Here is a 108,557-nt window from a genome sequence, read left to right on the forward strand (position 1 = left end):
AGGCCGCGCTCTTCTACGTACCGCCCGATACCGGCGTGACTACACCAAAACCGATCATCCGGTCATACCTCTATCTTGCAGAGGCCCTGGAGTTGCTCCGGGATGGTTTGTGCGCGGCGTGAGCGGAATCTGAGAGACCCTCGCCTCCGCCTGGCGATCGTGATCCGCTAGAGGGCCGGAAGTCGCGAGCATCCGGGGTGGTCGAGGCATCATGTGGTGATGGTCGATGTCGCTGGGCTGCTGGCCGCGTACGACGCACAGATGCGGATGCCGACAGGTGCCGTTCCGGATGGGGTGAGCTACGAGTTCGACGGGCCGGTGCTGCGGATCGTCGGTGGGCACATGGGGCGGATCCGGCCGCCGCGTGACGTCGGTGTCGGCGGTGCGGAGCTGGATCGGCTGATCGTCCGGCAGCGGGACTACTTCCGGGACCGGGGTGAGGCCGTCGAGTGGAAACACCGGCCGCACGATCTGCCCGCCGACATTCCGGAACGGCTGGTCGCCGCCGGGTTCGTGCCGGGGGAGCCGTCGGCCGTGCTGGTCGGGTTCGCCGAGCGGGTGGCCGCTGAACCGGTCCTGCCCGATGGTGTCGTGCTGCGCCGGATCGTCGGGGCCGGGGATATGCGCAGGTTCGCCGACCAGCAGACCGAGGTGCACGGGGTGGACTGCTCCTGGGTGGCCGCCGACCTCGCCTCCCGCGTGACGGCGGATCCGGGCCAGATCACCATCCTGGTGGCTGAGGTGGCTGAGGTGGCTGAGGTGGCTGAGGTCGCGGGGGTCGCGGGAGTCGCGGGGGTGGCTGAGGTGGCTGAGGTGGCTGAGATCGCGGGAGTCGCGGGGGCCGCGGAGGTCGCTGAGGTGGCGGGGGGCGCGGGAGCCGGTGGGCGGTTCGCCTGCACCGCCATCGTCGAGTACTGCGTGGGTACCGAGTTCGCCGCGCTGCTCGGTGGGGCGACGCTGCCGCGATGGCGGGGGCGAGGGCTCTACCGGGCCATGATCGCCGAGCGGGCCCGGGAGGCCGTCGCCCGTGGGTTCCGGTTGTTGCACGTCGACGCGTCGCCGGCCAGCGCGCCTATCCTGCTCCGGTGCGGGTTCCACCAGATCACCAGCTCGGTGCACTACACCGCGCCCGGACCGGAGGCATCACCATGAAGTACACCGTCGCGATCGAGATCGACCTGCCCCGGGACCGGGTGGTCGAACTGCTGGCCGATCCGGCGTACCTGCCGCACTGGCTGCGCGGGCTGGTGTCGCACGAGCCGGTGTCCGGCGTACACGGGCAGGAGGGAACTGTCTCCCGGGTCGTGCTGAGCTCCGGCGGGCAGCGGATGGAGGCCACCGAGACCGTCACCCGCCGGGAGCTGGCCGGGGACGTCATGTACTACGAGCGGGAACTCGCCGGGGCGGGCATGTGGAACGCGGCCCGGGAGCGGCTGACCGCCTCCGGCCCGGCGTCGACACGCTGGGTGAGCGAGAACGAGTTCCGCTTCGACGGCCTGATGATGCGCCTGGTCGGGCTGCTGATGCCGGGCACCTTCCGCAAGCAGTCACTGCAGCACATGCACGACTTCAAAGCCTTCGCCGAACATGGCCGCGACGTCCGCGACCCGAACTCCTGAGCAGTCGCACCCGATTCCCGGGCGCCCGCCGGATCGGGAGTGGACCATCATGCAGTCATGACGATCTCCGCGGACAACTCCCGGGACCGAGCCCGCGTCGTGGCGGCTCTGGTTCGCGACGGCAACCGGATCCTTCTGTGCCACCGATCCGCCGGCCGCCGTTGGTACCCGGACGTGTGGGACCTGCCCGGCGGCCACGTCGAGGACACCGAGAGCCCGCGCGCCGCGCTGGTCCGCGAACTGCGCGAGGAACTGGGCATCACCGTGCCGCTACCGTCCGGGCCGCCGATGCGGGAGATCAGCGCCGACACCTTCGAGATGTGGATCTGGCTGGTGGACGCCTGGACCGGGGTTCCGGCCAACGCGGCGCCCGACGAACACGACGACATCCGGTGGTTCGGCGCATCCGAGCTGCCGCACCTGCAACTGGCCCACGACAGCTACCTCGACATGTTCACCGAGGCGCTCGTCGGACGGTGAACCTGATCGCCGAACCCGAACTTCTGGAAACGGGGTGCAACCGGGTGACCGGGCTGTTGGTCCTTTCCGGGAAGACGCACCGACGGGAGCGCCGATGACGGGGAGGGCGATGTGGATGCCGAGGACGCGGTGCGGCAGGCGTACGAGGCGTACTACCGGCGGCTGGTGACCCAGATCGCCGGTCTCGTCGGTGACATCGCCGAGGCCGAGGACGCCGTGCACGAGGCGTTCGCCCGGGTGCTGGCCTCGCCGCGATCGTTCCTGCACGCCGACGACGTCGAACGGTGGCTGCGGGTGGCCGCCCTGAACGTGGCACGCACCCGCTACCGGCGGCGATGGCTGTTCGACCGGCTGGTCCGTTCCGGGCGGGTGGAGGCCACCGCGGCGGCGGTGCCCGGCCTGTCCGGTGACCGGGTCGCGCTGTTCACCGCGTTACGGCGGCTGGCCCCGCCCACCCGGGAGGCGGTGGTGCTGCACCATCTCGCTCGCCGACCTGTCGGTGGCCGAGGTCGCCGCCACCCTGAACGTGCCGGCCGGCACGGTCAAAGCCCGGCTGGCCCGGGGCCGGGCCGCGCTGGCCCGTTTCCTGTCCGACGACGAAACCAGTCCCCTGGTCGAGAGGGCCCGGCATGCGTGAACTCGATTTCGACGGCCTGCGGTCCGGTGTCGGCGACGCGGTGCGCCAACCCGATTTCGGTACGGTCCGGCAGCGCGCCGGGCGGGTCCGGCGCCGCCGGGTGGTCTCGTCGGCGGCCGCGTTCCTGGTGACCGTGCTGACGGCGACCGGCATCGGCTATGCCGTCCAGGGGGCACCGCACGACCGGGGGCTGCCCGGCACCCTCCCGGCCGCCAGCCAGGAGCCGCCGGCCTGGCCGCGGACGATCGCGGTGACCGGCACCGGGACTGAGATGTACGGGGTTCTCCAGCCCTGCCGGGACTGCGGCACCGAGCTGCACGTGTCCTCCGACGGCGGCCGGTCGTGGCAGCGGCGCGCCACCCCACCCGCCGAGGCCGGGGCCGGCATCCCGCGTACCGCAATCGTGGTCGCTCTCGCCCCCGGCCTGGTCGCCTGGCGGGAACTGCGGACCGTGACCATCGCCGAGGCGGAAGCCGGCGCGCCGGGGGATCCGCCGTGGATCACCCGCGACGGCGGCCGCACGTGGAGCCGGCCGGTGATCGACACCCGCCCGGCGGACCGGATCCCGGACGGCGGTCGGCCGGTGGACTGCGCGATGATGCGGCTCCTCACCTGTACGGTCGGCGCGATCGACCCGGTGACCGGCCGGTTCGAGCCGCTGGCCGCCCAGCCCACCGGCATCACCGCCGGGGCGTGGTGGAGTCATGGGGTGAACGCGCCGCCCGGCGGTCACCTGTGGGTGCCGGGGCTGGACCCGGGCACCGGCATGCCCGCGGTGGCGGCCAGCACCGACGCCGGCCGGACCTGGCGGACCACGGTGTTCACCGCCGCCCCGCAGTCCACGCCGTGGGTGGCCGCCGGGCCGGGCGGGACGGCGTACGCCCTGATCGCCGGCGCCGACGATCGGGTCGAGGCGCACCACACCGCCGACGGCGGGAGGACCTGGCGGGCCGGGGACACTCTCACCGGGGCGCCGGGGTTGCCCGGGTTCGTCACCGCCGACGGCGCACACGTCACCGGTCTGCTGGCCGCCCGGGGCACCGGCCGTTATGCCCCGGTGCGGCTGCCCGGCCTTCCGGGCGACCCGGCGCCGGTGCAGGCGGGTGATCCGTACCTGATGAACGCGGCGACCGGCCCGTACCTCTCCGGCGACGGCCGCACCTGGCATCCGGTCCACCTCCGGTAGCGGCCACTTCGTGTGGCGACNCTTCGTGTGCCGACTTGCGGCTCGAATCGAGCCGCAAGTCGGCACACGAAGCAGGGAGCCGGCACCGATTCCGCGGCTCGTCGTCCAGGCGGTCCTCGCCGACGGGGAGGTGCTGCTGCCCGTGCTGGAGGAGTTCGTCGAGGAGACCTGTCAGGCCCCCTTCATGGAGGAATCGGACTGACTTCCTAGGACGCCGTACGCGGTGCGGCTCAACCGGAGCAGATCGTCCAAATGCGCCGGGGGATCGTCACGCCACCAGGCCAGGTGCACGTCGATGCGCGGGACGTGGCGCAGCGTGCGGTAGGCGACCCCGGGACGCGGGTTCTGGTTGGCGGTGGCCTCCGAGGTGATGCCGACGGCCTGGTTCGCGGCGATCAGGGTGAGCCACTCGTCGACGCCGTGGGTGGCGCGGATCGTCGCCGGGGGCGGGTCCGGATGCCACAGGTCCAGGGTGGTGGTGCCGGTGCGGGCGTCGATCGCCACCGGATAGCGGGACAGATCCGACACCCGCACGGTCCGGCGGCGGGCCAGCGGATTGTCGGTGGACACCGCGGCGCAGCGGGCCTCGGTGCCGATCAGCGCCGAGGCGAACCGCGGATCGTCCAGGGCCCGGCGTACCACCGCCACGTCGGCGGTCGCGTCGCTCAGGCCCGCGCTCGGCGTGTTGGTGTGCACGAACACCAGCGGGATCCCGGGGTGCCCGGCCGCCCACGCGCGCTGCACCCGGCGGGTGTGTTTACCGAGCGCCGCCCACGCGTACCCCAATCGCAACTCGCTCTTCTGCTTCTCGGCGATCCGCCGCAGATGGGTGACCTCGTCCAGGACGCGGCGGGCGCCGGCGAGGACCTGGCGGCCGGTCGCGGTCAGCGCCACGTGCCGGGTGGTCCGATGCAGCAGCCGTACGCCCACCGCGCTCTCCAGCGCGGCCACCGACCGGGACACCGAGGCCTGCGACACGCCCAGATCGGCGGCGGCGTCGGTGAACGTGCCCGCGTCCACGACGGCGACCAGCGCCCGCAGGTGCCGCAACTCCAGATCCATGCGCTGAGCGTATAGATGCCCCGGCCCGCGTATTTCCCCGCACGCCGTCCGGAGACGCAGACTTCGGGGCATGACGGTGGATACCAGGGTGACGGCGCGGCTGTCGTCGCCGGCCGGCGGGCTGGCGATCATGGCCGGGAGCGCGGCCAGCAACCAGACCGGGGCGGCGGTCGGCGCGCACGCCTTCGACACGATCGGCCCGGCCGGGGTGGTGGCGGTCCGGCAGTTCGTGGCGGCCGCGGTGCTGCTGCCGGTGGCGCGGCCCGACCCGCGCCGGTTCACCTGGGCGCAGTGGTGGCCGACACTGCTGCTCGGGCTGGTGTTCGCCGTGATGAACCTGTCGCTGTACACCGCCGTCGACCGGATCGGCCTCGGCCTGGCGGTCACCCTGGAGTTCCTCGGGCCGCTCGCGGTGGCGCTGGCCGGCTCCCGCGGACGCCGTGACCTGCTGTGCGCGATCGGCGCCGGGGTGGGTGTGTACGTGCTGGTCCTGCCGTCCGGCAGCAGCGACTGGGCCGGGATCGGCTGCGGGCTGCTGGCGGCCTGCTGCTGGGCGGCGTACATCCTGCTCAACCGCCTGCTCGGCGCCCGGCTGCCCGGCCTGCAGGCGCCCGCCGCGGCGACCACGGTGTCCGCGCTGCTGGCCGCGCCGGTGATGATCGCCCTGCTGGCGCAGGGACGGATGACCACGACCGCCTTGCTGTACGCGGTCGGCGCCGGGGTCCTCAGTTCGGTCATCCCGTACGCCGCCGACCTGATCGCACTGCGCCGGGTGCCGGCCCGCTACTTCGGGGTGGTGATGAGCGTGCACCCGGTGTTCGCGGCCCTGGCCGGGCTGATCCTCCTCGGGCAGGTGCTGGCCCTGCACGAATGGATCGGCATCGTCGTGGTGGTGGCCGTCAACGTGGTGGCGGTCCGGCAGAATGCCCCGGATGGGGGAGCAGCTGACACACAACACGTCCAATGAGGTCACCGGCGGGGTGTGGCGGATCGGGTGGGGCGACGGCACCGCCATCCGCAAGATCGTCACGCCGCGGCGGGCGGGCGCGGCCCCGCATCTGGCCGCCAGCGACGATCCGGGGCACTTCAACTACTGGCGGCGCGAGCCACTGGCCTACTCGTCCGGGCTGGCCGCGAGCGCGTACGCGGCCGGCGGCGTGCTCGCCCCGGCGCTGCTGGAGCTGACCGACAATCCGGACGGTTCGGTGACGATGATCCTTGAGGACGTTCCCGGTACGGCCGGCACCTCGTTCGGGCCGGAACAGCTCGGTGCTTTCGCGTACGCCATCGGGGCCGGTCAGTCCGGATGGGCCGCGAACCCGCGGCCGGCCGCCTGGCTGGCCCGGAACTTCCTCCGCGACTACTCGCTCGGCCAGCCCGTCCCCGACGACGTGGACTGGGCGCATCCGGCCGCGCTGGCGGCCTGGCCGGACCGGCTGCGGGCCGGGATGCGGCGGCTGTGGGACCGGCGGCACGAGATCCTGGACGCCGCCGACGCCCTGCCGCGCACCCTGTGCCACCACGACGTGTGGCCGATGAACCTGATCGGTTCCGGACGCGGCCCGGTGCTGTTCGACTGGGCGTTCACCGGGCCCGGCGCCATCGGGGAGGACGCCGCCAACCTGGCCCTGGACACGTTCTGGGACGGCCTCGCCGACGTGACCCTGCTGGAGCCGGTGCTGGCGGCGGTGACCGACGGATACGCGCGCGGCATGTCCGAGGTGGCCTCCCCGGCGGAGATCACCCAGGCGATCCACGTGACCGGCGCCGCCAAATACTTCTGGCTGGCGCCCCGGATGCTGGCGATGGCCGCCACCCGCCCGGCCGGCACCGGCTACGACACCCGCGACTGGACGTCGATGTTCGCCGGCCGCACCCCGATGTTCCAGCTCATCGTCGACTGGGCCGACGAGATCTGAGAGCCCGGGTCGCCGATCCGACTGTTCCGGCGCTGATCTCCGACAAGCTGGAATGATTCCAGACCGGACGATGAATCCTTCACTTTCACGGACGTGGGGGGTCATCGTGGTGGAGTTCGACCGGGGGCGCGCCGAAGCCAGCGCCGAACAGTTGCGGGACTGCCGCCGGCAGCTCACCGGGGCCGCCGGTGGGCCGCGCGGATGGGCGCCGTCACAGATCGAGATGGACGCCGCGCTGCTGGAGCCGCCGGAGGACATCGCCGGGGTGGTGGCCCGGCTCAAACTGCTGCAGACCATCCTCGACGCGCTGCCGCCCAGCCCCAGTGCCAACCGGGTGGCCGCGTTCAACTCGCTCTACCTGACCATCACCGAGCAGGTCCAGGCCCACCTGCTCGGCCCGCAGGTCACCGACCCGGTCTTCCTCGAGGTGCTCGACGTCGAGTTCGCCCGGCTGTACTTCACCGCACTCGCCTCCTGGGGCACCGGCCCCGACACCCCGGACGCGTGGGAGGTGCTGTTCCGGCGCGCCCACGACGGCGAGGTCACCAAGCTGGAAGCGGCGGTCCTCGGCGTCAACGCGCACATCAACCACGATCTGGCGCTCGCCCTGATCGCCACCTGGCAGCGCCTCGGCCACCCCGGCGACGGCCCGCAGCACCCCGACTACCTGATCGTGAACCAGATCTTCTACCAGCAGATCCCGCCGCTGCGCCGCCGGTTCGCCACCGCCTGGCAGATGCAGATCGACAGGTGCGTCGGCGACCTGGACGACTGGAGCCAGCGGATCCTGGTCTACACCACCCGGGCGCTGGCCTGGGAGCAGGCCGAACGGTTGTGGGAGCTGCGCGACGACGCCGACGACTACGCCCGCGCCCGCCTGGTGATGGACCGGGTGGCCGCGGTCGCCGGCGAGACCGTCCTGACCGGCGCCGGCCTGCTCCGGATCCTGTGGCTGACCGCCACCGGCTGGGCCACCCGGCTGTGGCGCCGGGCCCGCGGCGGCCGTGTCCCGGTCCGGGCGGCGTAGGGCGCCGGGACCGGGACGATACTCACCTACGCGTGCGGTACGCCGGGCGGCTCGAACACCACCCGGGACCGGATCCGCCGGAACCCGGTGCGCTCCAGTTCGGCCACCACCGCCGTGAGGTGCGCGTCCGCGTCGGCGAGCACCTCACGGGCCCCGGCGGCGGCGAGCATCCCGGCGGTCTCGGCCAGCAGTTCACCGAGCACGGCGCCGTCGAGGACACCGGCGTACGGGATCATCGGATAGCAGACGTCCCCGGCCGTCGCGGCCAGCCCGGCCGGCTGCCCGTCGCGTACCGCCACCCGCCACGCGTCGAGCGGCCCACGCACCCAGCCCAGCGGGTCGGTGGCCAGATCCACCCCGCCGACCGTGGCGGCGATCTCCGCACCGGTCAGCACCTGCGGCCGCTCGACCCGGGCGACGACGGCCCGGATCTCGGCGGCGTCGTGCGGGGCGCGGAACCGGTAGCGCCCGGACGGCTCGGGCCGGGGAGCGCCGGTCCACGAGAACCGCAGCCGCTCTACCCCCTCCACCAGCCCGGCGAGCCGGGCCGCCGCCATCGGCGCGCGCACCACCGCGGCCACCTCCGGGCTGCGCCGCCAGTACGCCGGAACCGCCGCCAGATACCGCAACGGCCCACCGAACGCCTCATGGGCCCGGTTCAGCAGAGCCGCGCCCACCTCCGGTTCGGCGTCCAGATCGAACCGCTCCAGCCACGGCGCACCGGACGCCCCCGGCGGCTGCAACCACGCGGCCCGGCCCACCACCCGGCCGTCCCGCACGGCGATCCAGGTGTGCTCCGGCCGGTAGCCGCCACCGGCCAGCCCGTCGGCATAACCGACCTGCCGCAGCTGGGGCAGCGGGTCGGGCATCGAATCGAACAGTTCTTCCTCACCCGCGACGAGCGGGCGGATGACCAGAGAGGTCATGGGAGTCCTCCGGGAGACGCGGACGCCCCGGATCAGGACCGCGTGGACGCCGGAACGCGGGCGGGGCGCAGAACATCGGACATGATCTGACCTCCTCCCGGCTCGACGGCGTGCACGGACACTAGCATCCGAACGATGATCGTGTGGCTCAACGGCACCCACGGTGTGGGCAAGACGACGGCCGGCCGGCTCGTTCAGCGGCTGCTCCCGGATTCGCGGGTGTTCGACGCGGAGAAGGTCGGCGAGACCCTGATGGACATCACCCCGGGACTGCCTGAAACAGACAACTTCCAGCACTGGCCGCCGTGGCGCCCGCTGGTGGTGGACACCGCGCGCCGGGTCCTCGACTACACCGGCGGCACCCTGGTGGTCCCGATGACGGTCCTGGTCGAGCCGTACTGGCGGGAGATCAGCGACGGTCTGGCCGGGCACGGCATCCCGGTCCGCCACTTCGTCCTGCACGCCGGCCGGGACACCCTGCTGGCCCGGATCGCGGGGGAGCACCCGGTGCCGTCACCGTTCCGACTGCGGTATCCGGAACCCTACGCGGAGGCGTCCCGCACCTGGCTGCACGCCGCGGCCGAGGTCGTCGACACCACGGACCTGACCCCGGAGCAGACTGCCGTACGCGTCACGAAAGCCCTGGCATGACCGTGCTGGAGCGGCTGTCGCGGGCCGGGTTCCGCGACGTGACCACCGTCGAACCGGTGACCGGCGGACTCGCCGCCGACGCCGGGATCGCCCACCGCGAGCACGGGCCGCCGGTGTTCGTGAAGACCTTCGCCGACCCGCCGGGCGACGACGTGTTCGCCGTCGAGGCGGAGGGGCTGGCGGCACTGCGCGCGGCCGGGGGACCGGCGACCCCCGACGTGCTGGTGGCCGATCGGGAACTGCTCGTCCTCACCCTGCTCCGGCCCCGGCCCGCCGGTGAGGCGTTCTGGGAGCGGTTCGCGGTGGCGCTCGCCCACCTGCACACCAGCACCGTGCATCCCCGGTTCGGCTGGCACCGGGACAATTGGCTGGGCCAGCGACGGCAGGTCAACACCTGGGCCGGCGACGGGTTCGCCTTCTTCGCCGAGCACCGGTTGCTGCGGTGGCTGTCCGAGCCCCGGGTGGCCGCGGCGCTGGGGGTTGAGGGCCGGGCGGCGCTGGAGCGGTTGTGTGCCCGGTTGCCCGAGCTGTTGCCGGAGCGGCCGGCGTGTCTGACGCATGGTGATCTCTGGCGACAGAACGTTCTGTCCACCGAGGATGGGCAGGCGGCGCTGATCGATCCGGCGGTGTCGTACACCTGGGCGGAAGTCGACCTCGCCCACCTGTGGACCACCGCGCCGCCGCCGGAGGCCCGCCGGTTCTTCGACGTCTACGCCGAGCTGACCGGCCTGGACGACGGCTGGCGCTCCCGGATGCCGATCATCCAGCTGCGCCAGCATCTGGCGGTGGTGGCCCAGTTCGACGACGACTGGGGCGCCGCGGAGACGATCCGGGCCACCCTGGCCCCGTTCTGACGTCCGGTTCGTGTGCCGCGTAACGGCTCGANTCGAGCCGTTACGCGGCACACGAACCGGACCTCGGCCACGGGAGGCGCGGAGGTGAGCAGCCGGTCGTCGGTGCGCCAGGAGAAGAACCGCGGCCGCCCGCGATGGGCCCCCGGCGCTCTCCCGGCCCGCCGTACACCCCGGGGAGGAAGAGGCCGCCGTCGCGCAGCGACGCCAGGACCATCCCTATCGGGTACGTGTAACAGACAGCTCATCGCCACCACCGCGTCGAACGAGGCGTCCGGAAGCCCGGATGCAGGGTAGGGGTGATCTTTACCGCTGCGCGAGGGCGCCGGTGCCGGTAGGTTGGGTCGAGGTGTGCCGGGAAGGCTGGTCGGCGGTGTCTTCGTCGTGCCTTCCTGAAGGAGTTCCATGTCCGGTGTGCCACCCCGCCCTGCCCGTCATCTGTTCGGCCGGGGCACCTGGCCCGAGGCCCGCCGCATCGCCGACATCCTGCGTGCCGAGACGGTCGGCGGGGCGCTGCTGCTCGGTGCGGCCGTCCTGGCCCTGATCTGGGCCAACTCTCCCTGGGCGGCGTCCTACCGGGAGCTGAGCGAGTTCACCATCGGCCCGCACGCGCTGCACCTGGATCTCAGCCTCGCCAAATGGGCGGCGGACGGTCTGCTGGCGATCTTCTTCTTCGTCGCCGGGCTGGAACTCAAACGCGAGTTCGTCGCCGGTGACCTGCGGGACCCGCGCCGGGCGGCGCTGCCGATCGCGGCGGCGGTCGGCGGCATGGCGGTGCCCGCGATCATCTACACCACGGTCAACGCGACCGCCGCCGGTGGGGTGCTGTCCGGCTGGGCGGTGCCGACCGCCACCGACATCGCGTTCGCCCTGGCCGTGCTCGCGGTGGTGGGCACCCACCTGCCGGCCGCGCTGCGCACCTTCCTGCTCACTCTCGCGGTCGTCGACGACCTGCTCGCCATCATGATCATCGCGGTGTTCTACACCGGTTCGCTGCAGCCGCTGCCGCTGCTGGCCGCGCTGATCCCGCTGGCGGCGTTCGGGTTCCTGGTGCAGCGGCGGGTCCGGTCGTGGTGGCTGCTGCTGCCGCTCGCGGCCACCGCCTGGGCGCTGGTGCACGCCTCCGGTGTGCACGCCACCGTCGCCGGTGTGCTGCTCGGCTTCCTCGTCCCGGTGGTGCGCCGCGCCGAAGGGTCCGGCCCGGGCCTGGCCGAGCACTTCGAGCACCGGTGGCGGCCGATCTCGGCCGGGCTTGCGGTGCCGGTGTTCGCGTTCTTCGCCGCCGGGGTGTCGGTGGCCGGCGCGGGCGGCCTCGGCGCGTCGCTGCGTGACCCGGTGACCATCGGCATCATCGCCGGGCTGCTGCTGGGCAAGCCACTCGGGGTGCTCGGCGTGACCTGGCTGGTCCAGCGGTTCACCCGCTCGTCGCTGGGCGACCAGCTGCGCTGGTGGGACGTGCTCGGCCTGTCCCTGCTGGCCGGCATCGGTTTCACCGTCTCGCTGCTGATCGGCGAGCTGGCGTTCGGCTCCGGCAGCGAGTCCGACGGGCACGCCCGGATCGGCATCCTGGCCGGCTCGCTGCTCTCCGCGCTTCTGGCGGCCGTGGTGCTGCGGATCCGCAACCGCCACTACCGGCGGCTGCACGCCGACGAGAGCCGCGACGCCGACGCCGACGGGGTGCCGGACGTCTACCAGGACCCGTCGCGCCGCTGACACCTCCCGGCGTCGGCGCCGGGAATACGGTGAGCGACAGGTGTGCCGGGAGGTCTGGTCGGCGGTCATGATCCGCTGCGACCGGAAGGGCTTCCGTCGATGGACGAGTCCGTGCTGCGCGGCGAGGAGGACGCCGGCCGCTGGGACCTGCTGCTGGCCGGCCGGGCCGCCCCACGGGAGATGCTGATCCGGCATCTGGCCGTGGTGGCCGCCGTCCCCCTGGTCAGCGGGGTGGCGGTGGTGGTGGCGCTGTGGTCCGCCGATCCCGGCCCGGCGGGCGCGCTGGTGCACGGCACCGGGATCGCCGTCGCCGGCCTGTCCGCGATCGCGGTCGCCGCGCTGACCGCGCAGATCCCGCCCACCCGGGCGCCGACCACCGGTGCCGCGTTCGCGGTGCGCCGGGCGATCGGCCCGGTGCCGGCATGGTCGGCCGGGATCGGCGCCTACTTCCTGCTCATCGGACTCACCGCGTTTTTGACCGGTAACCCGGCCTTCGCCGGCGCGGCCGCACCGGCCGGATTCACCGGCATGGACACGGTGCCAGGGTTCGCCGCCACCCTGTTCGCCCTGCTCGCCTTGCCAGCCGGGGCGTTCACCGCGGTCCGGATGGGCGCGTTCGCCGCGGCGGAGACCGACCGGCATCTGACCGGGCCGGCCGCCCAGCCGGTGTCGCGGACCCGGCTGCTCGGCGCGGAGACCGCCGTGACCGGCGCCGGCGCGCTGTTGCTGCTCGGCGTCGCGGCCCTGGCCTTCTGGGCCGGGGCCGTCGTGTCCGGTGGCGGGCCGGCCCTGTCCGACGCGCTGGCCGGGGCCGTCAACACGCTGCCGGTCGTCGCGCTCAGCCTTGGCGCCGCCATCCTGGCCCTCGGTGCCGCGCCCCGCCTGACCGGCCTCGCCGGGACGCTGCCCGGCACCGGCGGTTTCCTGCTCCAGGTCCTCGCCGACGGCACCGGCGCCCCGCCGTGGGTCCGGGAGATGAGCCCGTTCGCGCACCTGGCGCCGGTACCGCTCAGCGATGTCGCCTGGCCGGCCGCGGCGGTGATGACCGGTGTCGCCATCGTTCTCACCATGGTGGGTACCGTCGCCTATCGGCATCGCGACTTACACCTATGATCCTAGGATGCTTTAGGGGGTGTGCGGGGTTTGACACGAGTGCTCGTGACCGGAATGTCAGGAACCGGGAAGTCGACACTGCTGCGGGAACTGGCCACACGCGGTTGGACAGCGGTGGACACCGACTATGACGGATGGACCCGGCCCGACGGCACCTGGGATGAGACCCGGCTGACCGCACTGCTCGACACCACGCCCGGGGACCTCGCCGTCGCCGGGACCGTGGAGAACCAGGGGAGCTTCTACCGCCGGTTCGATCAGGTGGTGCTGCTCAGCGCGCCACTCGACGTCCTGCTCGACCGGGTGCGGCGACGGCCGGACAACCCGTACGGCAGGACCGGCGAGCAGCGCGCCGAGATCGCCGGCTACCTGGCCGGGGTGGAGCCGCTGCTGCGGGCCGGCGCCGACGTGGAACTCGACGGCCGGCTGCCGGTCGGGGAACTGGCCGACGCGGTCGAACGGTTGCCGACCAGACCCCGGTAGAAGGCGGCGGCGGCCGGGACCTGCTCCAGGCTCAGATCCCGGTCCTGGGCGTCCAGCGCGCCCCACCACTTGACGAACCGGGCCGGCGGCATTCCGGCGTACGACGGCCCGATCTTCTCCGGATCGCGGGCCGCCGAAGTGATCTCGCGGACCCAGGCGGTGAACCGGCTGCCGTCCGGATCCCAGTCGCGTTCCACACCGGTGCCGTCGCCGTCCTGCACGATCGTGCCGATCTCACCGATCGCCCACCGGAGCCGGTATTCGGTCCAGGCGTCCCGGGCGTACCGGAAGAATTCGTCCGGGGTCGCGTAACGGCCCTGCGCGGTCGGCATGCCGGGAAACGCGTAGACGTCCCAGGAGAGCAGGTCGGCCGGGTCGTCGCGTTCCACGTAACGGCGCCAGTCGGTGTCCGGGCCGGAGCGGTAGCGCTGGAAGAACCACATCAGGTTCTTCTCCAGCGTGACCCGGGCGTGGGCGGGATGGTCGCGGATGACTTTCCGGTACGCGCGGTACACGGCCCGGTAGTCGTCCGGGCGTACCGGATCGGCCTGGGCCTCGTGCCGGTAGATGACGGCGATCCGCAGCTTGCGGCTGTCCGCCCAGTCCAGCAGCGCCCGCAGCCGCCCCTCGTCACTGATCTTGTGCGACACGGTGACGATCTCGTCCGGATGCTCCCGCGCGGCCCAGGCCAGCAGCCGCCCGGCCCGGTCGTTGTCGGCCGGCAGGGGGAGACGCCCCGCACTGAAGATCCGGATCCCGATCGGCCCGCCGTAGCTCGCCCGGTGTCGTTCATGGAGCCGCACATGCTCGGCGAAGGTGTCCGGCGGCCGCCCCTGGGTGGACGCGATCACCCCGAACACGGTCGTCTCCGCGGCCCGCGCGGGCGAGGCGGTGCCCAACCCGGCCACGACCACCGCGGTGACCAGGGCATTCAGTGGTTTTCCCATCCGCTCACGGTAGGCAGCCGGGTGGCCTCCGAGGGCCGCCAGTCTCGTCGCGCCACCCCGAAGAGACATTGAACTAGTGTCCTAGGAAACTCTAGAGGTAGTGCGGCAAGCCGCACCTTTCAAAAGCCTTTTAAAGGCCGGCTTCGCCGACAAATACAAAAAGAATTCAGGGTTCCGCGCGAAGGTCACCGGCTGTCGGCCGAGACGCCGTTCCGCTTGCCGGTACGGCCGGGGTGTGCTGCCCGCCGGTGTGCTCACCCTCGTCGACGACCCGGCGTATCGGCGGGAGGTGAAGGAGGGCCGGCGGTCGGGCTGCCCATCGCGTAGGCGAGTGCTTCGGCGGTCAGGCGTTCGCCTGGTCCAGGGGTCTGCCGGTGACGCGTGGCTGGGCGGGGATACCGACGGTGCCGGCGGTGTCCGGGCTGACAGCTGGGTTACCGGCCACACCACGGCGGGCGAGGTCGGCCTGGCGTGGTGTGGCCGGTAACCCAGCTGTCAGCGGTAGGTGTTGTTGGCGGTGGTCAGCCGGGTCTCGCCGGTCGGCAGAGGCGGGCAGCCGGCGGCGCCGGCCCAGGTCGCACCGGCCGGGCTGAGGTACCAGGCCGGCAGGTTGGTGCTACTCCCGGTCAGGTATATGCCGAGGTCGTTGTCCGTGAACCGGTTGTGGTACGAGGAGCATTCGTTCGCGTTCTCGTTGACTTCCTCCAGATAGTGCACGCCGGGTGGCGTCGAGGACCGAAGGAAGCCGTTGGCTCCGAACACGTTGGCATCGAAGGTGTTGAAGTTGCTCCCGTCCCGGACCTTCACCGGATCGCTGCTGACCCCGGTGACGTTGTTGCCGGTGAATCTGTTGTGCGAGCTCTTGTGCGTGATGTAGACCGCGTGGATGTAGCTGTGCTCTTTGTTGCGCAGGTTCACGAAGTGGTTGTTGGCGATCCTGTTGTCCGACGACTCGGTGAGTACGACCCCGCCGTACCCGCATCGTGGCCAGTCCGTGTCGCCGCAGAGGCCGCCGGTGTATCTGTTGCCCAGGGAATCGAAGACCATGCCGAAAACGGTGTTGCCGTCCAGGCCACGCGCTGACGGCTGCCCCGGGCCGGAGGACGGGTTGTATCCGCCGCCGCAGGCCCCGGCCGATCCGTCGAGTGAGATGCCTCCGCTCGAGTAGTGCTGCACCTTCAGGTAGTAGAAGCGCAGGGCGGAAGTGCCACCGGAGTTGAGTGAACCGCCCGCGCAGGCGTAGAACCAGTATCCGGGGATGTACCGGCCGGAGTCGCTGGCGTGCGCATTCTGGAATACCGGCCGTGCGGCGATCGAGTCGGCGCCCCCACCGATCTGGTAGTCGTCCGGCATGAACGAGATCGTGTGCCCTGGCCGGTTAGGTCTGCCAGATCGTCTGCGCAGCGGTGTAGGTGCCGGAATGGATCCGTACCTCGACATCCTGGTCAGCTGGTCCTGCCGCGACGATCTGCTCGACGCGTTCCAGTGTCTTCACCGCGGTCGCTGGGGAGTCGCCGGCGGCTGAGTCCGATCCGGACGCGTTCATGTAGATGATCTGCGTTCCCGCGGCGGCGGCCGGTGTGGCCGGCAGGAATGCGATCAAGCCGAGAAGTGCGGCGGCCAGGGCCGGGCGCACCGTCTTCCGCATGTTGGATAGGGGCATGCCGCGGACGGTACCGGCCCAGCCGCGCCGTCACTGCCCGGGGTTTGGGGGCTGGCTCCCGGAAGAATGTCGAACAGCGGGCCCGGGCCAGTCCCACGCCGCCTCCCGCGGCTTCTGCCGGGCGGGCGCGCCGGCACGAGGGCCCCGCTGACGTCTACGGGTTCGGCGTAGTCCGGGACCGGTTCGCTGACGCGCCAGTAGTCGGTGTTCTCCTCGTCGTGGCCGCCGGGGTCGTGCGACCAGCCGTGCCGGAGAGGGGCGGCGGCCGGTGGCGGGAGGATGAGCGGCCCGCCGTACGACCGGATCGGCCTGGTCACAACGTACGGCTGAGGTGGGTGCTGTTGGGGTCGGGGCGGTAGTCGGCGAAGGGTTCGCAGCGGGTGAAGCCGAAGCGTTCGTACAGGGTGCGGGCGGGCTGGAAGAACGGGTCGGTGCCGGTTTCCAGGTAGAGGGTGGTGTAGCCGCGGCTGCGGGCCTCGGTGATCAGGTGGGTGAGCAGGGTGGAGGCCACGCCGCGGCGCTGGGCGGCGGTGGCGGTGCGCATCGACTTGATCTCGGCGGTGGTGGGGGTGAGTTGTTTGAGGGCGCCGCAGCCGAGGAGGGTGTCGCCGTCGTGCAGGGTCCAGAGGGTGATGTCGGGGTGGCGCAGGCCGTCCAGGTCGAGGGCGTGTTTGCTCTCGGGTGGGCTGATGCGGCGCATCTCGTCGACGTGTTCCTGCAGGAGGGCGGCGATGTCGGGGCCGGTGAGGTCGTCGACGGTGATCCGGTAGGGCATCGGCTATTGGTATCAAACGACGAGGGCGGCACATCCTGGGGTGTGCCGCCCTCGTGGTGGTGGGGTCGGGTCACGCGGTGGTGGCGGACTCCGGTGTGGCCGCGGGCTGCTCGCTGGTGGCACGGGTGGCGAGCTGGTTGAGCAGGGCGGCGAAGGTGATGCCGAGGGCGGTCCAGAGGACGGCCTGGGTGCCCAGTGACGAGATCCGGAAGTCCCAGAGGAGGGTGGCCGGGAAGTCGTCGGGGACTTCGTCGAAGGTGGGCAGGAGCAGGTAGGCGATGGTGACGACGATGAGGAAGGTGATGGTGCCGGCGGCGGCGCGGCGCCAGGTGTGGGTCTGGGTGCGGGCGGCGAGGACGGCTGCCCAGATGGCTACCAGGCCGAGGACGACGACGGCGAGGTAGGCGATGGTGCGCTGGTTGATGGTGTCGGGGTCGCCGACGGCGGGTGGGTTGGGCGGGTATTTGAGGTAGGGCACGACGACGATGCCGGTGAGTGCGGCGGCGGCGAGTCCGAGGGCGGCGTGGGTGTCGCTGCCGGTGTGCAGGCGGCGGCGCAGGATGGTGTAGGCGGTGGCGAGGATGCCGCCGAGGGCGATGCCGTAGAGGCTGGTGGCCAGTAGGAGGCCGGTGGTGCTCTGGGTGTCGCGTTCGACGAGGGCTTGCTCGTCGGCTTCGCCGGGGGCCGGTGGGGGTGCTGCTGCTTCTTCGATGGCGATGGCGGCGTTGATGTGGGGTTCGCCGACGAAGTAGGCGAAGGCGCCGGCGAGGAGTCCGGCGATCAGGCCGGCGAGGAGGCCGCGGAGCAGGAGCTGGATGTAGCCGGGGGTGTGGTTGGTCAGTGGCACGGGACACCGAGCAGGTGGCGGCCGTCGTGCATGAGTTCGTGGAGGTACATGCCGCTCTGGGAGATGGTGCCCTGGTCGAAGGCGACGAGGTAGGCGAGCAGGAGCATGATGCCGGTGAAGCCGGCGGCGGTGGCCAGCAGGCGGGGGGAGACGGCGGGGATGGCGAGTGGTTTCGCCGTGTGTGCCTTGGGCATGGCGGTGTGGTCCTCCTTCGGGATGACGCGTCCCGGTTGTGGGGTCTGTGGCGGGTGAGCGTCCTGGCTTGCCGGCTGGGTGGCTGGCTTACAGTGGCGCGACCGCACCGGAGTTGCACCGGTTTCCCTCGCTCGCCGCAGATTGGTTGTCTTCAACCTAGTGGCGGTGGTGGTGGGGGCACAACCGGCGGCGGTTAGCATCTACGCCGGTCGTTGGGGTGGTCCGGGGGTGTTCGTGATGCGTTTGCCGGTTGCGGTGTTGGTGGGGCTGGTCGCTGGTGTGGTGGTGCCGGTGGTGGGTCCGGTGGGGGCGGCGCCGTGTGTGGGGGCGTCGGTGGAGTTCGCGGGGGTTCCGGGGGAGTTGCGGTCGTATTCGCCGGTGCGTTTGGCGGGGTTGGCGACGGGTGCGGGGGTGCGGGTGGCGGTGATCGATTCGGGGGTGGATGCGCGTAATCCGCAGTTGAAGGGGCGGGTGTCGGCGGGCCGGGATCTGTTGCATGGTGCGGCGAATGGTCGGCGTGATTGTGTGGGGCATGGGACGGCGGTGGCGGGGATCATCGCGGGTTCGCCGAGTGGGCGGACGGGGGTGTCGGGGTTGGCGCCGGGGGCGTCGATCGTTCCGGTGCGGGTGAGTGAGGATTCGGATTTGGATGGTTCGCGGTCGGGGTCGTCGAGTGCGGCGTCGTTTGCGGAGGCGATTCGGTGGGCGGCGGGTCCGGCGAAGGCGGATGTGATCAATATTTCGCTGGTGATGCCGGCGGAGGATGTGGGGGTGAAGGCGGCGATCGCGGCGGCGGTGCGGGCGGATGTGGTGGTGGTGGCTGCGGCTGGTAATGGTGGGGTGGATGGTGGGGTGGCGTTTCCGGCGGGTTATCCGGGGGTGGTGGGTGTGGGTGCGGTGACGGCGGAGGGGGTGTTGGCGCAGTATTCGCAGCCGGGTGTGCATGTGGATGTGGTGGCGTTCGGTGATGGGGTGACGGTGGTGTCGCCGGGTGCGGGGCATCGGGTGGTGCAGGGGACGAGTTTTGCGGCGCCGTTCGTGTCGGCGACGGCGGCGTTGTTGCGGGAGCGGTTTCCGGAGGAGAGTGCGGAGGAGATCGTGGGGCGGTTGTTGCGGTCGGCGGATCCGGCGCCGGGTGGGGTGCGCAGTGTGGGTTATGGGTGGGGTTTGTTGAATCCGTATCGGGCGTTGTCGGAGGAGGCGGGTCCGAGGCCGGCGGTGGTGGTGTCGGCGTCGCCGGTGCCGTTGGCGGGTCGGGGTGGTCCGGCGTGGGTGCGGGCGGGGTGGTTCGCGGCTGGTGGTGTGGGTGGTGTGGTGTTCGTCGGGGTGGTGGTGTGGGTGGTGGTGCGGGGTCGTCGGCGTGGGTGGCACCCCGCCAGTGCCGCCGGGTCCACTGATCATGATCGAATGCTGGGATGATGTGGGAGGTTGTCACCGAGGCGTTGGGCCGGTTGTATCCGGATGTCGAGCCGTGGCATGTGTCGTATGTGCCGGGTGAGCACCAGTTGCAGGCCGGCTCGGTGTATGCGGCGGATGGGCATTGGCATTACGTGTCGTACGGGCTGGGTGCCCGGTGGGGTTTGGAGTTGACGTTTCGGGTGGTGCGGGCGGCGGGTGAGGTGGAGCCGCCGCGGTGGCCGTTCGTGACGTTGGATCATGTGGCGGGGTGGGCGAACGGTCTGCCGGAGCCTCTCGAAGATGGTCAGTGGGTTGATCTGGTGGGTCCGATCACGGGTTTTCCGTTTTCGGGTGGGCCGGATACCGGGCTCACTGTGTTGATCATGGTGGTGGATCCGGAGCTGGGTGATCGTTTCCTGCAGTTGGTGGGGGTGACCGCGGCCGAGGCGAACGGTGAGGCGGAGATCGCCGAGGATCCGCTGATGGTGACGGATCCGTTGCGGGCGTGACCGGGGTCGGGCTCCCGTTCGGGTGATGTCTGCCGGGTGGGGGCCCGATTGCCTAGGCTGGTCGGATGTCTACTGAGATCAGTGCGCTGCTGGGCACGGCGGTTCCGGTGATGACCGGTCTGGTGGCCGGGGTGCGTGACGAGCAGTTGCCGCAGGCCACCCCGTGTGCCGATTTCCGGGTGCGGGATCTGCTGAACCATCTGTTCCAGGTGGTCGACAACTTCCAGCTGGTGGCGGCCCGGCGGGAGGTGGACTGGGGTGTCACCCCGGACAGCCTGACCGGGGACTGGCGGGCGGCGTTCGCCGTCGAGGCCGATCGGATGATTCTGGCGTGGTCGGATCCGGGGGCCCTGGACGGGGTGTCGCCGGGGATGGGGCTGCCGCAGCGCACGCTCGGGTTGATGATGGTGGTCGACCTGGTGGTGCACGGCTGGGATCTGGCCCTGGCCACCGGCCAGCCGTACACGGTCGATGCGGCGCTGGTGCCGCCGACGGCGGAGTTCCTGGATTCGATGGGGGACATGGGCCGCACGATGGGCGCGTTCGGCCCGGCGGTCCCGGTGGGTGCGGATGCGGGCCGGGTGGCGCAGCTGATCGGGATGACCGGCCGGGATCCGGCATGGCAGCCGGCGTGAGTCAGGCGGTGCGTCACCGGGCCGGGGTTGATGCCGTGCTCGGCGCGGAGGCGTTTGATGAAGGAGGACGGGTCCGGGTGGCCGGCGCGGCGGGTGATCCACTGGTGGGCGGTGCGGCCGGTCTTACGGCGTACGACAGTTGTCAGGTGTCCCGGGGTCGGGGCGTCGGCGCCGGTCTGCCGACCGGCCGTCAGCCCTAGGGCGGCCAGATCAGGGCCAGGCCGGCCTGCAGCATCGCCACGGCGGTGAGGAGCAGCCATCGGCGGCGGTCCAGGCGGGTCTGGATGGCGGTGACGGCGACCGCGGTGTAGAAGAAGTTGACCACCAGTGGTGAGTCCTCGACGCCGCCGGCGGACAGGAGGGCCACCACGAGCATCGGCATCAGGTAGGCGGGCATCGTGGCCGGCCGTGAGCGGGCGATCGCGATGCCGGCCGCCAGGTACAGGGGTGCGTGCCCGGCGGCTTCGACGGCGGTGAGGGCGCCGCGGGCCAGGTCGAAGGCGGCGGCCGCGGGGGCGGTGGTGTCGAGGGCGACGACGTCGCCGAAGCGCCATTGGATGTAGAGCCAGCCCAGGTAGACGGCGATGCTGGGGTAGGCGAGGACGGCGAGGATGGCGGTGGTGGCGGAGACTTCGCGGGCCCAGGGGCCGGCGACGAAGGGGACGGCGGCGGCGAATCCGGCCATGTAGCCGAGGGTGGCCAGGTCGCAGACGGCGGCCAGGGCCAGGGTGATGCCGGCGATGAAGCCGCCGAGGGTCTGTGCGTCGGTGACGAATCGCAGGTAGCCGCCGAGGGCGACGACGATCAGGGCGAGGCTGATGACGGCGGACAGGTCCCAGCGGGTGGCGGGGGCGGTGAACTGGGCGGCCATCATGGGGGCGACGACCATCAGGATCGCGGCCGGCCAGGGCACGTGCCGGGTGCGCAGGCGGTTGACCAGGACGTGGCAGAGGACGCCGGTGGCGATGGTGGCCAGCAGGTCGACGATGCGCGGGTCGAGTTGGTCGAGCAGGGGGCTGATGACGCCTTGGCGGCGGGAGCGCATCATCAGCCACAGGGGTAGGGGCAGGATGAGCAGGGCGCGCAGCCATCGCCATCGGTCGGTGCTGTCAGGTGGTGCCAGTGCCAGTGGGGGCGACGCTGAGACCATGGGTGGTCTTCTCCCAGTAGTGCGGTTTGGTGATCAGCTGCCAGAGGGCTTTGTAGGCGGCGATGGCGTGCAGCATCCAGTAGATGGGGTTGGCCAGGGACCAGAGCATGAGGCGGTAGCGGCGGCGGCGGAAGGCGCCCATCATCGCCAGGTAGACCATGGTGGCGTTGCCGACGAGCAGGTTGAAGACGCCGAAGAGCAGGACCCAGGTGGGGAAGAACTGGCCGATCGGCAGGTTCGGGGCTACCAGGGAGAGGGCGAAGATGACGTACAGCGGTGGGGTGAGCAGGAAGGATGCGGGGGTGCCGCCGATCAGCAGGATGAACGACAGGCTCTGTTTCCAGCCGGCGCCGCGCACGATGGTGCGGGGCTGGCGCAGGTGGACGAGCAGGGTCTGCAGGTAGCCCTTGATCCAGCGGGAGCGCTGGCGGATCCAGTTGCCGGGGGCGCGGTTGGCTTCTTCGAAGGTGGTGGAGTTGATGACGGAGACGCGGTAGCCGAGGACGGAGGCGCGGATGCCGAGGTCGGCGTCCTCGGTGACGTTGAACGGGTCCCAGCCGCCGAGGGTGCGGAGCGCCTGGACGCGGAAGTGGTTGGAGGTGCCGCCCAGTGGGATGGGCAGGCCGAGGTCGTCGAGGCCGGGCAGCATGTAGTCGAACCAGAACGAGTATTCGAGGGTGAACATGCGGGTCAGGGCGTTGTCGTCGACGTTCCAGTAGTTGAGGGCGGCCTGGATGCAGACGGTTTCCGGGCCGGCGCGGCGGAACGCGACGACGGCTTTCTTCAGCTGGTCGGGTTCGGGGCGGTCCTCGGCGTCGTAGATGACGACGTATTCGCCGCGGGCGAAGAACAGGCCCACGTTGCAGGCTTTGGGTTTGGTCTTGGGCAGCCGGTCCGGGACGATGACGAAGCGGACGGTGGCCGGGGGTGCGGCGCGGCGGGCGGCGGTGATGGTCTCGGTGTCGTCCTCCTCCATCAGCAGCAGGATCTCCAGGCGGTCGCGGGGGTAGTCGAGGTCCTTGAGGTTGGTCAGCAGGTCGGCGATGACGTTGGCCTCTTTGTAGACCGGGACCAGGACGGTGTAGACGGGCAGGTCGTGGTCGCCGAGGGCGGCGACCTCCTCGGCAGTGATCGACTCCTCTTTGTCGTGGCGGGCGCCGCGCAGGCAGACGACGAATTTGAACAGGACGCTGATCAGGAAGAACACGCCGATGATCATGGAGGTGCCGGTGAGGGTGGCTTTCGGGGCCAGGATCAGGCAGGTGAGCAGGGTGATGCCGACGACGGTGAGGGCGGCGGCCTGGCCCTTGTAGAGGACCTTGCGGGCGGACTGGGCGGCCGAGCGGCGCCACAGGCCCATGGTGGCGTCCTCGACGAGGCGTTCCCGGAAGGAGCGGTGTACGGCCTGGTCGATGTCCCAGTCGGTGGTGACGACCTGGGTGATGGGTGCGCCGACGGCGGCTTCGATGAGGGTGGCGCGCTGGGCGGAGGGTTTCTCGGCGGTGGCGATGAGGATGCGGCCGTCGGGTTCGCGGCGCACCGGCACCCAGCCGGAGCGGACCAGGTCGGTGGGGTCGTGTTCGCCGAGCAGTTCGGGGGCCAGTTCGACGTCGGTGAGGTCCAGGAACGGCAGGCCCCACTGTTCGGCGAGCAGTTCGTACAGGTCGAGGCGGCGTACCAGGCCGCTGGTGATGAGGATGGCGCCGAGCCGGGAGCCGGTGGCCTCCTGCACGCGCAGGGCCTCACGCATCTGCGCGGCGGTGATCACGCCGCGGGTGACGAGCATGTCGCCCAGGGTCGCCGGTGGTGCCTGCACCGCCTGAACCGTGACCCCCACATCTGCATGGTCGGCACCTGTTCTGCAACCCTTAGCAACCGTGACGATCCGGCTGGCGGACCTTTCGGGGTACGGTCGTCGGCCCCAGGGAGATCGGGTCGTCCTGTGTCGTCCGCGCGAGGTGGTCCCGGCGCCGGACCGTCCGGCGACCGCCGGGCCGGATCCGGGCCGGTGCGCTTCGCCGCGGCCGGTCATCACGCCTGATCCGCGCCGGTCGTCAGTGCGGTGCCGGCATGAACTCGTGGACGCCCCGCAGCCGGGTGCGCAGCAGGGACACCGCCCGGGTGGTGTCCAGGCGGACCTCAGGGGCCATGCGCAGACCCGACTCCGCCAGGGTGCTCACCGGGATCGCCGACGGGTCCAGGCCCTGCTGCCGGGCCACGAGAACGCCCAGGTCGTAGCGGCTGATCGGGTCGGGGCCGGTGACGTTGAGGATGCCGCGGTAGTCGCTCGCGGCCAGCTCCAGCACGGCCTCGGCCAGGTCGTCGACGTGCACCGGCTGGCGGATCATGTCGGTGAACAGGGCGCCCCGGGCCCGGCCGGTGATCAGGTCACGGGTGAGGGTCTCGTGCTGGCCCCGGCCGTGACCCACGATCAGCGAGGTCCGCACCACGACGGCGGTGGGGTCGACGGCGGCGATCGCCGTCTCGGCGGCGGCCTTCGCGGCCCCGTACCGGTAGAGCGGATCCGGTGGCGCGGACTCGTCGTAGGTGGCCTCCCGGCCGGAGAACACCGCGTCGGTGGACAGGTGCACCAGGCGGCTGCCGTACGCGGCCGCGGCCACCGCGACGTGGGCGGCACCGTCGGCGATGACCCGCCAGTCGGCGCGCCCGGCCGCGGTGTGGATCACCACGGTGGGCCGGGCCCGGCGCATCAGGTCACTGACCGCCGCCGCGTCCCGGACGTCCAGCTGTTCGGCGGCGTGCGCGCCGGCGTTGTGCAGGTGGGTGCCGGTGACCGACGCGCCCGCTTGTGCCGCGAGTGCGGCCACCCGCGAGCCCAGGTGGCCGGTGGCACCGGTGATCAGGATCCGGTCAGTCATGATCCGGCACGGCCGTGTGCCCGGGCCGCGCCGGCGGCCCGGAGATGAAGTGAGTCGCTCACGGGCGGTCAGCCTGCCACACCACGGCAACAGGTCGCCGAAGGCTGTGGGTGGGGGGTGCTCCGGGCGTACCCAATAAAGATCTTGTGGGGTTGAACCTTTCCACCGGTGGCGGGAGTTAACGGTGCGCCGAACGAGAAAGAGGTGCCGACCGTGAGCGACCCGGATGCTGACTTTGCGGCGTACTTCGCCGGGCAGGTGAGCTCCGTGCGGCGTATCGCCTTCGCGTTGTGCGGGGACTGGCACACCGCCGACGACCTGACACAGACCACCTTCATCCGGCTGTATCCGCGGTGGCGGCGGGTGCGTGACCAGTCGGTGGACGCCTACGTGCGCCGGATCCTGATCAACGCCTACCTGAGCCACCTGCGTAAACACCGGCGGGAGAAGGTCGTCGCCGAGGTGCCGGACACGCCGGTGCCGCCCGCCGACACGCATGAGGACCTGAGCCGGGCGCTGCGCCGGCTGCCCGCCCAGCAGCGGGCCGTCGTGGTGCTGCGGCACCTGGAGGACCTGTCGATCGCCGAGGTGGCCGAGGTGCTGCGGATGGCCGAGGGCAGTGTCAAGAGTCAGTCCGCCCGGGGTATCGCCGCGCTGCGTGCGGCACTGCACGGCCAGCCGAAGGAGTGGTGAGGACAGTGACCGATCCTGATCTGCGTGACGCGTTGAAGGCGTACACCAGTGGTGAGCCGCCGTTGACGTTCACCTTCGACCAGGTGGTGGCCGGCGGCCGCAGGGTCCGGCGGCGGCGCCGGCTGGCGGTGGCCGGTGTGACGGCGGTGCTGGTGGCCGCCGGTGGCGTCGTTCTCGGCCGGCCGCCGGCGCCCGCGCCGCAACCGCTGCTGCCGGCCGGGCCGTCGTGGGCGGCGCTGGATCCGGGACCGTTCTGCGCGCGCGCCGGTGCCGCACCGGTGGAGCCGCTGGTGGAGCCGACGACGGTCGTCAGCGAGCGCAACGGGTTCGCGATCCGGATCCCGGCCGAACCGGCCGGGCACACCGCCGCCCGGATCAGCTGCTATCTGGCGACCGTGGTGCCGCCGCTGCTGCCGGAGGTGACCTTCCACCGGGCGGCGGCCGCGCCGGAGGCGACGCTGCCGTTGCAGGCCTATCCGGGGCGGGTGTTCGATCCGGCCGACCCCGGGGAGACGACACCGCCGTACGTCACCGCGGACGCCGTGGTCGCCGACGCGCGCGGGGTGGGCAGTGTCGGGTTCGGGTCCATCGCCGCCTACGAGAGCAGCGCGGAGGCGGTGGCGAACTGTGCCGGGGACGGCTGTTCGGTGCGGACCGGCCCGAACGGGGAGACCGTCATCGTCCTGGACACCACCGCGGCGTCGGGCTACCGCACCGTGCGGGTCAGTGTCTACCGCGGGGACACCATCGGCACGGCGAGCGCGTCGAACGGGGTGCTGCCCGCGGTGCCGGCCGGGGAGGCGATCGGCGACGACGAGCTGACACCAGGCCGGCCGGACCCGCTGCTCGGTGTGGATCAGCTGATCGCCGTGGCCGCCGGGCTGCCGTCATGACGGGGCGTGCCGGGTGACGTGGACGGCGTAGGGTTCCAGCCCCACCTGTGCGCGGCGGTGGTCCATGCCGGCCGGGTCCTCGCACGGCCACATCACCGGTGCGCCGCCGGACATGCCGGCGATCTGGGTGCCGTACGTCTGCGGGTGTCCCTCGTTGACGCGGACCCGGTCGTGCAGCATCGCCACCTGGGCCGGGTCGGCGCCGGCCGCGGTCATCAGGGCCAGGGCGCGGCGCTGCAGGTCGAGTTGCCGGTCGGCGTGCTGGGCGATCAGCCAGGCCCGGCGGGCGGCCTCGGCGCCGACCAGGGCGGGGGTGGGCCAGCCGTGTTCGTCGAGGATCCCGGCCAGACGGTCGGCGTTGCGGACGGTCACCCGGCGGTGGGCCAGCTGGGCGGCCGGGTCGTCACCGAGGGCGCCGGGCTGCAGGTGGCGGTCCTGGTCGGTCATGGCGATCAGTTCTTCGGCGAGCGTGTCATCGAGCATGCCCGTCACGGTAGGCACGGTGGCGGCAGCGGACGGCAACACCCACACGTTCATTGACGTACGTCGAATCGACATACTGGTAGAGGCCGGCGGCTAGGGTCGGAGCATGACGATTCGCGAGATCCCGGTCGGCGACGGCGGGCCCTACGCGCTGGCCACCGGCCTGGACGGGGCGCTCTGGTTCACCCTGGTGCGGGCCGGGGCGATCGGCCGGCTCTTCCCCGGCGCCACACCCACCCTGTTCCCGGTCGCCCCCGACAGCGCGCCGACCGTGATCACCGCCGGGCCGGACGGGGCACTCTGGTTCACCGAATACCAGGGCCACCGCATCGGGCGGATCACCACCAAGGGCGACATCACCGCCTTCGACGTGCCGGGCAGCGCACCGTTCGGGATCGCCGCCGGCGCCGACGGGGCCCTGTGGTTCACCGCCACCGCCACCGACCGCATCGGCCGGATCACCACCTCCGGCGGCATCAGCGAGATCACACTGCCGCGGCCCGGCATGTACCCGTCGGCGATCGCGGCCGGCGGCGACGGGGCCCTGTGGTTCACCCTCAACCAGGCCAACGCCATCGGCCGGGTCGGCGCCGACCGAACCGTCAGCGTGTTCGACCTGCCCACCGCACAGGCCGGGCCGGTCGGGATCACCGCCGGCCCGGACGGGGCGATGTGGTTCGTGCAGATCCTCGCCGGGCAGATCGGCCGGATCACCACCCGCGGCACGATCACCGAATTCCCGCTGCCGGACCGCTCGGGACGCCCGCACGGCATCACCGCCGGCCTCGACGGGCGGCTGTGGTTCACCGAATGGGCCGGCAACCGGGTCGGCTCGATCACCACCGACGGGCAGATCACCACCCTCGACCTGCCCACCCCGGGCAGCGAACCGCACGGCATCGTCACCGGGCCCGACGGGGCGCTGTGGACCGCCCTGGAAACCGGGTCACTGGCCCGGATCGGCTGACTCGTGCGCCCCGCGGCCAAAGCCGTCACCCTGGTGCTGCTGCTGTCGGCCGGCCTGGCCGTGGCCGCCCTGCTGGCCGCCAGCGGGGTCACCCTCGTCGAAGGCGACAGCTACCACACCGAATTCGCCGAACCGTCCCTGGTCGCGGCCGGATTCCTGCTCGCCGTGCCGGTCGGCTGGGTCGCCGCACGGCACCCGCGAGCCGCGTTCGCGGTCTTCCTGGCCGCCCTGATCCCCCAGACCGTCCTCGCCTTCGCCACCATGCAGCGGGCCGTGGACGCGGGCTGGGCCGACGGCATGACCGGCTTCGCCCTGCTCATGCCGATCCTGATGATCCCGCTGTTCGGATTCGTCGCCGTCATCGCCGCCGTCTTCCCGCGGGCCACGAAACCTGTCGTACCTCCCCGGTAGGTTGCCGGGCGTGGAGAACCTCGCGAAGCCGCACCCGCGCCGCGGTGATGCCGTGATGCCGTTCGCCGTCGACCCGGCAGCGCCCGCCCGCGTCGACCGGATCCGGGCCGTCACCGCCGGCTGGGACCACGTGACCGTGGCACCGGTGTCCGCGCTGCCGCCGGTGCTGGCCGACCCGCCCTGGCGCAACCGCCGCAAAACCGCCAAACCGGCCGGCGTCGCCGGGCTGGCCTGCACCGACCCGGCCACCCTGACCTGGCTGCCGGGCGAGGAACAGACATGGGCGCGCACCCGGGAACTCTTCCAGGCCGCACCGTCGACCGACTGGACACCGGCACTGAACGCCCTCGACGACGGCACCCGCAGCAGCCACCGGATCGGGCGGCTGTTCATCGCCGCGCCACCGGAGATCGCCCGGCCCGCATTCGACAGGTGGCGGCCACGGCCCGGCTACAGCACCCCCACCTGGCTGAAAGGTGTCACCACCCGGTTCGGGGTCGCGGTGCTGCCGGCGATCCTCACCCTGGCCCGGACCGTGCCGGCCGACTACGGGCCGCTGCTGCTGCCGTTCACCGCACCCGAGGTGGCGCAGCTGATGGCGGACTGGACGGTGCGGCTCAAGACGATGCGCCCGCTGGCCCAGCAGTGGCTGCTGCGGCATGCCCCGGAAGCGGCGCGGGCCCTGATCCCGGCCGCGCTCGGCCGGTCCGCCGCCGCCCGCCGCGCCCTGTTCCTGCTACGCGACAACGGCCAGGCCGAGCAGATCCACACCGAAGCCAGCCGGTACGGTCCGGCCGCCACCGCAGCGGTGCAAGCCCTGCTGACCACGGATCCGCTGACGGTCCTGCCCACCCGGATGCCGACGCCACCGGTGTGGGCGGCACCGGGCGTGCTCCCGCCGGTGCGGCTGCGCGACGGCTCCGGCACCCTGCCGCCCACCGCCGTCGCCGACCTGGTGCTGATGCTGATGATCTCCCGGTTCGACGAGCCCTACGCCGGCCTGGACAGCGTCCGCGACGCCGTCGAGACCGCTGACCTGGCCGGGCTCGGATGGACCCTGTTCGAGCTGTGGCAGAGCACCGGCGGATACGCCAAGGACAGCTGGGTGTTCGACGCGGTCGCGGTGACCGGAGACGACGACACCGCCCGCCGGATCGCGCCGATCCTGACCGCCTGGCCCAGCGAAGGCCTCACCGCCCGGGCCGTCACCGGACTGTCGGTACTGGTCGGCATCGGCAGCGGCGAAGCACTCACACAACTGCACCGGATCTCACAGCGAGCCAAGTCGGCGCCACTGCGCAAAGCCGCCGCCGGGCGGATCACCGACATCGCCGACCGGCTCGGCCTCACCGCCGAACAGCTGGCCGACCGGATCGTCCCCGACCTCGGCCTGGACGCCGACGGAAGCCTGCGCCTGGACTACGGGCCACGGCAGTTCGTGATCGGCTTCGACGAACAGCTACGGCCGTTCGTCACCGACACCGCCGGGACCCGGCTGAAAACCCTGCCCAAACCGGGGGTACGCGACGACGAGGAACTGTCGCAGGCCGCCGGGAGACAGTTCGCCACCCTGAAACGCGAAGTCCGCAAGATCGCGGCCGAACAGGTCCGCCGCCTGGAACGCGCCATGGTCGACGGGCGGCAGTGGACCGGCGCCGAGTTCCGGCGGCTGTTCGTGGACCATCCACTGATGTGGCACATCGCCCGCCGCCTGGTGTGGGCCGGTGCCGGGGCGGGGGCGGCCGGGGCGTTGCGGATCGCCGAGGACCGCAGCTTCGCCGACATCGACGACAATCCGGTCGTCCTGGCCGACGACGAACCGATCGGTGTCGCGCATCCGGTGCGGCTCGGCCCGGACACCAGCCGGTGGGCGACGGTGTTCACCGACTACGAGATCCTGCAGCCGTTCCCGCAACTCGACCGGCCAGTGTTCACCCTCGCCGCCGGGCAGGGCCTGGACCGGTTCACCGGCGTGACCGTGCCGGCGAAGAAGATCCTGGTACTGGACGGGCGCGGCTGGATCCGCCACGAACCGGCCAACGCGGGCATCCAGCACGGCTTCGACCGCCCCACCGGCGACGGCCGGGTACTGACCGTGCGCATCGAACCCGGCCTGGTCGGCAAGGTCGGCTTCCACCACAGACAGAAACTGGCCGCGATCCACCTGCACGACGGCAGCGTCAGCCCATGGTCACTCGACGAGGCGGAACCACTGCCCGCGGACACCCTGGACCCGGTGACGGTCTCCGAAATCCTCCGCGACCTGACCGACGTCACCACCTGACCCCGCTGCCGCGCGCCGGACGCCCCTCAGCTCCCGAACGGCGACCACCGTCCGCGCGGTCGCGTGCACGCTGAGGTCAATTCCGCCGCCCACGACCGCCCGGCCTGGCACCCCGCGCGCCTCCCCGGCTGTCCATCCGCCCGGCCTGCTTGCGGTCAATTCCCCGCGCGGATGTCCGCTTTCGCGAGCAGGTGTCCGCTTCCCGCCCCACCCCAGGCCGATCTGGGAGGATTTGCCACCAGCCACCGTTTCCGGTGGTAAATCCTCCACCATCTCGGCTGGGCAGGCCGTCCGCGCGAGGCAATGACCGCGAGTGATCAGGCGACCCGGAACCAGACTCTGAACCAGGCTCTTCGCGGCGGTGAATCCACCAAGATCGGCTGAGGATGTGGACACTCGTGCGGGGGCCGACAGCGAGAGATCAGGCCGCCGAAGAAGAGGGCTCTTCGCGGTGACGAATCCTCTCGGGTCGCGGCTTTCCTGGTCGTCGATGTGCGGGACCGGCTGGAATCCCCAGCAGCTCCACGTCCACGCACCGAGGCGAGTCGATCACGACGGGGTCCGGGGCCGGCTAACGGTGGCGAGCAGGGTGGTGGCGGCTGCTCGGAGGCGTTCGTCGGTGTGGAAGAGGTGCCAGCCGGTGAAGTAGTGGAAGCGCCGGGGGCTGTCCAGGATTCGCTGGGCCGTCGGGGCCGCCACCGAGGCCCCGGCACCGATGGCGGCCAGGCGTTGCAGGGCTGACACCGCCACCGGCAGGGCTCGGGTGTGCTCGATGGTGGCGGCCAGTTCGGACAGCACCGGTATCGCCACCGAGGTGTCACCGGTGACGCGATGGTGGGCCCAGGCGGCGTCGGCGCGTACCCCATCGTCGTTTCTTCGGGGTTGTCAGCGACCGGATCCGGGCTTCGGCCTGCCGCGCGAGCGGGCCCAGATCGGCCAGATCCCGCAACGCCTGACGGTCCCACGATGGTGGCAGGGCCACCAGCAGTGGGGCCGGGTCGCCGGTCACCCGCCAGTACGCCCACGGATGATCCCGCAGCAGTCCGGCCGCCCGCGCGGCGGCGGGGCCGATCTCGCCGAGCGCCCGTGCCGCGGCCCCGGCCAGAACCGGATCGGCCGGTGGAAGCCCGGGGGACGGGGCCGTGAGCAGCGGCGTCAGGTGGGCGATGCCGTCCGGGACGGCCCAGGCGCCGAGGATCGCGCACATCACCGGCTTGTCCGGCAGGCGCGAGACCGCGCCGGTCAGGTCGGCGGCGAACCGGGCCAGCGGGGCGAGAACCTCCTCCAGGCTGGGCAGGTCGAACGCCGGGCCCACCTCCGAGCTGGTCATCGTCTGATGCGCCGGGTACGGCATGCGCCGCTGCAACCACGGCACGCAGCGGGGATCGTGCAGGCGCGACAGCGCCCACACCGCGGCGTCCCCGACGGTGATGCCGGTTCTGCTGTCGCGGACGGTGGTGTCGGCGGCCAGCACGGCGAGGGCGTCGGCCGCGGCCAGGGCGGGCACACAGCCGAGCAGCTGGGCGGCCCGGTAGCGAACCTCGGCCCCGCTGTCGCCGAGCCGGTCGATCAGAAAGTCGATCAGCAATGGATCAAGATGGCGCCAGGTGGCCAGCAGGCGGCCTACCTGACCGAGAACGGCCACCCGCTCCTCACCGCCGGAGTCCTCACCGACGGCCAGGGTGAATGTGGTGTGCGCGACCGGGTCGGCGGCCAGCAGCCGGGCGGTGGCCGCGACGATCGCCTGCGGCGCCCCAGCGAACCGGGCCGTGTCCCGCCACCGCGACACCCGCGGATCACGGATCGCGGCGATCATTTGCGGGATCCGGGTCAGCGGGAGTCCGGGATCGGTGCCGGCCAGGGCATGCAGGGCGGCCAGCCCCTCCCGCGGATCCGGATCCGGGCCGTCCGGTGGATCGTCGAGCAGGCGGTGCAGTTCGGTGTGGGTCGCGGTGTCGTCGCTGTCGTGGTCGAGCAGTTCACCGAAGCAGGCGATCAGGTCCAGGCGGATGCCGGGATCGGTTTCGACGGTCCAGCGCCGCCACACCTGCGACCGGAACTGATCACGCGGCAGGAAGTCGCCGCGGATCATCTCCAGGCCCGTCCTGCGGATGTCCACCGCCGGATCGTCCAGGATCGTCAGCAGCCGCGGAACGGCCTCGGCGACGGCCGCGGGAGACCCGGGTCTGCGGATCGGCGCCGTCGAACAGCAACCGGTCGACCAGATCGATCACCAGGTCCCGGTGGTGGCGGGCGGCCCCGGCGGCGAGATCGGTCAGATACGGCAGCGCCGCGACGGCCGCCGGGCTGATCCAGCCGCCGGTGTGCGCCGTCAGCGCATCATCGAGGTCGTGGATCGCCGCCTCGGCCGGCACCGGGCTGTCCCCGGCGCAGTCACGCAGCAGGCGCGGGAAATCGGTGGCCTTCCCGCGATGATGCCGCAGCTCAGCCCACTCGATGCGATCCAGGGATTCCCACACGCCGATGATTGTGTACGCGTACCGCAGGGTCCCGTGCCTACCGGTGACACGACCGCCGGAGCGGGCTGCACGGTGATCGCCGCCGGATCAGAACCGGACAGCAGCCCTTCGGCGTTCACCCGGAGCGCGGCGTGGATCGCGCAGCCCACAGAGGCATCAGGACCGCGCGTGTCCGGGGTGTTCGTAGCCGGTCGGCAATCACCGCATCACCAGCAGGTCGAGGGCGTCGACGACCGGGCCGCCATGAGTGCGTGCAGCCCGGTTCAAGCGTGCCACTCCAGCCGTGTACGCCTCGTCGCTGATCAGCTGCAGCGGGGTGTGTGCTTCGCGCTGGAGCCCGGCGGCGACCTCGGCGAGGGAGCGGGCGGTCATCTGCGGGACCGGCTCACACCCCGCGGTGGTGAACCCGACGGCGGCGAACGCCGCCTCGACGTCGGGAATGCTCGGGTAGCGGCCGAGTACGGCGACAGCCTCCGGGAACCAGCGGAACAGACTGATCCCCTCATGCCGGCCGGCGAACGCGGACCGGATCAGCACCGGCGCATCCGGCTTCAACACCCGCCGGATCTCCCGGGCGGCGGCCCCGAGGTCAGGAAGGTGATGAACTACGGTGGAGAGCCAGACGCCGTCGACGCTGGTGTCCGCCAGCGGAATGTCGTCGGCGGCACCGGCCACGACAGGCTCGAACACACCGCGCCTTCGCATCGCCGGCGCGGGGTCGACGGCGACGACGTCGACGTCGGGCCACCACGCGCGGAACGCCCGTGCCCAACTGCCGGTGCCGCATCCGAGGTCGAGCAGGCGCATACCCGCACGGGGCTCGAAGTACCGGCCGATCGCCGCACGCCAGGTGGCCAGGCCGTCGTCACGGAGATGCCGGGTCGCCGCGAACGCCGTCGCGTCCACGCTGTCGTACGCGATCAGAGCCATGCGCTGACCCAATCCTGCCGGCCCAGCCGCGACAAAAGGATGTGCACCTATTCACATGCATCACTCTCTTCGGTTGATCCGCCCTGGGTCGTGTTCATGACCTCGACTGCCGTGGCCGGGGCATTCCGGCGAAAGCACGGAGCGCAATCGATCGAGCATCCCGGTCGTCTCACCTGTCGGCGGTGACCGTCGCATTCGCCCGGTGGTCGCCGGGCGGTCCGGTGCGGTGCCGGGCTCGCGCGGGCGAGGCGGGGCGGCCCGATCGGTGTGGGGCCGACGGGCGTACCGGGAAATCAGGTTGTTGCCTGTGTCAGGAAGGCGGCGTCGCGGCGGTAGACGGCGACGTGGGCGCGGACGTGGTGGTCGCCGGCGGCGGCGCGGGCCTCGGTGAAGGCGGCCAGGTCGTGCAGCCGGGCGATCGCGGTGTGGACCACCGCGGCGGGGGACAGGCCACCGTAGGTGCGGCACAGCAGGTCCAGGCGCCGGGCGCGTTCGGGTTCGCCGTTGTCGACGCCCTCACGGTTGGCCGGGTCGGTGAGAGGGATCAGCCGGTACGCCAGGTAGGCCACATCCCAGATCCGCGGTCCGGGCGACACGGTGTCCCAGTCGATCACGCCGGTGAGGCGGTGGCCGGTGAACACCATGTTGTACGGGGCGAAGTCGTTGTGGCAGATCACCTCGGCCGGTTCGTGGGCGGGCATCCGCCACACCGCGCCGGTGCGGTCGAACGTGGCGGTCGCCGCGTGCAGTTCGGCCAGCAGAGTGGCGGCGCCGGTCAGCACGCCGTCGGACCAGGCCCACGCCGGGAGCGCGTCGTTGAGCACGGTGCCCGGCAGGTACGAGGTGACGTCGCGGCCCTGGGCGTCCGTGCCGCCGGGGATCGGTGTCCAGGTCAGGCCGCGGGTGCGCAGGTGGGCGAGCAGGCGCTGCACGGTGGGGGTCCAGGGGCCGGCGGTGCGGCGGACGGTGTCGCCGGCGCGGACCGCGCCACCCATGTTGCCGCCCGCGAGCACGTGCTCCATGGTTCCCCGCTCTTAGAATAAATTTATGTTCATCTATGAATAGCGAAACAACCGGGAACTAACGTCGGGTGGCGAGTTGAACCACTTTCGGTTTAGGAGAGTCTATTGTCCTCCCCGCGCTTCGCCCAGATCACCTGGCCGCTGTTCCGCGTCGTCGTCGGCCTGCTGTTCGCCTGCCACGGGCTGGCCAGCCTGTTCGGCCTGTTCGGGGGCGTCCGCGGCACCGGCGAGCCGGTCGCCCTCGGCACCTGGCCGGGCTGGTACGCCGCCGTGATCCAGCTCGCCTGCGGCCTGCTCGTGATGGTCGGCCTGCTCACCCGCCCGGCCGCGATCCTGGCCTCCGGCTCGATGGCCTACGCCTACTTCGTCGTCCACCAGCCCGACGGCCTGCTGCCGATCGAGAACGGGGGCGTCAACGCCGCCCTGTACGCGTGGACGTTCCTGCTGATCGCCGCGTTCGGCGCCGGCCACTACTCCCTGGACTCGGTGATCGGCCGGGGCCGGCGCCGCGAGCCCGCCGAAGCCACCGCCTGACCGCCGCGCTCCTGGCCGTCCGGGCGGTAACCTGCCCGGATGGCCATGAGCGAGCACGACATCGCCGACCTGATCGGATCGGACCCGGCGGCGATGCGGATCCTGCGGGCCGCCGACACCCTCGGCCTGCCGGAGACCGCCACCTGCGTCGCGGTCACCCTGCGCGCCGGCACCGTCCACCTGGTCACCTGTCACGGCCCGGACGACCTGACCGGCCTGCTGGTCCGGCCGTCACCGGCGTTCGACACCGAGGACGGCCGGGCCGCGGTGCTGCGCCGGGCCGGCGAGAAGGGCTGGATCGAGCGGTGGCCCGGTCTACGGCTGGCCGTCGGTCAGCGGCACCACATATGACTCGACCTGGGCGATCCGACCGCCGCGGAACGTGAACAGATCGTTGAACGCGAACCGGAACGGCCCCTGCTCGACGTGCGTGCCACGGCCCTCCCCGGTGACCACCACGACCGGCCCGTCCTCGATGACCCGCCGCACGTCCAGGGTGGGGCTGCCGGTGAACGCCGGGTTCTCGATCTCGCCGTCGAACTCGTCGCGGCCTCGGGTGGTGCGGTGGCCGTGGATGATCCAGGTGACGTCCTCGGTCAGGGTCGCCAGGATCCGCGGGTGGTCACTGGCCCGGAAGCCGTCGAAATATTCTGCGACCAGGTGGCGCTGGGTGGTGTTCACGGGTTCTCCTTCTCCAGGTGATCGGACAGGGCGTCGAGGATCGAGGCGAGCCCGTCGGCCGCCCGCCTCGTGCGCAGTCGCGGCGGAAGCCGGCGTTGATGGACGGTCAGATGCGAGCCGTCGCCGTCGGCGCGGATGGTCACGGTGGTCCGCAGGCCGGTGCGAGGTTCGTCGAAGACCATCCGGTACGGGGGATCGAGGCTGACATACACGAAACGCAGTCGTGTCGTCCCGGTGTCCATGGCGAACTCCCCACCGGGGCGGGCATCGACGACCACCGACTCGGGCGCGACGGTGGCGTGGGAGCCGCCCCAGAACGCCGCGATCCCGGCCGGGGTGGTGAACGCCGTCCACACCCGCTCGGGGGTGGCCCGCAGCCACCGGTCGGCGATCAGCTCGTCGCCGCGCAGCCGGGACCGGGTCACCGCTGCTCCAGGTGCCGGTCGAGGCTGTCGAGACGGTCGTCCCAGATGCGGCGCTGCTCGTCGATCCACGACCCGAGCAGGGCCAGCCGGTCGGTGCGCAGCCGGCAGGGGCGGCGGGTGCCCTCCCGGCGCTGTTCGACCAGGCCGCAGCGGCGCAGCACCCCGATGTGGTGGGAGATCGCCTGCTGGGTCAGGTCGAACGGCTCGGCCAGCTCCCCGACGGTCGCGTCGCCGTGGGCGAGCCGGCTCACCAGGGCCCGGCGCACCGGGTCGCCGAGGGCCGCGAACGCGGTATCCAACGTGGTCATACGCCCACCCTAATACAAACAAGTATTTGTTGAGTGGGGCGCGCTAGCCTCGAAGGCTCGACACCCGACGATGAACGGGGTGAAAAGATGAAATCCACCATCCACCGTGCCGTCAGCGCCCTGGTCCTGACCGCGGCCCTGGTGGCCGTCAGCGGAGGCGTCGCCGCCGTGACGGCACACGCCAAACCGCTACGGGCCGAGACCGCACCGACCACCGTGCTGGCCAAGCCGCTGCGCGCCGAGTGACCGCGCCCTGACCGCCACCGCCCCGGCCACGTCAGGCGGGGCGGCGGCACCCCCGCAGCACACACGTCAGCATCGGCAGCACGAACTCGCCGTCCGCGGTCTGCGGCGTCCCGGCCAGAAACTCCCGGATCCGGCCCAGCACCGCCGCCCGCTCACCGTCCGGCATGACCAGGACCCCGGCCCGGGTGCCGAGCGTGGCCACCAGCGAATCGGCGGTGCGCACCTGCCCATGCCGGAAAACGCCCACCTCCGACGGTGCGAACGGCGACGTCGAACCCCCGATCGCGGTACGCCAGCAAGCCTCGGTGTCGCGCGGCCCGATCACCGCGCTGCCCGCCACCCGGGCCAGTTCGGCCACCCAGCCGACCCGGTCGTCCACCACGTTCCACAGCCCGGCCAGGACCCCGCCCGGCGTCAGCACCCGGGTGATCTCCGGCCCGGCCCGCGACATGTCGAACCAGTGCATCGCGTTGCCGGCCAGCACCGCGTCCACCGAGGCGTCCGGCAGCGGAATCGCCTCGGCGCCACCGGTCAGGGCCGGCACCCGCGGCAGCCCGGCCCGCAGCTCGGCCAGCATCGCCGGATCCGGCTCGACCGCGATGACCTCGGCACCCAGGCCCAGCAGCCCGGCGGTCAGTTTGCCGGTGCCCGCGCCCAGGTCCAGCACCCGCCGGCCGGGTGCGGCATCGAGGACCCAGCGCAGCGCTTCGGCGGCGTAGTCCGGGCGGTGCTCGGCGTACTGCCCGGCGGCCGCCCCGAACGAACGAGAGTGATCCATATCGATCACTGTAGGGACTCCGGGTTGGCGATCATGCGGTCCCGGGTGTCCAGCGCCCGCGTGTGGTCGCCGGGACCGATGCCGGCGGTGGCGGCCCACACCCCGGCCCCGGACGCCAACGGCGACGTTCGTGTGGCCTTTTACGGCTCGATGCGAGCCGTAAAAGGCCACACGAACGTCTAGCGGGTGCGCCGGACGGTGCCGCGCCGCTCGTACTCCAGGATCGTCTCGGCCTGCAGGGCCGCGTCCGGGCCGAGGAAGCGTTCCACCAGCCACAGGCCCAGGTCCAGGCCGGAGGTGACACCGCCCGCGGTGACCAGGTCGCCGTCGTCGACCACCCGGCCGGACACCACCTCGCCGCCGAACGCCCGCAGATCGTCGAGAGCCACGTGGTGGGTCGTGCACGGCCGCCCGCCGGTCAGCCCGGCGGCGGCCAGCAGCAGCGTCCCGGTGCACACCGACGCCAGGACCAGGCCGGGACGGCGGGCCGCTGCCAGGGCGTCGGGAAGTACCCGCAGCCGGATCTGTTCGCTCACCCCCGACCCGTCGCCGTAGCCGCCACCGGGCACCACGATCACATCGGCGTCGCCGGGCGCCCACGGCGCGCGCACGATCATCTCGATGCCCGAGTTGGTGGTCACCGTCCGCGGCCCCGGCACGGTGACATAGGTGTGCTCGATCTGCTCGACCATCCCGAACACCGCGACCGGCCCGACGAAGTCCTGCTCCTCGGCACCGTCGTACAGCACCGTGTGCACCCGCAACAAAGATCCACCCCTTCGCTTTCGTACGTGTACGAAGCAGTGTCCCGGCCCGGCCGTGGCAGCGGACACCGGCAGGACGGTCATCGACCCGTAAGATCCGGCCACATGCACAGGGTCGCGATCCTCGCCCTGGACGGGGTGGTCGCCTTCGACCTGGCCATCCCGTGTCAGGTGTTCGCCGCCGCCCGGCTGGCCGACGGCACCCCCGCCTACGACATCCGGGTGTGCGCCGACCGGACCGTCACCACCACCGCGTGTGAGCAGCAGCCGTTTCAGATCTCCGCGCCGTACGGCTGGGACGACGCCCTCGACGCCGGCACCGTGATCGTGCCGGGCGCCGACCCGGACCGTCCGCCGCCGCCGCGGGTGGTGGCCCTGATCCGGGAGGCGGCGGCCCGCGGGGCGCGGGTCGCCTCGATCTGCACGGGCGCGTTCGTGCTGGCCGCGGCCGGTCTGCTGGACGGCCGCCGGGCCACCACCCACTGGCAGCTGGCCGGCCGGCTCGCCGCCGGGCATCCGGAGGTCGAGGTGGATCCGGCGGTCCTGTTCGTCGACGAGGGCCCCGTGCTGACCTCCGCGGGTGTCGCCGCCGGCCTCGACCTGTGCCTGCACCTGGTCCGGCTCGATCACGGCGCGGCGGTGGCGGCCGACACCGGCCGTTCGATCGTGATGGCGCCGCAACGGCCGGGCGGGCAGGCCCAGTTCATCGACCACCGGCCGCCGAGTGCCGACTCCGGGGATCTGGGGCCGACACTCGGATGGATCCAGGAACGCCTGCACACCCCACTGACGGTGGCCGACATCGCGGCCCGGGCCGCGATGAGCCCCCGCCAGCTGGCCCGCCGGTTCCGCGCCCACACCGGGGACACCCCGATGCGGTGGCTGCTGGACCGGCGGATCCAGCGCGCCCGGGAGCTGCTGGAGACCACCGACCTGACCGTGCAACGGATCGCCCGGGACACCGGATTCGGGTCGGCCGAGACGCTGCGGCACCACTTCGGGCGGCAGGTCGGCGGGCCGCCGAGTCTCTACCGGGCGGCGTTCCGGCCCAGGTGATCACGCAGACGCTGCACCAGCCACGGAAAGGCCGGCGGCACCAGCACGATCGCGAACGCCAGGACGGCGCCGCCGGGAACGACACGGGTCAGTTGGGCGGCCGACAGCGTGCCCAGCAGGACGGCGGCGGCGCTCAGCAGCAGCGCGCGGGGCACGGTGGTGCCGGGCCGGTGGCGGCCGTAGCAGGCGGCGGCCGCCACCGACGGCACCGACAGCGCCAGTCCCACCGCCACCACCGGCAGGCCACCGGCCGGCAGCGGCAGCGTGCCGAAACGGGCCGGATCCAGCGACAGGATCAGCGCGGCGAGCACCCCGCCGACCGCCCACCCCACACTCGGCACCACACCGATCACGAAACCGGCCGAGTCGGTCAGGTCGTCCGGATCGTCGAGGACCATGAACAGGCCACCGGCCGCGGCCAGCAGCGCCGGTGGGAGCAGGACGAAGAACAGCAGGATGCCGTACATCGGGCCGGGCCCGTAGCGGGTGCCGCCGAGTTCCAGCGGCGGCGCGGGCGGCACGGCGATCAGGGCGACCACCATGGTGTACGCCGTCAGCCAGCCCTGACGCACCCGGGCGCCACGCCGGATCGCCGACGGGGTGTGCAGGAGCGCGCCCAGCAGCAGCCAGGTCAGGCTCAGCGCCACGACGACGTAGCCCTCGGGGCGCAGCGCCGTGCGCACCGATGCCCACGGGCCACCGGCGCCGGCCAGCGTGACCGCGCCGGCGGTGAGCGCCGCACCCGCGACGATCACCAGCAGGGCGATGCCCCACCGTACGACATCGGGCGGGTTTGACTCCGGCTCCCCGGGAGCGTCGCCCGGTCGCGGCGGCGGCACGCAGGACTCGTCGGGCACGAACGCCGGGGGAGTGTAGGTGTCGAGCCTCGGGGAAGTGGAGCTGCGGAGCGGGCGGTGCATCCGGCGATCCTGGAGGGCCCCGATTCGACCGTTATTGATCTTGAAACGCGGTGTGCCGCACAAGCCCTCACACAGTGTGACCGTAACTACGGGGTGGCATCACAGCGCTACCCGTCGATTATCGCCTTCCGCGCCCACGTAAGGCAGGCTGACCTGGTGAAATGCGAGTCATACAAGTTGGCCTTCGAAGAACTGCAGAACGGCAACCGGGACCGTGCCCGGACACTGCTGGCAGAGTGTCACGAACGGTCGGGGGAGAACTTCATGCCGTACCGGGCCATCGGCTCCGCCGCGGTGGCCTCCGCCGACGGTGACCACCCGCTCGCCGCCCGGATGATCGGCGTCGCCGACCGCGCGTTCGCCGAGACCGGCCTCGCCGTCGACGACGAGGACGCCGCCGAGATGGCCCGGATCCGGGCCGCCGCCATCGCCTCCTTCGGCGAGGACCGCTTCGCCGACGAACGCGCCGACGGCTCCCTGTGGGAACCCGCCACCGTGATCTGGTGACCCCGCGAACCGGTCGCCTATCCTAGGGCTCATGACGTCAGCGCTGCACAGCTCCCCGCACCGCCTGGCCGCCCGGCCCGGCCGGGCGGCGCTGGTCATCGACGACCTCGCCGAACTGCGCGGACCCACCGCCGGAGTGGTGCAGCTGCCGCACCGGATGCTGTGGCTGCCCCCGGCCGACAGGTGCTTCGACCTCGCCGACGACTACGACCGCCCGCGGATGTACGAGATCGTGCTCCGCGAGGCGGTCCGGTTCGACGAACTGCGCACCCTGCTGCACACCCGCCTGCTCACCACCGTGTGGCCGGACCTGCTGCTGCCCCGCGGGGTGCGCACCGCCTGGCAGCAGCGGCACCCGCTGCTGGCCGCCGCGTGACCGACCCGTTCCACGACCTCGTCGCCCGCACCGCGCTGTCCGCGGCGTACCGCTACGGGTTCGTCCTCGGCGGCGGCCTCGCCCTGATCGAACACGGACTGGTGGTCCGTCCCACCGAAGACGTCGACCTGTTCGCCACCGGTGAAGGCTCGGTGGCCGTGGCGACCACCGCGGTCACCGACGCGCTGACCGCCGCCGGACTACTCGTCGAAACCGTCGACTACGACAGCGACCTCGACGAACTCATCACCGGCATGGCGTACCAGATGGCGGAACTGAAGGTCTTCCGCGACCCCGACGATCACGACGGCCTGCGGGTCAGCCTCGGATTCCTGGACCGCTCCTATCCACCGGTCGTCCTCGACATCGGCCCGGTGATGGCCGTCGACGACCTGATCGCCTGGAAGGTCGCCGCCCTGGTCGGCCGGGCCGAGGTCCGCGACTTCATCGACGTGGCCGTGTTCCTCGCCGACCGCGACCCGGCCCAGCTGCTGGCCGCCGCCCGCCGCGTCGACCCGGCCCTGGAGGACGAGGACGTCACCGCGGCCGGCCGCCGGCTGGACCGGACCCCGGACCGGGCCTTCCTGCCGTACGGCGTGGATTCCCCCGGCGTGACGGCCATCCGCAACCGGTTCGCCGACTGGCCGCGGCACTGACCCCGACCCACCGCCCCGGGCCGGTCGGCATCTCGGTTACGGTTCGGCGGTGGACCAGCCCGCCGTCACACACTTCCTCACCACCCTCAGCCCCGGCGACATCGTGCACGGCACCGTGGCCCGCATCGAGAACTTCGGTGTCTTCGTCGACCTCGACCATGCTCCGGTACCGGAGATCGGATTCGTACCGCCGCCGGAGTTGTCCTGGATGTGGATCTCCTCCGCGCACGAGGTCGTGACCGCGGGGCAGCGGGTCTCCGCCGAAGTCCTGGCGATCGACATCGACTTCCGGGGACAGGCGGCCCTGTCACTGCGCGCCCTGCACCCGAACCCGTGGACGGCGTGGGCCTCCCGCGAGGGCGACCTGGTGACCGGCCGGGTGCACCGCACCATCGAAGCCCTCGGCGCCTTCATCGAACTGGCCGAGGGAATCACGGGCCTACTGCCCCACCACACACTGCCCGAAGGCCGGGAACTCACCGTCCGGATCGCCGAGGTCGACGTCGCCCACCGCCGCATCCGCCTGTCCCTGCCGGACGCCGGTAATCCGGTTGCCTCCCGCTAGCGACAGGTTCGACAGTTCACCGATGACGATCTACTTCTACGGCGCGGACGACGTCCCGTACGGCTGCTTCTCCAACTTCTCCGCCCACGGCTTCGACCTCGACGGCCTTTGGTGGCCCACCTCGGAGCACTACTTCCAGGCGCAGAAGTTCGCCGGGACCCGGCATGCCGACGCCGTCCGCCGGGCGCCCGATCCGCTGCGCGCCGCCGAGTTGGGCCGTGACCGGAAACGGCCGCTGCGCCGTGACTGGGACCGAGTCAAGGACGACGTGATGCGCCGCGCGGTGCTGGCCAAATTCCAGGCCCACGCCGACATCCGCGCGATCCTGCTCGACACCGGCGACGAGGCGATCGTCGAGGACACCGGCACCGACCACTACTGGGGCAGGGGCCGCACCGGCACCGGCAAGAACATGCTCGGCCGCATCCTGATGCGCACCCGCACCCACCTGCGCTGAAGACCCCGGTCAGACGGCACGCCGATGGGTGACGACCGGCTTGGCATTCTCGGCGGAGGCCGCCTGGGACGCCAACTCGTACATCGCGGCCAGCCAGCGCATCGCGATCGCCACCGTGTGGATCAGCAGACCAGCGAGGATCGCCGCGACACCGGTGATGATCGTTGCCGGACCGCCGTCGGATGCCCCGGCCGACAACGCCACCAGAGCACCCACCACGATCGTCAGCGCTGCGATGACGTCGAAGACGGTGGCCGCTCTCCGCGGGTTGCGCGATCCGTCCCGGTGGGCGGCGACTACAGGATTCACTCCCCGAGGTTACGCGTCCGAGGGCCCCGTCAGGTCCCGCGCGTAAGAGGTGACTGCCCGCCCGTACAGCGGCAAGGTTTTCGCCAAGGTCTGCAATGCCACCCGCAGTGCCTCGTCGGTGCGGCCGCAGTCGTGCAGGGCCAGGGCCAGGAACGCCCGCGCGGCATCCCCGACCACCTCGTCCGGCTCCTGGACCGACAGCAAGTCGACCGCCTCGGCCGCCCGGCCTACATTGCGCAGCGAACTGGCCAGCTGAACGATCGCCTGCGGACGCCGCGGCGAGGCCAGCCCGGCGTCCAGAGCACGCTGGTACAACGGCACCGCCTCCGCCTCCCGGCCGAGGAAGTCGTGCACCGACGCCCACTCGAACAGCGCGTCCGGATCATCCTCGCCGCGCTCGGCCACCAGCGCCCGCATCGCCGTGAACGCCTGCTCCGGCCGGGTCTCGTCGGCGTCGCGCCAGAACTGTTCGACCCGCTGCTCCCACATCGCGCCAGCCTAACCCGACGGCAGAAACCGTCAGGTTCGTGGCATTGCTGCCATCACCGCCGGCCGACACGATGAACCCCATGGCCCGACGGATCGTGTACGTCGTCTTCGGCGGCTTTCAACTGCTCGTCCTGTTTCCTGCCGTTCTGCTACCCGGCCGGTATAGTGCGGTCGATGGACGTGCTGAGGAGACATCGCGTACAGCTGGGCGGTAACCAGGACGCACCGCCCATGGTCTTCGTGCACGGCTACGGCGAATACCAGCACATGTGGCGGTTCATCACCCCGGAGTTCGAGGACGACCGCCGCACCGTGCTGTTCGACATCATCGGCGAGGACCAGGGCACGATCGACGGCTACCCGCCGGAGCGCTACGGCACACTGCACGGCCACGCCGACGACCTGCTGCGCATCCTGCACGCCCTCGACCTGCACCAGGTGATCCTGGTCGGCCACTCGGTCGGTGGCATGATCGGCGCCCTGGCCGCCATCGAAGAACCGGAACGCATCGCCGCCCTGATCATGATCACCGCCTCGCCGCGGTACGTCGACGCCGACGACTACACCGGCGGCTTCTCCCGCACCGACATCGAAGGCCTGCTGGACGCCATCGACAGCAACTATCTGGGCTGGTCCCGGACCACCGCGCCGGCGGTGATGGCCGACGGCAGCATGCCCGAACTGACCGAGGAACTGGTGCAGAGTTTCGCCCGGACGAACCCGCGCATCGCCCTCCAGTTCGCCCGCGCCACCTTCCTGTCCGACCACCGCGACGACCTGGCCCGCCTGGAACTGCCGGTCCTGGTCCTGCAGTGCACCGCCGACGCGATGGTGCCCCCGTCGGTCGGCGACTACCTGCACGAACACATCCCCGGCAGTCGCCTCCAGATCCTCAACGCCACCGGCCACTTCCCACACCTGAGCGCCCCGGCGCCCACCGTCGAGGCAGTCCGGATGTTCGTCGACACCGTCAAGGTGTGACCCTGCTCGGTGCTGACGCGGTCGTCTCACGTCCCGGTCTTTCCCGCGTGACGCGCTCGCGGCGAGCCTGACTTCTTCTGTCAGAAGGATCCTCCGGCGGTTTCCCCGCCCGGCACATCTCCATCGCTGTGAACTCAGCCGCTGACCGACCCTGCCGCCTTCTGTCGCCTGTCAAAGAGGTGAGGCAGGATAAGGATCCTGAGCTGTGGGGCCTCGGATTGTCGGCAGGAACGCGCCAGGGTTTCCGCCAGTGGCCGGGCCCACACGAGGCCGGCCGGCGACGTGCATGGTGGCGAGATCGTCGAGGCTCCCGGGTATCGGCACCGAGTCGAGCGCACCCAACCCGATAGCTGGCTTGCTGGGCTTCCGTTTCACCCGGCTCGAACAACGCAGCGCCCGTCCGGTTCGGCGCAGCCGTCGTCCTCGAAGTGAGGGCGTCGAAGGATACGCGCCAGTTCGGCAGCGAGATGGCGTCCGCCTTCGCTCCCGTCGTCTCTTCCGCCACCCCATATCCTACACGGGCATAGGAAAACAACAGAACTGACATTATGATGTACGCCCACTTTGTCCGTTTCCGGCTCCCGAACCTAATTATTGGATTGCCGGTAACAGTAATCCGATAATTGGGCCGCAGCCGTCGCTGCGAGTTCTCAGGAGAGGTGACCGCATCCGGGATGGTTTGGCCCTGGAGATGACCGGGGTCTCAGCGGCCGGTCACGATCAGACCGCTGCCGCACTCGATGTGAGCAGCCGGATGTCGACGAGTCACGCACTGCCGCCGAATGTGGGCCAGAGCCGTTCTTCGCACGAGGCCCCTGAGCGGGCTTACCGTACGCTCCCGGCATGAGCGACCGCGTCGGCTACGTGAGATACAGCCTGGACATGCAGGACCGCACCGCTCAGCGCGGGATCCTGCTCGGCCTGGCCCAGTCCTTCGCCGCGGCCACGCCGTCGACCCCCGGTGGGCTGTGACGTGCTGCCCTACGTCTATCAGGTCACCAAGTACGACCCCGCCGACCGCGACGAGCACGGCCACTACACCGGCACCGAGGACACGGCCAGCGACCACGGGCCGGTCGAAACCGCCTACCTGCGGGCCGTCGCCGCGTTCGCCGAGGACAGCGGCGTCGACCGGCTGGCCATCCGCGAGCCGCAGCTCGGAGGCTTCGCCCACTTCGGCCTGGAGCCACCGGTCGACGGTTACGGCCTGGCCGGCCTCTTTCCCGACGGCGCCGCCGGGTTCCACGACGGGGCACTGGTGCCGATCGGTGCCGGTTTGGAACTCGTCCGAGCGATGCTCCGCGACAGCGGCGCCTGGTGCCGCCTGGAAGCGGAGGGGGAGTTCACCGTGCATGTCGGCTGGGACCAGTACCTCTACCTCGGCAGCGGCCGGCCCTGCGAAACCGCGCTGGCCCGCGTCCGGGCACTCGGCCTGTTCACGCAGCGCCTGGACGCCTCGCCGTACGACTTCGCCGCCGACGACCCCGCCTATGTGCAGCGCCCTGCCGACGCCGACTTCTGGGCCCGTCTCGGCTGGACCGTCAGCGCCCACCGCGCCACGTTCCTGCAGGAGACCTTCGCCCTCAACGCCTCCCGATGGCACCACCTGAGCCGCGACAACATCGAGGCCGTGCGTGCCCAGCTGACCCCACGGGCCCAGTTGTCCGTCTGGCCGGACCTGCTCACCGATGTCGACACGGCCGTGGCGGCCCTGCCCGGCGAAGGGCTGGTGGAGATCGTCTGGGCGAGGGGAGACGGGCAGCTCACCAGCACAGTCGTGGACGAGACCCGGTTCGAGGACGTGATCTGCCAGCTTGCCGACGCGACTGCCGCCGGGGTCGTGTCCATGTCCGGGAGCGAGTGCCGCTGTCACTTCGAGCAGTGCGGGAGGACCCGTGACCGCGGGTGGCGCACAGGTCGGCGACCCCCTGACTGTGAAGATCGTGGATGTCGATCTCGTACGGCGCCGCATCGCCCTGTCACAGAGGCAGGCCGGCTGATGATGACGCGGTAGACCGCAGATCACGGGCCAGGTGGGCGCGCTGGAGGCCGGAACGGAACAGGCGTCGGAGGTCGGCTCGGGTGTCGTACATCAATTGGGTGTGGAAGTAGTTGATGTGTTCCAGGACCGCGAACAGTGCGAACCCCAGCCCGGGCCACGACGCTCGGCCGGGGTCGCGCACCGCGGCCACCGTGCACACGATCAGCACCACTGCCAGGGCGGCCGGCAGCAGTACTCGCGCCACGGCGAAGAACCGGGGCAGGCGCAGGCCCGGCCGGCGCAGCTGCCGCAGCTTGTGTGCCCAGTAGGCGGCGCCCACCACCAGCAGCACCGCGAACGCCGCGAAGCCGGTGGCGTTGACCGCTGTCACCGGCAGGCCGACGGCGCCGAACCAGACCCACGCCTGCAGGGGGACGTTCAGTAGTTCCAGCGTCATGAGGGAGCGGAGTCTCCGCTGGATCTTCGAAGGCACGGGCTCCACTGTGCCAGTCAAACGGGTGACACTCCTGCCGCCCCGGCGACCGGGCGTCATAGCGTGATCGCACCGGTTCGCTCCGTACATCTGGAGGTTCTCATGCCCCATGGTCTGGCTACCGACGCGAACGTGACAACCTTCACCGCGGCCGTACGTGCCGCCTGGCCGGGGTGGGCCCGGCTGACCGAGTTGCAGCGCCTGACCGCGGTGCCCGGCCAGGCCGGGAGGCTGTTGCAGGCTCTCGGGGTGCCGCGGGTGCAGATTCTGGTCGACCCGGCCGGGAAGCTGGCCGGGACCGAGACCTATGCCGCGTTCAATCCCGACTCCTGGGGTCTGTGGTTCCGTGCGGATGTGATCGCCGCCGGCATCACCGAGGACGAGTTCTGGCGGATGGCCAACATCGCCTACCACGAGTGCCGGCACGCGGAGCAGAACTGGCGGCTGGCTCGCAAGCTGGCCGGCGACGGCTGGGACGCCGCCCGGATCCGGGCGGCGCTCGGTGTTCCCGACCCGGTGGCGGCTGCCGCGGTGGCGACGCCGCTGACCTCCGGGGCGGAGTACGCGGAGACGGCCGACTGGCAGTACAACCTGCTCCGTGACGGTCATGGTGTCAGTGCGGCGTCGCTGGTCAACGACAAGAAGGAGGCGGCGATGGCGGCCTACCGCAAGTCCCGGGATCAGTGGCGGCTCTTCGAGCGCACCCGGGACGGCGATCCTACGGTGGCGCCGGTGAACCTGCGGAACTACCGGGACAGGCTGGCCGAGCCGGGCGGGGCCCTGGCCTTGGAGCAGATCGGTGCGGACCTCAAGAAGGATTATGTACGGGACCGGGAGCTGGCCAAGCAGTCGTTCCTGGCGTACGCGCGGATGCCGGTGGAGGCGGATGCGTGGGCGGTCGGGGCGCTGGTGCAGGCGCGGGCCGGGCGGGCGCCGCTGACTCCGGACACCGAGTTGGCCAATCTCGACACCGACGAGCGGACGATGCTGCGGATTCAGTGAGCGGCCGGGGCGATGCCCTCCAGGGCGAGGGTGACCAGGCGGACGGCTTCGGCGCCGTCCTGGGTGGCCAGCGACACCGCGTTGACCATCGTCAGCAGGTCGGTGATGGCGATGTCGGCGCGCACCTCGCCGGCCGCTTGGGCTTGGCGTAGCAGGGTGCCGCCGGCGTCGGTGAGCATGACCTCGCAGGTGGAGGACGCCTGCGAGGTCATCAGCAGGGCGGCGGCCAGGCCGCGGGTGGTGGCGCCGTAGTCGGCGACGGCCCGTAGCCAGTCGGTCAGGGTCTGGTCGCGGGCCTGCTCGCAGAGGACGGCGACCCGGTCGTGGAAGACCGCTTCGAGCAGGGCCTGCCGGGTGGGGAAGTGGCGGTGCAGGGTGGCGGAGCCGACTCCGGCGTCGCGGGCGATCTTCTCCAGGGAGGCGTCGGCGCCGGTCGCCGCCACTTCGGCGGAGGCGGCGGCGAGGATCCGCTCGTAGTTGCGGCGGGCGTCGACTCGGGGCACGGGTCGAAGACTAGCCGGTTGACAAACGGGGGACCACCCCAGTTACTCTTCGGGTCGAAATGGGGGACCACCCCGTTTCGTCGGAGAGGGAGATCAGAATGAGCGTCGTACTGGTTACCGGAGCGAGCACCGGCTTCGGCCGGCTCACCGTCGAAGCCCTGGCCGAGCGGGGACACCGGGTCTTCGCCGGCATCCGTGACCCGCACGGCCGCAACGAGACGGCGGCAAAAGACCTGACCGCGATTGGCGTACGCGTGATCGAGCTCGACGTCACCGACCAGGACTCCGCCGACCGTGCCATCGCCGAGCTGCTGACCGAGACCGGTCACCTCGACGTGATCGTCAACAACGCCGGCGGGATCTTCGTCGGCCCGGTCGAGGCGTTCACCGCCGAACAGGTGCAACGGCAGTTCGACGTCAACACCCTGGGTGCGGTACGGGTGAACCGCGCCGCCCTGCCCCACCTGCGCGCCCAGGGCAGTGGTGCGCTGATCCAGATCGGATCGATCGCGGCCCGGGTGACGGTGCCGTTCAGCGGCCTGTACGCGGCCAGCAAAGCCGCCCTGGCCGCCCTGACCGAGGCATGGCACGACGAGCTGGCGCCGTTCGGGGTGGAGTCGGTGATCGTGGACGCCGCCTCGTACCCGACCAACATCGGCGCCAACGCCACGTTCGGGCAGGCCGACGCGTACACGGCGGCGTTCGGTGCCTATGTGGCGGCGATCTCCGCCCAGCCGGCCGGTGATCCGGATGAGGTGGCCGCGGCGGTGGTGCGCCTGGTGGAGACGCCGGACGGGCAGCGGCCCCGGCGTACCGTGATCGGTCCGGCCGCCCAGGTGGAGGCGGTGACCGCCCTGAACCGGGAGGCCGAACGGGCGGCACACGCGGTGACCGCGGCGATGGGAATCAGGTAAGGAACAGGACGACTGCGACGGCCAGGGCGAACACCACGATCGTCCAGCGCAGCACCTCCGACGGCAGCCGGCGCGCGAGTTTGGCGCCGACATACCCGCCGATCATCGTGGCCGGGGCGAGCACGGCCACGACCGCCCAGTTCACCGGCCCGAACACGCTGTAGAGCAGCACGGTGGTCGCGCCGACCAGGGCGGAGAACACGTTCTTCAGGGCGCTGATCCGGCGCAGCGGCTCATCCAGGACCAGGGCCAGAGCCGCGATCAGCAGCACTCCCATGGCGGCGTTGAAGTATCCGCCGTACAGCCCGCAGAAGAAGACCGCGACCTGGAGCAGAACGGCGGCCTTGCGCGGCGAATTGTCCTTGGGGTGACCGGCCAGCGCGCGCAGCCGGTTCTGGAACGCCATCATCGCGGCGGCCAGCAGCAGCAGGAACGGCACCACCACGTCGAACACCGATCGTGGGGTGAACAGGAGTAGCGAGCTGCCGCAGAGGGTACCGGCGATCGCGGCCGGAATCATGCTCAGCAGGCGGCGGCCCTGACCTTTGAGGTCGGGGCGGCTGCCGAGAGCACCGGCCGCGTACCCGGGAGCCACCGACAGGGCGTTGCTGACGTTGGCGGCGACCCCGGGCAGGCCCAGCCCGACCAGCAGCGGAAAGGTGATCAGTGACCCGCCTCCGGCGATCGAGTTGACGGTTCCGGCGATCAGTCCGCCGCCGAGCAGCAGCACGGCCTCGGTAGGGGTCATCGGTGATCAGCGCCCTTTCGGCGGAGGGGGGTCATGCACGACGGGCGGGCCTGGACGAGAATGAGTCTGCACAAACGCTTCACCGAACCTGAGAGGACTTCTCCTTGAGCGCTGGACTCGCAGCCCTGCTCGACGACGTGGCGGTTCTGGCGCGCGCCGCGGCGGCATCGCTGGACGACGTCGGCCTGGCCGCCGCCAAAGCCGGATCGAAGGCGGCCGGTGTGGTCATCGACGACGCGGCCGTCACCCCGCAGTATGTTCGCGGCCTCGCGGCCGAACGAGAGCTTCCGATCGTCAAGCGCATCGCCCTGGGCTCGTTGCGGAACAAGTTCCTGATCATTCTGCCGGTCATCCTGCTGCTCAGTCAGTTCCTGCCGGTGTTGCTCACACCACTGCTGATGATCGGCGGGGCGTACCTGTGTTACGAGGGTGCGGAGAAGGTGTGGGCCAAGATCGCACACCATGACGCGCACGAGGAGAAGCAGGCCCAGCCGGACGAGAAGACCCTGATCGCCGGCGCGATCCGCACCGACCTGATCCTGTCCGCCGAGATCATGGTGATCTCGCTGAACGAGGTCGCCGATCAGCCGTTCCTCAACCGGCTGATCATCCTGACCATCGTCGCGGTGGCGATGACCATCCTGGTGTACGGCGCGGTAGGCCTGATCGTCAAGATGGACGACGTCGGCCTGCGCCTGGCCGAGGGCAGCAACAAGGGCCTGGCCGGTTTCGGCCGCGGCCTGGTCAAGGCGATGCCGAAGGTGCTGACCGCACTGACCGTCATCGGCACCGCGGCGATGCTGTGGGTCGGCGGCCACATCCTGCTGGTCGGCACCAAGGAGCTGGGCTGGCACGGCCTCTACGACGTCGTGCACCACCTGGAGGTGGCGGCCCACGACGGGACCGGCGCTCTCGGCGGTGTGGTCGGCTGGCTGGTCAACACCGTCCTCAGCGCGATCATCGGCCTGATCGTGGGCGCGCTGATCGTGGTGTTCATGATGTTCACCTTCCACCGCAAGTCGCACGCCAAGACCACCGAGCACGCCGCCGAGCCCACGGCCGAGGCGGCCCCCGAGGCGGACACCCCGGCCGCCACCACCCCCGTCGCCCCCGCCGAGCCGAAGGCCGAGACACCCGCGGTCACCGAGCCCAAGACCGAGGACCCCAAACCCCACCATTGAGTACGTGTGACGAACGGCCCCGAGTCCAACCCTGGACCCGGGGCCGTTCGTCTTTCCGCGGAACATCTGTTCCGTTTGTGCTGTCAGAACGATCCTCAGCCGGCTTGGGGAATGATGGTCCGGCTTGGACGGATCGTTCGATCACGCGGATAGCGACGTCATCGTGGCCGCCATAAGCTTCCGGCACCTTTGTGGCGATCAAAGCGTTCATCTTGACCGGAGTCGAGCAGGCGCGTCATCGTCAGGTGTCCGGCGAAGATCTCGACCAGAGCGTCGTCGCCCCGGTCCATCCTTTCTTGGAAGGCCCGTTCCTGCTCCTCGGTGTACTCCGGCTCGGGGAAGCCGAACAGGGCTGCCAGCCGCTGGCTGGTCAAAAAGGTGAGGCTTGCCGGTTTCCTCGGTCATGGGACCAGGGCAGGCGGAGAATCGGGCCGGAACCGGCGGCTCTTCGCTCGAACGGGGTGAGTGCATGGGTCATGACCAGGGGATCGATTGCCATAGTTCAGGCTGACGGGTGAGCTGGATCAGGCGGTGCTCCAGCGTGCGGAACTCCGGGCCGCGCACCGACGCGCCCCACAACGGGGCGCTGGACACGCCGTCGGCTGCCGCGGTCACCAGTGTCATCACGTCCACGGGGAGGCCGTCGGCGTACAGGTCGGCGTTCAGTCGGTCGGTGTCGGCCATTGAGGAACATCGGAACGGGAACTGGCGCTTAGGGTGATCTTGGGTCTGGACACGTTCGGGGTACGTCGGTTGGCGTGATCGAGGAACCGTTAGCCCGGCTTCGATCATGTTCGATCTCTTCTAGCGTTGCGGCCTGTGCCGGTTGAGTTCCTCACTGATGAGCAGGCGGCCAGCTACGGCCGGTTCCCGCGGGCGTTGACGCCGACAGAGCTGGAAGGGCTGTTCTTCCTGGACGATTTCGACCGGGACCTGGTGGCCCGGCGCCGCGGTGACGAGAACCGGGTCGGGTTCGGGTTGCAGGTCGCGACGGTGCGGGCGCTGGGCTTGTTCCTGACGGATCCCCTCGACGTGCCGACCGAGGCGGTCGACTACGTCGCGGGGCAGGTCGGCGTAGCGGATCCGTCGGTGGCCAAGCGGTATCTGCGGCGGGCGAAGACCCGGTTCGAGCATCAGTGGGAGATCGTCCGGGAGTACGGGTACACCGACTTCGCCGGTGCGGAGCAGGACCTGGTGCGCTGGGTCGATGACCGGGCGTGGACGAGCGGGGACGGGCCGAAGGCGCTGTTCGATGCGGCGGTGGGCTGGCTGCGGGAGCGCAAGGTGCTGTTGCCGGCGGTGAGCACCCTGGCCCGGCTGGTGGCCCAGGTGCGGGCGCAGGCCACGGGTCGGCTTTACGAGCGGCTGTCCGGGCTGGTCTCGGCCGAGCAGGCCCGGCTGCTGGAGGGTCTGCTCGACGTGCCGGACGGTTCGCGGTTCTCGTCGTTGGAGCGGTGGCGTACGCCGCCGACCAGGACGTCGGGTACCGGCATGGTGCGGGCGTTGCAGCGGGCAGCCGAGGTCGCCGGGCTGGGGCTCGGTGATCTGGACGTGGGGGTGGTGCCGCGGCGGCGGGTGTGGGAGCTGGCCCGGTACGGGCTGGAGGCGAAGGCGCCGACGCTGCGCCGGCACCCGTATCCGCGCAAGCTGGCCACTCTGTTGGCCACGGTGCGGGCGTTGGAGGCGCGCTCGGTCGACGATGCGCTGGAGTTGTTCGACGTGCTGATGACCACGGAGTTGATGAGCCGGGCGGAGCGGCAGTCGAAGAAGGAGAAGCTGCGCCGCTATCCGAAGGTGTCGCGGCACGCGGGCAAGCTCGCGGCTGCGGTGGCGGTGCTGCTGGAGGCCGCTGAGTGGGGCGAGCAGGTGCGCCTGGAGCAGGTGTGGGACGCGATCGAGAGCAAGGTGTCGCGCGCTGAGCTGAGGGCGGCGGTCGCTGGGATCGCCGAGGTGCTGCCGCCGGCGGACGCGGATCCGGACGGGGAGTGGCGGGCGCATCTGCTGGAGCGGATGGCCACGGTCCGTGGGTTCGTGCCGCTGCTGTGTCAGGTCATCGAGTTCGGCGCGACCGCGGACGCGGCGCCGGTGCTGTACGCGGTCAACGACCTGCCGGAACTGCTCGATGCCCGGCAGGGCCGCAGGGTCGGCGACGGGTTCCTCGACGCCCACCGGGTACAGGTTGAGGTGGTGCCGTCCGGTTGGTGGCAGCGCCTGGTCTTTCCGAAGGACCGGCCGCCGGGCACGGTGGACAAGGCCGCGTACGTGTTCTGTGTGCTCGAGCAGTTCCACCAGCGGCTCAAGCGCCGGGACATCTTCGCCGCCGTGTCGGAGCGCTGGGGTGATCCGCGGGCCCGGCTGCTTGACGGCGACGCCTGGGAACAGGCGAAGGCGCCGGCTCTGAACGCGCTGCAACTGCCCGAGGACCCGCGGGACCTGCTCGACGGGCACGCGGCGGCGTTGGATGAGGCGTGGCGGCAGGTCGCGGCCGGCCTGTCGGCGCACACCGCGGCCCGGCTCGACGATGAAGGCCGGCTGCACGCGCAGAAGGTCACCGCGATCCCGGACCCGCCGAGCCTGATCGATCTGCGTAACCGGGTGGAGGCGATGCTGCCGCGCATCGACTTGGGTGAGTTGATCCTGGAGGTGATGGCCTGGTATCCCGGGTTCGCGGCCGCGTTCACCGCCTTGTCGGGCGCGGCGACCCGCCTGGATGACCTGCACGTGACGATCGCCGCGACGTTGACGGCGCACGCGCTCAACGTCGGTTTCGTCCCGGTGATCTCCGACGGGATCCCGGCGCTGACCCGGGGCCGGATCAGCCACGTCGACGCTACCTACCTGCGGCCGGAGACCTACGCCGCGGCCAACGGCGTGCTGATCGACGCCCAGGACGGCATCGGCCTGGCCCGGGCCTGGGGCGGCGGCCTCGTGGCAGCGGCTGACGGGATGCGGTTCGTGGTGCCGGTGCGGACCGTGCACGCACGGCCGAACCCGAAGTACTTCGGCCAGCGGCGCGGCGCGACCTGGCTCAACATGGTCAACGACCAGGCCGTCGGCACCGCCGGCCGGGTCCTGTCGGGCACCCCGCGCGACTCGATGCATCTGATCGATCTGCTGTACCGGCGCGACGGCGGCCGCCGTCCCGAGGTCGTGATCACCGACGCCGGCTCGTACTCCGACGTCGTGTTCGGGCTGCTGCAGCTGCTGGGCTTCGCCTACCGGCCGCAGCTGGCCGACCTGCCCGACGCCAAGCTGTGGCGCATCGACCGCACCGCCGACTACGGGCCCCTCGACGCGACCGCCCGCGGGATCGTCGATCTGGACCGGATCCGGCGGCACTGGCCGGACATGCTGCGCATCGCCGGATCGATCCACACGGGGCAGGTGTCGGCGTACGACGTGCTGCGGGTGCTGTCGGCCGGCGGGAACCTCACCCAGCTCGGCGAGGCCCTCGCGTCCTATGGACGGATCTTCAAGACCCTGCACGTGCTGACGTTCGTCGACGACGAACCGTATCGGCGCCAGATCAAGGGGATGCGCAACCTCAACGAGGGCCGTCACGACCTGGCCCGGCACGTCTTCCACGGCCGCCGCGGTGAGCTGCACCGGGCGTATCACGAGGGCATGGAGGACCAGCTCGGCGCGCTCGGTCTGGTCTTGAACTGCATCACCCTGTGGAACACCCTCTACCTGGACCTCGCCCTCGCCGGGCTGCGGGCCCAGGGCTACCCGGTCCTGGACGCCGACGTCGCCCGGCTCTCGCCGTACGTGCGCCACCACATCCGGGTCCACGGCCACTACTCGTTCACCCTGCCGGATCTGGGCGGGCGCACCTACCGGCCGCTGCGGGAACCCGACGCGAGCGACGACGAGTGATCAACCGCCGGTGTGCTGCCGTGAGTGAATCCGGCGGCGGTCAGGTCGTGCGGCCGGGTGTGCAGGCGGCGATCGCGGCGGCAGCGATACCGCAGCAGCAGGCGACGCCGATGAGGACCGGGGTGTAGGAGCCGGTGGCGGTGTGCAGGGCGGCGGCGGCCAGAGGTGCGCCGGCTTTGGCGAGGGTCATCGGGGCGACGAGGACGCCGGCGAGGGTGGCGTAGCGGCGGGTGTCGTAGCGTTCGGCGAGGATGACGGGTTTGGCGATGGTGGCCACCCCGAAGCCGATCCCGAACCCGACGACCGCCATGACCGCTCCGACGGTGCTGGCGCCGACGGCCGGTAGCAGCAGGGCCGCGGCGGCTTGGAGCGCGAAGATGCCGGCGGTGATGCTGGTGGTCCGGTAGCGGCGTTGCAGGCCGGTGGTGATCAGCCGGCCGGCGACGGAGAGGACGCCGAGCAGGCCGGCGATGGTGGCGGCGAAGGCAGGTGGGTGGCCCCAGGCGATCAGGGCGGCGACCAGCAGCACGGTGTAGGCGCTGATCGCCATGGTGTGGGCGGTGAACCCGGCCGCCAGCAGCCAGAATCCCCGATCGGCCAGCGCAGTGCGGACGGCTCGGGCGCCGGTGCCGCGGTCGCGGGTGTCGGCGTGACCGTCTGCGGCGGGCGGGCGCCGGACGACGATGGCGTGCAGCGGCGCGGTGACGGCGTGGATGGCGGCGAGGATCAGCAGGGTGGTGCGCCAGCCGTGCTGGGCGGTGAGCCAGCCGGTCAGGGGCAGGAAGATGGTGCTGGCGAACCCGGCGACCACGGTCAGCGCGAGCAGCGCCGCCGAGCGGCGTTGCGGTGCGTGCCAGGCGATGATCACGGCGAACGCGGCTTCGTAGAGGCTGGCCGCCGAGGCGATACCGATGCCGATCTGGACCGCGTACAGCTGCCACAGCTGATCGACCTGCGACCAGGCGATCAGCAGCACGGTTCCGAGCAGGCTGCCGCAGGTCATCAGCGCCCGGCCGCCGCGGCGATCCAGCCGGCGGCCGATCGGCACGGCCAGCACCGCCGAGGTCAGCACCGATGCGGTGAACGCGCCGGTCACGGCGGTGGTGGAGGTGTGCAGGTCGGCGGCGATCGGGACGAGGAACACGGCGAAGGCGTAGTACAAGGCGCCGTAGCCGATGGTCTGGGTGATCGCGAGCGCGGCGACCAGGGCCCTGCCGTCCGGGGGTGACGGGCGGTGCCCACCGACCTTCGGGTCGGCGGGCACCGGTGTGCCGGTGGGACGCGTCACGCGCAGCAGCTGCCGCCGGCCGAGCTGGTGAGGCTGATCAGCCCGGTAACGCTGGGCAGCGCGCCGGGCTGATCGGCCAGGGCGGCGATCTGCAGGGCGGTCTCGTGGTCGAGGCCGATCTGGTCGGCGGCCGCACGGACGGCGTCGCTGGTGCTGGCCGCCGTAGGCAGCAGCGCCGTGGTCGCGGTCGCCAGCGCGATCGGGACGTCCGGGGTGAGGCCGAAGCGGGCGGCGACCTCGCGGGCGGCGTTCTCGACGACCAGGTTGGTGCTGCACACCCCGGTCTCGGGCAGGTCGAGCTGGACGTCGTCGGCGGCGTCGAAGTCCCCGGCCAGGGCGGCGGCGATGGAGCGGACCTGCTCGTAGCCGGTGGCCATCAGGAACGTCGGCGCGCGGCCGTAGGACTTCATGCCGACGGCGTAGTAGTTCGGCTCCGGCTGGCCGAGCTCGCGGTAGCCGTGCGGGGTGACGGTGCCGCAGGAGTGTTCGTTCGGGTCGACCAGGTCCGCCAGGGTGCGGGTGCAGCCGAGGATCGGGTCGAGGTCCAGGCGCAACTCGCCGGCGATGCTGTGGTCGGGCCGGAACCCGGTGGCGGAGACGACCCGGTCGGCGGTGAGCGTGCGCCCGTCGGCGGCGATCAGGGTGACGCTGTCGCCATCACGCCGGACGGTGTGCACGCCGAACCCGGTGACCAGGGTGAGTTTGCCGGTGTCGACCAGGGCGTGCAGGCCGGAGCCGAGCGCGCCGCGGGCCGGGAGTTCGTCGGCGTCCTCGCCGCCGAACGCCCGTTGGGCGGTGCCGCTGCGCACGGCCCAGGTGATCCGGGTGCCGGGTTCGGTCTCGGCGAGGCGGGCCAGGTCGAGCAGGGTGTTGGCGGCGGAGTGCCCGGCGCCGACCACGATGGTGTGCTTGCCGGCGTGCTGCTCGCGGGCGGCACCGAGGACGTCGGGCAGGGCGTGGTCGATGAGGTCGGCGGCGTCGGGTTCGCCGTGGGCGGGCAGGCCGTTGGCGCCGAGCGGGTTGGGGGTGCGCCAGGTGCCGGAGGCGTCGATGATCGCGCTGCCGGTGATCTCGGTGCCGTCGGCGAGCCGTACGACGAAGGGCAGGTCGGCGCGGCCGGCGGTGCGTACGCGGTCGGCGCCGACGCGGCTGATGGCGGTCACCCGGGCGCTCAGGCGCAGGTACGGGGCGATGGCGGGCAGTTTCGCCAGGGGTTCGAGGTAGCTGTCGACGAGCTCGCCGCCGGTGGGGAGGTCCTCGTCGTCGGGGGCGGCCCAGCCGGCGGCGTCGAGCAGCCGCCGGGCGGCGGCGTCGATGTCGTAGCGCCACGGGCTGAACAGCCCGACGTGGGCCCACTGCCGGACCGAGGCGCCGACCTGGTCACCGGCTTCCAGTACCAGGAACGGCACATCCTGCTCGTGCAGGTGCGCGGCGGCGGCCAGCCCGACCGGGCCGGCACCGATCACGATCACCGGCAGCTCACCGGTCTGTTCGTTGACGGCGGGGGTGGGCCGGGCGCCGGGGGTGGGGAGCAGTTCCACCGTGCTGACGGTGGTGGCCGGACCACAGCAACCGGCCTGCTGCTCGGCTGGTGCGCTCGCGACGGCCTGGTCGGCGGGGCCGCAACAACCGGCGCCCTCGGTGACCGCCTGTGCCTTGGCGGCCGGGGCGCAGCAGGCGTCGGCTGCCGCAGCTTGCTCGGCGGTGCCGCAGCACGGGTCCTGTCCGGCGGTGGCCGGGGCGGGGGTCGAAGCGTCGCTACTCATCGCGGGTACTCCTCGTTGAGGTCAAGGTCAGGGCCGTGCGGCGGATCCTCGGACCCACCGTACTCGGATTCGACGTTTCTCGAATCCGATGACTGTCGAAGCAACGCTTGCACGCGGATTCGATATCTGTCAACCTCGACGCATGTCAAAACCACCGACGGTGTCACCGGCCGCCGACGACGTGCTCTGCTGTGCGCCCATGGCGTCCGAGCGCATCCCGCCGGCGACGGCCGGCACGCTCGCGCAGGCGTTCAAGGCCCTCGGCGACCCGATTCGGCTCCAGCTGATGTCGATGATCGCGTCCGCGCCGGACGGCGAGATCTGCGTCTGCGACCTCACCCCGGCGTTCACGATCTCCGGCACGACCATCTCGCACCACCTCAAGGTCCTGCGCGAAGCCGGCCTGGTCGACGCCGAACGCCGTGCCAGCTGGGTCTACTACCGGCCCCGGCCTGCACTGATGCGACAACTGTCGGCGCTGCTGGCCGTCGACGAGCCCGCCAACGCCTGACCTCGCCTACCGTCAGCGACTCTGACTGCGGATCAGTTCCGGCAACACGACCCACCGGCCCCCGCCACCGCGGCGGCCCTGACCCCTCTGCGGCCAGGGCGCAGACGCGATCGGCCGGGTCGGCACTGGTCAATCGCGCCCTGGACAAGGCATGCCGGAGCCGGTTGCGTGCGGATCACATCGCCTGAGACCCGGATCAGATCCGCTGGAAGCTCACCGACGTGGTTGTTCACCTGTCGTTCGCTTGCCCCGAAGCGCATAACTCAGCAACCATTGACTCAATGAACGCTGAATCTTCGTCGCTGCAGGCGCGGGCCCGGGTCCACGCCGCCCTCGGTGACACCGCCCGCCTCGCGATCGTCGACGCGCTCACCCTCGGCGACGCCTCCCCCGGCGAGATCGCCGCCGAACTCGGCATGCCGACCAACCTGGTCGCCCACCACGTGAAGGTGCTGCAGGACGCCGGGCTGCTGGTCCGGGCCCGCTCCGAGGGCGACCGCCGCCGCACCTACCTGCGCCTGCTACCCGGCGTGCTGTCCACGCTGACCGCACCACGGTTGGACACCGCCGGCCGGGTGGTGTTCGTCTGCACCCACAACTCCGCCCGCTCCCAGCTCGCCGCGGCCCTGTGGCGCAGCCGGATCGGTGGTCAGGTCGCCTCGGCCGGCACGATTCCCGCCCAGCGGGTCCACCCCCGCGCGGTCCGGGTCGCCCACCAGCACGGCCTGGCACTCGACCCGACCGGTACCAGCCACGTTGCCGACGTCGTGCACGACGGTGACCTAATCATCGCCGTCTGCGACAACGCCCACGAAGACCTCACCGGCCCGATCCGGCCGCGGCTGCACTGGTCGGTGCCTGACCCCGTCCGCGTCGACACCGACGAGGCGTTCGAGGCCGCCTACACCGACCTCGCCGACCGCATCGACCGGATCGCGCCCGCCCTCACCACGGGAGCCGACCATGGCTGACCTGACCCACCCCGACCTGCGTGATCTGTCCGTCGACCAGGACCTCGCTCTGCGCACCGCCGCCGTCCGGCTGGCCGCCGAGTTCACCGGCCTCTACAGCTCGGAGACCATCGAACGGTTCCTGCACACCAGCTACGACCAGTTCGCCACCGCCCACACCGTGCCGAACTACCTGCCGCTGCTGGCCGAACGCTTCGCCCGCCAGCGCCTGCAGGCCCTGGCCCGCGTCGAGGGCCACCACAAGGACGGCAAACCGGTTGTGCTGTTCCTGTGCACCCACAACGCCGGCCGCTCCCAGATGGCCCTGGGCTTCTTCACCGCCCTGGCCGGTGACCGCGCGGTCGCCTGGTCCGGCGGCTCCGAACCCGGCACCACGATCAACGAAGCGGCGATCACCGCCATGGGCGAACGCGGCATCGACATCACCGGCGAGTACCCCAAGCCGTGGACCGACGAGATCGTCCGCGCCGCCGACGTGGTGATCACCATGGGCTGCGGCGACGCCTGCCCGGTCTTCCCCGGCACCCGGTACGAGAACTGGGACGTCGACGACCCCGACGGGCTCACCCACGACCAGGTCCGCCCGATCCGCGACGACCTCGAACGCCGCGTCCGAATCCTGCTCGACCAGCTCGCCATCCCGGCGCGCTGACCCATCCACCGACACGACCCGGAGTCACACCACTGTCATGCACCAGATCACCCTGTGGCGGCGGCTGCTCGCCGAGTTCCTCGGCACCGCGCTGCTGGTCACCGCCGTCGTCGGCTCCGGCATCATGGCGGTCCAACTATCCCCGAACGACGTCGGCCTGCAACTGCTGGAGAACTCGGTCGCCACCGCGTTCGCCCTCGGCGCGCTGATCCTCACCTTCGGACCGATATCCGGCGCCCACTTCAACCCCGTCGTCTCCGCCGCCGACTGGTTCCTCGGCCGCCGCACCGGCACCGGCCTGACCGGCAAAGACCTCGGCGGATACGCGGTAGCGCAGACCCTCGGGGCGATCGCCGGTTCGATCCTGGCGAACCTGATGTTCGACCTGGCACCGGTCACGATGTCGACCAAGGACCGCGCTTCTGGGCATCTGTGGCTCGGTGAGGTCGTCGCCGTGACCGGCCTGCTCCTGCTGATCTTCGCGCTGGTCAGGTCCGGTCGTGCCGCGGTCGCCCCGGCCGCGGTCGGCGCCTACATCGGCGCGGCCTACTGGTTCACCTCCTCCACCAGCTTCGCCAACCCGGCGGTCACGATCGGCCGCGCCTTCACCGACACCTTCGCCGGCATCGCCCCCGCCTCGGTGCCCGGCTTCGTCGCAGCCCAACTCGTCGGCCTGCTGCTCGGGGTAGGCCTGGTGCTGGCGCTGTACCCGCACGCCGGCGAGAACGCCGACGACGTCGTGGTCCCGCACGACGCCGATCAGGCCCGGCGCGCATGAACACCGACACGCAGCCGCTGCTCGCGGCGATCACCGCCACGCTCGCCGAACGCTTCCGAGGCGTACACACGCACGACACCGTGGCTCACCTGGTCAGCGACTCCTACGTCGCCCTGCACCGCACCGCCTTCGCCGACCCGCGGCTACCGGAGCTGACCGAACGGTTCGCCGCTGACCGGCTCACCGCCCTGGCCCCGGCCGACGGCCCTGGCCGGGCGCCTGCGGTGCTGTTCATCTGCATCCACAACGCCGGCCGCTCCCAGATGGCCGTCGGCTGGCTGCGCCACGCCAGTGCCGCGGTGCGGGTGCACTCCGCCGGTTCGCAGCCCGCCGACACGGTGTCGAAGTCCGCCGCCGCCGTCCTGGCCGAACGCGGCCTCACCCTCGACGACGCGTACTCCAAAACGATCACCGCCGAGATCCTGGCGGCAGTCGACGTGGTCGTCATCGCCGGCGGCCGCGAAGCCGTTGCGGTGCTGTCCGGACCGCGCTACGAGATCTGGGACCTACCCCACCCACCAGGCAGCGACCTCGACGGCCTCCGCGCCGTCCGCGACGAGATCGACACCCGGGTCCAGACCCTGCTCCGCCAGCTCACCACCCACTGATAGGAACCACCATGAGTGACAGCAAGCCCACCGTCCTGTTCGTCTGCGTCCACAACGCCGGCCGCTCCCAGATGGCCGCCGGCTGGCTGCGCCACCTCGCCGGCGACAAGGTGGAGGTCCGCTCCGCCGGCTCCGAACCCGCCGAAACGATCAACCCGGCCGCGGTCGAGGCGATGAAGGAGGTCGGCATCGACATCACCGACCAGACCCCCACCAAACTCACCTGGGACGCCGCCAAGGAATCCGACGCCATCATCACCATGGGCTGCGGCGACGCCTGCCCGGTCTTCCCCGGCAAACGATACGAGGACTGGAAACTCGAAGACCCGGCCGGCAAAGGCGTCGACGCCGTGCGCCCGATCCGCGACGAGATCAAGAACCGCATCGAGGCGCTGCTCGCCGACCTGCTCCCGGCGTCCTGACCATGGACGACGTCCGCAATCTGATCATCATCGGTTCCGGACCATCCGGCTACACCGCGGCGCTGTATGCGGCTCGCGCCAACCTGAAGCCCCTGGTGATCGAGGGCGTGAACTCCGGTGGCGCGCTGATGACCACCACCGAGGTGGAGAACTTCCCCGGCCACCGGGACGGCATCATGGGTCCCGAGCTGATGGACAACATGCGCGCCCAGGCGGAGAAGTTCGGCGCGGAGTTCCTGACCGACGACGTCACCCGGGTCGAGCTGACCGACAAGCCGACCGAGGCCGGCACCGAGGGCCTCAAGACCGTCTGGGTGGGCGAGCAGCAGTTCTTCGCCCGCGCGGTGATCCTGGCGACCGGTTCCGCGTGGCGCCCGATCGGCGTGCCCGGCGAGCAGGAGCTGCTCGGCCGCGGTGTCTCGTCCTGCGCGACCTGTGACGGCTTCTTCTTCAAGAACCAGCACATCGTCGTGGTCGGCGGCGGCGACTCGGCGATGGAGGAGGCCACCTTCCTCACCCGCTTCGCCGAGACCGTGACGATCGTGCACCGCCGTGACTCCTTCCGGGCCAGCAAGGTCATGCAGAAGCGGGCCCTCGACAACCCCAAGATCAAGGTCGAGTGGAACTCGGTGGTCGAGGAGATCCTCGGCCAGGACGGCAAGGTCGTCGGCGCCCGCCTCAAGAACGTGCAGACCGGCGAGTCCAAGGTTCTCGACGTGACCGGCGTGTTCGTGGCGATCGGCCACGACCCGCGCAGCGAGCTGTTCAAGGGCCAGGTCGAACTGGACGACGAGGGCTATGTGAAGGTGCAGTCGCCGAGCACCCGGACCAACGTCCCCGGCGTGTTCGCCGCCGGTGACCTGGTCGACCACACCTACCGGCAGGCCATCACCGCCTCCGGCACCGGCTGCGCCGCCGCGCTCGACGCCGAGCGCTTCATCGCGTCCTTCCTCGAACTCTGAGCCACCCCACTGCGAGAAGGCCAGCAGCCATCGAGGTTGCTGGCCTCTCGCAGTGCCAGTAACCAGTTCTGCCTTTCTCACAAACGGTCCATTGTGAGAACACCCCGCCGACCGATGCCGTCGGCATCTCTCCGGGCCGGATTCGTTCTCACAACGCGTTCTCACGCAAACGGGTCGGTCCGCGGTTCTGAGAAATGTTTGTGCGAGCATGCTGGGCATGGCCGAACCCGAGAACTGTCGGTTTCCGCGGTCGTCTGCACGAGTAACCGAACTCCTCTGCACGAGAAGAGTTAGCACTCCGAGTGCGTCGCACCTGCGGCTAGTCTTCGGCGCCGAAGCTGTAGGGCGGAATCGTCCATCGCATCAGCATCTCGCCTGCCTCGTCGGCTTCGAGCGTGACGGGATAGACCTGACCGGCGGCCCGCTCCCCGTTGTGCCTCATCGAGTGGTCGCCCTGGTCCCATTCGATGCCGAGTACCTGGCAGCTGCCGACCTCGATCGCTCCGACGCGAAGCGGATGGCCCCACCCGGCTCGGTGGAATCGGTGGAAGTCGGTGTGCTCCTCGATCGAGACCATGAGGCCTTTGCCGTGGAGACGGTCGCGCCAGGCGGTGAGTTCGGCTGCGCGTGCGGTTGCCTCAGCCAATGGGAGGTCGAGCCAACCGTATGGCCCGTCGACGCCATGCTGTGCGATCCGTTCGCCGCCGAACTGCGCGTGAGCGTCGTCTTCGTATCGCCCCCAGTAGGTGACGTCGGCAAGCCCATCGGCCGGCTCGCCCTCCAAACCCGTCCATGCATCCAGTCCTACGGCGTCGCCGATGACCATGCCGCAGCGATCGACGGGCAGGTCCCCGAGCCGGACCGGTGCCGGCAAGTCTGCGGTCTCGGGCCACGGAAGTCCGAGAGCGATCTCCAGCGTCGCGACCGTCGGCTCCTCATCAAACGGCGACGGCGAGGTACTCGCTCTCACCCTCAACGGCCGGTCGGCAGCGGCCGGGACAGCAACCGCCTCGCACAACCATTCCCGAAGATGGCCACCTCCCGACGACGCCGCATCCCGGGCACGCGCGGACAGAGACCGGCCCAGCGCCGGCCACTGATCGATCCCCCCGGCCATGCCGAGCACCAGCACACCGGAGGGCGCATTGACAGATCCCAGGTCGACGAAGATCTCAGGCATGCGCCGATTGTGCCGTCCCAGTACAGCTGAGTCCGGCACGGCTGTCGCCGTCGGGCGGCCGCGCACGACTGTGTTATTGGGAGTACGACTACTCGACGTGGGGTATCTGGCCACGGCGCAACAGGGCACGTCCAGCAGCGAGGGTTGAGTGGATCTGCGCAGCCGTGATCGGGATTGAGTCTTCGCCACTGCGTCGCACGATGCTGATGTAGGCGCCTTCGACCCGGTCACCGACGATCGACCCATGCACCAGGAAGGGCTTCAGTTCCTCTTCTTGAGGGGGTAGTGACACCAGCACCAGTCCCTCTCCTGCGCTGATTTCGACCGTCCGAATATCAAGCCCTACCGGGAAGGGGAAGAGGCACGTCTCGATCGCTTGCCGGTAGCGACGGGGGATCGCTGTATCCAGGGGAACAGGCTTGATGGAGTCGATCAGCTCGCCACCCGGGATCTTCTTCGTCCCCATGCCCACTACGACGATGCCGCCTTCCTCGGCGTTAGCGAACCGGCTGACCGCTTGAGCAAGCGAGATCTTTCCCCTAGAGGTTGTCAGGTCGTAGTGCGCCGTCTTGACGTCGAGCCACGGCCCCTCCGGCTGGCCGATGAGCAGGTCAGCCCGACCGCCGGCAATCAGGTCGGCAGTAGTTTTCCGATTCAATCCCCCGCGACCCGCAGCCTCGATCAGCCTCTTGACGCTCCTACCGATCTCATAGAGCGCCTCCAGGGTTTTGCCACGAGTAGGCGCAGCAACTACAACATTGTCAAGTTCGGCGTTGCGCGCCCAAAAGAGCGGGGTTTCATCGACCAACTCCGCGCCAAGACGCTTGAGTAGCGGCGAGCAAAGCTTGACCGCCCCAGCGAAGGCCAAACCGGGTACATCGACCTCAAGGATGCAATGTATGGCGAGTCGCCCATCCGAGAGGACCACGAAGGAGATCGGCTCAGTGAAGCCGGACTCCGGCCAGTACTCGCCATCCTTAGAGTCAATCTCGATGCGCACTGCGTCCGGTTCCATGTTGTACTTTTCGGCCTGACGAATCGCCCGCGCTAGATCCGTAGCCGTCGCGACGGGTAGGTCACTACGTGCAATAACGATGTTCCCCGCCCGGTCATCCCTCCGCTTCTCCCCTCCGAAGAACCACCAGTCATGGCGCTTGTCGTACCGGACAGTCGGGGTCATGCCGCTCAGAGTCCCACATCCAAGACCAAGGAGACGCTGACGCGAAGCGGGCTCATGTCGACTTGAGGTACACCTCAACACCACATTCCCCACCGGCACCAAAATGCGTCAGATTAGGGTCCGGTGTGGCGTTTCTTGACGCATGTCCGGTGGCTTCATAGAGTCCAACCTGACAAAGGGCGGTCGGGAAGGCGAGAATGATGCGCGTCGGCTATATCAGGGTCAGCACCGTCGACCAGAACACCGTCCGGCAGCTCGACGGCATCGAGGTGGAGCGCGTCTTCACCGACAAGGCGTCAGGCAAGGACACCACCCGACCCAAGCTCGACGAGATGATCGCCTTCGTCCGCGACGGCGACACAGTCCTCGTGCACTCGATGGACCGGCTCGCCCGCAACCTCGACGACCTCCGCCGGCTCGTCCGGACGCTGACCGGCAAGGGCGTCCGGGTGGAGTTCGTCAAGGAGGGCCTCACGTTCACCGGCGAGGACTCGCCGATGGCGAACCTGCTGCTGTCGGTGATGGGCGCCTTCGCCGAGTTCGAGCGCGCACTGATCCTGGAACGCCAGCGCGAGGGCATCGCCATGGCCAAGCAGCGCGGCGTGTACACCGGCCGCAAACCCGCGCTCACCGCCGAACAGGCACAGCGACTGCGCGATCGGGCCGCCGCCGGCGAGAAGAAGTCCGCCCTCGCCCGTGAATTCGGTATCAGCCGCGAGACGGTCTACAGCTACCTGCGCCCGGCGGCCGTCACGGGTTGACCAGACCATCCAGGCGACGCTTAAGGAAGCTCGGCATCCCGGCCGGCTCTCTCCCGGCCGGATCACCGGCCCATATAGAACTCAGCTGCGTAGTCAGCACATGCTGCCGTATCGAGTTGGGTCGAGGTCAGGTTGGGAGTCGGCGTAGCCGAGTATCTGTTGAGCGGTTCGCTGTGGCTGATGATGTCGGCCATCTGCCTGGTGGCGGCGTGGACGAAGGACCGATCAGCGACTGCCACCGCTGCTTCCGTGTTGAACATGTCGGCCTTGCTGGTCCAGTTGGCGCTCCCGATCCACACGACGTCGGGTCGGAAGTGGATGCCGGAGAAGCCGTCGTCGTCTTCATACGTGCATCCGAGCACCAGCATCTTGGTGTGCAGGAGCGGACGGCTTCGGTCTTCGCGGTAGCCGTACACCCGAACAGGTCCGAGCGAACTACCGGGCCGATCTCCCGGGCCGACAAGTCGCGGCGTTCCGTCACTTTGAGCCGGTGCGAGATCGCGGAGGTCAGAGAGCCACTCCGAATGGAACTCGTGTCCTCGTCTATGAAGGTCGCGTACAGCTACCGATGTCCGGTTCCGCGGCTTGTTGATCACGACGCAGCTCGGCATCTGCGCTAGGCGATTGGCGATACCGGCATGGTCGAACCAGGGAACGCATCCGATCGCGGCTGGTTGGCCCCGGCCTCCTCCTCGCGCAAAGTGTCGATCGAGCAACTCGCAGAGACCGGCGATAACGCCCTTGTCGCCATGGCCGAACCAGTGCCATGCCTCTCGCGATTGTTCTCTCCCGAGAGTGGGCAGGTCCCACCGGGCAACGGTCGCTGTGTAAGCCTCCCGCTGAAGCCGCTTGATCTCGCTCTCTGCCAACGGGTCCTCCATCTGGGGTTAGAAAGGCGGCTCGTCGAAGCTGGAACGGCCCGGCGATACGGCGGTTGCCCACGGATCATCGAAGTTTGAACGTGGCGCTGGAGGCGGCGTGGGGCTGGGACGCGGAGGTAACTCAGGTAGGTCTTCCTCGGCGTGGTCCAGTACAGCGTTCCACCGTTGCTTCAGCTCATCCTTGAACGTTCGGCCTGACCACTGGTCCTCAGGCCACCGCTCCTCCGTCGTGCTGCGATCCGCAATGCCGCAGAGCGCCTCCAAGATGGTCTCCGCTGTGTACCAGGTTCGCGGTACGACGGTGCCGCCCAGGACTCGCCGGATGGTCTCGGTGCTCGCGGTGCCTCGTAGCCCGCGGCTCTCCCAGTTCTCGTCGATCCATTTGGCTATCTCGCGAAGAGTCGGCCGGCCCGCCTCCCTGTAGTGCATGAACAGTTCTTCGACGAATTGACGGCGCGGACCGTCGGGTAGCTGCTCCTTTGTCGGCATTCTCAAGATTTTCGGCATCGCTTCCTCGGCAGCTGACAACCTATGACAACCAAAGTCTACATTTGGCGCACCAGGACCCAGCTCTATCAACCGCTTGACATCGGCTGCCACGGCTTGGTGTATGGGTGTCTTCGCTGGTCAACCACTTCTCGGACCCCCTGACAATGGATGTCGAAACATCTTCGTGGTCTCGGACGAGTCCACTTCGAGAAGGGGAGCCTGTTGTCCAACTCCAATGCACGCGGCCTCTGGCTGGCGATCACCGTACTCTCGGCCGTCCTTATTGGTACGGCGGGTGGGCTACTCGCTTGGATCGGGGGCTTGAATCCGCCGACGGCAATCCTCACCGGCGGAGGCACGTTCGCCGGCACCGTTCTGCTCGTTCTCACGATGCTGCGCTTCACGACCGGAGCCGTGGACTAATCGCCGTACGACGCACGCCACCCGTTCAGCACCCGGTCCAGTTCTGCGGTGCCCGGCAGGAACTCGGCCGGGACGCCGTTGTCCTGCAAGAAGGCGATCTCTCGTTCCCATACATCCCGGCGGCGGCTGCCCATCGTGAGCAGCCCCAGCAGCTGTCGAGCACCACCGGGTACGGTCCGGGCCTCGTCGAGCGCGGCCTCCGCCGCGGCGGTGAGATCGGGCCACGCGGTGCCGTGTGGCGCCAGCGGGTCACCGGCATACGCCCACCGCGACGGAATCGGTTGGATTGCGGGTCCGAGGACGCCGCGGGCGGTGATCCGACCGGCGGCGGCCAGCTGCAACGCGACCGCCGCGGCGTTCAGCATCGTCTCCTGGGCGGGCCACCCCATCTGCTCGTACGGCTTCCAGGTGCCCATACCGGCTCGGACCGGTTGCCCGACGGTCTCCCAGATCAGTTTCAGCATGCGGCCTCCGACCTGGCCGGCGGTACTCGGTGACAGGCTCAGCTCGTGCAGCAGCGTGCGGAGCAGCCGGAACCACACGCCGGCGTGGATGTCGCGACCCGGCAGGTTGACCCTGCCGGTGAGCAGCGCCTGTTGGGTGTAGCGGTCCAGGGCAGCCAGCGGCTCGGCCACTGGCACCGGGTCCGGCGGCCGACCGTGCAAGGCGATCGCGATGTCGACGGTGACGGCGTCCTCCAGCCGGCAGCCGTGCTCGCCACAGCTGACCATCAGCGGGAGCCGGCCGATCAGCGCCCGGCCTCGACCAGGCAGGACGGCGCAAAGTGGGCAGGCCCGGTTCATCCAATGCCGCGGCAGCCACGGCCCACGCCAGAACCGGTACCTTCTCAGCCCGTTCCCGATACTGGTGCGCGGCGCGAGCAGCACCGAGTGAGCTCGGACGTAGTTGTCGAACGAGGTCTGCCGGTCCGGCGCGTCGAGGGTGTCCAGCAGCCACGGCCGCCAGCCGGCCAGGGTCGTCGCCTGGATCTGGGCGAGGTCGACGCCGGTCCGGTCGGCCAGCGCGGTGAGCATGGCCGCGGGCGGGTTGTGGTCGAGGTCGTCGGGCACGGTGAAGCCGACCAGGCCGAGGTTGTCGGCAAGCAGGCTGGCCACCGGCAGGTGGTAGAGCTCGGCGAGGCGGGCGAGCCACGACGACAGCGCTTCCAGCGAGCCGGGCGGCGGGTGCAGCGGCCACCGCGGTGTCACACCAGTTCTCGCTCGAACAGCCGGCGCCGTTCGGTGGGCCCGAGGTAGGAGGCCAGCAGCAGGGTGCGCTGGTTGATGGCCTCCTCGCCGGAGTCGATCGCCGCGATCGCGGCGTCGGTGAGCAGCCGGGTCAGCTCGCCGATCGTGCCCTCGCTGCGGGTCAGCAGGTAGCGCGCCATCTCCTCGGTCGCGATCGGCGATGGCCGGCGCAGCGGGAACGAGGCGGCGAAGCTGGCCAGCAGCGAGCGCGCCTCGGCGCCGGGCTGCCACGGCGGCAGCGGAAACGGCTCGAACCGGTTCTCCAGCTGGTCGTCGGAGCGGATCGCCAGGTACGCCTCCCGGGTGCCGACGCCGACCAGCGGGATCCGCAGCTCGTTGCCGAGGAACCGGATCAGGTTGAGGAACTCACGGCGCACGTCGCCGCGGCCGGCGAGGACGTTATGCAGCTCGTCGACGACCAGCATCCGCACGCCGGTGGCGCGTAGCACCGCCAGGGCGACCTGCTCAAGGTCGGCCAGGCGCTGCCGGGGCCGCAGCGGGGCGCCGAGCGCGGCGAGCACCGCGACGTAGAAGCGGATCACCGACGGCTCGGACGGCATCTGCACCACCAGCACCGGGATCTCCTCGCGGTCCGGGTGCGAGATCGGCGGGTGCAGGCGCCGGAACTTCTCCACGATCATCGACTTGCCGTTGTTGGTCGGGCCGATTAGCAGTAGGTTCGGCATCCGCTGCCGGGCCGGCCACCCCAGCAGTTCTTCCAGCCGGTCCACTGCTGAGGCCGCGCGGGAGTAGCCGATCCACCGTTCGGCGCGCGCGTGCCGCAGCCGTTCTTCGCCCGGCAGCAGCGCCACCGGCCGGGCACCGGGATGCAGATGGTCCAGGTCCATGGCCTCCTCGCCGGGGCTCACCATTCCTCGATCACCGCGAACGGCTCCGCGACGGCCACCGATCCGGCAGGCTCCGGCGGCGGCACGACGCTGCCCGGCGCCGAGGCCCGGGCCACCGGGACTGCGGCCCGGCGCTGGACATCCCGGCGGGCCCGGCGGGTGGTCGCCGCGGCGGTGTCGGTGATCGTGCGCATCTGCTCGACCATCCGGAACAGGGCGGTCTCGTCGACCTGGGCGCGGCCCTGCTCGCGCAGCCGGGCGACGGCGGCCTGCTGTTCCCACAGGGTGACCGGAGGGTGGGCCAGCGTCCGGTACGGCACCTCCAGATAGACGCCGCCGTCCGGGTCGAGCACCCAGATCCGGCTCAGGTCGCGCGGGTCGCGGCGCAGCACGAACCGGTCGAGGCGGTCACGGCGGGCGATCCACGGCTTAAGCGCGTCGCTAAAGTACCGCACGTGATCGATGACGAACCCGGTCCGGGTCAACGTCCGGCGGATCACCGGCAGGAAGTCCACCAGGAACGCCGTCTCGCCGGTCACCGTGATCGGCCGAGTCTTCGCGGTCCCGGCGGCCCAGACCGCGGCCGGGGTCTGCCCGAGCGTGGAGTGCACCTGCCCGTGGTAGGAGGCCACCGCCAGGGCCAACCATCGCTCCAGTTCCCCGACGGTGAGCACCGCCTTGCCGTCGGAGTCGTACTCGCCGCGCTGGCGCGGGTTGGAGAACGTGGTGCCCGGCAGTTCGTGAACCAGCTGCATCATCGTGCCGATGACCCGCTCGACGATCCCGCCGAAGTGCGGCAGGCCCGGTGGCCGCCACTTCACCTTGATGCCGTGCTGCTCGCAGCCGCGGCGCAGCGCCTCGCCCCGGAACTCGGCCGCGTTGTCGACGTAGATCTCCAGCGGCTTGCCGCTCATCGGCCACACCGCGGCCACGCCGAGCCGTTCCAGCCAGTCCCGCTTGTCGAGCACCGCGTGCGTCAGGCACAACCCGACCGACAGCGTCGACGGCGCCTCCAGGGTCACGACCATGCCGACCACGCAGCGGCTGAATACGTCGATCGCCGCGGTGAGGTATGGCCGGCCGATCGGTAGCCGGTGCCGGTCGTCGACCACGATCAGGTCCACCGGAGTGTGGTCCATCTGGACCTGCTGCAGGATCGCGGTCACCGGTGGCGGCTCGCCACCGGCGGCCTGCAACGCCCGCGCTGCGTCCGGGCCCTGCCGGGCGGTCGTGGTGGCCACCGGGTCCAGCCGCGCGGCCCGCCGAGCGAGGGTGCCCCGCGAAGGCACCCGCAGGCCCTGGACGCGGCATCGGCGGGCGACCTCCCGGTGCACTGCCGCCAGCGATCGGCGCTGCCGGGACACGTACTTACTACGCAGCACCTCGCGCATCACCGTCTCGACCGGTTCCGGCAGTAGCTCGCGGCCGCGGCCGGCACTGGATCGGCCCGGGACCAGGTCCGACGCCAGACCAGAACCCGCCCTCCACCGGGCCAGCATCGCGTACACCTGCCGCCGCGACACCCCCAGCTCCACCGCGGCCGCATCCGCAGCCACGTGCCCAACCGTGGCGCCGGTGGCCAGGCGGCCGATCACCTCGGCCCGGCGCACCGCCAGGTCCCAGACCTCTGCGGGCGCGGTCAGCACACCCCGCTCAAGTAGCGCCGGCTCATCGACCATGCCCAGGCCCTCACTGTCGTGCACAGGAGTACGGAGCAAATCAACCGTAGTGCACACGAGTCCAGGTCAGCGGAAAGTTCACACTCCCGTGCACGGCTCCTGGTCACGACCATCGGCTCGTGCAGAGAAGCTCGGACTCCGACACCGGTGGACGATCCTCAAACGGAACACCGTGATCCCGGGCTTGGTTGCCTTTGAATGCTTGGTGCGGCCCATGATCACGGGCCGCACCGAGCAGGACTACTCCGGCGGTGGCAGGGCGGTCATCGAACAGTCGAGCACCCGGCCGTCCAGGGTGCCGATGGCAAGCCGGTTCGCTCCCGCGCATGCGAGTGAGAGCGGAACGACTCGGTGGCCGTTCACCAGTAGCTGCTGCCGTCCCTGCACCGCGCCGTCCTCGGCGCGCAGGATGACCAGCTCCCCCGAGTTGAACGCGACGTAGACGAAGTCGCCGTCCACGTCGAGTGCGGTGGCCTGATGCTCAGCCGTGAACACCCATTGCGGCTCGCCCGTCGGATACGCGCGGCGTGCCACGAAAGCGTTCCCGGGCAGCAGCCCAGCGCCGTCGTGAACGGCGCCGGCGTGGACGACGGCCGGGCCCGCACGGTCGTTGAGGTAGGCGCCACAGCCACCGAACAGATGCCCGCCGCGCGACGAATCCCACTCGAGCGGGAACAGCCGCCGTACCCGCGTGCGCGGCGCGTCGACGGCGACCACCCATTTATCCTGATGGGGTTCATCGCCCAGACCCTGAAGAAGCAGCAGGTCGGGGGCGTACCGGATGTCGAAGTAGTGATTGAACAGGTCGTAACGTCCCAACTGGACCCTGCGCCCGTGCGTACCGGCCGGGTCGACGAGCGTGACCCGGCCTGCCCGCGCCGAAGTGTCGCGCAGCGCCCACCGGCCGTCCGCCCGGGACACCATGACCACGCGGGAGGCCTCCTGGCGGGTCGCCCGGACGGCACCGTCGTTCAGGCCGATCTCCACCACGACACTCGGTTCGTATGTCCATCGGCCGGCGTGGTAGCTGCCTGTGGTCTGCGTCAATGCCAGCGCCGTTCGTCCGCCCGGCAGCACGATCACTTGGCAGCCGGTGCCGTCGGTGGGCACCCGCCAGGCACAGTCTTGAGACGTCGGTGTCCAGCACTCCAGAGCGACTCTTTCGAGTGCAGCGAGAACACGACCGTCGGCGAGGGCCTGCACCGCCCAAACTTCGCGGCGGGGCGTCCACGCGAGTCCTCGTTGCGTACACAACTGTTCGATGACAGCGGCAGCGACAGCCGGATCCGTTCGAGATTCGTCCGCGTGTGGCTCTTCGCCGTAGGGCATTTGCAGCATGCCCGTGGTGGCCCGGTCCCAGTCGTCGCGCCGGATGGTGCAGGCCAGAGCCGTGGTGCCGAACGTCTTCTTGTCCTCGTCGCAGGGGATGGCCAGCACCAGCGCGAGAGTCTCCGGATCCTGCCAAGTGAGTCGGCGAACCTCCCGGGGATGTTCCAGCAGCGACACGGTAGCGCCGGTGGAGAGGTCCAACAGGAGCAGTTCGCCTTCGTAGGCCCATCCGCCGTCGTACGCGCCGGTGCCGATCGCCAACAACGGCAGGGTGGGATGGAAGGCGAGCGCGTTGGCCGGCCAGCGCGTAGTTACCTGGAACAAGCAGGTGAGATCGCCGGTGCGGTAGACCGCAGACCGATGCCAACCCGGGTCCGGCTGCGATCGGCGAGAGACGTCACGACCGTGCCATTGTGGCCGGAAAAATGCCCCGCCGACCGCGATGAGCGCTCCATCGGGCGAGGTCGTAGTGACGCGCGGCTGGCCGATCTCGCAGAACGGGCCAGCACCCAGCACCCGGTCCACCCGGGCTTCGAACACGCTCACCGGATACCGGCAGGCTCGATTCTTTTGATCATGGGGAGATCTTGCCGTCGCGGACCCCAGAGAGCAAGCCATCAAATGTTGTGGTCGCCGTTCGTGACTGGTGACGTGCACGGCTTCCTGCCACGGAGTGCAGCCCTGGCAACGGACGATTGACGGCCAAGCGCGGCCAAGACGTCGACGAGCGTCGGAGTAGACCGCAGCGCGGTCACCGGGGCAGGGTCGTCATGACGACCCGGGTCATTCCGCGGCCGCAGCATCGGGATCCCGAAGGGGCCGACGCGCACCGCCTAGATCGGGAGCGGCGAACGTGTAGTGGCCATGGACGTTTATGTGGGCGTACATGTACGGCGAGAGCCGGGCCACATCGGCGTCCAACACCGGGAACCCGTCGCCGCGTAGCCGGTCGAGGATCGCGTCCAGATAGGCGGTGTTCCATAACGTGACGCAGTTGATCACCAGGCCGAGGGCGCCGAGCTGATCCTCCATGCCCGCGTGATACGGCTCCCGCAGCTCACCGCGGCGGCCGTGGAAGACGTACTTGCCCAGGCCGTGGCGCCCTTCTTGCAGGTTACGCATCCGTTTGATCGCCCGCCTATACGACTCGGCGTCGACGTACGACAAAACGTGCAGGGTCTTGAAGATCCGGCCGAAGTGCGCGAGGGCCTGCCCGAGCTGGGTCGGGTTCCCGCTGTGCTGCAGCATCCGCATCGCGTCACACGCCGACACCGCCCCGCTGTGCACCGAGGCGACCAGGCGCAGGACGTCCGGCCAGTGCTGACGCACCCGGGCCAGGTCGATCCGGCCCCGGGCGGTGCCATCGAGCATTCCGTAGTCGGCGGACGGGTTGATCCGCCACAGCTTCTGATCCGGCAGGTCGGCCAGCTCCGGCCGATACTGCACCCCCAACAGCTTGAGCAGCCCGAACACCATGTCGGTGTAAGAGCCGGTATCCGAAATGAGCACCTGAGGCTGGCGGCCGCCGTCCCGGCGATACAGCAGATCAACCGCGTTCAGCGAATCCCGGGGCGTGCCGGAGACCACCATGCCCGCCGTCCCGGCGCCCTGATCGTTGATCAGGTTGAGATAGGTGGCACCCTTGCGCCGGCCGAAGTACTTCGGGTTCGGCCGCGCGTGCAGGGATCGGACCGGGACCACGAACCGGGTGCCGTCCACCGCGGCGACCAGGCCGCCACCCCAGCAGGCGGCCGTGGCCAGCCCGGCCTGTCCGTCGATCAGCCACCGGTTAGCCGCCGCGTGGTTCTCGGCGCACACATAGTTCTGGTAGACGTGGCTGATCCGGCCGCGGGTCAACGCCGGCACCTTCGGCGAGATCACCGAGGTCCAGCCGATGTTGAGCGCCTGCGCGGTCAGCACCGCCGCGAGGGTGGTCGGCAGGCCGTCCATCCGCGCCCCGCCCCCTCCGATGTGGGTGTAGGCGTCCACGAACCCCGGATACCAGCCCATCACCTCCATGACGAGCTCACCGATGTCGACCCGCGGCATCATCTTCTGACTGCGGTCCCGCAACGCCGCCAGGGTGTCCGGCTCGGCGACCGCTTTGAGCGCGGCGGCGTGCAGCCGGCCGTCCGCGCCGACGGTGATCTCCCCGGCCGCGGCCCGCCCGGCCATGTGCCGCCACACCCCGTCCAGCTCGGTCGCGCATTCCTGCAGCAGGTCATCGGGGTCTTCGGGCAGGTCCAGGGACTCCAGCATGATCTCCCGCTTGGCCTGCCACTGCTCACCGTCGAGCAGCTGCGAGCGCGGGTCGGCCCACCGCGACGACGCCGCGGCGAAGATGTCCCGCCGTTTGAGCCGGGTGTGGAACTGCGACAGCACGCAGAACGTGTATCCGGCCCGGTCCACCGTTCCTGGTGGCCGGCCCTCGGTGAACACCTGCTTGCGCCATCCGGCCGGCACCACCTCGACATCGGCCAGTCTCGCGTCCAGGAACCCGGTCGGTACCCGCTTGCTGGGCCGCGCCTCCAGCAGGTCGGGCAGCCCTTTCAACGCGATCAGCACCCGGGCGGCGTCGGCGGTCGCCCCGAACTCGATCGTCTCGGCCAAGGCCCGCACGAACTTCTTCGCCACCGGGAAGCGGGCGCACAGTGCAGCCTGCCACTCCTGCTCCGGATCCAAACCGGGCGGCGCCACCTCGTGGATCAGCGCGACCGCCGCCCGCAACTCCGCACGCGGCACCACGTCCTCGATCAGATCCCAAATCCGGTCGATGGGCATGTCCTGCTCGGCCTCGGTGGCCGTCAGCAGCACCTCGACCGCGGCGGCCAGCTTGCCGGCCTCCCGCGACACCCGCGGATACCGCTTGGCCTGGTCCTTGGCCGACTGCCGCTGCGCGCGGGCCAGCAGCTGGGTGGTCATCACCACGTCGAACAGTTCCAAGGCGTCGTCAGTGGCCTTGCCTTCCAGATACGCGACCGTGGCCAGCAGAGTCGCCACCCGCTTGGCGTACGGCTGACGCTTACGTAACGCCGTCGCGTTCGCCGTCATCCCCGCCCGGGCCAGATCCACCACCCGCCGCTGCGGCACCACCGACAGATCCAGCCCGCCCAAACCGATCCCGGCCACCTCTGCCACCCGGTTCAACGCCTTCACCAGCGCCAGCGCCGTATCCCCGGTCGGCTCCCGCCGCAGCCACTCCAAAGCCGAGATCCGCTGCCCGTCCGGGACCTCCACCAAGTTCAGCAGCAGTACCGCCTGTTCGGCGGTGACCAGTTCCAGCAGCGTCTCCCACAACCGCAGATGCGCCTGTCCGACCAGCCGGGTCAGCGACTCCAACGCCGGCAGCAGCACCCGCCGCTGTCGTAACCACGGCACCGCCCGGTCGAAGATCGCCTTACGGCCCTCCCCGGTTGTCCAAGCCCGCCGATCTATCCACCGCGTCAACTCGTCGGTGACCTGCGCGAACTCCTGCCACCCATCCGCGGTCTGGATCTCCCAGCGGTGCTCGAACCGGGTCATCTCCCGCATCATGTAATCGCGCACCACACCCGGCCGGCGGATCCCCAACTGCGCGGCCAGATACTCCAGCACCGCCTCCGGCACAGCGAGCGGATCGTCCAGGAACGTCCCCAGAAACCGCACCGTGGTCAGCTGCAACGAGAACCCCAACCGGTTCGCCGCCCCGCGACGGCCCCGGACCAGCTTCAGATCGACGTCGTCCAGCAGGAAGAACCGCTCCAGATCCTCAAGGACGGGCGTCCCCACGAAACGCCCGTACGCCTCGACCTGGCCAGCAGTAAGAAATCGTCCCTCATTACCATCGTCTGACATCGATGGCCAACATAGGGGCGAGGCAACCGTGATCACAGTCCCGCCAACGGGTGACCAACAAGGGCCGCACCCGGACGGCGACTACCCGCCGCAGGGCCTCTGACCAGCCTTACCGCTAGTTTTCACAAGATCGTCAGTCGAGGGCCGAGATCGCCCGGATCGCCGACGTGTGGGACAACAACACCGGGCCGCGGTACGGGCTGGCCGGCATCCGGCCGCTGTGCAGCGCAACCACCTGGCCTGGCTGCACATCCGCCGGATCCGGTACCCGGGCCTGGTCGGCCGGGTGCCCCTGGAAGACCTGTGTGACGTGCTCGACGGCCGTCGTGACGATCTGCCCGCCGATCGCAGCACCGGCCTCGGGGACCGGTTGCCCGACGGTGCCCGGCCCACCCTGGTCAGCTGGGCCGACGATGCTCCGGCCGTGCTGGTCAACTACGCCCTGCCGGACGAACGCCGGGTGGAGTCGGCCAGCTGGGCGGGTGACGCGGTGATCAGTGGCGGCTGTTCGGCGGGATCTCCCCGAACCCTGGCAGTACACGCTGGGTGACACTCCGGGTGGCGGCCAGCTGGGCGGCCGACCGGCGGCGGCGCTCGGCCAGCACCGCCACCAGGAACAGCCACGGGGCGGTGCCCGGCGGCGGGGCGGGGGAGACCTTCGCGGCCACCTCGTGGAACAGGCTCTGGCCCAGCACCGACCGGTACGGTTCGGCGAACTGGTGGGACCGGGCCGCGAACTGCCGGATCGCCTCGGCCAGCTCGTCGTCCACCGCCGACAGGTCGGCGGTGGCCGCCCAGTCGTTGAGGCCGGCCGGCATGCCCGGCACCAGATTCCACGGCACCGGGCGGCGCTCGTGCACCACCAGAGTGCCGGCGGCCAGGTCACCGAGACGCCGGCCACGCCGGGACGCGATCATCGTGGTCAGGCTGCCCGCCCAGGTGACCAGCGGCATCAGCAGGCCCGGCCACTCCACGGCCAGGCCGATCAGGGCACGGGTGAACGCGTGCCGGGCCCGGATCGGGCCGCCGTCCTCCCGGATCACCCGCAGGCCCATGATGGCCTTGCCGAGGCTCCGGCCGTTGGTGAGCGTCTCCAGGGCGGTCGGATAGCCGACGACCACAATCGCGATCACGATCAGCCGTACGGTGTCCGGCAGCAGCACGTTGCTGTACTCGAACGGCAGGAACTGGAGGACCACGAAGTACAGCAGGTACAGGAAACCGCCGATGAGGAACTGGATCGCGATGTCGACCATGAGCGCGAGCGCCCGCGACCCCAGACGGGCGGGCCGGACATCGATCTCAACGGCTTCGGCGGTGGTGAGCACCCGCACAGTCAACACCAGAGGCGGGCGCCCGCCTACGGAGGCCGGGATAGTTGGGCTCAGCTGCGCGCGTTGCTGCACGGGTGTTCGGTCCCGTCGGGGCGTGGCTGCCGTTCGTGTGGGTTCGGCGGCAGGTTCACCACCGGGCGGGCCACGGTCACTGATCGGGCTCGGTCAGGGCCTCGGCCAATAGCTCAGCCGTGTCCGGTGGGCCACGATAGCCGGTGGTGACCGAGACGGTGAGTTGCTGCCGGGCGTCCGCGGAGTGGTACGACCACGTGTGGTAGCCGTGAAACCCGCCGGTGTTGCCCCACCGGGTGCGGCCGTCCGGCAGGGTGTGCCGGTTGATGCCGAGTACCGTCGGCGCCAGCCGCCCGGACAGCACCGCGGCATAGAACAGGTTCAGGTCCCGGCCGGTGGAGATGATGCCGCCGGCCGCCCACGCCGGGTCCGCGTTGCAGGTCCAGCAGGCGCTGGATGCGGGCGTTCACTGGCCGCCCCGCCCCAGGGTGCGGCCGGCGCCGGCGACGACAGTGGTCGCCAGGATCCAGCCGGCCGCCATCAGGGTCAACGCGACCGCCTTGTCCACACCGGCCGGGTCGAACGCCCGGTCGTGCCCCAGGTCCAGCAGCGGCACCAGCATGTCCAGGCTGTACAGGAACGGATCCCAGGTGGGCGCCTCGTCGGCTTTCACCGCCCGCAGCGGCCCCGACCGGGCGAACCAGCCGGTCCCGGCGGCCACCACCAGCAGCAGCCAGAGCAGGGCGCGTCCCGGCCGGTACCCGAATCCGATCCCGGCGTCCTGCACCGCACCCCACAGGGCACCCGCCCAGCCCATGGCCCGGTGGCGGCGGCGTTCCCGGACCACCCGTACCCGCCGGGCCTCCTGCTCCCGGCCGTCCCGGGACAGTGCCGCGGCCAGCTGGTCGTAGGGTCCGGGCGCCGACCCGGTCACGTGCCGGGCCATCCAGGTGAGCCGCTGCCGCACCGTCCAGCCGGTGGTGTCCTCGGAGCGCCGGCTGAGCCGCTCGTAGGTGAGCCCGTCCAGTTCGATCCGGCACCCGGCCGGCCAGTTCACCGGATCGTCGACGAGCCGCCCCACTTTGGCGTCCCGCAGGCTGATGACCCCGGTGGATGCGGCTGCCGGCCGTAGCGTCAACAGCCGGGCCTGCGCTTCGATGAGCAGCAGCGAGTGACCGTCGTCCCGGCCGTACAACATGGTGTTCTGGAAGGTGACGGCCCCGGTGACCTGCGCGCCGACCAGATGGATCGCCCCCTCGGCAACCAGATCATGACCGAAGATCGCACCCCCGACCACCAGCCCACCCCCGGTGATCGCCGTCCCGGTGCGCGGATCCACCCCGACAGTGGCCCGGCTCAGGTCGAGGTTGACCCCGATCCGGGCACCGGCCAGCCGCAGCCCCGCCCCCACCCGGGCATCCCGCAGATGCACCCCACCACCGACTTCGGCCCGTTGCAGATAGACAGTCCCGCCGACAGTGCTGCGGTCGAGTTCGACGGTGCCCCCGATCCGGGCCGGCAGCAGCCACACGTCCCCACCGACCCGGGCGTCCCGCACCCCCAGATCCCCGGCGATACGCACCCCATCCCCCTCCAGCCCGTCCAGCGTGCACCCGTCCAGGTTCACCGACACCAGATCGGCGTGATCGAGCCGAAGCCGCCCGTCGAACACACAGCCCCGAATCCGAACCGGCATCTCGATCCGCACCCCGGTCAGATCGACATCCCCACTGATCCGGGCATCGGCCAGATCCAGCCGTCCACCCCCGTCGCGCAGCAGCCCCACCAGAAACCCACCGTCGACGACACTCCCACCGGCCCGAACCGGCGCCCCCGCCCGAAACGCCCGCCGAATCCGCCGCCCGATCCCCACACCCATAGTCACCCACCGATCAAACCACCCGGCAGCGCCTCCGATAACCTGTGACGCCGTGACGCTCCCGGTGTTCGTTCTCGACCCTGGTGCGGCGTCTCAGGTGGCCGACCGTTACGCCACCCTGCTGGCCCGGCACCGGCTGCGCGACGCGTTCGCGGAGGTGTTCGGCCACCCGGTGACCAAGACCGGGGCCACACTGGTCAGCGGCGGGTGTTCTTCGGCGACGCTCCGGCCGACCTCGCCGCGGCCCGGGCCACCGGCACCCGGTTCGTCGCCCTGAACCCGACGCCCGAGCTGGCCGAAGCCGTGCCGGACCACATCGACGATTTCCGGGATGTCGCCCGCCTCACGGTAGGTGAGGTTCAAAGGCTTTTGGGGGTACGCCTATGAAGGCTCGGTTCCCTACACCGCGAGGCAGGTGGCCCGCCCGGACCGCACAGCGACCGCCGGGCGTGAGCGTTGCCTCACCGTCACCCCGGGGGCCGTGCCTGCCCCGGCAAGAGCCTGAGCCCACTGTCGTGTTGTCGAGGCGGAGGTCCCGGTGGACCAGGGCATCGCCGGCTGTCCAGTCCTCCCATCCGGCTGCCACCGCGACCGCCGGCCCCGCATGAGTGGCCTCCCAGTCGTCACCGGTGCCGAGCGCGAGCAGGCGCGTCCAGCCGTCGAAGTCGTAGATGCGCTCGGCAACGGGTGGCAGAGCGCTGGGTGCCGGGTGCGCGCTCGCCGCCCGGCAGGCGTTGGCGACAGCCACGATCGACGTGTCGGTCCATGACGTTCCGGTCGTCCCAGCGGCCCAGGTGGTCACCAGGACCGCCCACGGCCCGTATTCGACGGTGGCGAGACGTCGGGGCGCCGGCACCGACGACGGCAGGACGTCCAAGACCGCGGCTTCCTGAAGGATCATCCGGTGGTTGTGCGCCCGGACCTCCGCGGACACGGCTTTGACAAAAACATGGCGGCCATCAGCGAGGCGAAGACCGGCGGCCGGGCCGGGCGACATGCCGGCGTGCAGGTCGGTGTGGCCGGTGACCGCGGCGCCGAGCGCCTCGGCAACGGCCGTACGCACCGGTTCCGGGGTTTGCGGCCCATGCGGCCCGGGGTGTGAATGTCACGCCGCATCCTACGGAAATCTAGGATGCGTGCGTGGATCTGGATGCGTACGTCGCTGAGCACGGTGGTGAATGGCGGCGGCTGGAAGCGCTGGTGTCGCGGCGGTGGCTGGCCGCGGACGAGGCCGACGAGCTGGTGCTGCTGTATCAGCGGGCGGCCACCCATCTGTCGATCGTGCGCAGCCGCACCCCGGACGCGGTGGTGCTGGCCGATCTGTCGCGGCTGGTGCTGGCCGGGCGGGCGGCGATCACCCGCGGCAACCGGATGTCGTGGCGGCCGGTCGCCGATTTCTTCGTGACCCGGCTGCCGGCGGCGCTGTACGCGACCCGCTGGTGGTGGCTGACCGTGTCGGTGGTGATGGTGGCCGCCGCGTGGGGCCTGATCGCCTACGTGCTGGAGAACCCGCGGGTGCTGATGGACTACTACGGCGCCCGGCCGGACGAGGCGTCGCTGATCGACGACTTCGTCAACTACTACAGCGAGTACCGGGCGGGCACGTTCTTCAGCCGGGTGTGGGTGAACAACGCGATGATCGCCGCCCAGTGCCTGGCCGCGGGTGTGCTGATCGTGCCGGTGTTCTACCTGCTGGGGCAGAACCTGATCGCGATCGGCATGATGGGCGCGGCGATGTACGAGGCCGGCGCCGGTGACATCTACCTGACCTACATCGCCCCGCACGGTTTCCTGGAGCTGACCGCGATCTTCATCGGTGGCGGGGTGGGTCTGCGGATCGGCTGGTCGTGGATCGCGCCGGGCCCGCTGATGACCCGCCGCGAGTCCCTGGTGCACTGGGCCCGGGAGGGCATGGTGGTGGCGGTCGGGCTGGTGTTCGTGCTGCTGGTGGCCGGGGTGCTGGAGGCGTGGGTGACCCCGTCGGCGCTGCCGCCGGCGGTCCGGATCGGGATCGGCGGCGGCCTGTGGGCGGCGTTCCTGGCCTACGCCCTGATCTGGGGGCGTGTGCGCGGTCAGAGCCGCCCGGACGCCTTCAGCAGCAGGTAGACGTCGGCGACCTTCCCGGCGAAGGCGTCCGCGTCGGCGTCGACCACTGTCGCGCCGGCGTGGGTGAGCACGTCGCGGACCCGGTCGCGTTCGGCCAGCACCCGCTGCGCGGCGGCGCTGCGGTGCACGTCGGCCACCCCCGGCGTGCCGGGCAGCTGGGCGAGCCGGCTGACGAACGGGTCCCGCACCCCGGCGACGATCACCTTGTGCCGGGCGGTCAGCTTCGGCAGCAGCGGCAGCAGCCCGGCGATCATCGGCGCGGTGTCCAGAGCCGTGAAGATCACCAGCAGGGCGCGTTTGCGGTCCCGGCGCAGCATCTCCCGGCCGAGCAGGGTGAAGTCGGTTTCGGCCAGCACCGGTTCCAGCGACGCCATCGCGTCGATCAACCGATTCAGTTTGGTACGTTGCCCGCCGCCCTCCACCCGGGTCCGCACCGTGTCGTCCAGGGCGAGCAGGTCCACCCGGTCGTCCGCCCTGGTGGCCAGCACACTCAGCAGCAGCGCCGCGTCGATCGAGGCGTCCAGCCGTGGCGCCTGACCGATCAGGCCCGCCGAGGTACGGCCGGTGTCCAGCACACAGAACACCCGCCGGTCACGTTCCGGCCGCCAGGTGCGCACCACCACGTCGTGGGCGCGGGCGGTGGCCCGCCAGTCGATCGAGCGCACGTCGTCGCCGATCACGTATTCGCGCAGGTTGTCGAACTCGGTGCCGTGGCCGCGCCCGCGGGTGACCACCGAGCCGTCGACCACCCGCAGCCGGGCCAGTTTCTCCGGCAGGATCCGCCGGGACGGGAACCGGGGCAGCACCCGCAGGTTCCACGGTGGGGTGTGCGCGGTGTTCCAGGACCGGGAGCGTTGCCGGTACGCCAGACCCAACGGTCCCGCCGAGCGCAGCGTGACCCGGACCGCGGGACGGTCACCATGCCTGGTGGGGGTGAGGGTGGTGGTCACCGGCTGTTCGATGCCGGCCCGCAGCAGCAGGGTGTGGAACAACGGCCCGGCCCCGGCCGACGGTACCCAGGTGTCGCGCAGGCTCACCCGTACGGTGCGGGAACCGGTGTTGGCGACGGTGAGGATCACCCGCGCCGAGCCGCCCAGCCAGACCGTGTGATCGCCGTCGCGGCGCAGCCGCAGAGCGGTCAGCGGCCCGGCCATCGCCAGGTCGGCGGCGGCCAGCGCGGCCGCGACCGTCACCACCGCGGCGACCGCCCGCCACGGCTGGGGCAGGAAGATCGGCAACGGCAGGCCGAACGCGAGCAGCAACGCGAAACGGTGGGTGACCATCAGCGGGGGGCCGGCACCGCGGCCAGGACCGAGGCGAGCACACCCTCGACGGTGGCGCCGTCGAGTTCGGCGTCGGCACGCAACCGGACCCGGTGGCGCAGGGTCGGCACGGTGTACGCCTTCACATCGTCGGGCAGCACGTAGTCACGCCCGTGCAGCCACGCGTTGGCCTTCGACACCGCCAGCAGGGCGGTCGCACCACGCGGGGAGGCACCCAGCTCCAGGGCGGGGGCGACCCGGGTGGCCCGGCACAGGTCGACGATGTAGGTCAGGACCGTGTCGGTGACGTCGACGCGCTGGACGGCGTACCGGCCGGCGATCAGGTCGGCGGGCCCGGCGACCGGGCCCACCCCGGCGGCTTTGAGGTCACGCGGGTCGAAGCCGCGGTGGTGGGCGCGCAGGATGTCGAGTTCCTCGTCGCGCTGCGGCAGCGGGACCGACAGTTTGAGCAGGAACCGGTCGAGCTGGGCCTCCGGCAGCGGGTAGGTGCCCTCGTACTCGATCGGGTTCTGGGTGGCGGCGACCAGGAACGGCTGCGGCAGCTGTCGCGGGATGCCGTCCACGGTGACCTGCCGTTCCTCCATCGCCTCCAGCAGCGCGGCCTGGGTCTTCGGCGGGGTCCGGTTGATCTCGTCGGCGAGCAGCAGGTTGGTGAAGACCGGCCCGGCCCGGAAGTTGAACGCCCCGGTGTGCGCGTCGTAGATCAGCGATCCGGTGACGTCGCCGGGCATCAGGTCCGGGGTGAACTGCACCCGCTTGGTGTCCAGGTCCAGCGCGGTGGACAGGGCCCGGATCAGCAGCGTCTTGGCCACCCCCGGCACGCCTTCGAGCAGCACGTGCCCGCCGCACAGCAGCGCGACCAGCACCCCGCCGACCACCGCGTCCTGGCCGACGACGGCTTTGCCGACCTCGGCACGCAGCCGGCCCAGTGCCTCGCGGGCCTGGTGGGAATCGGTGTTCACGACTGCTCTCCTTCACGGGGTGTGGTGACCCTGTCCACCAGGGCCTGCAGCACGATCGCGGCCTCGACCATGTCGGCGTTGCTGCGCGGGGGTTCGCCGTCGAGGATGTCGCGCACGTAGCGCACCGGCAGCCCGGACTTCGCGGCGATGTCCTCGACACCGGCGTCGGCGGGCAGCGCCAGGTGGGTGGTGATCCGGCGGCGGGCGGCCGCGATCAGAATGTCCAGGGACTGCTCGCGGGCGCGTCCACGCTGGTAGAGGCGGGCGTGGCCGAGCATCGTCTCGTTCGCCGGGACCCGGGACGGCAGGGGTTCGGCGGCCGGGGTGCCGAGCCGGCGGGCGGCCGCGGCGGCCAGCGCCAGCAGGATCAGCGCGAGCAGCAGCAGGGTCGCCCACAGGGCCGGCGGGAACGCCTCGAAGAGCGGGTTCTGTTGTGGCCCGGAGGCCTGCCCGGCTCCGTCGGTGGCGCTGGGTGCGGGCCCGTCGCCGGGTTCGGCGTCGCCCTGGCCGGATCCGTCACCGTCACCGTCACCGGTGCCGTTTCCGGTGCCGGGCGGGCCGTCGCCGGTGACGGCCGGTTCGGGGGAGTACGGCGGCGGGGTGGTCGGTTCCGGCCGGTCGCGTTCGTGGACGTCCAGCCACACCACCCGGGGGTGGTCGGACAGCAGGCCGACGGCCAGGGCGGCGTTGCCGTGCTCGGCGATCCGGTCGTCGCGGAACACGTCCGGGGAGCCGACCACGGTCAGCGTGTACGCCCGGTCCACCCGCATCGTCACCAGCGCGCCGGAGTAGCAGATCGAGGCGCCTTCCAGGGGCTGGTAGGCGGTGCGCAGCACGGCGGCCGGCCCGGCGGCGACGGCCAGGTCGTCGGTGCAGGCCGGGCCGGTGACCCGGGTGGTCCAGTGGCTGCCGGCCGTCTCGACCGGCCAGTCGCCGCGGCGCAGGGCGCTGCCGGACGGGTTGACCGCCACCACCCGGGTGTCCTCCGGCAGGCCGCGGATGCTCGACAGGTCGGCCAGGTCCGGGGCGGGCAGGAACAGGGTGGCGCCGGAGCGGGTGCCCTTGATCGCCTCGACGGCGTCCTCGGTGCTGGTCATCCGGTCCACCCGGACGCCGCGGGCGCGCAGGCGTTCGGCCAGGGTGCCGCCGCTGATCTGTTCGACCCGGTCGGGGGTGAGGTATTCCGGGTCGTCGGTGTCCGGGGTTTCGATCGCGTGCACGATCAGGGTGCCGGTGATCAGGACGGTCAGGGCGGCGAACGGGATGGCGGCCCGCATCCAGCGTCTCATCGGCGGTCCTTCTCGCGCTCGCCCAGGGCCTGCTGGACCTCGGTGGTGTAGGCGCGCATCCGTTCGTCCTCGCCGGGGCCGGCCGGCTGGTGGCCGTACCAGACGCCGGAGAACACGCTGGTGGCGGCGGTCATCGCGGGACCGACGCCGGGACGGCCGGTGATGGCGTCGTCGGTGATCTCGGCGGCGGTGGTGCCGGGGTCGGGGTCGATGACGCCGGCGCGGGTGAGGGCGGTGACGGTGTCGCGCAGCCGTTCCCGGATGGCTTCGGCGTAGCGCCCCTCGGCGGCGAGCCGGTCGGCGACGGTGATGGCCGCGGGGGCCACGACCGGCGGTTTCCGGTCCTCTTTCTTCCGGGCTGGAGCTGCCTTCTTGACCTTCTTGTCCTGGCGCGGCTTCCGTTTCCACCGGGGCAGCCTCGGCAACCGGCGGGGGATCCACGCCGGATACCAGTACCAGCCCGCCGCGATCAGAGCGGTCACCACGATCAGGATCAACAGCGTCAACGCCGGCGGTACGACCGCAAACAGCGCCCCGACCAACTCCTCGTACTCCCTCACCGGGTCACCACCAGCGCCTGCTCCGGATCGGCGCCCCGGCTGCGCGCCCGGTTCACCAGGATGTCCAGCCCTTCGGTCCGCACCCGGATCTCGACCAGCACCACCGCGTTCAGGCAGGCCAGTGCGGCGTAGGCGACCGTGTTGGCCAGCGCCCACGCCACCGGCACCGCCCAGCCGACCCAGCCCGAGCCGGGCAGCCCGGAGAACAGGTCCGCCACCGAGATCCAGCCGCTGCCCAGCGCCATCCGCACCACCAGCCAGGTGAAGTAGCCCAGCAGCAGCACACCGAGCCCGCGCATGCCGCCGCGGGCCGCGCGCCCGGCCGCCCGGGCCACCGCCACCAGCGGATTGGCCGGCCGGTCCACCGTCAGGATCGCGGTGGCCAGGGCGGTCATCCCGTACGCCAGCGGCCAGAACACCAGCCCGGCCAGGGCCGCGGTGCCGCAGACCACCCCGGCCAGCACCGCCAGGGGCAGCGCCGGCAGCGGCCGGGCACGCCGCCACAGCGCCCGGTGCCCGGTGTCGCGGCCGAGCAGCGCCGGCCCGGCGGCGGCGCCCGCGTAGGCGGCCAGCAGCGCGATCACGAACGCCTCGACGGCGAACCCCAGCGCCACCACGGTCCACCAGGACGGGTCGGTCAGCCGCGGCGGCCAGTAGTAGTAGGGCGGTTCCATGCCGGCGTAGGCGCGCAGCCCGAACAGCAGCGCCTGCTCCCCGGCGGCCAGCAGCAGGGCGAGCGACAGCAGCGGCAGGGCCCGCTGCCGCAGCAGCGCCACCGCCGAGTCCAGAGTCTCTCCCGCGGTCATCGCCCGCAGGGGAACGATGTTCGCCCGCATCCCGCGCATCCTAGGTCACCGGCCGCGACTAGGTTGAGGCACATGCGTCTCTCGATCTGGCCCGGCAGTACCCAGCCCTTCTCCGGCGTCCTGGAGGCGGCCCGGCACGCCGCCGCAACCGGCTGGGACGGGGTGTGGTTCGCCGACCACTTCATGCCCAACCGGCCGGCCGGGCAGCGCCCCGACGAGCCGATGCTGGAGGCCGGTTCGGTGGTGGCGGCCCTGGCCGCGGCGGTCGACCGGATCAGCGTCGGCACCCTGGTGTACGGCAACACCTACCGTCATCCGGCGGTGGTGGCGAACATGGCCGCCACCGTCGACCAGATCAGCGGCGGCCGGTTCGTCCTCGGTGTCGGCGCGGGCTGGCAGGTCAACGAGCACGAGCAGTACGGTATCGAGCTGCCCCCGGTCAAGGCGCTGCTGGACCGTTTCGAGGAGGCGGTGCAGGTGCTGCACGGCCTGCTGCGCACCCCGACGACCGACTTCGACGGCAGGTACTACCGGCTGACCGGCGCGGTCTGCGAACCCAAGCCGGTGCAGACCCCACTGCCCATCATGATCGGCGCGAAGGGCGAGAAGCGGATGCTGCGCCTGGTCGCCGAGTACGCCGACCAGTGGAACACCTGGGGCCTGCCCGAGGTGATCGCCCACAAGTCGAAGATCCTCGACGACCACTGCGCGGCGATCGGCCGTGATCCGCGCACGATCCGGCGTACCGCGCAGGCCCTGGTCTCGGTAGACGGCCCGGTCCCGGACCACGTGCAGGTCGCGGCCTACGGCGGCGGCATCGACAGGGTGGCCGCGACCATCGACGCCTACCGGGGGATCGGCCTGGACGAACTGATCATCCCGGATCCCCTGCTCGGCACCGGCACGGCCCGCCTGAAGGCGATGGACACGATCCTGTCCCTGGTTCGCCGATAAGCCTGTCCGAATGTGGTCGGCTGATTTCGGGAAAGCGGATTAAGACGGCATTCCCCGAATGTGCCGATGCCAGGTAGTCGCCCGCCATTACCATCCCGCCACTCGCGGTCCGCCCGGGTCCGATCTCTTTTTCCGGTACGGCTACCAGCGCCCGGTTCCCTACACCGCGAGGTGGGCGGCCCGCCCGGACCGCACAGCGGCCGCCGGGCGTGAGCGTCCCGTCACCGATACCGGCCCGGGGGCAGCCGTCAGCAGCATCACCTGGGGCGGTGAGCGGCGCATTCGCCCGGCGGTCGCCGGGCGGTCCGGTGGGACGCGGAGCTTGCGGGGACGAGGCGGGACGGCCCGGTTTCCGTGGGGCTGTGGGGCGTACCGGCGAAGGGGTGAAAAAGACGTCGCCCGGCGGCGGCGAGACCAGCCCGTGTGCCGATTTGTGGCTGGAATCGAGCCGTAAGTCGGCACGCGGGCTGGTCTCGCCGCCGCCGGCGTCTACGTGCGGGCGGAGGCGGCCCAGGCGGCTATCGCGGCCCGGTTGGACAGGGACAGTTTGGCGCCTATGTTGCGGATGTGGGTGTCGACCGTGCGGGCGCTGATCCGCAGCCGCAGCGCTATCTGGGGGCTGGTCAGGCCGTCGGCCACCAGGCCGGCTATCTCGCGTTCGCGGGTGGTCAGGACCGTTCCGGGGGTGGTGGAGGCGCGGCGGGAGACCGGTTCGTTCAGGGCTATGCGGATGGCGTGCTGGTGGCCGTGGCGGCCGGCGGCTGTCTCGCGGTGGGTTTCGGGGGCGCCGAGAATCGCGATGATCCGGGTGCGGGCCCGGTGGTCGGCGTCGGCGAACGGGCGCAGGCCGGCCAGGTCGACGCCGATGCGGGTGCGGCGGGCGGTGCCGGCGCCCAGCAGCCAGGCGGCCCGGCGGGCCTGGGCTGTCGCCGCGGCCGGGTCGGGGAGGGTGGGCAGGCGGGCGGCGATGATCCAGGCGGCCAGTTCGATGCTCCAGGTCTGGCCCCAGTGGTCGTCCAGGGTGCGCTGGGCGCGCAGGCAGCTGTCGAGCAGGTCGGTGGCCTGGTCCAGGCGCCCGGCGCGTAACGCGGCCAGGGCGGCGGTCCACTGGGCCCAGGAGATCGCCCAGGGGGCGCCGGAGGCTGTCGCCTCCTGCAGGTATGCGGTGGTGGCGTCGGCCGGGTCGGCGGCGAAGGCGCTGCCGATGGCCCACATCATGGTGGCCATGTGGCCGTCGCCGCCGGGGGCGTTGCGGGCTGCGGCCAGGGTGGGCAGCACGGCCGGGTCGGCGTCGAGCAGGACGGCCGCGGCGGCTGCGGCGAACGGGGTGCCGCCGGTGGTGGCGAGCAGGTCGCGGGCCACGTCGGGGCGGCCCTGGGTGGCGGCGATCCAGGCGGCGGTGCCGGTGGTGGCGGCCCGGTCGGTGGGGTCGGGGTGGGCCAGGACGCGGTGCAGGCGGGTCAGGGTGAGGTCGAGGAAGCCGTGGAAGAACGGGGTGCGGGTGCGGACCAGGTCGCGGCACAGGGTGCGGGCGGCGCTGATGTGCCCGGTGGCCAGGCTGTGGTCGACGGCGGTGACGATGTCGGGCAGTTCGTGGCGTACGGCGGTCATCACGTCGAGTTCGCGGGGGCCGTACCAGGTGGTGGCGGCGTCGGCGAGGTAGCGCAGGTAGTGGTCGCGGTGCCGGTCGCGGATGGTGGTGGGGTCGTGCAGGTGGCGTAGCCCGTACTCGCGCAGCGTGTCGAGCATGGTGAAGCGGGCCGGGTGGGTGTCGGTGGCGGCGGTGAGCACCGATTTGTCGACCAGGCCGGCGATGGTGTCGGCGGCGTGCGGGTCGCCGGTGACGGCGGCCGCGGCGGCCGCGGTGAAGGGGCCGGCGAAGACGGCGGCGGCGGTCCACAGTCGCTGTTCGGCCGGGGTGCAGCGGTGGTAGCTGAGGTCGACGACCCGGTGCAGTGGGGTGAGCAGGCTGAACCGGTCGCTGGTGCGGTCGATGAGTTCGGGCAGGCTCATGGTGCGGGCGCGGCCGGCGGCGAGTTTGACGGCCAGGGGCAGGCCGTCCAGGTGCCGGCACAGGGTGTGTACGGCGTGCTGGTCGGCCAGGGCGGTGGGGCTGACGCCGGCGGCGGTGGCGAGTTCGGTGAACAGGCGGGCGGCGTCGCCGACGGTGAGCGGGGGTACGGCCACGGTGTGTTCGCCGTCGATGCCCAGGCGCTGGCGGGAGGTGGCCAGGATCCGCAGGCGGGGTGCCCGGCGCAGCAGGTCGGTGACGGCGTCGGCGGCTTCGGTGACGACCTGGTCGCAGGTGTCCAGCAGCAGGACGGTGGGGCGCTGGTCGAGGTGGGCGGCCACCACGTGCGGCCCGGCGGTGCCGTGGTGGTGGATGCCGAGGGTGATGGCGAGGTGTTCCCACAGGTGGGTGGGGTCGTGCAGGCCGGCGAGGTCGGCGATCTCCAGGTGGTCGCCGTGGTCGAGTCCGGCGGCGGTGCGCAGGGCGAGGCGGGTCTTGCCGGTGCCGCCGGGGCCGGTGAGGGTGAGCAGCCGGACGCGGCGGATCAGGCTGGCGGTGGTGGTGAGCAGGTCGTCGCGTCCGAGGAAGGGGCTCAGGTCGAGTGGTAGCCGGTCCCGGGACATCGGGGCACCATACCGTGATCTACGTAGACGCTTCGGTACCGGTCTACGTGTTTGTCCTGATGCGACGGAGGGCTTCGTCGATGCACACTCTCTGCCGGTGTCGCCCGGCCGCCCCCAGGATTCGGCGGGGCGACACCGGCGCCTACCTGGGTTCTGTGCACGGGGGTGAGCCCAGGTAGGCGTCTGTTTCATGGCGATCTGCGCGTTCGTGCGTGCGGGTCGCTTTTTTGTGCCCACTGGTTCTATGGTTAGTTAGTCAACTAATGAACCAAGGGGGTGAGGGAGTGTTCGATGACCGGAGCCCGATCTACCGGCAGATCGCCGACCAGATCAAGGACGACGTGTTCCGCGGCCGGCTGGCCGCCGGGGAGCAGGTGATGTCCACCAACCAGTACGCCGCCTACTACCGCATCAACCCGGCCACCGCCGCCAAGGCGTTCCAGCAGCTCGTCGAGGAGGGCGTGATCTACAAGCGGCGCGGGGTCGGCATGTTCGTCGACGACGGCGCCCCGCAGCGGTTGCGGGAGCAGCGCCGGGAGCGGTTCTTCGCCGAGGTGCTGGAGCCGATGGCGGCCGAGGCGCGGGAGCTGGGCATTCCGGTCGCCGATCTGGTGGCCCGCATTCGTCAACTCGTTCCGGGGGAGGACCGATGATCACCACGACCGGGCTTGAGGTGCGTTACGGCGACGTGACGGCCGTACACAAGCTGGATCTCGAACTGCCGGGTGGCCGGATCTACGGCCTGCTGGGCCGCAACGGCGCCGGCAAGACCTCGCTGCTGTCGGCGCTGGCCGGCTTCCTGAAACCGTCGGCCGGCACGGTCAGCGTGGACTCCCGGGCGGTGTTCGAGAACGCGCGGGCCACCACCGGCATCTGCCTGATCCGCGAGGACGGCGGCCTCGGTGACCCGACCGACAAGCTGCGTGACGTCCTGGACATGGCCGCGACGCTGCGCCCGGGTTTCGACTCCGGCTACGCCGCCCGCCTGATGGACCGCTTCGCGCTGCCGCCGAAACGGGCCCTCAGCGGCCTGTCGCGGGGCCAGCGGTCGGCGTTCGGGGTGGTGGTGGGGCTGGCGTCGCGGGCGCCGCTGACCATGTTCGACGAGGCGCACCTGGGCATGGACGCCCCGACCCGGCGGCTGTTCGCCGACGAGCTGCTGGCCGACTACCTGGCCCATCCGCGCACGTTCATCCTGTCCACCCATCTGATCGAGGAGCAGAGCCCGCTGTTGGAGCAGGTGCTGATCCTGCACGAGGGCCGGCTGCTGCTGCACGAGGACCTCGACGAGCTGCGCACCCGCGGGGTGTCGGTGACCGGCCCGGAGAAGGTGGTCGACGACTTCGTGTTCGGGCTGACCGTGCTCGGCGAGCGCCGGCTGGGCCCGACCAAGGAGGTCACCGTCTACGGCGGCCTCGACGACGAGCACCGGCAGCTGGCCCGGCGCTACGGCCTGGAGCTGGGCCCGGTGCCGGTGCAGGACCTGTTCATCCACTTGACCGGAGGTGTGCCGTGACCCGCTGGCCGATCGCCCGCTACCTGTTCGTCAACCACACCACGTTCCTGATGGCCTGCCTGGCCGGGCTGTACGTGCTCGGCGCGATCGCGATCGGGGTGGCCGCCACGCTGACCACGGTGCGCATCAGTGTCGTCGACATCGGCGGGCAGGTTCTGCACTGGCTGGCCCTGGGCTACGGGTTCAGCGCGGCGTCGCTGCTGTCCACGATGATCGTGCACGGCCGCACGCGCCGGGAGTTCCTGGTGCAGCATCCGGTGTTCCAGGTGGTCACCGCCGGTCTGCTGGCGGCGCTGGTGACCGGGGTGTACGCCGCCGAGGCCGCCGTCTACCGGGCGGCCGGCTGGCGGTGGAAGCTGCAGGAGCAGCACGTGTTCGAGTCCGGCGACCATCTGATGATCTTCGTGGCGTACTGGAGCATGCTCGCGCTGAGTCTGATGATCGGGGCGTACGTCGGGTCGGCGTTCTTCCGCGGTGACGGCGCGATCGCGGTGTCGTTGCTGGCCGCCCCGGTGCTGGTGCTGGCCGGTGGTGCGGTCAACGGGTTCTTCACGCTGCCGTTCGCCCGTCTGGAGCTGGACAGTGCCGCGGCGGTGGCCGGGCTGAGCGTGCCGTTGTTCGCGGTCGCCTGGGCGCTGCTGTGGGTGACCGTCCGGGACGTGCCGCTGCGGGCCAGGGTGCCGGCGTGAGCCCTTATTCGGTCGACCGGCCGGGGCCCGGCTCGGATACTGGCGCGATGAGCACCAGCCGCACGATCCGTGTCACCGTCCGCGGGTCCTTCGACAACCTGTCCGACGCCCAGAAGGCGGAGCTGATCGCCGCCGGTGACCAGCACGCCGACATCCTCTCCGTGCAGTACACCGCCGAGGGGCACCTGACCTACGACCTGGCGGCGCGCCCGTTCTTCACCTTCCGGTTCGGTGAGACGGTCGACGACGAGCGGGAGGTGCCGCAGGTGACGGCCCGGGCGGAGGCGAAGGCGGCGGCGTGGATGACCGGCCGGGGGTACGCCTTCAAGAAGCTCACCTCGCAGACGGTCGACCTGTCGGAGGTCCCTCTCGGCAAACGAGGACGCAAACTCCAAGGCTGATCTGGTCAACCCTAGGTTGACGGCATCTCGACCGTCAACCTAGGGTTGACGCCATGACGCAGCCGCCGATCCGCCTCGACGACCTCATCCACACCATCACCGCCGGCCGCCCGGACAGCCCTCTGGACGCCCTGTCCGACGCCGTCGTGCTCAGCGACCACCTCGGCGAACTCGCCGACCACCTGATCGGCCACTTCGTCGACCAGGCCCGCCGCTCCGGCGCCTCCTGGACCGAGATCGGCCGCAGCATGGGCGTCAGCAAACAGGCCGCCCAGAAACGCTCGGTGCCCGCCGACGACCCGTCCAAGGGCTTCGAGCGCTACACCCCCCTGGCCCGCGCCGCCGTGGTCGCCGCGATGGCCCACGCCGCCCGGCTGCGCCACGCCGAGATCAGCCCCGCCCACCTGGTGCTGGGCCTGCTCGACCAGCTCGACGGTCTGGCCGTGCGGGCCGCGCTCGCCCAGGGCCACACCGTCGAACAGCTGCGCGAGCGGGTCACCCCGCCGGCCGGGGAGGCCGAGCCGCGCCCGCTGATCCCGTTCGACGGCCCGGCCAAGAAGGCCCTGGAGCTGACCTTCCGGGAGGCGCTGCGGCTGGGCCACGACCGGGTCGGCACCGGGCACGTGCTGCTCGCGATCCTGGAGCAGGGCGGCACCCTGGAGCTGGACAAGGCCGCCGCCGAGCAGACCGTGGTCACCGGGCCGCCGGAGGCGTGAGCCCCGACTTGAGAGAAAATTCGCGGTGCAACCAACCAGCAACCGAGAGTGCCCACCGGTTGCACCCGTAGCCGCGAAAAGTTCCCCCTGCCAGCCGGTCAGCCGACGCAGGGGGAACCGATATGACCAGCACCACCGTCCTCGAAGACCTCATCCGCGACAACATGGCGCTGGTCGGTCACATGGTTCGCGAGACGCTGTTCAAAGTGCCCCCGCATGTGCATCGTGATGATCTGGCCTCGGCCGGGTACGCCGCTCTGGTGACCGCGGCCCGGGCCTTCGACCCCGAGCGCGGCATCCCGTTCGGCCGCTTCGCCGCGGTCCGGGTGCGCGGCGCGCTGCTGGACGAACTGCGCTCCATGGACTGGGCGTCGCGCTCGGTGCGGGCCCGGGCCCGGCGCGCCGACGTGGCCCGTGAGGAGCTGACCCGGCAGCTGGGCCGCACCCCGACCGCCGACGAGCTGGCCGAGCTGCTCGGGGTCGCGGTCGGCGAGCTGGCCAGCGTCGACGACGACGTGCAGCGGGCGGCGGTGCTGTCGCTGCAGGGTTTCACCGCCGGCACGGCCGAGGACATGGTCACCGAGACCGACCTGAACCCGGAGGAGATGCTGCTGCACCGCGAGCGCCTGGGCTATCTGCACGACGCGGTCACCGTGCTGCCGGAGCGGCTGCGGTTCGTGGTGGAGGCCTCGTTCCTGCGGGAGCGCCCGCTGTCGGAGGTGGCCGCGGATCTGGGGGTCACCGAGTCGCGGGTGTCGCAGCTGCGCACCGAGGCCCTGGCGCTGCTGCGGGACGGGCTGAACACCCACATGGAGCAGCGGCGGGCCCCGGTGGCCAGGGACGGTTGTGTGTCGCGGCGGCGGGCGGCCTACACCGCGCAGATCGCCGAGCGCAGCACGATGGCGTCGCGGCTGGCGGTCACCGACGTCCGGGGTGAGCGCCTGGCCGCGTAGGTCCTCCCACCTCCCGCAGGTAGACGTCCTCGATGCCGTCCTCGGGATCCCACTGCTCACCGATCTTGCGGAAGCCGAACCGGGCGACCACCTTGCGGCTGCCGGTGTTGTCGGGCCGCACGCTGGCCCGGACCGCGGTCACCCTCGGATCGGCGTCGGCGCGGGCGAGCAGCCCGGCCAGGATCGCGGTGGCGTAGCCGCGCAGCCGGAACTCGGGCGCCACCGTGTAGCCGACCTCGACCACCCCGTTCTCGTCCGGGGGACCGTGGAATCCGCCGTGGCCGACGATCACCCCTTCGGGTTCGGCTATCACCGCGCGGGCGATCCAGTCGGCGGCCTCCGGGTCGCGGCCGATGTCGGCCAGGCGTACCTCCCACAGCCAGCGCTCGTCGACCAGGAACGAGCTGAGCGGATACCCCGCGGCGGCGCTGGCGGCGTCCAGATCGCCGTCGACGAGCGCGGCCAGGGCGGCGGGGGAGAGCGGGAGAAAGCGGATGGTCGCCATGGCCGCATGATCACACACAGTGGTGATCCACGGCACCAAACGGTTGTGCACAATCAAATTGGGCACTACTGTTCTGGTCGTGAGAGAGAGCACCGCACTGGACCAGATGATCTGCTTCCAGCTCTACGCGGCCAGTCGCGCGATGACCTCGCTCTACCGGCCACACCTCGACCCCCACGGCCTCACCTACCCCCAATACCTCGTCCTACGCATCCTCTGGCACGACGGCCCCACCACGATCCGTGACCTCGGCCGCACCCTCAAACTCGACTCCGGCACCCTCAGCCCCCTGCTGAAACGCCTCGAAAACCAGGGCCACATCGACCGCCGCCGCGCCACCCACGACGAACGCACCGTCTGGATCCACCCCACCGCGTCCGGCCGCCACCTGCAGACCGCCATCGGCGACCTCAGCCGCGAACTCGTCTGCGCCACCGGCCTCACCGTCGACGAACTCACCCAACTGCACACCCTGCTGCACCGCGCCCGCGGCGCAAACACCCCTCCGGAAGGAACCCCATGACCGACGCCCTCTACACCGCATCCGCCACCGCCACCGGCGAAGGCCGCCAGGGCCACGTCCGCTCCAGCGACGGCGTCCTCGACTTCGACCTCGCCATCCCCAAGGAGATGGGCGGCCCCGGCGGCGCCCTCACCAACCCCGAGCAACTGTTCGCCGCCGGCTACGCCGCCTGCTTCCACAGCGCCCTCAAGCGCGTCGCCTCCACCCAGAAGATCACCCTCACCGACACCGCCATCACCGTCGACGTCGGCATCGGCCCGCTGCCCACCGGCGGCTTCGGCCTCTCCGTCACCATCGAGGCCGAACTGCCCGGCCTGGACGAGACCACCGCCAAGGCCGTCCTGGACGCCGCCCACCAGCTCTGCCCCTACTCCAACGCCACCCGCGGCAACATCGACGTCCAGCTCAACCTCGCCTGAGAACGCACTCTCCAACAGCGGCCCGGGACCTCAGGTCCCGGGCCGCTCGGTATTCTGCCGAGACCCAAATCACCGCAGAAGGACCGATGAGCCACTTTCCCACCGCACCACTGCCGACCTGGCCCACCGACACCCTCACCGAACAGATCACCGCCTGGATCGACTCACCCGCCCTCACCACCCTCGTACACACCTTCGGCGGCACCATCCCCGACGCCGACCTCGGCACCCGCCTCACCTGGCTCCTCGACTTCTCCGCCATCTGGGACTACCGCGCCGGCAACGAACGCTTCGCCGCCCGCTACCAGACCTACGACGACCACACCCACAACGTGGTACGGGAGACAACCACCGCCCTCGGACTCGCCGGCCCCGACACCCACCGCCCCGTGCACAGCGACCACCTGCTCATCCTCGGCGGCGGCCGGATCACCGGACGCGCCCGCGCCCTGCACGCCACCACCCAGCCCCGCCCCCGCCGATCCATCGTCGGCCTCGGCAGCCTGCGCGTCCTACCCCCGGACCCGCGACACCCCGGCGAACACACCGAAGGCGACATCATGCTCGCCGCCCTCACCGAAGCCTTCCCACCCGACGGCCCCATCGACACCCGCACCGACGGCCACACCTGGTGGGTCCGCACCTACACCAGCCACACCCTGCCCGTCCACGTCATCGCCGCCCCACCCACCCGACCCGGACAGCGCGCCAACACCGCCGACACCCTGCACGGCTGGACCGACCTCGTACACCGCCCCACCAGCGACGAACACCTGCTGCTCGTCACCACCGACCTGTACCGCCCCTTCCAGCACGCCGACGCCATCACCACCCTCGGCCTACCCCTCAACTGCGCCATCACCACCACCGGCTTCGACACCGCCACCTTCCCCCACTGGCCCGACGGCCCCGCCCGACCCGGCGAACTCCTCCAGGAGACCCGCTCCGCCATCACCTCCCTGCACCGCCTGCACCAGCACACCCAAACCAAAACCGTGTGGTGGGGGNCGAATCGCGCCGGAAGTCACCACACGGGCCGGGCCCACCTTCGCGGACCGCACCGCAAACCGGCACCCCGGATCAGCGGTTGGCGAACACGAACGCACCCTCCACCGCCGGCTCCGGACGGTGCCACAACTCCGCCTCCACCGAGAAACCCGCCTCCCGCAACCACTGCGACACCCGCGCCACCGGCCGCCGGTGCACCACCACATTCATCGGATGACCGCCATACCCCTCGGTCTTCACCCGGCTGCCGTCCCCGGCATGAAAACCCACCAACAACGCCCCACCCGGCCGCAACACCCGCCGGAACTCCGCCAGCACCCCCGGCACCTCCCCATCCGGCACATGAATCAGCGAAAACCACGCCAACACCCCCGCCACCGACCCGTCCGCCAGATCCAGCCCGGTCATCGACCCCACCTCGAACCGGATCCCCGGATGCTCCCGCCGCGCCACCGCCACCATCCCCGGCGACACATCCACCCCGAACACCTCCACACCCCGCTCCCGCAGAAACCCACTGATCCGCCCCGGACCACACCCCACATCCGCCACCGGACCCGCCGGCCGCGACCGCAACACCTCCACGAACAACCCCAGAATGCCCCGCTGAAACGCGTCCCCCGCCAGAGCGTCCCGCAACATGTCGGCATAACTGACCGCAACCGTGTCGTACGAGACCCGGGTGTCCCGCACCCAATCAGGAACGCTCATGCCGCGCACCCTAGCCTCCACACCATGAACCCGGTGCACGACGCCCACCTGTGCCGCCTGTCGATCTGGGACACCGAACGCCAGATCGCCGGCCCACCCCACGCCCTGCGCGCCCTGGCCACCCACCTGCGAACCGGAACCGCCCCCATCGCGATCACCGGCGGCACCATCGACCAGCAGATCACCGACGGACCCCTGCTCATCCGCGCCCACGGCACCGACCACCTGCGCGTCTCCGGCCACCCGGACCACCTGCGGCTGCTCTGGGACGCCCTCACCGGCACCGCCGACGACGCCGACACCACCCCACCGGCAGGCGTCAACCGGCACACCCACATCGAGTACTACGGCGACCCCTGGACCTCACCGGACACCGAACCCCTCGCCGTCGTCGCCGACTGGCCTTGACCTCAACCCCGATTCAGCTCGCACCATCACCGGTATGACAACCACCGTCATCGGCAGCGCCCTCACCGCACCACCCCGCGCGCCCTCGGCACCACCCGCCACGTCGGCGAACAGCCCGAAACCGCCTCCACCTGGGAACTCGCCCTCGACGGACTCTGGCACGACGCCCCACTCGGCCCCCTGCACACCGCCTCACCACCCGGCACCGGCCTCGAACTCAACGCAAGTTGAGATCGCCGCATGCCGGAAAGCCACCCGACGACAGGGGACACACCGATGAGCACGGACACCGGCTTCTACTCGATCATCGACTACACGGTCGACGGCCACACCACCCAACACGAACTGGTAGCCGCCTTCGCAGAGATCCAGGAACACTGGGTACGTTTCCACCCCGGCTATCGATCAGCACGCTTCCACCTGAGCACCGACGGCACCCGGATGTACAACATCGTGAGCTGGGCCAGCGAAGCCGACTACCGCAACTTCGTGGCCTCCTCGGACACCGAGGGCCGCATGGCCGCCATCAACGCCGCGCTGCAAGGCCTGTCCGGTCACGCCGAGGCCCGCATGGACGGCGCACCCACCTACACCGTCGCCCGTGAGGTCGGCCCCGGACCACGGCCACCCCGAAGCCGGTGACAGCCCCACCCCAGCAACGCCACCACGAACACCGCGCCCACCACGTCACTGAGGACCATCAACCAGACAGGCGCCGGATCGTACGGCGGGGACAGGAACGCACCACCGGCCGCCGCCACCAAACCCGCACCCCACGCCGCCAGCACATGCGCCTCCGACCGCGCCCACCGCACCACCAACGCCACCACCAGCAGCAACGTCACCAACCGCAGACCCATCCCCAGCCACTGAGTGCCGAAGAACCACGAACCCACCTGCGCCGACAACACCACACCACCCAGCACCAGCGGCCCGGGACCCGACACCGCACGCGGGGGAGAGGGCCGCCAGAACACCGCCGCCACGACCAACACCACCACCGCCACCAGCACGAACACCACCTGCACGGGGGAGGGCGTGAACGACATGTCCGACCGGATCAGCAGACTGCCCGCCACATACGACACCACGAACAACCCGGCCGTACTCCCGGACAACCACGGCGCCCGCCGCACCTCCGGACGCGTGCACGCCTCCACCACCGCGATCGGCGCACACACACTCAACCACACGTGATTGCCGACGAAATCCCACAACTGCTCGACACTGAACCCCAACACCGGCACCGACGTCGCCCGCGCCGCCACCCCCTGCTCGGCGAACTGCGTCCCGGCCAGCGCCTCCCGATCGAACAGCGCCATGTCCACCAGGCCGGCCTGCACCAGCCCGAACGCCGCCGCCAGCAGCACCATCGACGGCCAGCCACCACCACGACGGCGCGCCACCTCCCGGATCAGCACCGCGACACTGCCGTACAGCGGGCCCAGGAACACCACCGCCACCGGATAGCCGGCGACCGTGAAACCACCCCACACACACTCGGCGCACCACGTCGCCAGCAGCCACAACGCCACGATTCGCATGCGTCGAGCCTGCCGGGGGCACGAACCGGCCCTCTAGCTACTTCGGTCGATGACCGCCGGTCCGGGAGTATCGCATCCGCCCGGCGGCCGCGTCACGGTCCCGGCCCGCGCACCACCTCGCGCGGACGAAACGGGAGGCTACGTCAACCTCGTACCGAAATCAGTCGTCGTCTTCGTCCTCATCGTCGTCCTCCGTCTTGCCGCCCGGGCAACCGGTCAGTGTCAGCAACGTCGCGGCCCCACCGGCCACCAGCAGGATCCGCCCGAGCAGCGACCGCCGGCTGAAGGTCTCCTCAGTCATGCCCCGCAGTCTGGCAGACCACCGTCACCCCAACTCGCTCAACACCCTATTTGTCCGATTAGCCTGAACCGCCGCGCGCTGCTGCTCCGCCGTCACCTCGATGTACGACTGCGACGTCGCCAGCGATGCGTGCCCCAGCAGGCGCATGATCTCCGACGCGTTCGCACCGTCCTCCGCCAGCCGCGTCGCGAACGTGTGCCGCAACGCGTGCAACTGCGCACCCCGGGGCACCCGGTCACCGATCCCCGCCCGCCGGTAACAGGAACTCACCAGATACTGCAGACCACCCCGCCGCAACGCCTCACCCCGCCGATCCACCAGCAGGGGAGCGGTCGACCCCACCCGCCCGAACCGCGCCCGCCGCGACTCCAGATAACGCCCCACCGCCGCGTCCAGACCGTTCTCGATCGGCACCACCCGCGGCCGCCCACCCTTCCCGGCCACCTCCACACGCCGCTCACCGTCACGGCCGTTCACCGAACCCACCCGCAGCGCCAACATCTCCGACAGCCGCAACCCCGCACACAACGCCAGCGCCAGCACCGCCACATCCCGCTCCGGCCAGGGGTCACGCTGCGTGTCGTCCTTGCGGCTCACCGCCCGCAACAACTCCTCCGGGGTCTCCTCGCCGCGCAACGGCTTCGGAATCAGCGCCGTCGGCTTCGGCTTGTCCACCGCCGACATCGGATTGCCCGGAATCACCTGCTCGGTCACCAGAAACGTGAAAAAGGCATTCCACGACGACCAGGCGCGGGAGATCGACGCGGGGGAGCGGGAGGCGGCAAAACGGGCGAAAGCCGACCGCAGGACGCGAGGGGAGAGGTCACTCACGGTGGTCGGGGCGGGTTCCAGTTGAGCGAGGACAAGACGAAGATCGCGTTTGTACGCGTCCAGAGTGTGCACCGAGGGCTTCCGCGTCGCCCGGGCCGCCAGGAACTCGTCGATCAGCTCAGCGATTGCCACATGCTGCATAAGGCATATTATGCAGCAAATATCAGCGTTTGTGCTGGTCCAGCCTAGTCATGCATCGCGTGTTGTGATGATTGATGCCGTTTTCGCCGGTTATCCGAGCCCGGAAACGCCTCCCGAAACCCTCACCGGCCCCTCGCGTGGGGACAGAATCCGCCCGGCCAGGCCCTGCCGCGCGGGGAAGCGGGGGTGCTGCCCGGCGGGGCAGGGCATGTGGTGATTTCCGGCCCGCTACGCCGCTGTCGGCGCTCTTGTGGCGGGACGGCCTCCGCATTCCGGGCAAAGCCGGCTCGGCATTTCTCGTGTGCCGCACTGCGGCGCGGATTGCGCCGGACCGCGGCACGTCTGTCGCGTTCTCTGATTGTGTGGCGCGTTGTGGTCCGTTTCGCGCTGCAGCGCGGCACACGATTGCAGCCTGGCGCGGTGCGGCGTCCTGGCGGTCTCGCTGCAGCTTCGCGCTCACGGTCGGTCACCGGGAGCGTTGACGGAGCGGTTTCGGGGGCTTGCGGGGAGTGTGGCGGGGACCCCTCTCGGCGGCTAGTTGACATAATATAGATTATCGACCTGGAAAATTTCGTGTCGGAGCGCTTGGGGCGGTCGTCTGCTGGGCCGGCGCATCCGGCACCAGGAACAGCAAGAAACGAGAGGCCGCAGCGGTCGACTTCTCCCGGGGTGCGGTGCCGGTGGGCTGGGCGTGTTCGCGCTGAGTGCCACACGGCTCCGTCCCGGTTCCTGATCATGCCGTTGGCGGTTTCTGTCAGCGCGGCCGTGGACGGCGTCGAATGCCCCTTCCCCGCCGGGTGCCACTCTCACCGTCACGGGCATGGGCCGCTGCAGCTGATCGAGGGTGCGTGGGCGGCGAGCCCGCACTGACGCGGCTTCTTCGCAACGTCAGCCCGCCTGCTCACGGCTTGGCCCGCCTGCTCACGGCTACTCCCCTGCGCGAGCGTCCGGATGATTGCCCGATATCGGCTGTCTTGCCACTAATTTGAGCCACTTCGTCGATAGCCCGATTCCTCGCTGTCGAGCCCTCGCATTTTGGCTCCCCAACCCCGGGCGATGTTGGTCGCTTTTTCACCGATTAGAGCCTCGTTGCTGGCTGTCGGCCCCGCTCCCGGTCGATCCTCAGCGCGAGTGTCCGCTCCGGACCTGCTCCTGGCCGATCTTGGCGGACTTCCTACCGGAAAAGAGTCCTGTTCTCGGCCGCCTGATCACTTGCGATCAATCCCTTGCGCGGGCGACTCGCTCATCGGCGATCTTGGTGGATTTACCACCGGAAACGGTGGTAAATCCACCAAGATCGGCCAGGGTTGAGCTGGAAGGTGGAGCTTGAAGGCGGACGCTCGCGCGAGGAATTGCCCGCGAGCGGGCCGGCAGGTGAGAAGAAGGTTCGAAAAGGTGGTAGATCGTCCAAGATCGCGGCTGGGTGAGTCGTCCGCGTGGACACCTGACCGCGTGCGATCAGGACACCGACGCGATCAGGACACCGAGGGGTGTTGGTGGGCTCGGAGGGGTGGGGTGTCAGCGTCGGGAGCGGTGGACGTCCCGGCGGGCTTTGGCGAAGGTGCGGGCGGGGCTGCCGAACAGGGTGCGGTAGAACCAGGGCCATTCGGTGACGTGGTCGCCGATGAGGTCGAAGACGTGGGCGGCGTACTGATACTCCCCTGCCATGTGCAGTGCCATGGCGAAGGTGTTGGCGCGCGACGCCCAGCCTGGGGTGCGGGTGAAGGCCGGGTGCAGGATCGACTGTTCGGCGGCGGTACGCAGGTCGGCACGTACCAGTGGGGTGGTCATGTAGGCGGCGTCTTCGCCGCCGGGCAGGCTGAGCCAGTACTCCAGGTGGGCTATAGCGAGCACGTTGGGCAGCAGGTGGCCGGGTGGTGCGCCGGCGGTGGCCTCGCGGGCGAAGGCGAACATCTCGGCATGGCTGCCGGCCCATTTGCGGCAGAGGTGTTGCAGGCGCTGTTCGTGGGCCAGGAGGTGGTGGGGTGCTCGTTTGGTGACCTGGCGGAAGCGTTCGGTGGCGGTGTCGGTGGGGACTTGGCGGCCGCGGGCGGAGGTGGTCAGCCAGGCCCAGGCGAGTACTTCGTCGGGGTCGCGGTCGGTGACCTCGTCGAGGCAGTTCTCGGCGATCTTGAGGCGGCGGTGGAATTCGGCGAACTTGTCGCTGCTGGTGTATCTGGCCAGGCGTCCCCCGCGGGCGTCCCAGGCCCAGGCGACGGCGTGGCAGCCGCGGATGAGCAGTGGGAGTGTGGATTCGGGTTCGTCGGTGATCCAGCCGGTGATCCAGTCCTGGACGCCGGGGACGTCGTCGGCGGTGGCCATCAGGAAGGCGCGTTCGTCGTGGTCGGTGGTTTCGGTGAAGATCTGGCGGATGGTGTCGCGGTCCTGGCCGGTCAGTGCGGTGATGAGGGTCCTGGCGCGTGGGTCGCCCTGTGCCGGGTCGATCGATGGTGTGCGCTGGAAGGGCCACATGGTGTTCTACTCCCCCGTCGGTTCGGCGGGTGATCATATCGATGGAGTGGGGCAGCATGTGGGGATGAGTGATGAGGGTGTTCTGCTGGCGGCGTTCGATGAGCAGATGCGGTTGCCGTCGGGTCCGGCGCCGGCGGGTGTGGCGTACGAGCGTGACGGTTCGGTGGTCCGGGTGGTGGGTTCGGTTCTGGGGCGGGTGCGGGCGCCGCGGGATGTGGGTGTGCGGGGTGCCGAGCTGGATCGGTTGATCGTGCGGCAGCGGGAGTTCTTCGCGGCTCGGGGTCAGGGTGTGGAGTGGATGGTGCGGGCGCATGATCGGCCGGCTGATCTGGGTGAGCGGCTGGTGGCGGCGGGTTTCGAGGTGCGCGGGTCGACGACGGTGCTGGTCGGGGTGGCGGGTCGGGTGGCGGCTGAGCCGGTCCTTCCGGAGGGGGTGGTGTTGCGGCGGGTGGAGGCGGTGGCGGATTTCGTGCGGATCGCGGATCAGCAGAGTGAGGTGTGGGGGTTCGACTGTTCGTGGCTGGCCGGTGATCTGGCGGGGCGGGTGGCGGCTGATGTTCAGGCGGTCAGGGTGTTCGTGGTGGAGGCCGGGGATCGGCTGGCGTGTACGGCGTGGGTGTTGTTCGCGCCGGGTGCGGATTTCGCGGTGTTGCTGGGTGGGACGACGTTGCCGGAGTGGCAGGGCCGGGGTTTGTATCGGGCGTTGCTGGCGGTGCGGGCGCGGGAGGCGGTGGCGCGGGGGTACCGGTGGTTGCAGGTGGACGCGTCGGCGGACAGTGCGCCGATTCTGCGTCGTAGTGGGTTCCGGGAGTTGACCACGTCGGCTCATTACCGGTGGATGCCGTCGGGTCTAGGGTGCGGGGATGTTCATCGCTGTGCATGATCCGCTGTGGTCGCGGTCGGGTGCTGAGGTCGTACGTGAGCTGGTTGGTGTTCTTGGTTCGGATGCCGTGCGGGTGGAGCACATCGGGAGTACGTCGGTGCCGGGGATGGCGGCGAAGCCGGTGTTCGATGTGCAGGTGAGTGTGGTGGATCTGGAGGCGGCGGCGCGGTCGTTCGAGGGGCCGCTGGCGGGGTCGGGTTTTGAGCTTCTCCCCTACCGTCATGATCATGTGCCGGCGGGGTGTGCGGATCCGGCGGATCGGTGGGTGAAGCGGTTCTGGTCGCGGCGTGTGCCCGGGGTGGCGCCGGTGAATCTGCACTGCCGGCTGGTGGGGTCGCCGAATGAGCGGTTGGCGTTGTTGTTCCGGGACTGGTTCCGGGCGCATCCGGAGGCGGTGCCGGCGTATGCGGCGTTCAAGCTGTCGCTGGCTGCGGCGGTACGGGAGGATCTGGACCGGTATACGGAGGTGAAGGATCCGGTGGTGGATCTGGTGGCGGTGGTGGCCGAGCGGTGGGCGGCCGCGACCGGGTGGCGGGTGTGAGGAGGTGGATGGCGTTCTTTCACGCGCCGGATGATGCGGCGGCGTTGGCGGTGCGGGGTGTGCCGTTGGTGTTGGAGTGCCCGCCGGGGTTGGCCGGGATCCTGGCGGAGGTGGAGCGTTTCCTGACCGACCGGGATGATGTGGACGTCCTCGGTGATGAGCGGCATCTGGCGGTGATCAGCGAGGTGGATCTGTTCGCTCTCGGGGACAGCGTCACCACGGTGACCGACAGTCTGCGGGACGCCCTGGTGGCAGCTGATGCTCCGGTGTTGGCGGCTGCGGTCGGGCATTGGCCGATCGCCGGTGAGCTGGCGATGGTGGCGCGGGCGGCGGCCGGTGCGGGTGGGCGGGTGTATGTGGTGTCGTCGTGGCAGGGTGGGCCGGACGGGCGGTGAGGGGCGGGCCCGGCAGCAGCGGCTCGAAGCGCGTACCCCGATGCAGAAGGCGGCGCACGACATCGACTGTTCGGGCCGCGGAGTTCGCGGGCGGACACCGCATGGGTGCCGACCGCGGAGGCCGGATGGTTCACCGAGGTCGCTTGCCAGGGTGACGTCGGCTGACGACTCACGGCGGGATGGGTCGGCCGTCAAGCGTCGATGTAGCGTCGGTGCGGTGACGGGGGTGGTGGGCTGATGCGTATCGCGGTGGTGTCGGATGTTCATGGGAATCTGCCGGCTTTGGAGGCGGTGATCGCCGCGATCGAGGCCGAGCGGGTGGATCTGGTGGTCAACTGTGGGGATCTGTTGTCCGGTTATGTTCAGCCGGCGCAGACCGCGGACCGGTTGATGGCGTGGGATGTGCCGACGGTGGCGGGTAATCATGAGCGGCAGCTGTTGACGTTCGGGCCGGAGCGGATCGGGATGGCCGACCGGTTGGCCAGGGAAGTGTTGTCGCCGGGGCATCTGGCGTGGTTGCGGTCGTTGCCGGCGGTGCTGTCGCCGGTGCCGGGGGTGCTGGCGTTTCACGGTTCGCCGACTGACGATCTGCGGTATCTGATGCATACGGTGGAGGTGTCGGGGGCGCGGCCGGCGGTGGTGGAGGAGGTGCTGGAGCGCCTGGGTGAGGTCGTACACAGTCATGGGTTGTTGTTGTGTGGGCACACGCATCTGCCGGGTTCGATGCGGTTGCCGGGTGGGGTTCTGGTGGTGAATCCGGGGAGTGTGGGCTGGCCGGCCTATGCCGATGAGGTGCCGTTCGCGCATGTGATGGAGGTGGGTTCGCCGCATGCCCGGTTTGCGGTGGTCGATGACGTGTCGGGGCGGTGGGAGGTGGAGTTTCGGCTGGTGGAGTATGCGTGGGAGGTGGCAGCCGGGTTCGCGGTGGGGTTCGGGCGTCCGGATGTGGCGGCGGCGTTGCGGTCCGGGCGGGTGGTGTAGTGGTGGTGCGGGTGCGGTGGGTGACGGGTTTTCTGGATTCGCCGTCGCGGGTGGCGGAGCCGTTCTGGGAGGCGGTGACCGGGTGGGGGTTGTCGCCGCGGCGTGATGGTGGGACGTTCGCGACGCTGGTGCCGCCGGAGGGGGATGCGTGTCTGCGGGTGCAGGTGACCGGTGACGGTTCGGTGGGTGCGCATCTGGACCTGCACGTGAAGGGTTTTTCGGGGGTGGAGGTGTGCCGCTCCCCCGCCGGGATCGTGTTCTGTCTGGTGGGCTGGGACGGGGAGGCGGTGCGGCCGGGGCCGTCGGCGCACGGCAGTGTGGTGGATCAGCTCTGTCTGGACATTCCCGAAGCTGTGTTCGAGCGGGAGTGTGAGTTCTGGTCGAGGGTGACCGGGTGGGCGGTGCGGGCGACGGATCGGCCGGAGTTCCGGTTTCTGGAGCGCCCGGCCGGGATGGGGATCCGATTGCTGTTGCAGCGTGTCGGTGGTGAGCGGGCGGGGGTGCATGTGGATTTCGCGGCCGGCGATGTGGATGCCGAGGTCGGGCGGCATGTGGGGCTGGGTGCGGTGGTGGTGCGTGAGGTGCCGGGTGAGTGGACGACGTTGCGGGATCCGGTGGGGCGGGAGTATTGCGTGACGGCGCGCTCACCGCATTCTTCATGATCGTTTCGGTGTGGTGCGCGGTTGTTGTCGGTGGGGGCTGGTAGAAAGAACCCGCTCTCATACAGGCGTACGAAGGTTGGGGTTGGTGATGACGGCGGCAGGCGTTCAGGCCGGTGGACTGACCGCGGAGGAGTTGCAGCAGATCCGGGACGCGTTGGCGGCCGGGCGCAAGCCCCGTGTGCAGTTCACCGAGTCGGCGGGTCAGATCTCCGGGCAGATCGGGCAGGTGATCGCGCTGGAGGATCCGGCGGTCTCCGACGAGTGGGTGGTGGTGAAGTTCGGGCGCGACGAGTTGCCCTTCTCCCCCGGTGATCTGCGGGTCGCCCCGAAGGGCCCGCCGCCGAAGAAGGTGGTGCCGGAGGTGAAGGAGCCGGAGGAGCCGGTGCTGTCCGGGCCGCCGCTGCTGCCGGACGCCCCGGCCCCGGCGAAGGCGCCGGCACCGCGTAAGAGTGAGGAGTCCGCACCGGTGAAGGACGAGATCCCGGCCGCTCCGCGTAAGGCGGCGGCCCGCCCGGCCAAGGCGAAGCCGGCGCCCGGCCTGACGGTCACCCTGGCCTATGCCGAGGGTGAGTGGACGGTGGCGGCCAACCAGGGCGCGAAGGCCCTGGCCCGGCCCTATGTGATTCGCCCGGCCGAGGCGCTGAGGATGGTGGCGCTGGTGGACGTGCCGGGCGTGCACGAGGCGGTCGAGCAGATCATGGCGGCGGAGCGGGCCGAGGCCGAGCAGCAGGCCCAGCGGTTGCGGGCGGAG

General features: G+C 70.8%; 121 protein-coding genes, 3 pseudogenes and 1 riboswitch (1 of these 125 running past the window's edge). Of the genes and pseudogenes, 67 read left to right on the forward strand and 57 right to left on the reverse strand.

Annotated elements, in window-relative coordinates; genetic code table 11:
* Window positions 1-219: 219 nt before the first annotated feature.
* The 6 genes and pseudogenes from ACQ0O7_RS12840 to ACQ0O7_RS12865 all read left to right on the forward strand — a co-directional run bounded on the left by ACQ0O7_RS12840 (window position 220) and on the right by ACQ0O7_RS12865 (window position 3,922).
* Window positions 220-1,152, forward strand: coding sequence for a GNAT family N-acetyltransferase (locus ACQ0O7_RS12840; protein WP_430782247.1), 933 nt, complete (start codon window positions 220-222; stop codon window positions 1,150-1,152).
* Window positions 1,149-1,619 carry an SRPBCC family protein gene (locus ACQ0O7_RS12845; RefSeq protein WP_430782248.1) on the forward strand — a complete coding sequence of 157 codons (471 nt, stop codon included), beginning with the start codon at window positions 1,149-1,151 and terminating at the stop codon, window positions 1,617-1,619. Before ACQ0O7_RS12840 ends, ACQ0O7_RS12845 begins: the two co-directional genes overlap by 4 nt.
* Before the next feature lie 57 nt (window positions 1,620-1,676).
* Entirely contained in the window at window positions 1,677-2,099 is a 423-nt protein-coding gene (locus ACQ0O7_RS12850; RefSeq protein WP_430782249.1) for an NUDIX domain-containing protein, read from the forward strand.
* A gap of 165 nt (window positions 2,100-2,264) precedes the next feature.
* Window positions 2,265-2,378 (forward strand): annotated as a pseudogene (locus ACQ0O7_RS12855) (hypothetical protein); the annotation flags it as partial.
* A 247-nt stretch (window positions 2,379-2,625) separates the two neighbouring features.
* Window positions 2,626-2,736, forward strand: a complete 111-nt coding sequence (locus ACQ0O7_RS12860) for a hypothetical protein (RefSeq protein WP_430782527.1) — start codon at window positions 2,626-2,628, stop codon at window positions 2,734-2,736.
* Complete coding sequence (locus ACQ0O7_RS12865) at window positions 2,729-3,922, forward strand: hypothetical protein (RefSeq protein WP_430782250.1); 1,194 nt, start codon at window positions 2,729-2,731, stop codon at window positions 3,920-3,922. The genes ACQ0O7_RS12860 and ACQ0O7_RS12865 overlap by 8 nt, the downstream gene beginning before the upstream one ends.
* A 171-nt stretch (window positions 3,923-4,093) precedes the next feature.
* Here the strand turns inward: ACQ0O7_RS12865 and ACQ0O7_RS12870 are convergent, their stop codons facing one another.
* Window positions 4,094-4,984, reverse strand: coding sequence for a LysR family transcriptional regulator (locus tag ACQ0O7_RS12870; RefSeq protein ID WP_430782251.1), 891 nt, complete (start codon window positions 4,982-4,984; stop codon window positions 4,094-4,096).
* 70 nt (window positions 4,985-5,054) lie between these two features.
* On the opposite strand from ACQ0O7_RS12870, the gene ACQ0O7_RS12875 reads away from it, so the two are divergent.
* From ACQ0O7_RS12875 to ACQ0O7_RS12885, 3 genes are all read left to right on the forward strand, one after another.
* Entirely contained in the window at window positions 5,055-5,951 is an 897-nt protein-coding gene (locus ACQ0O7_RS12875) for an EamA family transporter (RefSeq protein WP_430782252.1), read from the forward strand.
* A complete protein-coding gene (locus ACQ0O7_RS12880; RefSeq protein ID WP_430782253.1) occupies window positions 5,917-6,903 on the forward strand; it encodes a phosphotransferase in 987 nt (328 codons plus the stop codon). The genes ACQ0O7_RS12875 and ACQ0O7_RS12880 overlap by 35 nt, the downstream gene beginning before the upstream one ends.
* A 106-nt stretch (window positions 6,904-7,009) precedes the next feature.
* Window positions 7,010-7,930, forward strand: coding sequence for a DUF5995 family protein (locus ACQ0O7_RS12885; protein ID WP_430782254.1), 921 nt, complete (start codon window positions 7,010-7,012; stop codon window positions 7,928-7,930).
* Between the two features lie 26 nt (window positions 7,931-7,956).
* Here ACQ0O7_RS12885 and ACQ0O7_RS12890 read toward each other — a convergent pair whose 3' ends face one another.
* On the reverse strand, window positions 7,957-8,856 hold the full coding sequence (locus tag ACQ0O7_RS12890) for an acetyltransferase (protein ID WP_430782255.1): 900 nt from the start codon (window positions 8,854-8,856) through the stop codon (window positions 7,957-7,959).
* Window positions 8,857-8,991: 135 nt separating this feature from the next.
* Here ACQ0O7_RS12890 and ACQ0O7_RS12895 point away from each other — a divergent pair, with 135 nt between their 5' ends.
* From ACQ0O7_RS12895 to ACQ0O7_RS12915, 5 genes are all read left to right on the forward strand, one after another.
* Window positions 8,992-9,507: an ATP-binding protein gene (locus ACQ0O7_RS12895; protein ID WP_430782256.1), complete on the forward strand. Its 516-nt coding sequence runs from the start codon at window positions 8,992-8,994 to the stop codon at window positions 9,505-9,507.
* Window positions 9,504-10,361, forward strand: coding sequence for a fructosamine kinase family protein (locus tag ACQ0O7_RS12900; protein WP_430782257.1), 858 nt, complete (start codon window positions 9,504-9,506; stop codon window positions 10,359-10,361). Before ACQ0O7_RS12895 ends, ACQ0O7_RS12900 begins: the two co-directional genes overlap by 4 nt.
* A gap of 402 nt (window positions 10,362-10,763) precedes the next feature.
* Window positions 10,764-12,071, forward strand: a complete 1,308-nt coding sequence (gene nhaA, locus ACQ0O7_RS12905; RefSeq protein WP_430782258.1) for a Na+/H+ antiporter NhaA — start codon at window positions 10,764-10,766, stop codon at window positions 12,069-12,071.
* A gap of 99 nt (window positions 12,072-12,170) precedes the next feature.
* Window positions 12,171-13,184 (forward strand): hypothetical protein, encoded by a 1,014-nt coding sequence (locus ACQ0O7_RS12910; RefSeq protein ID WP_430782259.1) that lies wholly within the window; start codon window positions 12,171-12,173, stop codon window positions 13,182-13,184.
* Between the two features lie 45 nt (window positions 13,185-13,229).
* A complete protein-coding gene (locus tag ACQ0O7_RS12915) occupies window positions 13,230-13,667 on the forward strand; it encodes an AAA family ATPase (RefSeq protein WP_430782260.1) in 438 nt (145 codons plus the stop codon).
* Here the strand turns inward: ACQ0O7_RS12915 and ACQ0O7_RS12920 are convergent.
* From ACQ0O7_RS12920 to ACQ0O7_RS12945, 6 genes are all read right to left on the reverse strand, one after another.
* Window positions 13,550-14,614: a hypothetical protein gene (locus ACQ0O7_RS12920; protein WP_430782261.1), complete on the reverse strand. Its 1,065-nt coding sequence runs from the start codon at window positions 14,612-14,614 to the stop codon at window positions 13,550-13,552. The genes ACQ0O7_RS12915 and ACQ0O7_RS12920 overlap by 118 nt on opposite strands.
* 495 nt (window positions 14,615-15,109) lie before the next feature.
* Complete coding sequence (locus ACQ0O7_RS12925; RefSeq protein WP_430782262.1) at window positions 15,110-15,967, reverse strand: hypothetical protein; 858 nt, start codon at window positions 15,965-15,967, stop codon at window positions 15,110-15,112.
* 25 nt (window positions 15,968-15,992) lie between these two features.
* Window positions 15,993-16,277 carry a hypothetical protein gene (locus ACQ0O7_RS12930; protein WP_430782263.1) on the reverse strand — a complete coding sequence of 95 codons (285 nt, stop codon included), beginning with the start codon at window positions 16,275-16,277 and terminating at the stop codon, window positions 15,993-15,995.
* A 313-nt stretch (window positions 16,278-16,590) separates the two neighbouring features.
* Window positions 16,591-17,052 (reverse strand): GNAT family N-acetyltransferase, encoded by a 462-nt coding sequence (locus ACQ0O7_RS12935; RefSeq protein WP_430782264.1) that lies wholly within the window; start codon window positions 17,050-17,052, stop codon window positions 16,591-16,593.
* 70 nt (window positions 17,053-17,122) lie between these two features.
* A complete protein-coding gene (locus ACQ0O7_RS12940; RefSeq protein WP_430782265.1) occupies window positions 17,123-17,899 on the reverse strand; it encodes a CbtA family protein in 777 nt (258 codons plus the stop codon).
* A complete protein-coding gene (locus ACQ0O7_RS12945; protein ID WP_430782266.1) occupies window positions 17,890-18,093 on the reverse strand; it encodes a CbtB domain-containing protein in 204 nt (67 codons plus the stop codon). The genes ACQ0O7_RS12940 and ACQ0O7_RS12945 overlap by 10 nt, the downstream gene beginning before the upstream one ends.
* Before the next feature lie 58 nt (window positions 18,094-18,151).
* Window positions 18,152-18,220: riboswitch (cobalamin riboswitch) on the reverse strand.
* Between the two features lie 33 nt (window positions 18,221-18,253).
* Between ACQ0O7_RS12945 and ACQ0O7_RS12950 the strand changes: the two genes are divergently transcribed.
* The 3 genes from ACQ0O7_RS12950 to ACQ0O7_RS12960 all read left to right on the forward strand — a co-directional run bounded on the left by ACQ0O7_RS12950 (window position 18,254) and on the right by ACQ0O7_RS12960 (window position 20,636).
* Entirely contained in the window at window positions 18,254-19,513 is a 1,260-nt protein-coding gene (locus ACQ0O7_RS12950) for a S8 family serine peptidase (RefSeq protein ID WP_430782267.1), read from the forward strand.
* A gap of 86 nt (window positions 19,514-19,599) precedes the next feature.
* A complete protein-coding gene (locus tag ACQ0O7_RS12955; protein WP_430782268.1) occupies window positions 19,600-20,001 on the forward strand; it encodes a hypothetical protein in 402 nt (133 codons plus the stop codon).
* A gap of 65 nt (window positions 20,002-20,066) precedes the next feature.
* A complete protein-coding gene (locus tag ACQ0O7_RS12960; protein ID WP_430782269.1) occupies window positions 20,067-20,636 on the forward strand; it encodes a TIGR03086 family metal-binding protein in 570 nt (189 codons plus the stop codon).
* A gap of 23 nt (window positions 20,637-20,659) precedes the next feature.
* Here the strand turns inward: ACQ0O7_RS12960 and ACQ0O7_RS12965 are convergent.
* The 4 genes and pseudogenes from ACQ0O7_RS12965 to ACQ0O7_RS12980 all read right to left on the reverse strand — a co-directional run.
* Window positions 20,660-20,800, reverse strand: a pseudogene (locus tag ACQ0O7_RS12965) (AraC family transcriptional regulator); the annotation flags it as partial.
* A gap of 32 nt (window positions 20,801-20,832) precedes the next feature.
* On the reverse strand, window positions 20,833-21,786 hold the full coding sequence (locus tag ACQ0O7_RS12970) for a hypothetical protein (RefSeq protein WP_430782270.1): 954 nt from the start codon (window positions 21,784-21,786) through the stop codon (window positions 20,833-20,835).
* Window positions 21,746-23,623, reverse strand: a complete 1,878-nt coding sequence (locus ACQ0O7_RS12975) for a glycosyltransferase family 2 protein (RefSeq protein ID WP_430782271.1) — start codon at window positions 23,621-23,623, stop codon at window positions 21,746-21,748. Before ACQ0O7_RS12975 ends, ACQ0O7_RS12970 begins: the two co-directional genes overlap by 41 nt.
* A 217-nt stretch (window positions 23,624-23,840) precedes the next feature.
* On the reverse strand, window positions 23,841-24,665 hold the full coding sequence (locus tag ACQ0O7_RS12980) for an SDR family oxidoreductase (protein ID WP_430782272.1): 825 nt from the start codon (window positions 24,663-24,665) through the stop codon (window positions 23,841-23,843).
* Window positions 24,666-24,878: 213 nt separating this feature from the next.
* Here ACQ0O7_RS12980 and ACQ0O7_RS12985 point away from each other — a divergent pair, with 213 nt between their 5' ends.
* Window positions 24,879-25,358 (forward strand): SigE family RNA polymerase sigma factor, encoded by a 480-nt coding sequence (locus tag ACQ0O7_RS12985; protein WP_430782273.1) that lies wholly within the window; start codon window positions 24,879-24,881, stop codon window positions 25,356-25,358.
* 5 nt (window positions 25,359-25,363) lie between these two features.
* Window positions 25,364-26,251, forward strand: a complete 888-nt coding sequence (locus tag ACQ0O7_RS12990; protein ID WP_430782274.1) for a hypothetical protein — start codon at window positions 25,364-25,366, stop codon at window positions 26,249-26,251.
* On the opposite strand, the gene ACQ0O7_RS12995 is transcribed toward ACQ0O7_RS12990, so the two are convergent.
* The gene (locus tag ACQ0O7_RS12995; protein WP_430782275.1) at window positions 26,246-26,734 is read right to left on the reverse strand and encodes a DUF6624 domain-containing protein; all 489 of its coding nucleotides are present in this window, start codon (window positions 26,732-26,734) and stop codon (window positions 26,246-26,248) included. The two genes, ACQ0O7_RS12990 and ACQ0O7_RS12995, sit on opposite strands and share 6 nt — an antisense overlap.
* 106 nt (window positions 26,735-26,840) lie before the next feature.
* Between ACQ0O7_RS12995 and ACQ0O7_RS13000 the strand changes: the two genes are divergently transcribed.
* From ACQ0O7_RS13000 to ACQ0O7_RS13010, 3 genes are read left to right on the forward strand one after another with little or no spacing between them, the layout of a single operon-like run.
* Entirely contained in the window at window positions 26,841-27,701 is an 861-nt protein-coding gene (locus ACQ0O7_RS13000) for a virginiamycin B lyase family protein (RefSeq protein ID WP_430782276.1), read from the forward strand.
* A 3-nt stretch (window positions 27,702-27,704) separates the two neighbouring features.
* Window positions 27,705-28,112 (forward strand): hypothetical protein, encoded by a 408-nt coding sequence (locus ACQ0O7_RS13005; protein WP_430782277.1) that lies wholly within the window; start codon window positions 27,705-27,707, stop codon window positions 28,110-28,112.
* 10 nt (window positions 28,113-28,122) lie between these two features.
* Window positions 28,123-30,396: a DUF4132 domain-containing protein gene (locus ACQ0O7_RS13010; protein WP_430782278.1), complete on the forward strand. Its 2,274-nt coding sequence runs from the start codon at window positions 28,123-28,125 to the stop codon at window positions 30,394-30,396.
* A gap of 549 nt (window positions 30,397-30,945) precedes the next feature.
* Here ACQ0O7_RS13010 and ACQ0O7_RS13015 read toward each other — a convergent pair.
* From ACQ0O7_RS13015 to ACQ0O7_RS13035, 5 genes are all read right to left on the reverse strand, one after another.
* Window positions 30,946-31,206 carry a hypothetical protein gene (locus ACQ0O7_RS13015; protein WP_430782279.1) on the reverse strand — a complete coding sequence of 87 codons (261 nt, stop codon included), beginning with the start codon at window positions 31,204-31,206 and terminating at the stop codon, window positions 30,946-30,948.
* 7 nt (window positions 31,207-31,213) lie between these two features.
* On the reverse strand, window positions 31,214-32,515 hold the full coding sequence (locus ACQ0O7_RS13020) for a hypothetical protein (protein ID WP_430782280.1): 1,302 nt from the start codon (window positions 32,513-32,515) through the stop codon (window positions 31,214-31,216).
* Window positions 32,460-32,876, reverse strand: coding sequence for a hypothetical protein (locus tag ACQ0O7_RS13025; RefSeq protein ID WP_430782281.1), 417 nt, complete (start codon window positions 32,874-32,876; stop codon window positions 32,460-32,462). Before ACQ0O7_RS13025 ends, ACQ0O7_RS13020 begins: the two co-directional genes overlap by 56 nt.
* Window positions 32,877-33,074: 198 nt before the next feature.
* The gene (locus ACQ0O7_RS13030; protein WP_430782282.1) at window positions 33,075-33,806 is read right to left on the reverse strand and encodes a class I SAM-dependent methyltransferase; all 732 of its coding nucleotides are present in this window, start codon (window positions 33,804-33,806) and stop codon (window positions 33,075-33,077) included.
* A gap of 293 nt (window positions 33,807-34,099) precedes the next feature.
* Complete coding sequence (locus ACQ0O7_RS13035) at window positions 34,100-34,828, reverse strand: phosphotransferase (protein WP_430782283.1); 729 nt, start codon at window positions 34,826-34,828, stop codon at window positions 34,100-34,102.
* A 105-nt stretch (window positions 34,829-34,933) separates the two neighbouring features.
* Between ACQ0O7_RS13035 and ACQ0O7_RS13040 the strand changes: the two genes are divergently transcribed.
* Together ACQ0O7_RS13040 and ACQ0O7_RS13045 are read left to right on the forward strand one after the other, a co-directional pair.
* The gene (locus ACQ0O7_RS13040; RefSeq protein ID WP_430782284.1) at window positions 34,934-35,362 is read left to right on the forward strand and encodes a DoxX family protein; all 429 of its coding nucleotides are present in this window, start codon (window positions 34,934-34,936) and stop codon (window positions 35,360-35,362) included.
* A 39-nt stretch (window positions 35,363-35,401) separates the two neighbouring features.
* Complete coding sequence (locus ACQ0O7_RS13045) at window positions 35,402-35,713, forward strand: nucleotidyltransferase family protein (RefSeq protein WP_430782285.1); 312 nt, start codon at window positions 35,402-35,404, stop codon at window positions 35,711-35,713.
* On the opposite strand, the gene ACQ0O7_RS13050 is transcribed toward ACQ0O7_RS13045, so the two are convergent.
* Genes ACQ0O7_RS13050 through ACQ0O7_RS13060 form a run of 3 tightly spaced genes read right to left on the reverse strand, consistent with a single transcriptional unit; the run spans window position 35,678 to window position 36,776 of the window.
* Window positions 35,678-36,043, reverse strand: a complete 366-nt coding sequence (locus ACQ0O7_RS13050) for a nuclear transport factor 2 family protein (RefSeq protein WP_430782286.1) — start codon at window positions 36,041-36,043, stop codon at window positions 35,678-35,680. The two genes, ACQ0O7_RS13045 and ACQ0O7_RS13050, sit on opposite strands and share 36 nt — an antisense overlap.
* A complete protein-coding gene (locus ACQ0O7_RS13055) occupies window positions 36,040-36,468 on the reverse strand; it encodes an SRPBCC family protein (protein WP_430782287.1) in 429 nt (142 codons plus the stop codon). Before ACQ0O7_RS13055 ends, ACQ0O7_RS13050 begins: the two co-directional genes overlap by 4 nt.
* Window positions 36,465-36,776 (reverse strand): ArsR/SmtB family transcription factor, encoded by a 312-nt coding sequence (locus tag ACQ0O7_RS13060; RefSeq protein WP_430782288.1) that lies wholly within the window; start codon window positions 36,774-36,776, stop codon window positions 36,465-36,467. Before ACQ0O7_RS13060 ends, ACQ0O7_RS13055 begins: the two co-directional genes overlap by 4 nt.
* An 87-nt stretch (window positions 36,777-36,863) precedes the next feature.
* Between ACQ0O7_RS13060 and ACQ0O7_RS13065 the strand changes: the two genes are divergently transcribed.
* Complete coding sequence (locus ACQ0O7_RS13065) at window positions 36,864-37,022, forward strand: hypothetical protein (RefSeq protein ID WP_430782289.1); 159 nt, start codon at window positions 36,864-36,866, stop codon at window positions 37,020-37,022.
* Window positions 37,023-37,053: 31 nt separating this feature from the next.
* Here ACQ0O7_RS13065 and ACQ0O7_RS13070 read toward each other — a convergent pair whose 3' ends face one another.
* The gene (locus ACQ0O7_RS13070) at window positions 37,054-37,800 is read right to left on the reverse strand and encodes a class I SAM-dependent methyltransferase (RefSeq protein ID WP_430782290.1); all 747 of its coding nucleotides are present in this window, start codon (window positions 37,798-37,800) and stop codon (window positions 37,054-37,056) included.
* A gap of 179 nt (window positions 37,801-37,979) precedes the next feature.
* Window positions 37,980-38,558, reverse strand: coding sequence for a DJ-1/PfpI family protein (locus ACQ0O7_RS13075; protein WP_430782528.1), 579 nt, complete (start codon window positions 38,556-38,558; stop codon window positions 37,980-37,982).
* 111 nt (window positions 38,559-38,669) lie between these two features.
* Here ACQ0O7_RS13075 and ACQ0O7_RS13080 point away from each other — a divergent pair, with 111 nt between their 5' ends.
* On the forward strand, window positions 38,670-39,620 hold the full coding sequence (locus ACQ0O7_RS13080) for a GlxA family transcriptional regulator (protein ID WP_430782291.1): 951 nt from the start codon (window positions 38,670-38,672) through the stop codon (window positions 39,618-39,620).
* Here ACQ0O7_RS13080 and ACQ0O7_RS13085 read toward each other — a convergent pair.
* Window positions 39,593-40,540: a hypothetical protein gene (locus ACQ0O7_RS13085; RefSeq protein ID WP_430782292.1), complete on the reverse strand. Its 948-nt coding sequence runs from the start codon at window positions 40,538-40,540 to the stop codon at window positions 39,593-39,595. The two genes, ACQ0O7_RS13080 and ACQ0O7_RS13085, sit on opposite strands and share 28 nt — an antisense overlap.
* Before the next feature lie 156 nt (window positions 40,541-40,696).
* Here ACQ0O7_RS13085 and ACQ0O7_RS13090 point away from each other — a divergent pair, with 156 nt between their 5' ends.
* Genes ACQ0O7_RS13090 through ACQ0O7_RS13110 form a run of 5 tightly spaced genes read left to right on the forward strand, consistent with a single transcriptional unit; the run spans window position 40,697 to window position 43,101 of the window.
* Window positions 40,697-41,047 (forward strand): hypothetical protein, encoded by a 351-nt coding sequence (locus tag ACQ0O7_RS13090; RefSeq protein WP_430782293.1) that lies wholly within the window; start codon window positions 40,697-40,699, stop codon window positions 41,045-41,047.
* A 31-nt stretch (window positions 41,048-41,078) separates the two neighbouring features.
* The gene (locus ACQ0O7_RS13095) at window positions 41,079-41,423 is read left to right on the forward strand and encodes a hypothetical protein (protein WP_430782294.1); all 345 of its coding nucleotides are present in this window, start codon (window positions 41,079-41,081) and stop codon (window positions 41,421-41,423) included.
* Complete coding sequence (locus ACQ0O7_RS13100) at window positions 41,420-42,079, forward strand: nucleotidyl transferase AbiEii/AbiGii toxin family protein (RefSeq protein ID WP_430782295.1); 660 nt, start codon at window positions 41,420-41,422, stop codon at window positions 42,077-42,079. Before ACQ0O7_RS13095 ends, ACQ0O7_RS13100 begins: the two co-directional genes overlap by 4 nt.
* A 49-nt stretch (window positions 42,080-42,128) precedes the next feature.
* Complete coding sequence (locus ACQ0O7_RS13105; protein ID WP_430782296.1) at window positions 42,129-42,644, forward strand: S1 RNA-binding domain-containing protein; 516 nt, start codon at window positions 42,129-42,131, stop codon at window positions 42,642-42,644.
* A 22-nt stretch (window positions 42,645-42,666) separates the two neighbouring features.
* Window positions 42,667-43,101 carry an NADAR family protein gene (locus tag ACQ0O7_RS13110; protein WP_430782297.1) on the forward strand — a complete coding sequence of 145 codons (435 nt, stop codon included), beginning with the start codon at window positions 42,667-42,669 and terminating at the stop codon, window positions 43,099-43,101.
* Between the two features lie 9 nt (window positions 43,102-43,110).
* On the opposite strand, the gene ACQ0O7_RS13115 is transcribed toward ACQ0O7_RS13110, so the two are convergent.
* Window positions 43,111-43,410: a hypothetical protein gene (locus ACQ0O7_RS13115; RefSeq protein WP_430782298.1), complete on the reverse strand. Its 300-nt coding sequence runs from the start codon at window positions 43,408-43,410 to the stop codon at window positions 43,111-43,113.
* A gap of 9 nt (window positions 43,411-43,419) precedes the next feature.
* The gene (locus tag ACQ0O7_RS13120) at window positions 43,420-43,899 is read right to left on the reverse strand and encodes a tetratricopeptide repeat protein (protein WP_430782299.1); all 480 of its coding nucleotides are present in this window, start codon (window positions 43,897-43,899) and stop codon (window positions 43,420-43,422) included.
* 174 nt (window positions 43,900-44,073) lie between these two features.
* Between ACQ0O7_RS13120 and ACQ0O7_RS13125 the strand changes: the two genes are divergently transcribed.
* The 3 genes from ACQ0O7_RS13125 to ACQ0O7_RS13135 all read left to right on the forward strand — a co-directional run bounded on the left by ACQ0O7_RS13125 (window position 44,074) and on the right by ACQ0O7_RS13135 (window position 46,894).
* Window positions 44,074-44,880 carry an alpha/beta fold hydrolase gene (locus ACQ0O7_RS13125; RefSeq protein ID WP_430782300.1) on the forward strand — a complete coding sequence of 269 codons (807 nt, stop codon included), beginning with the start codon at window positions 44,074-44,076 and terminating at the stop codon, window positions 44,878-44,880.
* An 843-nt stretch (window positions 44,881-45,723) separates the two neighbouring features.
* Window positions 45,724-45,852, forward strand: a complete 129-nt coding sequence (locus ACQ0O7_RS13130) for a hypothetical protein (RefSeq protein ID WP_430782301.1) — start codon at window positions 45,724-45,726, stop codon at window positions 45,850-45,852.
* Window positions 45,842-46,894, forward strand: coding sequence for a hypothetical protein (locus ACQ0O7_RS13135; RefSeq protein ID WP_430782302.1), 1,053 nt, complete (start codon window positions 45,842-45,844; stop codon window positions 46,892-46,894). The genes ACQ0O7_RS13130 and ACQ0O7_RS13135 overlap by 11 nt, the downstream gene beginning before the upstream one ends.
* Here ACQ0O7_RS13135 and ACQ0O7_RS13140 read toward each other — a convergent pair.
* Entirely contained in the window at window positions 46,860-47,354 is a 495-nt protein-coding gene (locus tag ACQ0O7_RS13140; RefSeq protein WP_430782303.1) for a hypothetical protein, read from the reverse strand. The genes ACQ0O7_RS13135 and ACQ0O7_RS13140 overlap by 35 nt on opposite strands.
* Window positions 47,355-47,486: 132 nt before the next feature.
* Between ACQ0O7_RS13140 and ACQ0O7_RS13145 the strand changes: the two genes are divergently transcribed.
* Complete coding sequence (locus ACQ0O7_RS13145) at window positions 47,487-48,356, forward strand: hypothetical protein (protein ID WP_430782304.1); 870 nt, start codon at window positions 47,487-47,489, stop codon at window positions 48,354-48,356.
* Here ACQ0O7_RS13145 and ACQ0O7_RS13150 read toward each other — a convergent pair.
* Window positions 48,350-48,859, reverse strand: coding sequence for a TetR/AcrR family transcriptional regulator (locus tag ACQ0O7_RS13150; RefSeq protein ID WP_430782305.1), 510 nt, complete (start codon window positions 48,857-48,859; stop codon window positions 48,350-48,352). The two genes, ACQ0O7_RS13145 and ACQ0O7_RS13150, sit on opposite strands and share 7 nt — an antisense overlap.
* A 98-nt stretch (window positions 48,860-48,957) precedes the next feature.
* On the opposite strand from ACQ0O7_RS13150, the gene ACQ0O7_RS13155 reads away from it, so the two are divergent.
* A complete protein-coding gene (locus tag ACQ0O7_RS13155; RefSeq protein ID WP_430782306.1) occupies window positions 48,958-49,773 on the forward strand; it encodes an SDR family NAD(P)-dependent oxidoreductase in 816 nt (271 codons plus the stop codon).
* Here ACQ0O7_RS13155 and ACQ0O7_RS13160 read toward each other — a convergent pair.
* Window positions 49,766-50,521, reverse strand: coding sequence for a sulfite exporter TauE/SafE family protein (locus tag ACQ0O7_RS13160; protein WP_430782307.1), 756 nt, complete (start codon window positions 50,519-50,521; stop codon window positions 49,766-49,768). The two genes, ACQ0O7_RS13155 and ACQ0O7_RS13160, sit on opposite strands and share 8 nt — an antisense overlap.
* 104 nt (window positions 50,522-50,625) lie before the next feature.
* Between ACQ0O7_RS13160 and ACQ0O7_RS13165 the strand changes: the two genes are divergently transcribed.
* On the forward strand, window positions 50,626-51,702 hold the full coding sequence (locus ACQ0O7_RS13165; protein ID WP_430782308.1) for a DUF808 domain-containing protein: 1,077 nt from the start codon (window positions 50,626-50,628) through the stop codon (window positions 51,700-51,702).
* Between the two features lie 158 nt (window positions 51,703-51,860).
* Here the strand turns inward: ACQ0O7_RS13165 and ACQ0O7_RS13170 are convergent, their stop codons facing one another.
* A complete protein-coding gene (locus ACQ0O7_RS13170) occupies window positions 51,861-52,076 on the reverse strand; it encodes a hypothetical protein (RefSeq protein ID WP_430782309.1) in 216 nt (71 codons plus the stop codon).
* Window positions 52,077-52,176: 100 nt separating this feature from the next.
* On the reverse strand, window positions 52,177-52,386 hold the full coding sequence (locus tag ACQ0O7_RS13175; RefSeq protein ID WP_430782310.1) for a hypothetical protein: 210 nt from the start codon (window positions 52,384-52,386) through the stop codon (window positions 52,177-52,179).
* Window positions 52,387-52,521: 135 nt separating this feature from the next.
* On the opposite strand from ACQ0O7_RS13175, the gene ACQ0O7_RS13180 reads away from it, so the two are divergent.
* Window positions 52,522-55,578: a Tn3 family transposase gene (locus tag ACQ0O7_RS13180; RefSeq protein WP_430782311.1), complete on the forward strand. Its 3,057-nt coding sequence runs from the start codon at window positions 52,522-52,524 to the stop codon at window positions 55,576-55,578.
* 40 nt (window positions 55,579-55,618) lie between these two features.
* Here ACQ0O7_RS13180 and ACQ0O7_RS13185 read toward each other — a convergent pair whose 3' ends face one another.
* Window positions 55,619-56,866, reverse strand: coding sequence for an MFS transporter (locus tag ACQ0O7_RS13185; protein WP_430782312.1), 1,248 nt, complete (start codon window positions 56,864-56,866; stop codon window positions 55,619-55,621).
* A complete protein-coding gene (locus tag ACQ0O7_RS13190) occupies window positions 56,863-58,632 on the reverse strand; it encodes an NAD(P)-binding domain-containing protein (protein WP_430782313.1) in 1,770 nt (589 codons plus the stop codon). The genes ACQ0O7_RS13185 and ACQ0O7_RS13190 overlap by 4 nt, the downstream gene beginning before the upstream one ends.
* A gap of 142 nt (window positions 58,633-58,774) precedes the next feature.
* On the opposite strand from ACQ0O7_RS13190, the gene ACQ0O7_RS13195 reads away from it, so the two are divergent.
* From ACQ0O7_RS13195 to trxB, 6 genes and pseudogenes are all read left to right on the forward strand, one after another.
* On the forward strand, window positions 58,775-59,143 hold the full coding sequence (locus tag ACQ0O7_RS13195) for an ArsR/SmtB family transcription factor (RefSeq protein ID WP_430782314.1): 369 nt from the start codon (window positions 58,775-58,777) through the stop codon (window positions 59,141-59,143).
* 281 nt (window positions 59,144-59,424) lie between these two features.
* Window positions 59,425-60,114 (forward strand): MarR family transcriptional regulator, encoded by a 690-nt coding sequence (locus ACQ0O7_RS13200; RefSeq protein WP_430782315.1) that lies wholly within the window; start codon window positions 59,425-59,427, stop codon window positions 60,112-60,114.
* On the forward strand, window positions 60,107-60,766 hold the full coding sequence (locus ACQ0O7_RS13205; protein WP_430782316.1) for an arsenate reductase ArsC: 660 nt from the start codon (window positions 60,107-60,109) through the stop codon (window positions 60,764-60,766). The genes ACQ0O7_RS13200 and ACQ0O7_RS13205 overlap by 8 nt, the downstream gene beginning before the upstream one ends.
* A gap of 37 nt (window positions 60,767-60,803) precedes the next feature.
* A pseudogene (locus ACQ0O7_RS13210) lies at window positions 60,804-62,152 on the forward strand (aquaporin).
* A gap of 11 nt (window positions 62,153-62,163) precedes the next feature.
* On the forward strand, window positions 62,164-62,574 hold the full coding sequence (locus ACQ0O7_RS13215) for an arsenate reductase ArsC (RefSeq protein WP_430782317.1): 411 nt from the start codon (window positions 62,164-62,166) through the stop codon (window positions 62,572-62,574).
* A gap of 2 nt (window positions 62,575-62,576) precedes the next feature.
* Window positions 62,577-63,536 carry a thioredoxin-disulfide reductase gene (gene trxB, locus ACQ0O7_RS13220; RefSeq protein WP_430782318.1) on the forward strand — a complete coding sequence of 320 codons (960 nt, stop codon included), beginning with the start codon at window positions 62,577-62,579 and terminating at the stop codon, window positions 63,534-63,536.
* Between the two features lie 319 nt (window positions 63,537-63,855).
* Here the strand turns inward: trxB and ACQ0O7_RS13225 are convergent, their stop codons facing one another.
* Window positions 63,856-64,716 (reverse strand): hypothetical protein, encoded by an 861-nt coding sequence (locus tag ACQ0O7_RS13225; protein ID WP_430782319.1) that lies wholly within the window; start codon window positions 64,714-64,716, stop codon window positions 63,856-63,858.
* 88 nt (window positions 64,717-64,804) lie between these two features.
* Window positions 64,805-65,896 (reverse strand): hypothetical protein, encoded by a 1,092-nt coding sequence (locus tag ACQ0O7_RS13230; protein WP_430782320.1) that lies wholly within the window; start codon window positions 65,894-65,896, stop codon window positions 64,805-64,807.
* A 200-nt stretch (window positions 65,897-66,096) separates the two neighbouring features.
* On the opposite strand from ACQ0O7_RS13230, the gene ACQ0O7_RS13235 reads away from it, so the two are divergent.
* On the forward strand, window positions 66,097-66,657 hold the full coding sequence (locus tag ACQ0O7_RS13235) for a recombinase family protein (protein ID WP_430782321.1): 561 nt from the start codon (window positions 66,097-66,099) through the stop codon (window positions 66,655-66,657).
* A gap of 62 nt (window positions 66,658-66,719) precedes the next feature.
* On the opposite strand, the gene ACQ0O7_RS13240 is transcribed toward ACQ0O7_RS13235, so the two are convergent.
* The 6 genes from ACQ0O7_RS13240 to ACQ0O7_RS13265 all read right to left on the reverse strand — a co-directional run bounded on the left by ACQ0O7_RS13240 (window position 66,720) and on the right by ACQ0O7_RS13265 (window position 77,387).
* The gene (locus tag ACQ0O7_RS13240; protein WP_430782322.1) at window positions 66,720-67,073 is read right to left on the reverse strand and encodes a hypothetical protein; all 354 of its coding nucleotides are present in this window, start codon (window positions 67,071-67,073) and stop codon (window positions 66,720-66,722) included.
* Between the two features lie 1,373 nt (window positions 67,074-68,446).
* Window positions 68,447-69,658: a TniQ family protein gene (locus ACQ0O7_RS13245; protein ID WP_430782323.1), complete on the reverse strand. Its 1,212-nt coding sequence runs from the start codon at window positions 69,656-69,658 to the stop codon at window positions 68,447-68,449.
* On the reverse strand, window positions 69,655-70,569 hold the full coding sequence (locus ACQ0O7_RS13250) for a TniB family NTP-binding protein (RefSeq protein WP_430782324.1): 915 nt from the start codon (window positions 70,567-70,569) through the stop codon (window positions 69,655-69,657). Before ACQ0O7_RS13250 ends, ACQ0O7_RS13245 begins: the two co-directional genes overlap by 4 nt.
* The gene (locus ACQ0O7_RS13255; RefSeq protein ID WP_430782325.1) at window positions 70,563-72,248 is read right to left on the reverse strand and encodes a Mu transposase C-terminal domain-containing protein; all 1,686 of its coding nucleotides are present in this window, start codon (window positions 72,246-72,248) and stop codon (window positions 70,563-70,565) included. Before ACQ0O7_RS13255 ends, ACQ0O7_RS13250 begins: the two co-directional genes overlap by 7 nt.
* Window positions 72,249-72,464: 216 nt before the next feature.
* Entirely contained in the window at window positions 72,465-74,099 is a 1,635-nt protein-coding gene (locus ACQ0O7_RS13260; RefSeq protein ID WP_430782326.1) for a hypothetical protein, read from the reverse strand.
* A gap of 237 nt (window positions 74,100-74,336) precedes the next feature.
* Window positions 74,337-77,387: a Tn3 family transposase gene (locus ACQ0O7_RS13265; RefSeq protein WP_430782327.1), complete on the reverse strand. Its 3,051-nt coding sequence runs from the start codon at window positions 77,385-77,387 to the stop codon at window positions 74,337-74,339.
* Window positions 77,388-77,607: 220 nt separating this feature from the next.
* On the opposite strand from ACQ0O7_RS13265, the gene ACQ0O7_RS13270 reads away from it, so the two are divergent.
* Window positions 77,608-77,937, forward strand: coding sequence for a hypothetical protein (locus ACQ0O7_RS13270; protein ID WP_430782328.1), 330 nt, complete (start codon window positions 77,608-77,610; stop codon window positions 77,935-77,937).
* Here the strand turns inward: ACQ0O7_RS13270 and ACQ0O7_RS13275 are convergent.
* The 3 genes from ACQ0O7_RS13275 to ACQ0O7_RS13285 all read right to left on the reverse strand — a co-directional run bounded on the left by ACQ0O7_RS13275 (window position 77,882) and on the right by ACQ0O7_RS13285 (window position 80,618).
* Complete coding sequence (locus ACQ0O7_RS13275) at window positions 77,882-78,721, reverse strand: RDD family protein (protein ID WP_430782329.1); 840 nt, start codon at window positions 78,719-78,721, stop codon at window positions 77,882-77,884. The genes ACQ0O7_RS13270 and ACQ0O7_RS13275 overlap by 56 nt on opposite strands.
* A gap of 148 nt (window positions 78,722-78,869) precedes the next feature.
* Window positions 78,870-79,097: a hypothetical protein gene (locus ACQ0O7_RS13280; RefSeq protein ID WP_430782330.1), complete on the reverse strand. Its 228-nt coding sequence runs from the start codon at window positions 79,095-79,097 to the stop codon at window positions 78,870-78,872.
* A 102-nt stretch (window positions 79,098-79,199) separates the two neighbouring features.
* Window positions 79,200-80,618, reverse strand: coding sequence for a hypothetical protein (locus ACQ0O7_RS13285; protein WP_430782331.1), 1,419 nt, complete (start codon window positions 80,616-80,618; stop codon window positions 79,200-79,202).
* 46 nt (window positions 80,619-80,664) lie between these two features.
* Here ACQ0O7_RS13285 and ACQ0O7_RS13290 point away from each other — a divergent pair, with 46 nt between their 5' ends.
* From ACQ0O7_RS13290 to ACQ0O7_RS13305, 4 genes are all read left to right on the forward strand, one after another.
* Complete coding sequence (locus ACQ0O7_RS13290; protein ID WP_430782332.1) at window positions 80,665-80,889, forward strand: hypothetical protein; 225 nt, start codon at window positions 80,665-80,667, stop codon at window positions 80,887-80,889.
* A gap of 394 nt (window positions 80,890-81,283) precedes the next feature.
* Window positions 81,284-81,505 (forward strand): hypothetical protein, encoded by a 222-nt coding sequence (locus tag ACQ0O7_RS13295; RefSeq protein ID WP_430782333.1) that lies wholly within the window; start codon window positions 81,284-81,286, stop codon window positions 81,503-81,505.
* Window positions 81,506-81,561: 56 nt separating this feature from the next.
* Complete coding sequence (locus ACQ0O7_RS13300; protein ID WP_430782334.1) at window positions 81,562-81,714, forward strand: hypothetical protein; 153 nt, start codon at window positions 81,562-81,564, stop codon at window positions 81,712-81,714.
* Between the two features lie 38 nt (window positions 81,715-81,752).
* Window positions 81,753-82,718, forward strand: coding sequence for a stage II sporulation protein M (locus tag ACQ0O7_RS13305; protein WP_430782335.1), 966 nt, complete (start codon window positions 81,753-81,755; stop codon window positions 82,716-82,718).
* Here ACQ0O7_RS13305 and ACQ0O7_RS13310 read toward each other — a convergent pair.
* Genes ACQ0O7_RS13310 through ACQ0O7_RS13330 form a run of 5 tightly spaced genes read right to left on the reverse strand, consistent with a single transcriptional unit; the run spans window position 82,685 to window position 87,648 of the window.
* Window positions 82,685-84,001, reverse strand: coding sequence for a DUF58 domain-containing protein (locus tag ACQ0O7_RS13310; RefSeq protein ID WP_430782336.1), 1,317 nt, complete (start codon window positions 83,999-84,001; stop codon window positions 82,685-82,687). The genes ACQ0O7_RS13305 and ACQ0O7_RS13310 overlap by 34 nt on opposite strands.
* The gene (locus ACQ0O7_RS13315) at window positions 84,001-84,963 is read right to left on the reverse strand and encodes an AAA family ATPase (RefSeq protein ID WP_430782337.1); all 963 of its coding nucleotides are present in this window, start codon (window positions 84,961-84,963) and stop codon (window positions 84,001-84,003) included. Before ACQ0O7_RS13315 ends, ACQ0O7_RS13310 begins: the two co-directional genes overlap by 1 nt.
* Window positions 84,960-86,252: a DUF4350 domain-containing protein gene (locus tag ACQ0O7_RS13320; RefSeq protein WP_430782338.1), complete on the reverse strand. Its 1,293-nt coding sequence runs from the start codon at window positions 86,250-86,252 to the stop codon at window positions 84,960-84,962. The genes ACQ0O7_RS13315 and ACQ0O7_RS13320 overlap by 4 nt, the downstream gene beginning before the upstream one ends.
* Window positions 86,249-86,812, reverse strand: a complete 564-nt coding sequence (locus tag ACQ0O7_RS13325) for a DUF4129 domain-containing protein (RefSeq protein ID WP_430782339.1) — start codon at window positions 86,810-86,812, stop codon at window positions 86,249-86,251. Before ACQ0O7_RS13325 ends, ACQ0O7_RS13320 begins: the two co-directional genes overlap by 4 nt.
* Window positions 86,809-87,648: a hypothetical protein gene (locus ACQ0O7_RS13330; protein WP_430782340.1), complete on the reverse strand. Its 840-nt coding sequence runs from the start codon at window positions 87,646-87,648 to the stop codon at window positions 86,809-86,811. The genes ACQ0O7_RS13325 and ACQ0O7_RS13330 overlap by 4 nt, the downstream gene beginning before the upstream one ends.
* Window positions 87,649-87,690: 42 nt before the next feature.
* Between ACQ0O7_RS13330 and ACQ0O7_RS13335 the strand changes: the two genes are divergently transcribed.
* Window positions 87,691-88,572, forward strand: a complete 882-nt coding sequence (locus ACQ0O7_RS13335) for a TIGR03560 family F420-dependent LLM class oxidoreductase (RefSeq protein ID WP_430782341.1) — start codon at window positions 87,691-87,693, stop codon at window positions 88,570-88,572.
* 489 nt (window positions 88,573-89,061) lie between these two features.
* On the opposite strand, the gene ACQ0O7_RS13340 is transcribed toward ACQ0O7_RS13335, so the two are convergent.
* The gene (locus ACQ0O7_RS13340; protein WP_430782342.1) at window positions 89,062-91,206 is read right to left on the reverse strand and encodes an ATP-binding protein; all 2,145 of its coding nucleotides are present in this window, start codon (window positions 91,204-91,206) and stop codon (window positions 89,062-89,064) included.
* Between the two features lie 284 nt (window positions 91,207-91,490).
* On the opposite strand from ACQ0O7_RS13340, the gene ACQ0O7_RS13345 reads away from it, so the two are divergent.
* From ACQ0O7_RS13345 to ACQ0O7_RS13370, 6 genes are all read left to right on the forward strand, one after another.
* Window positions 91,491-91,859 (forward strand): GntR family transcriptional regulator, encoded by a 369-nt coding sequence (locus ACQ0O7_RS13345; RefSeq protein ID WP_430782343.1) that lies wholly within the window; start codon window positions 91,491-91,493, stop codon window positions 91,857-91,859.
* Entirely contained in the window at window positions 91,856-92,722 is an 867-nt protein-coding gene (locus ACQ0O7_RS13350) for an ATP-binding cassette domain-containing protein (protein ID WP_430782344.1), read from the forward strand. The genes ACQ0O7_RS13345 and ACQ0O7_RS13350 overlap by 4 nt, the downstream gene beginning before the upstream one ends.
* Entirely contained in the window at window positions 92,719-93,411 is a 693-nt protein-coding gene (locus ACQ0O7_RS13355) for a hypothetical protein (RefSeq protein WP_430782345.1), read from the forward strand. The genes ACQ0O7_RS13350 and ACQ0O7_RS13355 overlap by 4 nt, the downstream gene beginning before the upstream one ends.
* Window positions 93,412-93,458: 47 nt before the next feature.
* Complete coding sequence (locus ACQ0O7_RS13360) at window positions 93,459-93,812, forward strand: DUF6204 family protein (RefSeq protein ID WP_430782346.1); 354 nt, start codon at window positions 93,459-93,461, stop codon at window positions 93,810-93,812.
* A gap of 53 nt (window positions 93,813-93,865) precedes the next feature.
* A complete protein-coding gene (locus tag ACQ0O7_RS13365; RefSeq protein WP_430782347.1) occupies window positions 93,866-94,528 on the forward strand; it encodes a Clp protease N-terminal domain-containing protein in 663 nt (220 codons plus the stop codon).
* Window positions 94,529-94,650: 122 nt separating this feature from the next.
* On the forward strand, window positions 94,651-95,481 hold the full coding sequence (locus ACQ0O7_RS13370; RefSeq protein ID WP_430782348.1) for a sigma-70 family RNA polymerase sigma factor: 831 nt from the start codon (window positions 94,651-94,653) through the stop codon (window positions 95,479-95,481).
* Here ACQ0O7_RS13370 and ACQ0O7_RS13375 read toward each other — a convergent pair.
* Window positions 95,447-95,986: a GNAT family N-acetyltransferase gene (locus ACQ0O7_RS13375; protein ID WP_430782349.1), complete on the reverse strand. Its 540-nt coding sequence runs from the start codon at window positions 95,984-95,986 to the stop codon at window positions 95,447-95,449. The genes ACQ0O7_RS13370 and ACQ0O7_RS13375 overlap by 35 nt on opposite strands.
* A gap of 79 nt (window positions 95,987-96,065) precedes the next feature.
* On the opposite strand from ACQ0O7_RS13375, the gene ACQ0O7_RS13380 reads away from it, so the two are divergent.
* Window positions 96,066-96,509, forward strand: a complete 444-nt coding sequence (locus ACQ0O7_RS13380; protein WP_430782350.1) for a MarR family winged helix-turn-helix transcriptional regulator — start codon at window positions 96,066-96,068, stop codon at window positions 96,507-96,509.
* Complete coding sequence (locus ACQ0O7_RS13385) at window positions 96,506-96,928, forward strand: organic hydroperoxide resistance protein (protein ID WP_430782351.1); 423 nt, start codon at window positions 96,506-96,508, stop codon at window positions 96,926-96,928. The genes ACQ0O7_RS13380 and ACQ0O7_RS13385 overlap by 4 nt, the downstream gene beginning before the upstream one ends.
* Before the next feature lie 512 nt (window positions 96,929-97,440).
* Here the strand turns inward: ACQ0O7_RS13385 and ACQ0O7_RS13390 are convergent.
* Together ACQ0O7_RS13390 and ACQ0O7_RS13395 are read right to left on the reverse strand one after the other, a co-directional pair.
* Entirely contained in the window at window positions 97,441-97,743 is a 303-nt protein-coding gene (locus ACQ0O7_RS13390; protein WP_430782352.1) for a hypothetical protein, read from the reverse strand.
* Window positions 97,744-98,008: 265 nt separating this feature from the next.
* Window positions 98,009-98,647: a class I SAM-dependent methyltransferase gene (locus tag ACQ0O7_RS13395; RefSeq protein WP_430782353.1), complete on the reverse strand. Its 639-nt coding sequence runs from the start codon at window positions 98,645-98,647 to the stop codon at window positions 98,009-98,011.
* A 24-nt stretch (window positions 98,648-98,671) separates the two neighbouring features.
* Between ACQ0O7_RS13395 and ACQ0O7_RS13400 the strand changes: the two genes are divergently transcribed.
* Window positions 98,672-99,055, forward strand: a complete 384-nt coding sequence (locus tag ACQ0O7_RS13400) for an Imm32 family immunity protein (protein ID WP_430782354.1) — start codon at window positions 98,672-98,674, stop codon at window positions 99,053-99,055.
* Window positions 99,056-99,331: 276 nt separating this feature from the next.
* Window positions 99,332-99,697: an antibiotic biosynthesis monooxygenase family protein gene (locus ACQ0O7_RS13405; protein ID WP_430782355.1), complete on the forward strand. Its 366-nt coding sequence runs from the start codon at window positions 99,332-99,334 to the stop codon at window positions 99,695-99,697.
* Here ACQ0O7_RS13405 and ACQ0O7_RS13410 read toward each other — a convergent pair.
* The 4 genes from ACQ0O7_RS13410 to ACQ0O7_RS13425 form a co-directional block, all read right to left on the reverse strand.
* On the reverse strand, window positions 99,643-100,599 hold the full coding sequence (locus ACQ0O7_RS13410) for a hypothetical protein (RefSeq protein ID WP_430782356.1): 957 nt from the start codon (window positions 100,597-100,599) through the stop codon (window positions 99,643-99,645). The two genes, ACQ0O7_RS13405 and ACQ0O7_RS13410, sit on opposite strands and share 55 nt — an antisense overlap.
* A gap of 160 nt (window positions 100,600-100,759) precedes the next feature.
* On the reverse strand, window positions 100,760-100,900 hold the full coding sequence (locus tag ACQ0O7_RS13415; RefSeq protein WP_430782357.1) for a hypothetical protein: 141 nt from the start codon (window positions 100,898-100,900) through the stop codon (window positions 100,760-100,762).
* A gap of 24 nt (window positions 100,901-100,924) precedes the next feature.
* Entirely contained in the window at window positions 100,925-101,872 is a 948-nt protein-coding gene (locus tag ACQ0O7_RS13420) for a tyrosine-type recombinase/integrase (RefSeq protein WP_430782358.1), read from the reverse strand.
* 1,518 nt (window positions 101,873-103,390) lie between these two features.
* Window positions 103,391-104,344 carry a DUF4034 domain-containing protein gene (locus ACQ0O7_RS13425; protein WP_430782359.1) on the reverse strand — a complete coding sequence of 318 codons (954 nt, stop codon included), beginning with the start codon at window positions 104,342-104,344 and terminating at the stop codon, window positions 103,391-103,393.
* A gap of 64 nt (window positions 104,345-104,408) precedes the next feature.
* Here ACQ0O7_RS13425 and ACQ0O7_RS13430 point away from each other — a divergent pair, with 64 nt between their 5' ends.
* The 6 genes from ACQ0O7_RS13430 to ACQ0O7_RS13455 form a co-directional block, all read left to right on the forward strand.
* Complete coding sequence (locus tag ACQ0O7_RS13430) at window positions 104,409-105,227, forward strand: GNAT family N-acetyltransferase (protein WP_430782360.1); 819 nt, start codon at window positions 104,409-104,411, stop codon at window positions 105,225-105,227.
* Window positions 105,208-105,768 carry a GrpB family protein gene (locus tag ACQ0O7_RS13435; RefSeq protein WP_430782361.1) on the forward strand — a complete coding sequence of 187 codons (561 nt, stop codon included), beginning with the start codon at window positions 105,208-105,210 and terminating at the stop codon, window positions 105,766-105,768. Before ACQ0O7_RS13430 ends, ACQ0O7_RS13435 begins: the two co-directional genes overlap by 20 nt.
* Window positions 105,769-105,776: 8 nt before the next feature.
* Entirely contained in the window at window positions 105,777-106,163 is a 387-nt protein-coding gene (locus ACQ0O7_RS13440) for a hypothetical protein (protein ID WP_430782362.1), read from the forward strand.
* 237 nt (window positions 106,164-106,400) lie between these two features.
* A complete protein-coding gene (locus tag ACQ0O7_RS13445; protein ID WP_430782363.1) occupies window positions 106,401-107,144 on the forward strand; it encodes a metallophosphoesterase family protein in 744 nt (247 codons plus the stop codon).
* 20 nt (window positions 107,145-107,164) lie between these two features.
* Window positions 107,165-107,806 (forward strand): VOC family protein, encoded by a 642-nt coding sequence (locus ACQ0O7_RS13450; RefSeq protein WP_430782364.1) that lies wholly within the window; start codon window positions 107,165-107,167, stop codon window positions 107,804-107,806.
* A gap of 88 nt (window positions 107,807-107,894) precedes the next feature.
* Window positions 107,895-108,557, forward strand: the 5' portion of a protein-coding gene (locus tag ACQ0O7_RS13455; protein WP_430782365.1) for a hypothetical protein. Its footprint extends 48 nt past the window's final position; 663 of the gene's 711 nt are visible here — the first part of the coding sequence; its start codon is at window positions 107,895-107,897; its stop codon lies off the right edge, out of view.

It is taken from the genome of Actinoplanes sp. G11-F43 (assembly GCF_050589265.1).
Lineage (GTDB): Bacteria > Actinomycetota > Actinomycetes > Mycobacteriales > Micromonosporaceae > Actinoplanes.

Excerpts from the sequence above, each read along its gene's own strand:
- ACQ0O7_RS12840 (WP_430782247.1), top strand. The coding sequence starts at position 220 with ATGGTCGATGTCGCTGGGCTGCTGGCCGCGTACGACGCACAGATGCGG.
- ACQ0O7_RS12845 (WP_430782248.1), top strand. The coding sequence starts at position 1,149 with ATGAAGTACACCGTCGCGATCGAGATCGACCTGCCCCGGGACCGGGTG.
- ACQ0O7_RS12850 (WP_430782249.1), top strand. The coding sequence starts at position 1,677 with ATGACGATCTCCGCGGACAACTCCCGGGACCGAGCCCGCGTCGTGGCG.
- ACQ0O7_RS12865 (WP_430782250.1), top strand. The coding sequence starts at position 2,729 with ATGCGTGAACTCGATTTCGACGGCCTGCGGTCCGGTGTCGGCGACGCG.
- ACQ0O7_RS12870 (WP_430782251.1), bottom strand. The coding sequence starts at position 4,984 with ATGGATCTGGAGTTGCGGCACCTGCGGGCGCTGGTCGCCGTCGTGGAC.
- ACQ0O7_RS12875 (WP_430782252.1), top strand. The coding sequence starts at position 5,055 with ATGACGGTGGATACCAGGGTGACGGCGCGGCTGTCGTCGCCGGCCGGC.
- ACQ0O7_RS12880 (WP_430782253.1), top strand. The coding sequence starts at position 5,917 with ATGGGGGAGCAGCTGACACACAACACGTCCAATGAGGTCACCGGCGGG.
- ACQ0O7_RS12890 (WP_430782255.1), bottom strand. The coding sequence starts at position 8,856 with ATGACCTCTCTGGTCATCCGCCCGCTCGTCGCGGGTGAGGAAGAACTG.
- ACQ0O7_RS12895 (WP_430782256.1), top strand. The coding sequence starts at position 8,992 with ATGATCGTGTGGCTCAACGGCACCCACGGTGTGGGCAAGACGACGGCC.
- ACQ0O7_RS12900 (WP_430782257.1), top strand. The coding sequence starts at position 9,504 with ATGACCGTGCTGGAGCGGCTGTCGCGGGCCGGGTTCCGCGACGTGACC.
- nhaA (WP_430782258.1), top strand. The coding sequence starts at position 10,764 with ATGTCCGGTGTGCCACCCCGCCCTGCCCGTCATCTGTTCGGCCGGGGC.
- ACQ0O7_RS12910 (WP_430782259.1), top strand. The coding sequence starts at position 12,171 with ATGGACGAGTCCGTGCTGCGCGGCGAGGAGGACGCCGGCCGCTGGGAC.
- ACQ0O7_RS12920 (WP_430782261.1), bottom strand. The coding sequence starts at position 14,614 with ATGGGAAAACCACTGAATGCCCTGGTCACCGCGGTGGTCGTGGCCGGG.
- ACQ0O7_RS12925 (WP_430782262.1), bottom strand. The coding sequence starts at position 15,967 with ATGCCGGACGACTACCAGATCGGTGGGGGCGCCGACTCGATCGCCGCA.
- ACQ0O7_RS12930 (WP_430782263.1), bottom strand. The coding sequence starts at position 16,277 with ATGCCCCTATCCAACATGCGGAAGACGGTGCGCCCGGCCCTGGCCGCC.
- ACQ0O7_RS12935 (WP_430782264.1), bottom strand. The coding sequence starts at position 17,052 with ATGCCCTACCGGATCACCGTCGACGACCTCACCGGCCCCGACATCGCC.
- ACQ0O7_RS12945 (WP_430782266.1), bottom strand. The coding sequence starts at position 18,093 with ATGCCCAAGGCACACACGGCGAAACCACTCGCCATCCCCGCCGTCTCC.
- ACQ0O7_RS12960 (WP_430782269.1), top strand. The coding sequence starts at position 20,067 with ATGTCTACTGAGATCAGTGCGCTGCTGGGCACGGCGGTTCCGGTGATG.
- ACQ0O7_RS12970 (WP_430782270.1), bottom strand. The coding sequence starts at position 21,786 with ATGGTCTCAGCGTCGCCCCCACTGGCACTGGCACCACCTGACAGCACC.
- ACQ0O7_RS12980 (WP_430782272.1), bottom strand. The coding sequence starts at position 24,665 with ATGACTGACCGGATCCTGATCACCGGTGCCACCGGCCACCTGGGCTCG.
- ACQ0O7_RS12995 (WP_430782275.1), bottom strand. The coding sequence starts at position 26,734 with ATGCTCGATGACACGCTCGCCGAAGAACTGATCGCCATGACCGACCAG.
- ACQ0O7_RS13000 (WP_430782276.1), top strand. The coding sequence starts at position 26,841 with ATGACGATTCGCGAGATCCCGGTCGGCGACGGCGGGCCCTACGCGCTG.
- ACQ0O7_RS13030 (WP_430782282.1), bottom strand. The coding sequence starts at position 33,806 with ATGGCTCTGATCGCGTACGACAGCGTGGACGCGACGGCGTTCGCGGCG.
- ACQ0O7_RS13035 (WP_430782283.1), bottom strand. The coding sequence starts at position 34,828 with ATGGAGCACGTGCTCGCGGGCGGCAACATGGGTGGCGCGGTCCGCGCC.
- ACQ0O7_RS13045 (WP_430782285.1), top strand. The coding sequence starts at position 35,402 with ATGGCCATGAGCGAGCACGACATCGCCGACCTGATCGGATCGGACCCG.
- ACQ0O7_RS13060 (WP_430782288.1), bottom strand. The coding sequence starts at position 36,776 with ATGACCACGTTGGATACCGCGTTCGCGGCCCTCGGCGACCCGGTGCGC.
- ACQ0O7_RS13065 (WP_430782289.1), top strand. The coding sequence starts at position 36,864 with ATGAAATCCACCATCCACCGTGCCGTCAGCGCCCTGGTCCTGACCGCG.
- ACQ0O7_RS13070 (WP_430782290.1), bottom strand. The coding sequence starts at position 37,800 with ATGGATCACTCTCGTTCGTTCGGGGCGGCCGCCGGGCAGTACGCCGAG.
- ACQ0O7_RS13080 (WP_430782291.1), top strand. The coding sequence starts at position 38,670 with ATGCACAGGGTCGCGATCCTCGCCCTGGACGGGGTGGTCGCCTTCGAC.
- ACQ0O7_RS13085 (WP_430782292.1), bottom strand. The coding sequence starts at position 40,540 with ATGCACCGCCCGCTCCGCAGCTCCACTTCCCCGAGGCTCGACACCTAC.
- ACQ0O7_RS13095 (WP_430782294.1), top strand. The coding sequence starts at position 41,079 with ATGACGTCAGCGCTGCACAGCTCCCCGCACCGCCTGGCCGCCCGGCCC.
- ACQ0O7_RS13110 (WP_430782297.1), top strand. The coding sequence starts at position 42,667 with ATGACGATCTACTTCTACGGCGCGGACGACGTCCCGTACGGCTGCTTC.
- ACQ0O7_RS13120 (WP_430782299.1), bottom strand. The coding sequence starts at position 43,899 with ATGTGGGAGCAGCGGGTCGAACAGTTCTGGCGCGACGCCGACGAGACC.
- ACQ0O7_RS13125 (WP_430782300.1), top strand. The coding sequence starts at position 44,074 with ATGGACGTGCTGAGGAGACATCGCGTACAGCTGGGCGGTAACCAGGAC.
- ACQ0O7_RS13130 (WP_430782301.1), top strand. The coding sequence starts at position 45,724 with ATGAGCGACCGCGTCGGCTACGTGAGATACAGCCTGGACATGCAGGAC.
- ACQ0O7_RS13155 (WP_430782306.1), top strand. The coding sequence starts at position 48,958 with ATGAGCGTCGTACTGGTTACCGGAGCGAGCACCGGCTTCGGCCGGCTC.
- ACQ0O7_RS13160 (WP_430782307.1), bottom strand. The coding sequence starts at position 50,521 with ATGACCCCTACCGAGGCCGTGCTGCTGCTCGGCGGCGGACTGATCGCC.
- ACQ0O7_RS13175 (WP_430782310.1), bottom strand. The coding sequence starts at position 52,386 with ATGGCCGACACCGACCGACTGAACGCCGACCTGTACGCCGACGGCCTC.
- ACQ0O7_RS13190 (WP_430782313.1), bottom strand. The coding sequence starts at position 58,632 with ATGAGTAGCGACGCTTCGACCCCCGCCCCGGCCACCGCCGGACAGGAC.
- ACQ0O7_RS13195 (WP_430782314.1), top strand. The coding sequence starts at position 58,775 with ATGTCAAAACCACCGACGGTGTCACCGGCCGCCGACGACGTGCTCTGC.
- ACQ0O7_RS13200 (WP_430782315.1), top strand. The coding sequence starts at position 59,425 with ATGAACGCTGAATCTTCGTCGCTGCAGGCGCGGGCCCGGGTCCACGCC.
- ACQ0O7_RS13205 (WP_430782316.1), top strand. The coding sequence starts at position 60,107 with ATGGCTGACCTGACCCACCCCGACCTGCGTGATCTGTCCGTCGACCAG.
- ACQ0O7_RS13215 (WP_430782317.1), top strand. The coding sequence starts at position 62,164 with ATGAGTGACAGCAAGCCCACCGTCCTGTTCGTCTGCGTCCACAACGCC.
- trxB (WP_430782318.1), top strand. The coding sequence starts at position 62,577 with ATGGACGACGTCCGCAATCTGATCATCATCGGTTCCGGACCATCCGGC.
- ACQ0O7_RS13225 (WP_430782319.1), bottom strand. The coding sequence starts at position 64,716 with ATGCCTGAGATCTTCGTCGACCTGGGATCTGTCAATGCGCCCTCCGGT.
- ACQ0O7_RS13230 (WP_430782320.1), bottom strand. The coding sequence starts at position 65,896 with ATGACCCCGACTGTCCGGTACGACAAGCGCCATGACTGGTGGTTCTTC.
- ACQ0O7_RS13235 (WP_430782321.1), top strand. The coding sequence starts at position 66,097 with ATGCGCGTCGGCTATATCAGGGTCAGCACCGTCGACCAGAACACCGTC.
- ACQ0O7_RS13250 (WP_430782324.1), bottom strand. The coding sequence starts at position 70,569 with ATGGTGAGCCCCGGCGAGGAGGCCATGGACCTGGACCATCTGCATCCC.
- ACQ0O7_RS13265 (WP_430782327.1), bottom strand. The coding sequence starts at position 77,387 with ATGTCAGACGATGGTAATGAGGGACGATTTCTTACTGCTGGCCAGGTC.
- ACQ0O7_RS13295 (WP_430782333.1), top strand. The coding sequence starts at position 81,284 with ATGCGCTCGGCAACGGGTGGCAGAGCGCTGGGTGCCGGGTGCGCGCTC.
- ACQ0O7_RS13300 (WP_430782334.1), top strand. The coding sequence starts at position 81,562 with ATGGCGGCCATCAGCGAGGCGAAGACCGGCGGCCGGGCCGGGCGACAT.
- ACQ0O7_RS13310 (WP_430782336.1), bottom strand. The coding sequence starts at position 84,001 with ATGGTCACCCACCGTTTCGCGTTGCTGCTCGCGTTCGGCCTGCCGTTG.
- ACQ0O7_RS13320 (WP_430782338.1), bottom strand. The coding sequence starts at position 86,252 with ATGAGACGCTGGATGCGGGCCGCCATCCCGTTCGCCGCCCTGACCGTC.
- ACQ0O7_RS13330 (WP_430782340.1), bottom strand. The coding sequence starts at position 87,648 with ATGCGGGCGAACATCGTTCCCCTGCGGGCGATGACCGCGGGAGAGACT.
- ACQ0O7_RS13335 (WP_430782341.1), top strand. The coding sequence starts at position 87,691 with ATGCGTCTCTCGATCTGGCCCGGCAGTACCCAGCCCTTCTCCGGCGTC.
- ACQ0O7_RS13340 (WP_430782342.1), bottom strand. The coding sequence starts at position 91,206 with ATGTCCCGGGACCGGCTACCACTCGACCTGAGCCCCTTCCTCGGACGC.
- ACQ0O7_RS13350 (WP_430782344.1), top strand. The coding sequence starts at position 91,856 with ATGATCACCACGACCGGGCTTGAGGTGCGTTACGGCGACGTGACGGCC.
- ACQ0O7_RS13360 (WP_430782346.1), top strand. The coding sequence starts at position 93,459 with ATGAGCACCAGCCGCACGATCCGTGTCACCGTCCGCGGGTCCTTCGAC.
- ACQ0O7_RS13365 (WP_430782347.1), top strand. The coding sequence starts at position 93,866 with ATGACGCAGCCGCCGATCCGCCTCGACGACCTCATCCACACCATCACC.
- ACQ0O7_RS13370 (WP_430782348.1), top strand. The coding sequence starts at position 94,651 with ATGACCAGCACCACCGTCCTCGAAGACCTCATCCGCGACAACATGGCG.
- ACQ0O7_RS13375 (WP_430782349.1), bottom strand. The coding sequence starts at position 95,986 with ATGGCGACCATCCGCTTTCTCCCGCTCTCCCCCGCCGCCCTGGCCGCG.
- ACQ0O7_RS13385 (WP_430782351.1), top strand. The coding sequence starts at position 96,506 with ATGACCGACGCCCTCTACACCGCATCCGCCACCGCCACCGGCGAAGGC.
- ACQ0O7_RS13395 (WP_430782353.1), bottom strand. The coding sequence starts at position 98,647 with ATGAGCGTTCCTGATTGGGTGCGGGACACCCGGGTCTCGTACGACACG.
- ACQ0O7_RS13400 (WP_430782354.1), top strand. The coding sequence starts at position 98,672 with ATGAACCCGGTGCACGACGCCCACCTGTGCCGCCTGTCGATCTGGGAC.
- ACQ0O7_RS13405 (WP_430782355.1), top strand. The coding sequence starts at position 99,332 with ATGAGCACGGACACCGGCTTCTACTCGATCATCGACTACACGGTCGAC.
- ACQ0O7_RS13410 (WP_430782356.1), bottom strand. The coding sequence starts at position 100,599 with ATGCGAATCGTGGCGTTGTGGCTGCTGGCGACGTGGTGCGCCGAGTGT.
- ACQ0O7_RS13415 (WP_430782357.1), bottom strand. The coding sequence starts at position 100,900 with ATGACTGAGGAGACCTTCAGCCGGCGGTCGCTGCTCGGGCGGATCCTG.
- ACQ0O7_RS13420 (WP_430782358.1), bottom strand. The coding sequence starts at position 101,872 with ATGCAGCATGTGGCAATCGCTGAGCTGATCGACGAGTTCCTGGCGGCC.
- ACQ0O7_RS13425 (WP_430782359.1), bottom strand. The coding sequence starts at position 104,344 with ATGTGGCCCTTCCAGCGCACACCATCGATCGACCCGGCACAGGGCGAC.
- ACQ0O7_RS13430 (WP_430782360.1), top strand. The coding sequence starts at position 104,409 with ATGAGTGATGAGGGTGTTCTGCTGGCGGCGTTCGATGAGCAGATGCGG.
- ACQ0O7_RS13435 (WP_430782361.1), top strand. The coding sequence starts at position 105,208 with ATGTTCATCGCTGTGCATGATCCGCTGTGGTCGCGGTCGGGTGCTGAG.
- ACQ0O7_RS13440 (WP_430782362.1), top strand. The coding sequence starts at position 105,777 with ATGGCGTTCTTTCACGCGCCGGATGATGCGGCGGCGTTGGCGGTGCGG.
- ACQ0O7_RS13445 (WP_430782363.1), top strand. The coding sequence starts at position 106,401 with ATGCGTATCGCGGTGGTGTCGGATGTTCATGGGAATCTGCCGGCTTTG.